At 61.7% G+C, this 115,343-nt stretch carries 93 protein-coding genes, 5 tRNA genes, 3 rRNA genes, 1 other RNA gene and 2 pseudogenes (1 of these 104 running past the window's edge); 48 read left to right on the top strand and 56 right to left on the bottom strand.

What is annotated here, in order from left to right; genetic code table 11:
• A protein-coding gene (locus tag QNI87_RS10665; RefSeq protein ID WP_300596273.1) for a pitrilysin family protein crosses the window boundary here: on the top strand, positions 1 to 1,615 show its 3' portion. It extends 1,235 nt beyond the left edge of the window; only the last 1,615 of its 2,850 coding nucleotides appear in the window; the start codon falls outside the window, past its left edge; it ends in the stop codon at positions 1,613 to 1,615.
• Positions 1,616 to 1,621: 6 nt separating this feature from the next.
• On the opposite strand, the gene QNI87_RS10660 is transcribed toward QNI87_RS10665, so the two are convergent.
• The 3 genes from QNI87_RS10660 to QNI87_RS10650 form a co-directional block, all read right to left on the bottom strand.
• Positions 1,622 to 3,460, bottom strand: coding sequence for an ABC transporter ATP-binding protein/permease (locus QNI87_RS10660; protein ID WP_300596272.1), 1,839 nt, complete (start codon positions 3,458 to 3,460; stop codon positions 1,622 to 1,624).
• A 61-nt stretch (positions 3,461 to 3,521) separates the two neighbouring features.
• Positions 3,522 to 4,523: a retroviral-like aspartic protease family protein gene (locus QNI87_RS10655; protein ID WP_300596270.1), complete on the bottom strand. Its 1,002-nt coding sequence runs from the start codon at positions 4,521 to 4,523 to the stop codon at positions 3,522 to 3,524.
• Between the two features lie 123 nt (positions 4,524 to 4,646).
• Positions 4,647 to 6,203, bottom strand: a complete 1,557-nt coding sequence (locus tag QNI87_RS10650) for a lipopolysaccharide biosynthesis protein (RefSeq protein WP_300596268.1) — start codon at positions 6,201 to 6,203, stop codon at positions 4,647 to 4,649.
• A gap of 621 nt (positions 6,204 to 6,824) precedes the next feature.
• Between QNI87_RS10650 and QNI87_RS10645 the strand changes: the two genes are divergently transcribed.
• From QNI87_RS10645 to QNI87_RS10620, 6 genes are all read left to right on the top strand, one after another.
• Positions 6,825 to 8,310, top strand: a 16S ribosomal RNA gene (locus tag QNI87_RS10645).
• A 196-nt stretch (positions 8,311 to 8,506) separates the two neighbouring features.
• Positions 8,507 to 8,583 (top strand) — tRNA-Ile (locus tag QNI87_RS10640).
• A 34-nt stretch (positions 8,584 to 8,617) separates the two neighbouring features.
• Positions 8,618 to 8,693: transfer RNA gene (locus QNI87_RS10635), tRNA-Ala, on the top strand.
• 311 nt (positions 8,694 to 9,004) lie between these two features.
• A 23S ribosomal RNA gene (locus tag QNI87_RS10630) occupies positions 9,005 to 11,792 on the top strand.
• A 132-nt stretch (positions 11,793 to 11,924) separates the two neighbouring features.
• Positions 11,925 to 12,039 (top strand): 5S ribosomal RNA (rrf, locus tag QNI87_RS10625).
• The 16S, 23S and 5S rRNA genes sit together here with 3 tRNA genes alongside, the layout of an rRNA operon.
• 115 nt (positions 12,040 to 12,154) lie before the next feature.
• Positions 12,155 to 12,231 (top strand) — tRNA-Met (locus QNI87_RS10620).
• Between the two features lie 407 nt (positions 12,232 to 12,638).
• On the opposite strand, the gene QNI87_RS10615 is transcribed toward QNI87_RS10620, so the two are convergent.
• From QNI87_RS10615 to QNI87_RS10575, 9 genes are all read right to left on the bottom strand, one after another.
• A complete protein-coding gene (locus QNI87_RS10615; protein ID WP_300596266.1) occupies positions 12,639 to 12,788 on the bottom strand; it encodes a hypothetical protein in 150 nt (49 codons plus the stop codon).
• 409 nt (positions 12,789 to 13,197) lie between these two features.
• Positions 13,198 to 15,069, bottom strand: coding sequence for a HAMP domain-containing methyl-accepting chemotaxis protein (locus tag QNI87_RS10610; RefSeq protein WP_300596264.1), 1,872 nt, complete (start codon positions 15,067 to 15,069; stop codon positions 13,198 to 13,200).
• 97 nt (positions 15,070 to 15,166) lie between these two features.
• Positions 15,167 to 16,696, bottom strand: a complete 1,530-nt coding sequence (locus tag QNI87_RS10605; RefSeq protein ID WP_300596262.1) for a bifunctional diguanylate cyclase/phosphodiesterase — start codon at positions 16,694 to 16,696, stop codon at positions 15,167 to 15,169.
• A gap of 138 nt (positions 16,697 to 16,834) precedes the next feature.
• Positions 16,835 to 17,707 carry a protein-glutamate O-methyltransferase CheR gene (locus tag QNI87_RS10600; RefSeq protein ID WP_300596260.1) on the bottom strand — a complete coding sequence of 291 codons (873 nt, stop codon included), beginning with the start codon at positions 17,705 to 17,707 and terminating at the stop codon, positions 16,835 to 16,837.
• A 13-nt stretch (positions 17,708 to 17,720) separates the two neighbouring features.
• Positions 17,721 to 18,887: a chemotaxis-specific protein-glutamate methyltransferase CheB gene (gene cheB, locus QNI87_RS10595; protein WP_300596258.1), complete on the bottom strand. Its 1,167-nt coding sequence runs from the start codon at positions 18,885 to 18,887 to the stop codon at positions 17,721 to 17,723.
• The gene (locus QNI87_RS10590; RefSeq protein ID WP_300596256.1) at positions 18,884 to 19,249 is read right to left on the bottom strand and encodes a response regulator; all 366 of its coding nucleotides are present in this window, start codon (positions 19,247 to 19,249) and stop codon (positions 18,884 to 18,886) included. Before QNI87_RS10590 ends, cheB begins: the two co-directional genes overlap by 4 nt.
• Positions 19,250 to 19,302: 53 nt before the next feature.
• On the bottom strand, positions 19,303 to 19,743 hold the full coding sequence (locus QNI87_RS10585; RefSeq protein ID WP_300596254.1) for a chemotaxis protein CheW: 441 nt from the start codon (positions 19,741 to 19,743) through the stop codon (positions 19,303 to 19,305).
• Positions 19,740 to 22,172 carry a chemotaxis protein CheA gene (locus QNI87_RS10580; RefSeq protein ID WP_300596252.1) on the bottom strand — a complete coding sequence of 811 codons (2,433 nt, stop codon included), beginning with the start codon at positions 22,170 to 22,172 and terminating at the stop codon, positions 19,740 to 19,742. Before QNI87_RS10580 ends, QNI87_RS10585 begins: the two co-directional genes overlap by 4 nt.
• 112 nt (positions 22,173 to 22,284) lie before the next feature.
• Entirely contained in the window at positions 22,285 to 23,655 is a 1,371-nt protein-coding gene (locus tag QNI87_RS10575) for an MATE family efflux transporter (RefSeq protein WP_300596250.1), read from the bottom strand.
• Between the two features lie 196 nt (positions 23,656 to 23,851).
• On the opposite strand from QNI87_RS10575, the gene QNI87_RS10570 reads away from it, so the two are divergent.
• Positions 23,852 to 24,616, top strand: a complete 765-nt coding sequence (locus QNI87_RS10570; RefSeq protein WP_300596248.1) for a class II aldolase/adducin family protein — start codon at positions 23,852 to 23,854, stop codon at positions 24,614 to 24,616.
• A gap of 23 nt (positions 24,617 to 24,639) precedes the next feature.
• On the top strand, positions 24,640 to 25,215 hold the full coding sequence (locus QNI87_RS10565; RefSeq protein ID WP_300596246.1) for a (2Fe-2S)-binding protein: 576 nt from the start codon (positions 24,640 to 24,642) through the stop codon (positions 25,213 to 25,215).
• Between the two features lie 4 nt (positions 25,216 to 25,219).
• On the opposite strand, the gene QNI87_RS10560 is transcribed toward QNI87_RS10565, so the two are convergent.
• Positions 25,220 to 27,355, bottom strand: a complete 2,136-nt coding sequence (locus tag QNI87_RS10560; RefSeq protein ID WP_300596244.1) for a TonB-dependent receptor — start codon at positions 27,353 to 27,355, stop codon at positions 25,220 to 25,222.
• A gap of 182 nt (positions 27,356 to 27,537) precedes the next feature.
• Here QNI87_RS10560 and QNI87_RS10555 point away from each other — a divergent pair, with 182 nt between their 5' ends.
• Positions 27,538 to 27,882, top strand: a complete 345-nt coding sequence (locus tag QNI87_RS10555) for an arsenate reductase family protein (RefSeq protein WP_300596242.1) — start codon at positions 27,538 to 27,540, stop codon at positions 27,880 to 27,882.
• 4 nt (positions 27,883 to 27,886) lie between these two features.
• Here the strand turns inward: QNI87_RS10555 and QNI87_RS10550 are convergent, their stop codons facing one another.
• Both QNI87_RS10550 and QNI87_RS10545 read right to left on the bottom strand, forming a co-directional pair.
• Positions 27,887 to 29,281: an MFS transporter gene (locus tag QNI87_RS10550; protein ID WP_300596240.1), complete on the bottom strand. Its 1,395-nt coding sequence runs from the start codon at positions 29,279 to 29,281 to the stop codon at positions 27,887 to 27,889.
• Between the two features lie 75 nt (positions 29,282 to 29,356).
• Complete coding sequence (locus QNI87_RS10545; protein WP_300596238.1) at positions 29,357 to 30,238, bottom strand: hypothetical protein; 882 nt, start codon at positions 30,236 to 30,238, stop codon at positions 29,357 to 29,359.
• Positions 30,239 to 30,308: 70 nt separating this feature from the next.
• Between QNI87_RS10545 and lipB the strand changes: the two genes are divergently transcribed.
• Together lipB and QNI87_RS10535 are read left to right on the top strand one after the other, a co-directional pair.
• Complete coding sequence (lipB, locus tag QNI87_RS10540; protein WP_300596236.1) at positions 30,309 to 31,004, top strand: lipoyl(octanoyl) transferase LipB; 696 nt, start codon at positions 30,309 to 30,311, stop codon at positions 31,002 to 31,004.
• Positions 30,992 to 31,408, top strand: a complete 417-nt coding sequence (locus QNI87_RS10535; protein WP_300596233.1) for a hypothetical protein — start codon at positions 30,992 to 30,994, stop codon at positions 31,406 to 31,408. Before lipB ends, QNI87_RS10535 begins: the two co-directional genes overlap by 13 nt.
• A 35-nt stretch (positions 31,409 to 31,443) precedes the next feature.
• Here QNI87_RS10535 and QNI87_RS10530 read toward each other — a convergent pair whose 3' ends face one another.
• Positions 31,444 to 32,553 (bottom strand): alkene reductase, encoded by a 1,110-nt coding sequence (locus QNI87_RS10530; RefSeq protein ID WP_300596231.1) that lies wholly within the window; start codon positions 32,551 to 32,553, stop codon positions 31,444 to 31,446.
• Positions 32,554 to 32,617: 64 nt separating this feature from the next.
• Here QNI87_RS10530 and QNI87_RS10525 point away from each other — a divergent pair, with 64 nt between their 5' ends.
• A complete protein-coding gene (locus QNI87_RS10525; protein WP_300596229.1) occupies positions 32,618 to 33,526 on the top strand; it encodes a DMT family transporter in 909 nt (302 codons plus the stop codon).
• Positions 33,527 to 33,530: 4 nt separating this feature from the next.
• On the opposite strand, the gene QNI87_RS10520 is transcribed toward QNI87_RS10525, so the two are convergent.
• A complete protein-coding gene (locus tag QNI87_RS10520; RefSeq protein ID WP_300596227.1) occupies positions 33,531 to 34,364 on the bottom strand; it encodes a hypothetical protein in 834 nt (277 codons plus the stop codon).
• Complete coding sequence (gene nadA, locus QNI87_RS10515) at positions 34,361 to 35,365, bottom strand: quinolinate synthase NadA (protein WP_300596225.1); 1,005 nt, start codon at positions 35,363 to 35,365, stop codon at positions 34,361 to 34,363. Before nadA ends, QNI87_RS10520 begins: the two co-directional genes overlap by 4 nt.
• A gap of 105 nt (positions 35,366 to 35,470) precedes the next feature.
• Between nadA and QNI87_RS10510 the strand changes: the two genes are divergently transcribed.
• Positions 35,471 to 37,078 carry an AMP-binding protein gene (locus QNI87_RS10510; RefSeq protein ID WP_300596223.1) on the top strand — a complete coding sequence of 536 codons (1,608 nt, stop codon included), beginning with the start codon at positions 35,471 to 35,473 and terminating at the stop codon, positions 37,076 to 37,078.
• A 54-nt stretch (positions 37,079 to 37,132) separates the two neighbouring features.
• Positions 37,133 to 37,600 (top strand): hypothetical protein, encoded by a 468-nt coding sequence (locus tag QNI87_RS10505; protein ID WP_300596221.1) that lies wholly within the window; start codon positions 37,133 to 37,135, stop codon positions 37,598 to 37,600.
• A 52-nt stretch (positions 37,601 to 37,652) separates the two neighbouring features.
• On the opposite strand, the gene QNI87_RS10500 is transcribed toward QNI87_RS10505, so the two are convergent.
• A complete protein-coding gene (locus QNI87_RS10500; RefSeq protein ID WP_300596219.1) occupies positions 37,653 to 38,531 on the bottom strand; it encodes an MBL fold metallo-hydrolase in 879 nt (292 codons plus the stop codon).
• Positions 38,532 to 38,626: 95 nt separating this feature from the next.
• On the opposite strand from QNI87_RS10500, the gene glpK reads away from it, so the two are divergent.
• Positions 38,627 to 40,111 carry a glycerol kinase GlpK gene (gene glpK, locus QNI87_RS10495; RefSeq protein WP_300596217.1) on the top strand — a complete coding sequence of 495 codons (1,485 nt, stop codon included), beginning with the start codon at positions 38,627 to 38,629 and terminating at the stop codon, positions 40,109 to 40,111.
• 9 nt (positions 40,112 to 40,120) lie between these two features.
• Here glpK and QNI87_RS10490 read toward each other — a convergent pair whose 3' ends face one another.
• Positions 40,121 to 40,591 (bottom strand): DUF1465 family protein, encoded by a 471-nt coding sequence (locus tag QNI87_RS10490; RefSeq protein ID WP_300596215.1) that lies wholly within the window; start codon positions 40,589 to 40,591, stop codon positions 40,121 to 40,123.
• A 140-nt stretch (positions 40,592 to 40,731) separates the two neighbouring features.
• Positions 40,732 to 40,941 (bottom strand): DUF465 domain-containing protein, encoded by a 210-nt coding sequence (locus tag QNI87_RS10485; RefSeq protein ID WP_300596213.1) that lies wholly within the window; start codon positions 40,939 to 40,941, stop codon positions 40,732 to 40,734.
• A 254-nt stretch (positions 40,942 to 41,195) separates the two neighbouring features.
• Here QNI87_RS10485 and QNI87_RS10480 point away from each other — a divergent pair, with 254 nt between their 5' ends.
• From QNI87_RS10480 to tilS, 5 genes are all read left to right on the top strand, one after another.
• Positions 41,196 to 41,387, top strand: coding sequence for a YdcH family protein (locus tag QNI87_RS10480; protein WP_300596211.1), 192 nt, complete (start codon positions 41,196 to 41,198; stop codon positions 41,385 to 41,387).
• A 124-nt stretch (positions 41,388 to 41,511) separates the two neighbouring features.
• Positions 41,512 to 43,797 carry a phosphoenolpyruvate--protein phosphotransferase gene (gene ptsP, locus QNI87_RS10475; RefSeq protein ID WP_300596209.1) on the top strand — a complete coding sequence of 762 codons (2,286 nt, stop codon included), beginning with the start codon at positions 41,512 to 41,514 and terminating at the stop codon, positions 43,795 to 43,797.
• A 185-nt stretch (positions 43,798 to 43,982) separates the two neighbouring features.
• A complete protein-coding gene (locus QNI87_RS10470; RefSeq protein WP_300596207.1) occupies positions 43,983 to 44,843 on the top strand; it encodes a RodZ domain-containing protein in 861 nt (286 codons plus the stop codon).
• Positions 44,844 to 44,983: 140 nt separating this feature from the next.
• A complete protein-coding gene (locus QNI87_RS10465; RefSeq protein WP_366146182.1) occupies positions 44,984 to 46,018 on the top strand; it encodes a tetratricopeptide repeat protein in 1,035 nt (344 codons plus the stop codon).
• 24 nt (positions 46,019 to 46,042) lie between these two features.
• On the top strand, positions 46,043 to 47,074 hold the full coding sequence (gene tilS / locus QNI87_RS10460) for a tRNA lysidine(34) synthetase TilS (protein ID WP_300596205.1): 1,032 nt from the start codon (positions 46,043 to 46,045) through the stop codon (positions 47,072 to 47,074).
• A 35-nt stretch (positions 47,075 to 47,109) separates the two neighbouring features.
• On the opposite strand, the gene QNI87_RS10455 is transcribed toward tilS, so the two are convergent.
• Positions 47,110 to 47,922, bottom strand: coding sequence for a L,D-transpeptidase family protein (locus QNI87_RS10455; RefSeq protein WP_300596203.1), 813 nt, complete (start codon positions 47,920 to 47,922; stop codon positions 47,110 to 47,112).
• An 85-nt stretch (positions 47,923 to 48,007) separates the two neighbouring features.
• Positions 48,008 to 48,847 carry a transglutaminase family protein gene (locus QNI87_RS10450; RefSeq protein WP_366146181.1) on the bottom strand — a complete coding sequence of 280 codons (840 nt, stop codon included), beginning with the start codon at positions 48,845 to 48,847 and terminating at the stop codon, positions 48,008 to 48,010.
• A 136-nt stretch (positions 48,848 to 48,983) separates the two neighbouring features.
• Between QNI87_RS10450 and QNI87_RS10445 the strand changes: the two genes are divergently transcribed.
• Positions 48,984 to 50,564 carry a hypothetical protein gene (locus tag QNI87_RS10445; protein WP_300596201.1) on the top strand — a complete coding sequence of 527 codons (1,581 nt, stop codon included), beginning with the start codon at positions 48,984 to 48,986 and terminating at the stop codon, positions 50,562 to 50,564.
• On the opposite strand, the gene rimO is transcribed toward QNI87_RS10445, so the two are convergent.
• Positions 50,548 to 51,933, bottom strand: a complete 1,386-nt coding sequence (gene rimO / locus QNI87_RS10440; RefSeq protein WP_300596199.1) for a 30S ribosomal protein S12 methylthiotransferase RimO — start codon at positions 51,931 to 51,933, stop codon at positions 50,548 to 50,550. The genes QNI87_RS10445 and rimO overlap by 17 nt on opposite strands.
• A 69-nt stretch (positions 51,934 to 52,002) precedes the next feature.
• Here rimO and QNI87_RS10435 point away from each other — a divergent pair, with 69 nt between their 5' ends.
• On the top strand, positions 52,003 to 52,401 hold the full coding sequence (locus QNI87_RS10435; RefSeq protein ID WP_300596197.1) for a DUF1761 domain-containing protein: 399 nt from the start codon (positions 52,003 to 52,005) through the stop codon (positions 52,399 to 52,401).
• Between the two features lie 41 nt (positions 52,402 to 52,442).
• On the opposite strand, the gene QNI87_RS10430 is transcribed toward QNI87_RS10435, so the two are convergent.
• The 4 genes from QNI87_RS10430 to QNI87_RS10415 form a co-directional block, all read right to left on the bottom strand.
• Positions 52,443 to 53,495, bottom strand: coding sequence for a potassium channel family protein (locus QNI87_RS10430; protein ID WP_300596195.1), 1,053 nt, complete (start codon positions 53,493 to 53,495; stop codon positions 52,443 to 52,445).
• Between the two features lie 19 nt (positions 53,496 to 53,514).
• The gene (gene surE / locus QNI87_RS10425; RefSeq protein WP_300596193.1) at positions 53,515 to 54,312 is read right to left on the bottom strand and encodes a 5'/3'-nucleotidase SurE; all 798 of its coding nucleotides are present in this window, start codon (positions 54,310 to 54,312) and stop codon (positions 53,515 to 53,517) included.
• A 119-nt stretch (positions 54,313 to 54,431) separates the two neighbouring features.
• On the bottom strand, positions 54,432 to 55,826 hold the full coding sequence (gene serS, locus QNI87_RS10420; protein ID WP_300596191.1) for a serine--tRNA ligase: 1,395 nt from the start codon (positions 55,824 to 55,826) through the stop codon (positions 54,432 to 54,434).
• Between the two features lie 126 nt (positions 55,827 to 55,952).
• Positions 55,953 to 58,310 (bottom strand): TonB-dependent receptor, encoded by a 2,358-nt coding sequence (locus QNI87_RS10415; RefSeq protein WP_300596189.1) that lies wholly within the window; start codon positions 58,308 to 58,310, stop codon positions 55,953 to 55,955.
• A gap of 206 nt (positions 58,311 to 58,516) precedes the next feature.
• Here QNI87_RS10415 and QNI87_RS10410 point away from each other — a divergent pair, with 206 nt between their 5' ends.
• The gene (locus tag QNI87_RS10410) at positions 58,517 to 59,146 is read left to right on the top strand and encodes a TetR/AcrR family transcriptional regulator (protein WP_300596643.1); all 630 of its coding nucleotides are present in this window, start codon (positions 58,517 to 58,519) and stop codon (positions 59,144 to 59,146) included.
• 104 nt (positions 59,147 to 59,250) lie between these two features.
• Here the strand turns inward: QNI87_RS10410 and QNI87_RS10405 are convergent, their stop codons facing one another.
• The 8 genes from QNI87_RS10405 to QNI87_RS10370 all read right to left on the bottom strand — a co-directional run bounded on the left by QNI87_RS10405 (position 59,251) and on the right by QNI87_RS10370 (position 73,984).
• Positions 59,251 to 60,117: a hypothetical protein gene (locus QNI87_RS10405; RefSeq protein WP_300596188.1), complete on the bottom strand. Its 867-nt coding sequence runs from the start codon at positions 60,115 to 60,117 to the stop codon at positions 59,251 to 59,253.
• A gap of 94 nt (positions 60,118 to 60,211) precedes the next feature.
• Positions 60,212 to 63,529 carry a S41 family peptidase gene (locus QNI87_RS10400; RefSeq protein WP_300596186.1) on the bottom strand — a complete coding sequence of 1,106 codons (3,318 nt, stop codon included), beginning with the start codon at positions 63,527 to 63,529 and terminating at the stop codon, positions 60,212 to 60,214.
• Between the two features lie 88 nt (positions 63,530 to 63,617).
• The gene (locus QNI87_RS10395; RefSeq protein ID WP_300596184.1) at positions 63,618 to 65,678 is read right to left on the bottom strand and encodes a S9 family peptidase; all 2,061 of its coding nucleotides are present in this window, start codon (positions 65,676 to 65,678) and stop codon (positions 63,618 to 63,620) included.
• 85 nt (positions 65,679 to 65,763) lie between these two features.
• Positions 65,764 to 68,205 (bottom strand): penicillin acylase family protein, encoded by a 2,442-nt coding sequence (locus QNI87_RS10390; RefSeq protein WP_300596182.1) that lies wholly within the window; start codon positions 68,203 to 68,205, stop codon positions 65,764 to 65,766.
• Positions 68,206 to 68,292: 87 nt separating this feature from the next.
• The gene (locus QNI87_RS10385; protein ID WP_300596180.1) at positions 68,293 to 71,220 is read right to left on the bottom strand and encodes an AMP-binding protein; all 2,928 of its coding nucleotides are present in this window, start codon (positions 71,218 to 71,220) and stop codon (positions 68,293 to 68,295) included.
• A 119-nt stretch (positions 71,221 to 71,339) separates the two neighbouring features.
• Positions 71,340 to 71,468, bottom strand: a complete 129-nt coding sequence (locus QNI87_RS10380) for a hypothetical protein (RefSeq protein WP_300596178.1) — start codon at positions 71,466 to 71,468, stop codon at positions 71,340 to 71,342.
• A 166-nt stretch (positions 71,469 to 71,634) separates the two neighbouring features.
• Positions 71,635 to 73,605: an asparagine synthase-related protein gene (locus QNI87_RS10375; RefSeq protein ID WP_300596176.1), complete on the bottom strand. Its 1,971-nt coding sequence runs from the start codon at positions 73,603 to 73,605 to the stop codon at positions 71,635 to 71,637.
• A gap of 112 nt (positions 73,606 to 73,717) precedes the next feature.
• The gene (locus QNI87_RS10370) at positions 73,718 to 73,984 is read right to left on the bottom strand and encodes a PqqD family protein (protein WP_300596174.1); all 267 of its coding nucleotides are present in this window, start codon (positions 73,982 to 73,984) and stop codon (positions 73,718 to 73,720) included.
• Between the two features lie 210 nt (positions 73,985 to 74,194).
• Here QNI87_RS10370 and QNI87_RS10365 point away from each other — a divergent pair, with 210 nt between their 5' ends.
• Both QNI87_RS10365 and QNI87_RS10360 read left to right on the top strand, forming a co-directional pair.
• The gene (locus tag QNI87_RS10365; protein WP_300596172.1) at positions 74,195 to 75,061 is read left to right on the top strand and encodes a hypothetical protein; all 867 of its coding nucleotides are present in this window, start codon (positions 74,195 to 74,197) and stop codon (positions 75,059 to 75,061) included.
• 78 nt (positions 75,062 to 75,139) lie between these two features.
• On the top strand, positions 75,140 to 77,389 hold the full coding sequence (locus QNI87_RS10360) for a M3 family metallopeptidase (RefSeq protein ID WP_300596170.1): 2,250 nt from the start codon (positions 75,140 to 75,142) through the stop codon (positions 77,387 to 77,389).
• Between the two features lie 36 nt (positions 77,390 to 77,425).
• On the opposite strand, the gene QNI87_RS10355 is transcribed toward QNI87_RS10360, so the two are convergent.
• The 3 genes from QNI87_RS10355 to sppA all read right to left on the bottom strand — a co-directional run bounded on the left by QNI87_RS10355 (position 77,426) and on the right by sppA (position 81,813).
• Entirely contained in the window at positions 77,426 to 79,585 is a 2,160-nt protein-coding gene (locus tag QNI87_RS10355; RefSeq protein ID WP_300596168.1) for a PQQ-dependent dehydrogenase, methanol/ethanol family, read from the bottom strand.
• 127 nt (positions 79,586 to 79,712) lie between these two features.
• A tRNA-Val gene (locus QNI87_RS10350) sits at positions 79,713 to 79,787 on the bottom strand.
• Between the two features lie 136 nt (positions 79,788 to 79,923).
• On the bottom strand, positions 79,924 to 81,813 hold the full coding sequence (sppA, locus tag QNI87_RS10345) for a signal peptide peptidase SppA (protein WP_300596166.1): 1,890 nt from the start codon (positions 81,811 to 81,813) through the stop codon (positions 79,924 to 79,926).
• Between the two features lie 145 nt (positions 81,814 to 81,958).
• On the opposite strand from sppA, the gene QNI87_RS10340 reads away from it, so the two are divergent.
• A complete protein-coding gene (locus QNI87_RS10340; RefSeq protein ID WP_300596163.1) occupies positions 81,959 to 82,975 on the top strand; it encodes an aspartate carbamoyltransferase catalytic subunit in 1,017 nt (338 codons plus the stop codon).
• Complete coding sequence (locus QNI87_RS10335; protein ID WP_300596161.1) at positions 82,972 to 84,207, top strand: dihydroorotase; 1,236 nt, start codon at positions 82,972 to 82,974, stop codon at positions 84,205 to 84,207. Before QNI87_RS10340 ends, QNI87_RS10335 begins: the two co-directional genes overlap by 4 nt.
• 98 nt (positions 84,208 to 84,305) lie before the next feature.
• Here the strand turns inward: QNI87_RS10335 and QNI87_RS10330 are convergent, their stop codons facing one another.
• The 3 genes from QNI87_RS10330 to QNI87_RS10320 form a co-directional block, all read right to left on the bottom strand.
• Positions 84,306 to 85,700, bottom strand: a complete 1,395-nt coding sequence (locus QNI87_RS10330; RefSeq protein ID WP_300596159.1) for an SPOR domain-containing protein — start codon at positions 85,698 to 85,700, stop codon at positions 84,306 to 84,308.
• Positions 85,701 to 85,787: 87 nt separating this feature from the next.
• Complete coding sequence (locus QNI87_RS10325; RefSeq protein ID WP_300596157.1) at positions 85,788 to 86,546, bottom strand: hypothetical protein; 759 nt, start codon at positions 86,544 to 86,546, stop codon at positions 85,788 to 85,790.
• Between the two features lie 15 nt (positions 86,547 to 86,561).
• On the bottom strand, positions 86,562 to 87,281 hold the full coding sequence (locus tag QNI87_RS10320; RefSeq protein WP_300596155.1) for a ParA family protein: 720 nt from the start codon (positions 87,279 to 87,281) through the stop codon (positions 86,562 to 86,564).
• 374 nt (positions 87,282 to 87,655) lie between these two features.
• Between QNI87_RS10320 and QNI87_RS10315 the strand changes: the two genes are divergently transcribed.
• From QNI87_RS10315 to QNI87_RS10295, 4 genes are all read left to right on the top strand, one after another.
• The gene (locus QNI87_RS10315) at positions 87,656 to 88,660 is read left to right on the top strand and encodes an SPOR domain-containing protein (RefSeq protein ID WP_300596153.1); all 1,005 of its coding nucleotides are present in this window, start codon (positions 87,656 to 87,658) and stop codon (positions 88,658 to 88,660) included.
• 66 nt (positions 88,661 to 88,726) lie between these two features.
• Complete coding sequence (locus QNI87_RS10310; RefSeq protein WP_300596151.1) at positions 88,727 to 90,025, top strand: DUF418 domain-containing protein; 1,299 nt, start codon at positions 88,727 to 88,729, stop codon at positions 90,023 to 90,025.
• Positions 90,026 to 90,502: 477 nt separating this feature from the next.
• Positions 90,503 to 90,997, top strand: a complete 495-nt coding sequence (bfr, locus tag QNI87_RS10300; protein ID WP_300596147.1) for a bacterioferritin — start codon at positions 90,503 to 90,505, stop codon at positions 90,995 to 90,997.
• A gap of 283 nt (positions 90,998 to 91,280) precedes the next feature.
• Positions 91,281 to 91,745 carry a hypothetical protein gene (locus QNI87_RS10295; protein WP_300596145.1) on the top strand — a complete coding sequence of 155 codons (465 nt, stop codon included), beginning with the start codon at positions 91,281 to 91,283 and terminating at the stop codon, positions 91,743 to 91,745.
• Positions 91,746 to 91,821: 76 nt separating this feature from the next.
• Here QNI87_RS10295 and QNI87_RS10290 read toward each other — a convergent pair whose 3' ends face one another.
• From QNI87_RS10290 to QNI87_RS10275, 4 genes are all read right to left on the bottom strand, one after another.
• A complete protein-coding gene (locus tag QNI87_RS10290; protein WP_300596143.1) occupies positions 91,822 to 92,667 on the bottom strand; it encodes a hypothetical protein in 846 nt (281 codons plus the stop codon).
• A complete protein-coding gene (locus tag QNI87_RS10285) occupies positions 92,664 to 93,146 on the bottom strand; it encodes a DUF2721 domain-containing protein (RefSeq protein ID WP_300596141.1) in 483 nt (160 codons plus the stop codon). The genes QNI87_RS10290 and QNI87_RS10285 overlap by 4 nt, the downstream gene beginning before the upstream one ends.
• A complete protein-coding gene (der, locus tag QNI87_RS10280; protein WP_300596139.1) occupies positions 93,146 to 94,579 on the bottom strand; it encodes a ribosome biogenesis GTPase Der in 1,434 nt (477 codons plus the stop codon). Before der ends, QNI87_RS10285 begins: the two co-directional genes overlap by 1 nt.
• Before the next feature lie 93 nt (positions 94,580 to 94,672).
• Entirely contained in the window at positions 94,673 to 94,957 is a 285-nt protein-coding gene (locus tag QNI87_RS10275; protein ID WP_300596137.1) for a DUF3297 family protein, read from the bottom strand.
• A gap of 132 nt (positions 94,958 to 95,089) precedes the next feature.
• Between QNI87_RS10275 and QNI87_RS10270 the strand changes: the two genes are divergently transcribed.
• Positions 95,090 to 95,174, top strand: a tRNA-Leu gene (locus tag QNI87_RS10270).
• A 72-nt stretch (positions 95,175 to 95,246) separates the two neighbouring features.
• Positions 95,247 to 96,902, top strand: coding sequence for a trigger factor (gene tig / locus QNI87_RS10265; protein ID WP_300596135.1), 1,656 nt, complete (start codon positions 95,247 to 95,249; stop codon positions 96,900 to 96,902).
• 41 nt (positions 96,903 to 96,943) lie between these two features.
• Here the strand turns inward: tig and QNI87_RS10260 are convergent, their stop codons facing one another.
• Positions 96,944 to 98,485 carry an amidase gene (locus QNI87_RS10260; protein ID WP_300596133.1) on the bottom strand — a complete coding sequence of 514 codons (1,542 nt, stop codon included), beginning with the start codon at positions 98,483 to 98,485 and terminating at the stop codon, positions 96,944 to 96,946.
• Positions 98,486 to 98,636: 151 nt separating this feature from the next.
• Between QNI87_RS10260 and QNI87_RS10255 the strand changes: the two genes are divergently transcribed.
• The 5 genes from QNI87_RS10255 to QNI87_RS10235 all read left to right on the top strand — a co-directional run bounded on the left by QNI87_RS10255 (position 98,637) and on the right by QNI87_RS10235 (position 102,190).
• A complete protein-coding gene (locus QNI87_RS10255) occupies positions 98,637 to 99,341 on the top strand; it encodes an ATP-dependent Clp protease proteolytic subunit (RefSeq protein WP_300596131.1) in 705 nt (234 codons plus the stop codon).
• 172 nt (positions 99,342 to 99,513) lie between these two features.
• Positions 99,514 to 100,785, top strand: coding sequence for an ATP-dependent Clp protease ATP-binding subunit ClpX (gene clpX, locus QNI87_RS10250; RefSeq protein ID WP_300596129.1), 1,272 nt, complete (start codon positions 99,514 to 99,516; stop codon positions 100,783 to 100,785).
• Positions 100,786 to 100,817: 32 nt separating this feature from the next.
• Entirely contained in the window at positions 100,818 to 101,171 is a 354-nt protein-coding gene (locus QNI87_RS10245; RefSeq protein WP_300596128.1) for a hypothetical protein, read from the top strand.
• A gap of 4 nt (positions 101,172 to 101,175) precedes the next feature.
• Entirely contained in the window at positions 101,176 to 101,484 is a 309-nt protein-coding gene (locus QNI87_RS10240) for a hypothetical protein (RefSeq protein ID WP_300596127.1), read from the top strand.
• 13 nt (positions 101,485 to 101,497) lie between these two features.
• Complete coding sequence (locus QNI87_RS10235; RefSeq protein WP_300596126.1) at positions 101,498 to 102,190, top strand: aspartate/glutamate racemase family protein; 693 nt, start codon at positions 101,498 to 101,500, stop codon at positions 102,188 to 102,190.
• Here the strand turns inward: QNI87_RS10235 and QNI87_RS10230 are convergent.
• From QNI87_RS10230 to mtgA, 6 genes are all read right to left on the bottom strand, one after another.
• Positions 102,187 to 102,861, bottom strand: coding sequence for a DJ-1/PfpI family protein (locus QNI87_RS10230; RefSeq protein ID WP_300596125.1), 675 nt, complete (start codon positions 102,859 to 102,861; stop codon positions 102,187 to 102,189). The genes QNI87_RS10235 and QNI87_RS10230 overlap by 4 nt on opposite strands.
• Positions 102,862 to 103,060: 199 nt before the next feature.
• Positions 103,061 to 103,624: a fasciclin domain-containing protein gene (locus QNI87_RS10225; RefSeq protein WP_300596124.1), complete on the bottom strand. Its 564-nt coding sequence runs from the start codon at positions 103,622 to 103,624 to the stop codon at positions 103,061 to 103,063.
• Between the two features lie 218 nt (positions 103,625 to 103,842).
• A complete protein-coding gene (locus QNI87_RS10220; RefSeq protein WP_300596122.1) occupies positions 103,843 to 104,370 on the bottom strand; it encodes a fasciclin domain-containing protein in 528 nt (175 codons plus the stop codon).
• 232 nt (positions 104,371 to 104,602) lie between these two features.
• Complete coding sequence (locus QNI87_RS10215; protein ID WP_300596121.1) at positions 104,603 to 105,412, bottom strand: anti-sigma factor; 810 nt, start codon at positions 105,410 to 105,412, stop codon at positions 104,603 to 104,605.
• Positions 105,409 to 105,951, bottom strand: a complete 543-nt coding sequence (locus QNI87_RS10210) for a sigma-70 family RNA polymerase sigma factor (protein WP_300596640.1) — start codon at positions 105,949 to 105,951, stop codon at positions 105,409 to 105,411. Before QNI87_RS10210 ends, QNI87_RS10215 begins: the two co-directional genes overlap by 4 nt.
• A gap of 228 nt (positions 105,952 to 106,179) precedes the next feature.
• Positions 106,180 to 106,860 (bottom strand): monofunctional biosynthetic peptidoglycan transglycosylase, encoded by a 681-nt coding sequence (gene mtgA / locus QNI87_RS10205; RefSeq protein WP_300596120.1) that lies wholly within the window; start codon positions 106,858 to 106,860, stop codon positions 106,180 to 106,182.
• A 107-nt stretch (positions 106,861 to 106,967) separates the two neighbouring features.
• Between mtgA and QNI87_RS10200 the strand changes: the two genes are divergently transcribed.
• Positions 106,968 to 108,302 (top strand): amidohydrolase, encoded by a 1,335-nt coding sequence (locus QNI87_RS10200; RefSeq protein WP_300596119.1) that lies wholly within the window; start codon positions 106,968 to 106,970, stop codon positions 108,300 to 108,302.
• A gap of 127 nt (positions 108,303 to 108,429) precedes the next feature.
• The gene (locus QNI87_RS10195) at positions 108,430 to 109,194 is read left to right on the top strand and encodes a hypothetical protein (RefSeq protein ID WP_300596118.1); all 765 of its coding nucleotides are present in this window, start codon (positions 108,430 to 108,432) and stop codon (positions 109,192 to 109,194) included.
• 126 nt (positions 109,195 to 109,320) lie between these two features.
• On the opposite strand, the gene rpoH is transcribed toward QNI87_RS10195, so the two are convergent.
• The 3 genes and pseudogenes from rpoH to QNI87_RS10180 all read right to left on the bottom strand — a co-directional run.
• Positions 109,321 to 110,220 (bottom strand): RNA polymerase sigma factor RpoH, encoded by a 900-nt coding sequence (gene rpoH / locus QNI87_RS10190; protein ID WP_300596117.1) that lies wholly within the window; start codon positions 110,218 to 110,220, stop codon positions 109,321 to 109,323.
• 114 nt (positions 110,221 to 110,334) lie between these two features.
• Entirely contained in the window at positions 110,335 to 111,270 is a 936-nt protein-coding gene (locus QNI87_RS10185) for an RluA family pseudouridine synthase (RefSeq protein ID WP_300596638.1), read from the bottom strand.
• 105 nt (positions 111,271 to 111,375) lie between these two features.
• Positions 111,376 to 111,567 (bottom strand): annotated as a pseudogene (locus QNI87_RS10180) (GIY-YIG nuclease family protein); the annotation flags it as partial.
• An 80-nt stretch (positions 111,568 to 111,647) separates the two neighbouring features.
• On the opposite strand from QNI87_RS10180, the gene QNI87_RS10175 reads away from it, so the two are divergent.
• From QNI87_RS10175 to QNI87_RS10145, 7 genes and pseudogenes are all read left to right on the top strand, one after another.
• Positions 111,648 to 112,028 (top strand): M67 family metallopeptidase, encoded by a 381-nt coding sequence (locus tag QNI87_RS10175; RefSeq protein ID WP_300596116.1) that lies wholly within the window; start codon positions 111,648 to 111,650, stop codon positions 112,026 to 112,028.
• Between the two features lie 9 nt (positions 112,029 to 112,037).
• The gene (locus QNI87_RS10170; protein ID WP_300596115.1) at positions 112,038 to 112,691 is read left to right on the top strand and encodes a histidine phosphotransferase family protein; all 654 of its coding nucleotides are present in this window, start codon (positions 112,038 to 112,040) and stop codon (positions 112,689 to 112,691) included.
• Positions 112,688 to 113,440 carry an N-acetylmuramoyl-L-alanine amidase gene (locus tag QNI87_RS10165; protein ID WP_300596114.1) on the top strand — a complete coding sequence of 251 codons (753 nt, stop codon included), beginning with the start codon at positions 112,688 to 112,690 and terminating at the stop codon, positions 113,438 to 113,440. The genes QNI87_RS10170 and QNI87_RS10165 overlap by 4 nt, the downstream gene beginning before the upstream one ends.
• A gap of 100 nt (positions 113,441 to 113,540) precedes the next feature.
• A complete protein-coding gene (gene aqpZ / locus QNI87_RS10160; protein ID WP_300596113.1) occupies positions 113,541 to 114,257 on the top strand; it encodes an aquaporin Z in 717 nt (238 codons plus the stop codon).
• A gap of 60 nt (positions 114,258 to 114,317) precedes the next feature.
• Positions 114,318 to 114,744: RNase P RNA component class A (gene rnpB / locus QNI87_RS10155), an RNA gene on the top strand.
• A complete protein-coding gene (locus QNI87_RS10150; protein WP_300596112.1) occupies positions 114,741 to 114,977 on the top strand; it encodes a hypothetical protein in 237 nt (78 codons plus the stop codon). The genes rnpB and QNI87_RS10150 overlap by 4 nt, the downstream gene beginning before the upstream one ends.
• 167 nt (positions 114,978 to 115,144) lie before the next feature.
• Positions 115,145 to 115,343, top strand: a pseudogene (locus tag QNI87_RS10145) (hypothetical protein); the annotation flags it as partial.

The following is a 115,343-nucleotide window of genomic DNA, read 5'->3' as shown; positions in this document are numbered from 1 at the left end:
GTCCACCGGTAACCCGGATGCAGCGGACATCCGGCTCGAACGCATCGCCGCGGTCACGCCGCAGGATATTCTGCGCGTCGCCCAAACCTGGCTTGACCCTCGTTCTAAGGTATCGATGGAGTACACACGCGGGGAGTACGATCCTGAGACGTTCGCCAACCCCTATCCGCGCCCCGACTACGGAAGCGTGGCCCCTCCAACAGGCGAGCCGCGCAAGGTTTTGCCGGAAGCCGAACGCATGGTTCCCCCGCCCGCGGGCGAAATCCCCGAGGTTGTGCGCGCGGACTTTGTCGAAACGCAGCTTTCCAACGGCATTCCGCTGGTCAGCACGCAGACAAGTGAGATTCCGATCGCCACTATCACTCTGGTAATGCCCGGCGGCGATGCCACGGATCCGCTAGCCAAAGCGGGCCTGGCGACGATGGCAGCGGACCTGGCCGACAACGGCACCACGACGCGAAGCGCAACACAGATCGCCGCCACTCTTGAAGCGCTGGGCGCAAGTGTCGGTATCTCGAGCGCGCGCGATGGAGTTTACGCCAGTGTGACGGCGCCTACGGCGAACCTCGCGGAAGCCGGCGCGGTGCTGGTCGATATCATTCAGAACTCCAACTACCCAGCGGAGGAGGTTGAGCGCGAGCGAAAGCGCACGCTCGATGGCTTTTCCGCCACCCTAAAGGATCCCGGCGCCCTCGCCAGTTTGGTCGCGACCCGGGTCCTTTATGGCGATGCGCCCTACGGCCGGGTTGGCAATCTGACCAGTATGGCTGCGATTAGCCGCGAAGATCTTCTGGTTCATCGGGAAACCTGGTGGCATCCGGGCCGGGCAAAGCTTGTGATCAGTGGCGGCATCAGCTCGAACGAAGCGGCAAACCTGGCTGAGAACCTGTTTGGCGATTGGACCAGCGACGCGCCCGCGCCTCAAGCGGTCGGCAAGCCAGCCGGGGAGCCCCTGCCACCTCGCACCCTTGTGATCGACATGCCTGAAGCCGGGCAGGCGGCGGTCGTCGCCGGCGTTCGCGCTACGTCGCGCTCGGATGAGGATTTCTACCGGCTGTGGCTCGCCAACACGGTTTTGGGCTCGGGCTCGAACGGTCGGCTGTTCGATGAGGTTCGCACCAAGCGCGGCCTTTCATATGGAGCGTATTCAAGCCTTGGGCAGAGCCTTGATGCCGCGCTTCTGACCGCGCGCTCGCAAACCAAAAACGAGACCGCTGACGAAGTCGCCGCGCTTTTCCTGGAACAATTTGAGCGACTGGGCGACGAGCCTCTCTATGAAGAGACTCTTCAAAAGCGGCGCCTCTATCTCTCTGGCGCGATCGCTCGGAGCTTGGAGACGACGGGCGGGTTCAACGGGCAGGTCGCCAATCTGATGCTGCGCGGGATCGAGCCGTCCGAAGCCTTCGCGATTTCGGAGCGCCTGTCGCAGGTGACTGCCGATGAGGCGGCAGAAATGGCTCGCAAGTATCTCTCGACGGATCGCGCGTCGCTGGTGATCGTCGGCGACGCCGAACAGTTCCTCGACGAACTCAAGGATCTGCGGGGCGAGGTCGAAGTGATCCCGGCGACACAGCTGGATCTCGGGACGGATGATCTGCGCAAGGCTGACGGATAGGGCGCTTTACTCCGCCGCTTGCGCTTCCAAGCCTTCGCTTTGCTCGCTTGCCTGGCGCGCCCACATTTCGGCGTAGAGGCCGTCTTTGGCGAGCAGCGCCGCGTGCGTGCCTTGCTCCACCAATTGCCCGCCATCGAGCACCAGAATGCGGTCCGCGTCCGCTATGGTGGACAGCCGATGCGCGATGGCAATCGTGGTGCGCCCGCGCGCCAGGCGTTTGAGCGTGCCCAAGATTTCCTGCTCGGTGCGCGTGTCGAGCGCGCTGGTGGCTTCGTCCAGCAGCAGGATGGGCGGGTCCTTAACCAGCGTGCGCGCGATGGCCACGCGTTGTTTCTCGCCGCCGGAAAGCTTGAGCCCGCGTTCGCCCACCGTCGTCTCGAAGCGATCGGGCAGCCGGTCAATCAGCGGCATGAGAGCTGCGTCGCGCGCCGCCTGTTCGACGGTCGCTTCGTCCGCATCTTCGGCGCCATAGGCGATATTGTAGCCCAGAGTGTCGTTGAACAGCACGCTATCCTGAGGCACGATCCCGATCGCGGCGCGCACCGTCTCCTGTTGCACGCTGGCAATGTCCTGCCCGTCGATCAGGATACGGCCCGCTTGCGGGTCATAAAAGCGAAACAGCAAGCGCCCTAGCGTGCTCTTGCCCGCGCCTGAGGGACCGACAATCGCAACCGTCTCTCCCGCGTGCACCTCAAAACTCAGGCCATGAAGGATAGTACGCTCGGGCGCGTAGCCGAACGTCACGTTTTCGAGAGTAAGCGAGGGCTTTTGCACCGCTAGCGTCGGCGCGCCGGGCGCGTCTTCGACTTCGATATCGGTGTCGATCAGGCGAAACATCTCGGCCATGTCGACAAGACCCTGACGGATCGTGCGATAGACCCAGCCCAACAGGTCGAGCGGACGGAAAAGCTGCATCAGGAATGTGTTGACCAGCACCAGATCGCCCACGCTCAACTGACCTCGGCTCCAGCCCCACACCGTGTAGGCCATCGCGCCCGCCATCAGCAGGTTGGTGATCGCTGATTGCGCGATATTGAGCAGGCCAAGCGAGCTTTCCGATTTGATCGCGGCTTCCGCATACGCGCGCGCCGCGCCCGAATAGCGCGCTTCCTCGCGCTTTTCGGCGCCGAAATACTTCACCGTTTCAAAGTTCAGCAGCGAGTCCACCGCGCGGTGCAGCGCCTTGCCGTCGAGGTCATTCATCTCTCGCCGCAGCTTGGTGCGCCATTCGGTGATCCAGCGCGTGACGAAGATGTAGGTGACGACGGTGAAAGCGGTTGCGGCGACCAGCTCGATCCCGAACTTGTAATAGAAGATTACACCCACCGCGATCAGCTCGATGGCTGTTGGGGCGATGTTGAAGAGCAGGAAGTAGAGCATCATCCCGATGCTCTTCGTGCCGCGCTCGATCACTTTGGTGACTTCGCCCGTGCGCCGGTTCAGGTGAAAGCGCAGCGAAAGCCGGTGGAGGCGATGAAAGACATCCTCGGAAAGGCGCAGGACCGCGCTCTGTTCAACGCGTTCGAAGGCCATGTTGCGAACATTGTCGAAGACCACTCCGGCGAAGCGGCCCAGACCGTAAGCGGCGACCAGCGCCAGAGCGACCAGCGCGCTCTCATCGACAGCGTCGCCTTGCGACATGGCATCGACCGCGCCCGAATAGGCAAAGGGCAGCGCCAGCGTCACGCCCTTGGCAAAGAGCACGAAGGTAAGCGCCACGATGATACGGCGGCGCAGCGGCCAGTTATCCTTGGGCCAGAGATACGGAAGAAAGCGCCTGAGCGTTGCCCAGCCTTCGGCCTCGGGCGGGGATGGTTCCTTGGGTTTGGAAGGGGCAGGCGTCATTGCGCCGCCTCATGTGGGCGCACGCGCGCTCGATAACAAGGCAGCCCTGCTTGGCCGCCGCCTAGTTGAAGTTGGCGCGAAGCCCCGGCTGGCGGGCCCGACGCATCTCGCGCGCGACGTCGCGCGGCACATCGAAAAGGATGCGCCGGTTCGCAAAATCGATCGCTACCCTGTCGAACATCTTGAGGTGTTGCATACCCAGTGAGAGGACCGGTGTGTCTTTCAGTCCCAGCGCTTCGAATGCGGGCGCGTCGGCAAAGGCGAGCGGCACGTTGCGCAGCGACAAACCCTCGATCGTTAGCGAGCGGACGTAGGCCAGATCGCCAGTTAGCGAGACGCCGTTGACATCGGTGGTCACCACTTCCTGCGCTCGTTTGGCCCGGATCCGCTCTTTTAGCGCGGTGTTCGCAAGGCTGGCCTGCGCGCCGGTGTCGATTATGACGGTCGCCTTCACGCCTTCGACAATCGCGTCGGTGATCAGCAATTGCCCGAGCTCCTGCTTGGCGCGCACGACGATCTCGAACCCGCGACGGTTGCTCTTCTTGTTGCTCATGTCCTCTACCGCGATACTCTCGTCGCGAAAGTCGATAAGGACGCGGAAGTCCTGCAGACTGTCGAGCCCGATTATCCCGTCCGCGCCAACATTCGTGCGGCTCAAGACGGGGGCGACTAGGTCGAAGACTTCGTAACTGCCGACCTTAAGGGTTTCGACCTCGACGATGTCGACAGGCCTGGTGCTCGCCATGCCAACAAGGGTCGCCGTGCCCAGCGGATTGAGGCCGAGCGAGGCGTTGATCTCGTGGGTGACGGCGGTGGCTTGGCTGCCGGTGTCGATCATGAAGTTGAACGGCCCGGCCCCGTCGATCAAAACGGGCACCGTGAGGCGCTGATTGCGCTCTTCGTCCAGCGCGAGAATCTCGGTGGAGGGATCGGTCAGGCTTGGCGCAATCGCCTGCTCTGCCGCGTTCTTGTCGGGCTCCACAAAGACCGACGCGGCGTGGTCCGCGGTCAGAGCGGGCGCGAGGCCCATTGTAAGTGTCCAGTAAGCCCAGTGTTCCAGCATTTCCTATCCAATCCCGTCTGCGTTGGTCTTGTTCTTGTCCCTAGCTTGATCTGTACGTGTACCAGACATGCGGCTGAGGCCCAAATGCGCCGCAAATCGGTTCCATCAAGCTCGCGCGGGTCGTCAGGCTGCGGGGGCCGGGCGCAACATGCGCCACGCGTCCTTTACAGTGTGCGGCCAGACCAGCCAGAAAGCGCTGAAATAGACAAGCGCTCCCACAGCCGCGTTCCAGACAAGGTCGAGCCACGGTACACCGATCGCGGCAAAACGCTGCACGCCGAGCACAGCGAGAGCCATGGCCGCGCACGCCAGAGCAATCGGCGCTAGTTCGCGCAGCAGGTCGAGCGGGTTGACCTTGATGCGCGGCAGTGTTGCGATCAGTGTGATGAGGCACAAGAGCGGCGCTGCGACCCACCACGCCTGAACGAGGCCCATCGCGGCACTCTCGCCGCCAGCGCCCTTGTTTGTGATGCCGATCAGGAACGCTGTGGGCATCAGCACCGCCCCTGTGACGCTGGTGAACAGGTAGATGCGCGGGCGCCCCATCGCATTCGTAACCGGAGAACAGATTAGTTGCAGCGCCAGCGCGGGCATGACGAGGGTGAGGCCGCCGACGATGGGAATGATGCCTGCCCACTTCTCGCCAAACAAGGTCAGGACCGCCGCCTCGCAGGTTAGAGCAAGCCCAATATAAATCGGCGCGGCGATCATCATCACCATGCGCGCGGTTTTGACGAAGTAGGGCCCGAGCGGCTTGCCCTCGCGGTGAAGTTCGGAATAGGCCGCAAACGCCACTTCGTTGACCGGCGGGATAAATCGCGCGGTTACGATCAGGGTCAGAAACAGCGCCTCTGAGTACAGCCCGAGGTCATAGGTCGGCAGAACCCGCCCAGCGATGACGATGTCGCTCTGGCTTTGGACAATCCAGAACAGCTGGCACAGCGTCAGAGTGCCGCCATAGGTCACAAGATCCCATGCGCCGCGCGGATCGAAGATGGGCTTGATCTGCAACCGCGCCGCGATGGAGAGCCCGATCGCGCGTGTTACGAACATGCAGATTGGCGCGTAAACGAGCGCCCACACCCCATAGCCAAAATAGGCAAGCGCCAAGGCGACGACCGCACCCACCACGCCTGTTACCATGGTCACCTGACCTTGTTTGCGGAACTCAAGGCGGCGTGAGAGCAACTCGGCGGGCAGCGATGAGAACGGAACCGTCAGAAAGATGAGCGCCTGCACGCGCAGCATATCGGCTACCAGCGGTTCGCGAAAATAGGCCGCTGCATAGGGTGCAAAGAGGAACTGGCCGATCGCCATGGCGCCGTTGAACATCAGCAGCAGGCCAAAGACCTGCCCAATCCGGCGCTCGTCAACATGGGGTGTCTGTACCAAAGATACGGCAAAGCTCGACCCGTTGAGAAAGGCCAGCGCGGTGACCACCACCTGCGTCATCGCGAACAGGCCGTAATCGGTGGGCTCGAGCAGGCGGACGACAAGGATGGTCGAGGTCCAGGTGATGAGCTGCATCGCGACCTGCGAGCCATAGCGCCACGCAAGCGCGCTGCGCACACGCGCGGCGAAGCTGTCGCCGGGCGTCGACGAAACTTTCCCCGATTCACGTGGGACAGGATTGAATCCAGCCTCGGCGCTTGAAGGGTAGGGTGGGGGATGCGCATCCATGAGAGGGGCGGTGTTAACGGCAAATGGTGAAGAATCTGATTGAGTCGGTTGCGCCGATTCACGCCCGAAACGGATGAATCGGTCGCTGTCGAGCCGCTGGGCGCGATAACGCAGTTGAAAATCAGAAGGTGAAGGCGTATATCGGAGCTTCAGCGAAGCTCGGAAAGCCGCAGAAAACTGCGATTTGTGCGCGACGCTGAAATAAAATTGCAAAAAGGCGTTGACCCGACTCAAGGCCATCCATATATGCCCTCTCACCGACGCGGCGCTGCCGGTTTTTACCGCCCTGCCGAGTTGGTCGCCAACATAATCGGATAGCCGGTCCCCCGGTGTAAATCGGGGAAGCAATGGCTGTCCGCTTTTAGTGTCTGGTGGCTCTTTGACATTGTTGGTTTTTGATGAAGGGACATGTGGGCGACGGCGCCCGGTCCGCGCACCTCAAGGGCGCGATCACCGGTTAACCTTAAGCCGATTGCCACATCCTTTTCGCCTCCACAGGCGGATCGTGATGATGCATGTCCATTCGTATCCATTACGTTTGACAGTGCAGGTATCGGCTCCTTGAAGCTCTTGCTTGTTGGTCTGGCGGGTTTCGGCCCGTGGCTGATAGGTGAGTGACACAAACTTGAGAGTTTGATCCTGGCTCAGAACGAACGCTGGCGGCATGCCTAACACATGCAAGTCGAACGAACCCTTCGGGGTTAGTGGCGCACGGGTGCGTAACGCGTGGGAACCTGCCTTTAGGTTCGGAATAACTCAGAGAAATTTGAGCTAATACCGGATAATGTCTTCGGACCAAAGATTTATCGCCTTTAGATGGGCCCGCGTTAGATTAGATAGTTGGTGGGGTAATGGCCTACCAAGTCGACGATCTATAGCTGGTCTGAGAGGATGATCAGCCACACTGGGACTGAGACACGGCCCAGACTCCTACGGGAGGCAGCAGTGGGGAATATTGGACAATGGGCGAAAGCCTGATCCAGCAATGCCGCGTGAGTGATGAAGGCCTTAGGGTTGTAAAGCTCTTTTACCAGGGATGATAATGACAGTACCTGGAGAATAAGCTCCGGCTAACTCCGTGCCAGCAGCCGCGGTAATACGGAGGGAGCTAGCGTTGTTCGGAATTACTGGGCGTAAAGCGCGCGTAGGCGGCTTTTCAAGTCAGGGGTGAAATCCCGGGGCTCAACCCCGGAACTGCCCTTGAAACTGGATGGCTAGAATACTGGAGAGGTGAGTGGAATTCCGAGTGTAGAGGTGAAATTCGTAGATATTCGGAAGAACACCAGTGGCGAAGGCGACTCACTGGACAGTTATTGACGCTGAGGTGCGAAAGCGTGGGGAGCAAACAGGATTAGATACCCTGGTAGTCCACGCCGTAAACGATGATAACTAGCTGTCCGGGCTCATAGAGCTTGGGTGGCGCAGCTAACGCATTAAGTTATCCGCCTGGGGAGTACGGTCGCAAGATTAAAACTCAAAGGAATTGACGGGGGCCTGCACAAGCGGTGGAGCATGTGGTTTAATTCGAAGCAACGCGCAGAACCTTACCAGCCTTTGACATCCTAGGACGGTTTCTGGAGACAGAATCCTTCCCTTCGGGGACCTAGTGACAGGTGCTGCATGGCTGTCGTCAGCTCGTGTCGTGAGATGTTGGGTTAAGTCCCGCAACGAGCGCAACCCTCGTCCTTAGTTGCCATCATTTAGTTGGGCACTTTAAGGAAACTGCCGGTGATAAGCCGGAGGAAGGTGGGGATGACGTCAAGTCCTCATGGCCCTTACAGGCTGGGCTACACACGTGCTACAATGGCATCTACAGTGAGCAGCGATCCCGCGAGGGTTAGCTAATCTCCAAAAGATGTCTCAGTTCGGATTGTTCTCTGCAACTCGAGAGCATGAAGGCGGAATCGCTAGTAATCGCGGATCAGCATGCCGCGGTGAATACGTTCCCAGGCCTTGTACACACCGCCCGTCACACCATGGGAGTTGGTTTCACCCGAAGATGGTGCGCTAACCTTTTAGGAGGCAGCCAGCCACGGTGGGATCAGCGACTGGGGTGAAGTCGTAACAAGGTAGCCGTAGGGGAACCTGCGGCTGGATCACCTCCTTTCTAAGGATACAAGCGAAAGCGCCGAGCCTAGCCTTCGGAAGAGCTTCGTTAGTTCCAAAGAACATTGCCGTCGTCCTCATGTCCTTTCATCAATCAGATACGCTAACGCTCTTGAGCGTTGCGTTTGCCTGAGCTGGCTCGCGCCGCAATCGGCCATGCTTTCTATCAAGAGAGGGTGAGCCGGTTCGTGTGGTGCAGGTCCGTAGCTCAGTTGGTTAGAGCGCACCCCTGATAAGGGTGAGGTCGGTGGTTCAAATCCACTCGGACCTACCATCTCTCATTACGAGGATGGCTGTTCGCCAAGTGAGGGGCCTTAGCTCAGCTGGGAGAGCACCTGCTTTGCAAGCAGGGGGTCATCGGTTCGATCCCGATAGGCTCCACCAGGCACTAGCGTAGCGGTTCTCCGCAGGAGCGCTGGAAACAGATCTGATGATGAAACGAAAGAGATCCGGTACGTGGTTTTCCACTGGGCCGGTCAGGCGGATCTGCCGCCGAACTTTGACATTGTGAATGGGTTTTTAAATCGATGCCGTGGCGCATAGATTGTTTGAAAGGGTCTAGCCGGCCCGCTCAAGCGCTTAAGTCTATGCATCACATATCAATCAAATTGATTATCTGGCTGAGATAATTCCTCCGCATCATCGCGAAGACGCACGGGCTTTTATGCAGGCCTGTCGTTGATGGTGTGGATTCTCAAGCGTGAGGTAAGAGCATTTGGTGGATGCCTTGGCATGTACAGGCGAAGAAGGACGTGACACGCTGCGATAAGCGTCGGGGAGCTGTGAGTAAGCTTTGATCCGGCGATTTCCGAATGGGGAAACCCACCTTCACCATTTCTTATCGGTTGCCTTTCGGCGATCGGTGAGAGGTGGATAAGGTATCACCTTAGTGAATATATAGCTTTGGTGAAGCAAACCCGGGGAACTGAAACATCTCAGTACCTGGAGGAAAAGACATCAACCGAGATTCCCGTAGTAGTGGCGAGCGAACCGGGACCAGGCCAGTGCCTTTTCTATTATTATCAGAACACTCTGGAAAGTGTGGCCATAGCGGGTGACAGCCCCGTATGAGAAAAGACTAGAAAAGGACTTGAGTAGGGCGGGACACGTGAAATCCTGTCTGAACATGGGGGGACCACCCTCCAAGCCTAAATACTCGTACATGACCGATAGCGAACACAGTACCGTGAGGGAAAGGTGAAAAGCACCCCGATGAGGGGAGTGAAACAGTACCTGAAACCGGATGCTTACAAGCAGTTGGAGCCCCATAGGGGGTGACAGCGTACCTCTTGCATAATGGGTCAGTGACTTAATCTATGATGCGAGCTTAAGCCGTTAGGTGTAGGCGAAGCGAAAGCGAGTCTGAATAGGGCGACTGAGTATCATGGATTAGACCCGAACCCCGGCGATCTAGGCATGAGCAGGTTGAAGGTGCGGTAACACGCACTGGAGGACCGAACCGTTGCATGTTGAAAAATGCTCGGATGACTTGTGTTTAGGGGTGAAAGGCCAATCAAGCCGGGAAATAGCTGGTTCTCCGCGAAATCTATTGAGGTAGAGCGTCATATTTATGCCGATGGGGGTAGAGCACTGGATGGGCTAGGGCTGCGCGAGCGGTACCAAACCTAACCAAACTCCGAATACCATCGAGTCTTGTATGGCAGACAGACGGCGGGTGCTAAGGTCCGTCGTCAAAAGGGAAACAGCCCTAACCTACAGCTAAGGTCCCCAAGTAATACCTAAGTGCGAAAGCATGTGGGAATCCCAAAACAACCAGGAGGTTGGCTTAGAAGCAGCCATCCTTTAAAGAAAGCGTAACAGCTCACTGGTCTAAATAAGGGTTCCTGCGGCGAAGATGTAACGGGACTAAAGGTATTCACCGAAGCTTAGGGTTGCAGTTTACTGCAGCGGTAGCGGAGCGTTCTGTAAGTGGATGAAGCCGAAGGGTAACCGACGGTGGACATATCAGAAGTGCGAATGCTGACATGAGTAGCGATAAAGAGGGTGAGATGCCCTCTCGCCGAAAGACCAAGGGTTCCTGCTCAACGCTAATCGGAGCAGGGTTAGCCGGCCCCTAAGACGAGCCCGAAGGGGGTAGTCGATGGGAACCACGTAAATATTCGTGGGCCTGGTGGTGTGTGACGGATGCTGGAAGTTGTTTGTCCTTATTGGATTGGGCAGGCAGCCAAGGTGTTCCAGGAAATAGCCCCACCGTATAGACCGTACCCGAAACCGACACAGGTGGTCAGGTAGAGTATACCAAGGCGCTTGAGAGAAGTATCCTGAAGGAACTCGGCAAATTGCCTCCGTACCTTCGGAAGAAGGAGGCCCCGTTAGAAGGCAACTTTTAGCGGGGGGCACAGGCCAGGGGGTAGCGACTGTTTATCAAAAACACAGGACTCTGCTAAGTCGGCTTCAAGACGACGTATAGGGTCTGACGCCTGCCCGGTGCTTGAAGGTTAAGAGGAGGAGTGCAAGCTCCGAATTGAAGCCCAAGTAAACGGCGGCCGTAACTATAACGGTCCTAAGGTAGCGAAATTCCTTGTCGGGTAAGTTCCGACCTGCACGAATGGCGTAACGACTTCCCCACTGTCTCCAGGATATGCTCAGCGAAATTGAATTCTCCGTGAAGATGCGGAGTACCCGCGGTTAGACGGAAAGACCCCGTGCACCTTTACTGCAGCTTCAGAGTGGCATTAGGAAAGAGTTGTGTAGCATAGGTGGGAGGCTTTGAAACTTGGGCGCCAGTCCAAGTGGAGCCATAGGTGAAATACCACCCTGCTGTTTTCTGATGTCTAACCAACTACCGTTATCCGGTAGTGGGACCCTCTGTGGCGGGTAGTTTGACTGGGGCGGTCGCCTCCTAAAGAGTAACGGAGGCGCGCGATGGTAGGCTCAGGCCGGTTGGAAACCGGCTGCGAGAGTGCAATGGCATAAGCCTGCCTGACTGCGAGATCGACAGATCGAGCAGAGACGAAAGTCGGTCATAGTGATCCGGTGGTCCCTCGTGGAAGGGCCATCGCTCAACGGATAAAAGGTACGCCGGGGATAACAGGCTGATGATTCCCAAGAGCTCATATCGACGGAATCGTTTGGCACCTCGATGTCGGCTCATCACATCCTGGGGCTGGAGCAGGTCCCAAGGGTTTGGCTGTTCGCCAATTAAAGTGGTACGTGAGCTGGGTTCAGAACGTCGCGAGACAGTTTGGTCCCTATCTGCCGTGGGCGTCGATACTTGAAAGGAGTTGCCCCTAGTACGAGAGGACCGGGGTGAACATGCCTCTGGTGTACCTGTCATCCTGCCAAGGGTGCCGCAGGGTAGCTATGCATGGACGGGATAACCGCTGAAAGCATCTAAGCGGGAAGCCTCCCTTAAGATTAGGTATCTTCGAACCGTCATAGACCATGACGTTGATAGGCCGGGTGTGGAAGCGCAGTAATGCGTGGAGCTAACCGGTCCTAATAGTTCTGATCGCGCTTGAGAGTTCGCACTGTCAATGACAGGCCTGAACAGGTCCGTCTGCGATGGAGGAGTTCTCCAGCCAGATACGCCCTTTGCAATCACTCTCTTGTAGAGAGCATCGATTTAGACCCACGCTTTCGCTGGCTTCATTGCTTGGTGGTCATAGCATCTGTGACCCACCCGATCCCATCTCGAACTCGGCCGTGAAACCAGATAGCGCCGATGGTACTGTGTCTTAAGGCACGGAAGAGTAGGTCGCCGCCAGGCATTGCAGCCAGCGATTGCGCGGGAAAAACCCATTCACTTGTCAAAGGGCTGACCTCCGGGTTGGCCCTTTTGACGTCTAAAAGGGCCTCGGTCCTCTGACGCTCAAGCTAGGTGCCGCGGGATGGAGCAGTCCGGTAGCTCGTCAGGCTCATAACCTGAAGGTCGTTGGTTCAAATCCAACTCCCGCAACCACCGAAAACCAGCCAGCACTAATCGGGCGGTCAGCCGATTGGCTCGCCCCTCTTCCGTGGCTCCAATCTTACTTCGCACGATGTGTTGCGAGGCGCGCTCCAAAAGGCCGCAATTTCCACGGGCTGGCCGTTGCGCGCACCGATCACTCTACGAGGTCGTTACGGACTGTGTTCTTCGGCTGACGAAGCGCTCCGAGCGCGGTTATTTTTGGCGACACGTTGTGAGGCATACATGAGTGGGTTTTTCTATCCGTTTGCGGAAAGATCGCCTGGTGGTCTCGTTCAGCGCCCGCCAATCGCAACCTTGGCGCGTTGCTTCATGGCAAGCCAAGCGTTCAGGCTCACGAACCGCAGCCCTGCAGCATTCTGTAGGCGCCTACCGAGCCAATGTCGCGAAGATTATCTTCGTCACGTACGCCGAATCTCGGCCAGTATCCGCTCCGTCCTGGCGTCGAGGCTGCACAGCTCCGCGATGCGTTTGGCCACGAATTGCAGGGTTGTGACGCATCGGACGACCGGCAGATGGTCGAGGAAGGTCTTCATCGGAGCCAGTCGCATAGCGACAAGGCCGGTGCCATCCCACGGTCAGCGCAGGCTTGGGGGTTAGCATTCAGTTGCTGTGATGAACGGTGCGATCAATCGCCGCCGCTTTCAGCCGGCGGTCGGGCACTCCCAGTGTCACTCAGGCGCCGAGGCAGGCCATGCTCTGGGAGCCGATGATATCGATCCCGCCTGTGGATATGGAAATGGGCGTTTGCGATTTTGCGTCGTAAGTTTCCCTTGTCGCCCGTCTTCCGCGGTGACCCGAAGGCACATTTCACACACCCCCTCGGGATGTTATTGAATGCCAAGAACAACGCGCCGTGGGCTTTCCATGCCGACAGCCTTGGCAGCCTAGCCTTTCCTCACCACGCCCGAAATCTGGCGATTGCGTCACGGAATACTGGCACCAGCGTCGTTGCCTCCCTTAGCTCTCCCGGACTTTCTTGAGGAACACTTGAACCTGTTCGTTCAGCGTCGAGGCCTGTTGGTCGAGCTCGGTTGCGCTGGTGAGCACTTGTCCGGCGGCTGCACCGGTCGATAACGAAAGCTCGCGCACGTCCTCGATATGGCCCGCAACTTTTTGCGTGCCGCTCGCGGCAAGATCGATGCTGCGAGCCAGGTCCTGCCCGGCGACCGATTGCTGGTCAACCGCGCTCGCAATGGAGACGGCGGTGCTTTCCAGATCCTTGACCTGCCCGGCGATGGAGCGCAGCGCGGTCACGCTTGCGCCGGTCGTATCCTGCATTGCGCGGATCTGGTCAGCGACTTTTTCCGTTGCGCGGCTTGTTTGCATCGCGAGTTCCTTGACCTCGCTGGCCACCACGGCGAAGCCACGTCCGGCCTCCCCGCCGCGCGCCGCCTCGATCGAAGCGTTGAGCGCCAACAGATTGGTGCGTTGCGCAATAGTTTGAATAAGCTCGACAATCTGGCCTACTTCTTCGGCTGAGGCCGATAGTGCCGAGATCGTCGTGTCCGCTTCGTTGGTCGCGTCGGTGGCAAGGCGCGCCAATTCGCTGGAGGAGGCAGCTTGACGACTGATCTCGCCAATTGAAAGCGCGAATTCATCGCTCGCGGCGGCGGCTGATGTTGCGCCGGCGTTCGCCTCGGCCATGCTCTCGGTCAGTTCGGTGGTGCGCCCCGCGGCCTGTTCTGCGGTCGCGGCCATGCGCGTCGCGGTGCTTTGCAGCTCGCTCGATGCGGCGGTGACCATGCCGACCACATCGCCGACCGTGCGCTCAAAGCTACTTGCAACATCGTCGATCAAGGCAACGCGACGCTCTTCGGCTTCCTTGCGCTCACGCTCACGCTCACGCTGCTCAAGAGCTTCTTTCTCAGCCTGCTCGGAGCGCTCGTGCGCCCATTTTTCAAGCTGCCGACCGGCGCGTTTGAACATATTGAGAGCGCGCAACATTTCCCCAATTTCGTCTTTGCGGTCGTCGCCTTCGATCTCGAAGTTGCGGTCGCCCTTCGCAAGGTTGGTCATGCCGTTAGTAATTTGACGTACTTTCGTGGCGAGATCGCGCGAAAGAATCCCGAACCCGGTGAAGAGGATCACACCGGTCAGCACGGCGAAAACTCCGACGACCGTGAGGACCATCAGGAAATAGTCGATTCCGTCCTCGCGCAGCGTATCGGTGTAGCGGGTCAGTTCGTCCGCAAACTCCTGTGATGACGCCGAAAGGGCATCGCCCTTCGCGATGATCTCAGGGTCAAGACGACCGGAGCGCGATGAACCGCCGCTGCGTTCGAACTCGGCGAAAGCTCTCGCGACGCTGGTCTCATAGTCATCGAGCTGCTGCCGCAATCGCTCGACACGCGGCGCGAATTGCGGAGCGCGCTCGGTTAGAACCGTTTCCATATCGTCAAGCTGCGATTGCGCCAGAGCAAGGGCCGCGCTTCGCTTCTCAAGAAGATCGGTTTCGCGATCGGGCAGATAAGTCGCATTTGCGTAGCGCACCTCACCGAAGGTGGCGCGGAACTCGCTGGTGTCGGTAATAAGACGCTCAATGGCATCGGACGTGTGATAGCGGGTCCACACCTCGCTCATGCCGAACGCTAGGACCATCAGCATGGCCGTGCCCACCACCGTGAAGGCCGCAAAGATGGTGTTGACCTTGGACGCGATGCGCTGATTTCGAAACCACGAGAGCGACGCTGAGCCTGACGCGGCCGACGTGTGCGCATCCGGTTCAGGTTCGCGTGAGGGGCCAAAGTCCTCAAGTCCGTTCGGCTCAATCTGTACGGACGTAGGTGCAGAGCGTTCCTTGTGCTCCTCCGGCGTCATCATCATGTTCATGGGCGAGATCCCCGCGCTCTCAGTTTAGGGGCAAGTCCTGAACGAAAATCGTTAATAACGCGTTTTCCTGAAGGCGTCTCTTCGTGGGGCCAGCGCTTCACGCCGCCTTTCCCCCTGCGAGACCGGTTATCTCGTCTTTGACCTGCGCGGTGTACAGGCGATCGATTTCGTAGCCCGGCATCGCCTTGTAATAGAGCCAGCCCTGTAACTGGTCGGCACCCGCCACGCGCACCATGTCGGCCTGTTCGGCGGTTTCGACCCCTTCGGCGGTCACGCTCATCTTCATTGCGCGCGCCATTGCTATGCTGGAGAGCATCATGGCGCGGCTGCCATCATCCTCGCCAGCATGGACGACCAAGCTGCGGTCCAGCTTGAGCTTCTCGAAGCGGAACTGGCGCAAGAAGCCGATTGAGGCGTAACCAGTGCCGAAGTCGTCGAGCGAGATGTTCACCCCGAAACCACGGATAACTTCAAGCGTGCGCTCGGCCACGACAGGATCGAGCACAAGACAAGTCTCGGTGATCTCGAGTTCAAGCCGCTCGGGAGGGAAGCCTGTTTCCTCCAGCAATTCGCCGAGCTTGATCGGGAACTCCGGGTTGCGCAGCTGGGCAGCGGAAATGTTGACGGACAGCTTGATGTCGCCCCAACTGCCCGCGTCGCACAAAGCCTTGCGCAGCACCCACAGACCGATCGGGTTAATCAGGCCCGATTCCTCGGCGACGGGAATGAAAACGCTGGGGCTCACAGCCTCGCCGTTTGGGCGGGTCCAGCGCAGCAGCGCTTCAACGGCAACGATCTTGCCGACCTGCGCATCGACGAGCGGCTGATAGGCCAGATCGAGTTCCTGATTGGCGAGCGCCTCTCGCAGCTCATCCTCGATTTCGCGCACAGCCTCGCGGCGCTGGTCGAAGGCTTCGGTGAACCATGTGCAGCGCATCCGCCCCCCGCGCTTCGACATGTACATCGCCACATCGCCTCGGCGCAGCATTTCCGATGAGCTCAAGCGGATATCGGCCGTGCTGCGCGCAAGGCCAATGCTGGCGCCAACAGAGATATGGCGATCACCGATATTTAAGGGACTTTCGAGCCGCTCCAGTAGCCCCCTACAAATGCCTTCCAGAATGGTGCCCGCCGCCGCGCCGCCCATGACCGCGGCGAATTCATCGCCGCCAAGGCGATAGCACCGCGCTTCGGCGCCGCACGCCTCGCGCAGCGCGTCGGCGCAAGCCTTAATCAGCTGATCGCCCACCGTATGTCCGTAATGGTCGTTGACCTGTTTGAAGCTGTCGAGATCGATAAGCGCGATGGCGACTTCCTCGCCCCCGTTCGAGAGCGCGTCGATATCTTCGTGTAACAATCGGCGATTAGGCAACCGGCTGAGTTGGTCTGTCACCGTCAGGCTTTCGAGCTCGCGCACATTGGCAATGCCGCTGCGTCCAAGAAAGAATATCGTCGCGGCGTAAACCAACGCGCTCGCGATCAAGAGGGAGGAGGGGCTGCGAAACTCCACCTGATCGCTGGCCATCACGACCAGTGCGATCAGAGCGAGCGCGAAAGTAATGGTGGCGAGCGGCACACCGACAAGACCAAGCGGGGTCAATCGCAGCGGTTTGCTCTTATCGATCACCAAAAATCCCCGACCCGCGCGTTTCTGTTGAGCTTTGCGCTGCCATTTGCGCCATTGCAGTGGTCTAAGGATGAGGGACTAAATAAGCGTAAAGCGCGCGTTATCGAGCCTGTCGATCATGACGCGCGCGGCGGAGGATCATCCGGCAAGCGCGCGGCGTTCAACACTGGAGTGCAGCGGAGCGGGCTTCGGCTCATAGACGCTGGTACGGTTGGGCGTGGGGGCAAACGCGGTTGTATGTCCGACAACAGTCTCGCCCGCGCCCAGCATCAGATATCCATCGCCTCGCATCGCGCCCGCAAGGCGTTGGAACGCCTTCTGACGCGTTTCCTGATCGAAATAGAGCAACACATTCCGGCACAAGATGAGGTCGAAGCGGGCTCTATCCGGCGGCTCGCTCAGGACGTTGTGCCGTTCGAAGCGTGTAATCTTGCGGGTCGAATCCTTGATCTGCCAACCAGTGGGGGTCTCGTCGAAATGTCGCAGCATTTCGATCACGCCGAGGCCACGCTGAACTTCGAACTGGCTGTAGAGACCCGTGCGCGCTGAGGCGATTGCTGTCGCGGAGATGTCTGTGCCCAATATGTCAATCGTCCAGCCGTGCCAGCGTTCGGCATTGTCTGCGAGGATCATCGCGACGCTGAGCGCTTCCTGTCCGGTTGAACAGCCCGCGCACCAGATCGAGAGGCGCCGCGTATCTTCCCGCTTGCGCGCGAGGTCGGGCAGGATAAGCTCTGGCAATTGGTCAAAAGTCGGCTTGTCGCGAAAAAAGTAGGTCTCGTTGTTGAGCAACGCCTCGACGATTTGTTGCGAGAGTTCGCGCTTATCACGAGCGGTGCTCTGCCCTTCGAGCAGACACACCAATTGATCGACATTGCTGATACCGCGCTCGCGAAAGACGCCAGCCAGCGCGCTGCTGACGCGCCAGCGCCGGCTTTCGGTCAAGTGCTGTCCGGTGTGCTCGGCGAGAAGATCGGCGATGACCTGGTGCGAGGCGTAGTGCGCGTCCATATCCGCGAAGGCCTCAACCGCGCTCCGAGGCGACCACGCCTTGCACAGCGCCGAGCATACGCTCACGCAATTCTTCTGGGCGCGCGATCAGGCTGGCGAGGCCGGCCTTGGCCACCGCGCCAGGCATGCCCCACACTGCGCTGGTTTCCGCATCCTGCGCGAAAACGGTCGAACCTGCATCGACGAGCGCGCGCGCGCCTTCGAGACCATCGCGACCCATCCCGGAGAGGACCAGCGCCAGGACCCGGTTGCCGCAGGACTGCGCAAGGCTTGCAAACATGGGATCGACTGACGGCAGGCATCCGCTGCGCGCGGGTTCGCAGGACGTGCGGGTTACCAACTTGTTGCCGCGACGGGTCACGATCATGTGCCCGTGGCCTGTTGCGATGACAACTTGGCCTCGGCGAATCTCCGTCCCGTCTTCGGCAATCACGGCAGGGCGAGCGCAGGCCATTTCGACCTGCCGCGCGAACACGGGAATAAACGTCGAAGGAAGATGCTGGGTGATCAGGATGGGGCAATAAAAGTCTGGCGTCAGGCCGCGCAAAAGGATGTTGAGCGCGTGAATACCGCCGGTCGAGGCACCGATGGCGACGATTTCGGGCGGGCGGGAGAATTGCGCCTTGTCCTTCTCGATGGTCGTTGCATCGGGCGCGCGTGCCCTTGCGCTGTCGGCCCGCACGTCGCCTTTGGCACCGCCAAGAGCGCGGATCTTGCCGAGCAATTGCGCGCGATAGTCTTCGTTGAACCCACCTGGACGTGGCTTGAGCATGGTGTCCGCTGCGCCCATCGATAGCGCGGAGACGGTGTGTTCCGCGCCGTCCTGCGTGAGCGAGGAGACGACGAGGACCTGACCGCCCGCCGCGCGCTTAAGTATTTCTGGCAAGGCCTCCAGCCCGCCCATGCCCGGCATTTCAAGATCAAGCAGGATAACATCCGCTGGGACGCTTTTGAGCTCGGCGATCGCGCGCTCTGCGCTGCTGGCGGTCGCAGTCACTTTCATCGAAGCGTCGCTCTCGACCATACGTTTAAAGATGGTGCGCACAGTCAGCGAATCGTCGACGATCATTACCCGGATGGCGGCCTCGGCTTGTGATGGCGTATCGTCGCCCGGCGTACGCAGCTTTCCGCGCATCCGTTCGCTCATCTCGGATCGAGAGGCGGGCAGTTGCGCGTTCACGCGAAGCCTACGAGCTGAAGCTTGATCTGTAGCGTTTCGTGATCGAAAGGTTTCATCACATACTCATCCGCCCCAGCAGAGATTGCCTCGCGGATGTGCGCGACGTCGTTCTCCGTGGTGCAGAAGACGACTTTGGGCGTGTCGCCGCCGGGGCGTTTGCGCAGTTGAATGATGAACTCTATTCCGGTCATCACGGGCATGTTCCAGTCGAGCAAAACGACATCGGGCATAGACTTGTCGCAAGCCTCTAGGCCCTCCTGCCCGTTTTCCGCCTCATCCACCGAGAAGCCAAGCGTCTCGAGTATATGCCTCGACACTTTTCGGATCACGCGCGAATCGTCAACGATAAGGCAGGTTTTCATGAATCACTCTTGTTGTAGTCGGCTGAGCTTAGGAACCATCCGTAACTTTTGGATTAAGCCGCAGCTCCGAGCGGTTCGGGACCGGCGATCAGCGCGGGCATATCAATCAGAAGCGCGGGGCCAATCGCGGTCTCGACCATACCGGTGGCTACGCGCGCCCATTCCCGGCCAAACCCGCCTGGTACGTTCTCCGGGTGAGTGCGGCCCGTCGCGATATCCTCGATCGCATCGACCATCAACGCGTAGGAGTGGCCCCCGACATGGACCACCGCGGCGCGGTGATCGGTCGCCCATTCGATCACCGGAAAGCCGAGCGCGAGACGGCAGTCTATCACGGTCAGCGCCTGACTGCGCAAGGCGGTAATACCCGCGATGAAGTCCGGGCTGCGCGGGACAGGTGTGATCGCGCCCAGCTCGATCACCGATTTCACATCGCCCGCTGGCAAGGCACAGCGACGCCCGGCGATCTGGGCCATCACGAGAAGATCGTTCACGCGGCTTCTCCTTTCGTGGCGGGGGTTCGGGCCGCTTGAAGCGCGCTCATCAGAGCTTCCCTGTCATAGCGATAGATCGTCTGACTGCCTTCAGGCGCGTCGGGGTGATCGCGCAGGCGTAGAACGGGCTGCGCAATATCCATGTCGAGCGCGAGGGCGGCTTCGAATTCGTCTTCGAACCAGATTGAAAGCGCGCCGTCGCTTCCTCCCTTTTCACTCTCCTCGCGTGTGCCGCGTGGAACGGCATCATACCCTGCAGCGGAAACCAGCGGGGCCAGAATAGTGCTTGCCCATTCGCCTTCGGGCAGCAGGCAGAGCGGGCGCGCTGCGGGCTGAGGCACCTCAGCGTAGCGCGCAAAGACTTCGTGGCCGTCGATCAGGGAAACGGTCTGCCCGTCGATCAATGTGACCGCTTCGACAAGCGCGTCATCCGCCACGGGCTTGAGCGGCTCGATCAGCGCCACCGCGTCGTCCACTTCGCGCACCGCGTGAAGCAGCTGTGAGACGCCGTCGGTCAAGCGAAGCAGGCGAACCTTCTCCGAGGGCAGTGGGCCCTCGGGCAGGCCAATCAGCGGCAGGATGTTCCCATCGATCACGGCGCGCGGTGAGGCGGAGGTGCGATCAATCGCATCGGCGGGCGCGGTCTCAATGCGTTGCACCAATTCAAGCCGGAACGCGCGGCGCCGCCCTTCGAAGTCGGTGAAAAGCATCGCGCGCGGCAAGGTTTCTTCCTGACGTTCTTCCTCCGCTACCGCGTCGCTGAGGACGCGGGTGCGTGCATCGGAGACGAGATCGTGCAGCGCCGCGATGTTGGTTACATCGAGTAGGAGGACCGGCTGGCCGTCATCAAGCAGGGTTGAGCCCGCATAGAGACCGCTTTTCATGACAGCTGGAGCAAGAGGCTTGACCACGATATCGCCATGGCTGTGAATGTTGTCGACCGCGAGCGCGAACAGGTCGCCGCTGGCAAGGCGCAGCATGACCATGGAGCGGTTCGCCTCGTCAATTTCGCCATCGGGCAGATCCAGCACTTCGGCTAGCACGAGGCATGGTACGCGCTGGCCGCGGAAGGTCACGAGCGAGGTCTCGCCGATATGGGTGCAATCGAGCGATTTGGCCGAGGCGTGGATGATTTCCTCGACATAGCTCTGCGGTATGGCGAAGCGCTGGCTGGCGACTTCCACCGTGAGTCCGGCGATGATGCTGAGGGTGAGCGGTATTTGCAGCGTGAACAAAGTGCCCACGCCCACGGTGCTGGAAACCTTGATGCTACCGCCAACCCTCTCGAGGTTTTCGCGCACAACATCCAGGCCAACACCGCGTCCCGACACATTGCTGACTTCCTCAGCGGTCGAAAAACCCGGTTCAAAAATGAGCTGCAGGATGGTCTCACGGTTCATCGCCTTGTGCTCGGCTTCGGTAATGAGGCCGGTCGCGATTGCTTTGGCTGCGATCTTCTCCTCATCGATCCCGCGCCCATCATCGCTGACAACGATCGAAATCGTGTTGCCCGACTGACGCGCGGCGATGGAGAGAAGGGCGGTCTCGCGCTTGCCTTGATTCAGACGATCGCGTGGCCGCTCGACACCGTGGTCGATGGCGTTGCGGATGATGTGCGTGAGCGGGTCGCGCACAGTCTCTATCATCTCGCGATCGAGTTCGACGTCGCCGCCTTCAAGATCGATCAGCACCTGCTTGCCAAGCTCGGTCGAAAGATCGCGTACAAGGCGGGGTAGCGCGCTGAACAGGGTTTCGATCCGCTGCATGCGCATCCGGGTGATCGCGTCACGCACATCGGTAAGGATGGTGGTGAGCCGCTCGAACGGACCATCGATGGTCGGCTGATTGCCGGCCTGACGCAGGCGGTGAGCCAGATCGTTGCGCGCCAGAACCATGTCTGAAACGCCGCTCATCACCCGGTCGAGCAGATCGACTGGCAGGCGGATCGTGCGCTGTATCGGTGTGGAGGCGGTCGTCGATGAACCGAGCGCGCTAGGACTGGCGCTACCGGTATCCAAGCCCATTGCGTTGCTCTCGCCGATGAGAAGCTGGCCATCTTCGTTCCCTTCCTCCAGTCCAGCGATTAAGTCCGTATCACTGCCTGCGGGGCAAGCGCCACTCGCTTCAATTGCGTCGATCAGTTCCACGATACGATCGATGACGCGCAGCACAGCGGAAACAAGTGTGGCGTTGGCCTCGCGCCGCTCGGCCCGAACATCGGCCAGCGCGTCTTCCGCGGCGTGGCTTAGCTCGGCGAGTCGTGGGAAATCGAAGAAGCCGCAATTGCCCTTAACTGTGTGGACGAAGCGAAAGATGGCATCGATCCGCGATCCGTCGGCCGGATTGGCTTCCCAAGCGATGATTTCGCCCTCGCTGGCCTCCAGCATTTCGCGTGTTTCGGCGACGAAATCCGCCAGCAGGTCGTCCATGGTGCGCAGCGCCCCCAAAGGGTGTCGGGTTTCTCGGGTAACTTGAACATACCGTATGCCAACGGATGGTTAACGAACGCCTAGCGCCGATCCTCGCTCAACATGGCAGGCCTTAACGCCGGGCGACGCGGCCGAGCACCCACCAGACGAGCGCGGCTCCCGTGATCCCGCCGAACAGGTTGGCGGCAAGCTCTGCCGCGTAGATTGCGCTCGAACCCAGCGTCTGGTCCATAAGCAGGGCAAACGGCAGCATGACGAGAAACACACGAAGGATCGACTGGGTGAGCGCGAAACCCGCCTTGTCGACCGCGTTGAGAATACCGTTCGCGACGATCAGCACGCCAAAGCCTGCATAGCCCCACGCGGCGACGCGGATGTAGAGCGCGAATTCGCGGATCACGGCTGGGTCATCAGTGAACAGCGCGCCGAACCACTCGCCTGCGGCAAACAGCAGGATTGCCGTGCCAAGGCCCCAGACGATGCAAAAGCCGCCCGCCCAGATCGCCGCTTCGCGCGCACGCTCAAATTCGCGCGCGCCCCAGTTCTGGCCCACAATGGCTCCAATCGAGCCCGAAAGCGCGAGAAGCGGCACGGTCGCGAAGCTCTGCAATCGCCCCGCCGCGCCAAAGCCCGCGACCGCGTCCTGGCCCTGGCTGGCGATAATCGCAGTCAGGATCGATAGTCCGATCGGGTTGATCGCGTTTGAGAACGCTGCAGGACCACCGACCTTGAGAATGGATACCGCCGGATCGAGCAGGTTCGAACGCTTCAGGGCGGACAGATCGATCCGGATGTCCGATTGACGAACCATCAGCAGCGCAAAGGCGAGACCTACGCCCCAACCGGCGACTGTTGCGTAAGCGGCCCCGACAATGCCAAATCCATCAAGCCCGAAGGCGCCTGTGATCAGCAGCGGGTCCAAAACCCAGTTGGCGGCGGCGTAGGATATGTTAACATAGCTTGAGCGACGCGCCTCGCCTTGTGCTCTGAGCACGCCGTTGAACCCCATGATGAGCAGCAGCAGGGGGAATCCCAGCGAGTAAGGCACCATGTAGGTCCGAATCAACGGGCGCACTGCCTCTTGCGCGTTCATCACCTCAAACAGGGGATCGATCAGCGCAAACACGCATGCTGCAAGAAGGAGACCGCACGCCAGAGCAAAGACAATACCAAATGTTGCGCGCCGCTGCGCCTTGTCTTCATCGCCTTCGCCCAGCGCACGGCTGACTACAGAATTGATCCCGACCATCACGCCCACGCCCAGTGAAGACAGCGCAACTGAGACCGGAAAGATGAACGAGATCGCTGCCAGTGGATCGTTGCCCAGTTGTCCGATGAAATAGGCGTCCACGAGGCCAATCGACATGATCGCAGCTACGCCGATTATGCCGGGCAGAGTTTGGCTGACCAAGTGCCCGGTAATCGGTCCCTCGATCAGTTTGGCGATCGTGTCGTTCTTTGTATCGGAAGCGTTCGCGCTCATGCAGGCGCGCGCCTAGCTCGGGTTGGGGTGAGGCGCAAAAGAGATTACCTTCGATACACGACAGCGCGAGTTTCAAGATAGGCAACGCGCCGCGCATCCCCCCTGTTCCTGAAGGCGCGTTCGCAAGAATTCTGTCGCGCGCCACCGCGTGATGCGATAGAAGACGGCGCATTTGGACAAAGAGAGGATCGCGGCAATGGCCACCCAGTTGCAACCCAATATCGAATGCAGTCCTGAAGAATGGCAGGCCCGTTTGGACCTGGCTGCGTGCTATCGCATTTTTGATCACCTGGGCTGGTCGGAATCGATCTATAACCACATTTCGGTGAAGGTGCCGGGCGAGAAGGACACGTTCCTAATCAATCCTTTTGGTCTGCTCTACGACGAAGTGACCGCCTCCAACCTCGTCAAGATCGATGTCGAGGGCAATAATGTCGGACCGTCGCAATACATGGTAAACAAGGCAGGCTTCACGCAGCACGCCTATTTCCACAAGCATCTGGGCGAACGCGCACAGGCAATCTGCCATGTGCACACAACCGCGACCATGGCCGTGTGCAGCCACAAGGACGGCCTGATGCCGACCAATTTCTACGCCTGCAATTTCCAGAACCAGGTCGGCTATCACGACTTTGAGGGCGTGACTGTGCGTGAAGAAGAGGGCGAACGGCTAGTTGAGAATTTAGGCGATCATTCGATCCTGATGCTGCGCAATCACGGGCCCGTGGTGATGGACAAGACCATCCAGGGCATGTTCGTGAAGATGTGGGCGCTCCAACGCGCCTGCGAGATCCAGATCGCGACCCTTTCGCAGGGCAACCCTGAAATCGTCCCGCAAGAGGTCGTCGACGTCCACCAGCGCGACATCTCTGTCATGCAGAGCCAAGGCGGAGCAGGTGTGTTTGATTTCGAAGCCTGGAAACGCCGTGTCTCCCGGATCGATGACAGCTGGCGCACCTGATCGCGCACTGACAGGATCCGCGCATGTCGCGCATGACCATCAACGGCGCACCGGTCGAATTTGAGCTCGATCCGCGCACGCCGCTACTTTACGCCCTGCGCGAAGCGGCCAACCTCACCGGCACGAAAAGCGGCGGGGGGCAGGAGGACTGCGAATGCGGCGTATGCCTTGCGCTGGTCGATGGCGTGGCGCTGCGTTCTTGCCGCATCACTCTGGCTGAGGCCGAGGGACGCGAGATCACAACGATCGAGGGGCTAAGTCGCGATCGCTCGCATCCCATGCAGCAGGCCATGGTTGCCGAACAGGCGATCCAGAGCGGCTACAACACGTCCGCCCTTGTCATAGCAGGGGCCGCCCTTCTTGAGCGCAACCCCGCGCCGAGCGAACAAGAGATTATTGAGGCGCTCGACGGCATATATTGCCGCGATGGTACTTATCCTCGGCTTGTGCGCACCGTGCAGCGTGCCGGGCGCATCATGCTGCGCCAAGAGAGCGTCAGCGCCGCACCAGCCTCGGGTATTCGCGCGCAGGACGCGGCGGCTGCGGTTCCGGCGCTGTCCGTGCCGGAAACCTCCAAGGCTTCATCGGATAGCGACTGACCTCCTAGAAGCGGCCTGTCAGGGCAAGGCGCGCGTTGAAAGGCTGGCCCACGGTCGCCTGATGCGTGGCGTGGCTGTTGGGGAAGTAGAGTTCGTCGGTGAGGTTCTCGACATTGAGCTGGACGCGCAGACTTTCGGACACGTCCCACCACGCGGCCGCGTCAAAGCGCGTATAGGCGGGCAACACGGCGGTGTTCGAGTTGTTGATGAAACTCTGCCCCTGATGCGTGAAGCCGATACCAAGGCCCACGCGCTCCGAGGCCTGAAAGCTGTTCCAAAGGCTGACCATGTTCTCCGGCAATTCGCGCAACCGTAGGCCTGTGCCGTTGCCGAACTCATCGACCTGTTCGCCATCGAGATAGCTGTAGCCGGCCTGGACCGTCCAGAAATCGGTGATTGTCCCGTTAAGCTGGATTTCGAAGCCCTGGATCGTGGAATCGATCACTTCCAGCGTCGCGGGATCATCGTCGTTCGGTTGCGGAGAACTCTGCTCGATCTCGAACACCGCCATGGTCAGGCTAAGGCGCGGTTCGATATCGACCTTGATGCCCGCTTCGAGGTTGGTGAATGTATCAGGTGCCAACGCATCCGCGCCGCCGCCGAGATCCGCAAATTGCTCGCCGGAACGCGGAAGGAAGCTTTCCGAGTAGCTGGCATAGATCGAGATGTTCTGCGCCGGTTTGAAGATCAGCCCCCCGCGCGGGCTGAACTCTTCGTCGACACGGGTCAGGAAGGTGCCGTCGACAAGGTCATCGACTTCAATATCGAAGCGGTCGAATCGCGCTCCGAGAACAAGGTTGACCCAGTCGGTGAGTTTGATCTCGTCCTGAACAAAGGCCGAGAACACATCGATTGTGACGCGGGTGTCGTCGTTGAGATCGCTGAAGGTGTTGGTCGTGGCCTGCCCCGCTGCGTTGAAGCCTGTATTGTTGCGAAGCGTGATCGGACGCTCTGCGAGAAACGTTTCGCGGTCGTCTTGAGAGGTGTCGAAGAACGAATTGAAGCGGAACTGGTCGGAAGAGGTGTTGATGTACTCTCCCCCGAAGATCAGCGTGTGTTCCACGCTGCCGGTCTTGAATTCGCCGATAAGGTTGCCGGACAGGATCAGGTTCTGGCGATCGACTTCGTCGACATAGCCATCGAGCTCGACGACGTTGGAGGCTTCATCGTAATCGGTGGCGAAGAAGTTCGAATAGAACTTGTCATAGTCGCCGTAGAACGCGGAAAAGTTGCCTTTGAAGCTCTCGGAAAATTCATGGCTGAGATTGGCGCGCAGCAGATGCGCTTCGAGCGTGTTGAGGTTCGCCTCGGGATCTCCGAAGGTGATCTCCTCAAGCGCTTCGACCGGGCGGCCATCGGCGCCGGTGGGAATGCCGCGATCCACGAACCGTTCGTGATTGGCGTATTCGTAGGAGAGATCGAGGACCGTTGCCGGGCTGAGCTGGAAGCGCGCTGTCGGGTTCACGCCGATCCGGTCGCCGTCGTAAAAGTCGCGGTGATTGTTAAGGTTTTCATAGGCCGCGTTTAGTCGGATCGCGACATTCTCAGTCGCCGCGAAATTCCAGTCGCCCTGAACGCTGGCCTCACCATACGTGTCGATGGCGACTTGACCACCGCCGAAGGTCTCGCCGATCGTGCCCTTTTTGGTCACGCGGTTCAGAACGCCGCCCGTGCCCCCGCGGCCAAACAAAAGCGCGTTGGGGCCGCGCAAGATTTCCACCTGTTCGAGGTTGTAGAGGCTGCGATAGTACTGCACGTCGTCGCGCACCCCATCGATGAAGAAATCGGCAGTTGAGCGCACGCCGCGAAAGACAATCGCGTCGCGGTGGCCTTCGCCCTGCGACATGTTCACACCTGGCGTGTAGTCGACGATTTGGCCTATGCTGGTCCAACCGCGTTCGAGAATCTCCTCATCGGTCGTGATGGTCAAACTTTGCGGCACGTCGATGATCTCGGTCGGCGTGCGCAGCGCGGCAATCTGGTTGGAATAAAGAACCTCGCCGTTGACTATGATGGTTTTGTCCCGCTCTTCAGCGGTCTCAGCGCCTGAAGTTTCGGGCGCGGCGCCATTTGCAAGAGCGGGATAGGCGACAAGCGTACCCGTCAAAAGAAGCGCAGCGCGCGTCGAAGTCGTGATCATGGAGTTTCCTTTGCCGTCGAAAAAGAGCGCGCGCGCACTTTGACCCCTCGATCAGGCGGCTATTGCAACTTACTCGCACCTGCAAGCGAGATTGAGAACCGTTCTCAGTTCGCGATGCGCTGTGGTAAAAATGTCGCGCCGAGTTAAGAGGCTATCGACACCAAGCTGCGGGAGAGAAACCGATGAAAGCGACGATCTGGCACAACCCCAAATGCGGCACATCGCGCAAGACGCTCGCCATTCTGGAAAACCTTTCCAAAGTCGATGTGACCGTTGTCGAATATCTGAAGGATCCGCCGACGCGCGACAAACTCGCACAACTCTATGCCGACGCGCGGATCACTCCTCAGCAGGGCCTGCGCCTGCGTGGCACGGATGCTGAGGAACGCGGGCTCCCTGATGCTGACGCGGAAACCGTGCTGCGTGCGATGGTGGCTGACCCCATTCTGATCGAACGCCCGCTGGTCGAAACGGAGAAGGGCGTTGCTCTGTGCCGTCCTCAGGATGAGGTGCTAAAGCTCCTGTGAGAGGCTACCGGTCCCGCGTCAGATCGCTGTCGAGCGCCAAGCCGCGCCAGCCGAATATTGTCACAGCCAGACACAGAGCCGCGATCAGGCCAAAGGCAATCGGTTCGTTCGTGTTGTAGAGCCACACGCCGACGGCGGGCGCGTAGATGAAGCTCGCGCCCGCGACGCTTGAGACGATGCCAGAGGCCTGACCCTGTTCCGCACGCGTCACGGCCAGCGACGTGCCCGAAGTGGTACCAGGGCGGAACAGACCGAAGCCGAGCGAGGCCACAGCAAAGCCGAGCGAGAGCGCGTAGACATCGCTCGCGACGCTTAAGATCATGGTGCCCAGCGCTGCCACCATCATTCCCGATAAGGTTGCAGCGCGCGGGCCGATCCGAAAGCGAGGGATCAACCCCCATTGCGCCAGCAGTGTGGCGAGCGCGCCAAAGACGAGCACGAGGCTGACCAGGCTCGCGCCCTCTTCCGGGCTGCTGCGCAGGCCCAGCCGGTCGAGCACGAGAAAGCCCGCAATTCCCATGATCATCGCCTGCGCGTGCCCACCAACCAGGCCCGACACTACCCAGGGGCGAAGACGCGGCTCGAACCAGCGCAGGCGCGTGAGCTGACCTTTTCGATCCGCTCCTTCGGCGTCACTTTCAAGCTCGTCTTCGTCAGGCGGAGCGGCGTCAGCGCCTCCCGAATAGGCGACCGCCTGACCGCGCGCGGCAAATTGCGGCTCATCGTTGGGCAGCCGAAGGCGCAGGAGGACCAAGGCGACCACGCCAACGAGCGCGAAGCTCAGAAACGGTCCGGTGAGGCCGATGCCGAAGAATGGAATCACCAACAATGGGGCCAGCACCGGACCGATCACCGTGCCCAGCCCAAAGCTCGACGCGATGAGCGACAACGCGTTCGTGCGCTCGGAGCGCGGCGTGCGCGCGGCGACATAGGCCTGCACCGCCGGCGGCGCGGCGCTTCCGAACAGGCCGTAAAGGCTGCGCGCGGCGGCGAAGACGATCAGCGTCGTGAGCGCACCGAACCAGCCAGCGAGCCCCGCCCACAGTATGAGCCCGCATAGCCCCATCGACCCGATGAAGCCGACGAGGCCCAGCGCCATCATCGCCTTGCGACCGCGCTTGTCCGATCGCCGTGCCCAGATCGGCGCGCACGTTACCCAGAGCAAGGCAGACCAGCTGTAGGCGAGGCTGATCCAGAAATCCTCGACCTTTAGCGCTGTGCCGATTGAGGGCATCACAGACTGCATCGCCGTATTGCCCGCTGCAGTGACCAGCATCACGGTGAAGAGCAACGCCATCCGGCCCGAGGAGATGGGCCGGTAAGCTGCCTTCGCCGACGCCTCCTGGTGCGCTGGAGAGCGCGCTGGCGCGCTGGTTGAAGTTGGATCGGCGTCAGCCATGCGCGTGTCGCTAGGCCAGCGGCGCGCGCGGTTCAATCATTGCCGTTGCGCAACGCTCTCACTCGCTAAGGTCTGTCACTCGAATTTTGCGGCGATGTCACCCGCGTCAGGGCCTTTGAGCTGCGCGTGCATGGCCACTCCCATCGCGCAGTAGATCGAACCCCAGACCATCGCGAACACACCGCCCAGCAAGCCGTCGATCAAGAACGCGATTGAGCCGGGACCCGGTATGCTGGCAAGGCCGGTCGAAAGGACGATCTCGAACAGCAGCGAAACGAACCACGCCACCGCCATCAACATCCAGAAACCAAACACATTGCTTGCGCTTTGCGCCGTCAGCCGCCAGGAACGAGCGAGCGCTTTGAGCGGATTGAGCCTCCACTCAAGCACCATCACCGGCAGGGTCAAGAAGAGGCGCGCGGTCACAAAGAAGGCGAACAATAGCCCAACAATGGACCCGAGGAAGATCGCGACCGCTGGTCCCAAGGGGCTGAGCACCACTTGCAGCGCAATGAGCACCGCGTAGATCGCAAGCGCGGCGATCAGCAAGGCGAGCAGCAGCGGGAAGATCACGCGGAAGGCCTGGGCCAGCGCCTGCCCCACCGTCGGCCGCGCGCGACCGATCAAAGCGACAATGGCGGCGTACCCGACATGGTTGACCACAAGGCTCAACCCGGAGAGCGTTAGAAACGGCGCGAGCAATTCTCCCAGGGTCTGTGCCGCCTTTTCCTTGGTCGCCTCTGAAGACTCCATGTCGAGTAGGGCCGTCATCGGGCCTTCGATCTGGGCGTCCGCTGGCAGCGTGAACTGCAACCCCGCGGTGGGCAAAAAGACAAAAACTCCGGCAAGGATAGCGATAAGCTGGCTGTTCTCGAGCAGCAGCGCGGTGCCGCGGCTCCACACGGCGTTTAGGTCAAGCTTGCCGCTCGCTTCTGCCACTGGTTTCTTCTGTGTCACCGCCGGGTTGATCCCTCAAAATGCGCGCTTGGGTCTTGATCTCGCTCGCCAATGCCCCCACGCACCGATGATGGCAAGCGTAGCCCCATCATCGGCCTTTGACGCCGACGCGCTCGAATGGAAGCGCGAGCAGGATCCAGTACCGTATAGGGAGGCGCTCGAAGCTATGGAGGCTCGCAACAAGAGCGTCCGCGAAGGCAAGGCGCCTGAGCGGATCTGGCTCTTGGAGCACCCGCCCGTCTACACGGCCGGGACTAGCGCGGACCCCGCCGAACTTGTTGATCCGCGCTTCGATGTCATCAAGACCGGGCGCGGCGGGCGATACACTTACCACGGGCCAGGCCAGCGCGTGGGCTACTTGATCCTTGATCTTGCTAAGCGCGGCAAGGATGTGCGCTGTTTCGTTCACGCGATTGAGGGTTGGGTGATCGCAACTCTCGCCGATTTCGGGATCGAGGCATGGGCCGTCGATGGCCGCGTGGGCATCTGGACGCGCGATGTCGACGGACGAGAGGCCAAGATCGGCGCGATCGGGGTGCGCGTGCGGCGCTGGGTGACGATGCATGGCTTTTCGGTCAATCTTGATCCCGATCTCTCGCATTTCGACGGGATCGTGCCTTGCGGTATTCAGGAGTTTGGCGTCACCAGCCTTGCAAAGTTGGGCAATACGCTGAGCGCTGCTGACTGGGACGAGGCGCTGATCGCGCGCGTTCCGAGCTTTCTTGCCGCGTTGGGCGGAAGTGGGCGCGGGAAATGCGCAACGTGACGCCTCGATGGCTGGCTTTGACGGCGCTGACGCTAGCGCTGGGCGCGTGCGGTGACTCCGCGGCACCGGAGGAGGCCGAGCCGATCGAAGATGGCGGCGAGGCGGAGGGCGACGTGCTCGGCGGCTCAATTAGCGACGCAATGATACCCCTTGAGGCGTTGCGCTCGCAATCGCCAACGTTTGGCGATGCACCGGTGAATGATGCACCGGTCAACGAAGCGACCGGCGAATTCGAAAGCGCGATCGCTGCGCCTGCAGCCCAGGCACCAGCTCCAACCGAGATGCAGGATCAGCCGGACGAAACGCTGCCAGAAGAAACCCCGCTCCCCCTCGCGCCGCCGGTTACCGACACGCCCACGCCGACACCGCCGGATGACCCTCCAGGGCAGGGCCCGGCCCAGTAGCCAGAGGCGCTGCGCGTATAGTCAGGCCGCTGAGGTCAGGCCGCTGCCCTTTCCTCGTCGAGCGTCGGGTAGTCAATGTAACCCTCGGCAACCGGGAAGTACCAGCTCTTGGGGGCGTCCTTGTTGGGATTCAACTCAGCGCCTGCAGCGATGCGCTTGTCGAGATCGGGGTTCGAGATATACGGGCGGCCGAAGCTGACCGCATCGCAGCGTCCGCTGGAGACATCCTCGTCGGCCTCTTGCGGTGTGTAGTCGGAGTTGAGGATGAGCGCGCCCGAATAGAGCGAGCGGATCAACGCGTCCTGCTGAGGCACGTCGGTGCGGCCAAAAGTGCCATCGGGGCCGGGCTGGCGCAATTCCAGGAAGGCAAGGCCCATCTCTTCAATGACCTTGGCCGCCGCGCCGAAGGTCGCGGGCGGGTTGCTGTCATCGGTGCCCTGGCTGTCACCGTTTGGTGAAAGCCGGATGCCCGTGCGGTCCGCGCCCCAGACATCGACAATCGCCTCGAGCGCTTCGCGCATGAAGCGCGTGCGGTTTTCCGGGCTCCCGCCGTAATCGTCGTCGCGGTGATTGGTCCCGTCACGCAGGAACTGGTCGACCAGATAACCATTCGCCGCGTGCAGTTGAACCGCGTCGAACCCCGCCTTCTTCGCGTTCTCGGCGGCTTGTCGGTAATCGTCGATCGTGCGCTCGATATCGTCCTTGGTCATCGCCCGCGCGGTTACGAACTCCTGCTTGCCGACCGGCGTGTGCGCTTCGCCTGGGGCCTTGGTCGCGCTGGCCGAAACAGGCGGCTCGTCATCGAGATAATAGGGGTGAACGATCCGCCCCATGTGCCACAGCTGCATCGCGATCAGGCCACCTTTTTCGTGCACGCCTTCGACGATCGGCTTCCAAGCCTCGGTTTGCTCGTCGGACCAGATACCCGGTGCGCTGGGCCAGCCCAGGCCCTCTGTGCTTATCCCGGTGGCTTCGGTCAGGATCATACCCGCGCCCGAGCGCTGGCGGTAATAGGTGCCCATCATGGCGTTGGGGACGAACATCGGATCGGCGGCGCGCCCGCGCGTGAGCGGGGCCATGAAGATGCGGTTCTTGGCGGTGAGCGCCCCCATGGTGAGCGGCTTAAACAGGGCTTCGTGCTGCATGAGGTTTCTCCTCTTCGTTTCGAGTTGGGATTGCACTTGGGCCATGCGCAGCTAGGGCGCAACCATGGAAAAGGCTCACCTTGGCAAAGCGCAGCTTGGCGAGCGCGGTGGCGCTCTGCGCAGCGCGCTATTGCTTGCTGCCTTGCTGGGCGGGAATTTTGCGCTGGCGCTGGGGCCCTGGCTCGTCCGCCTCACGGATACGGGCGAAGTGAGCGCGGCTTTCTGGCGCTTGTTCCTGGCGCTTCCCTTTCTGCTGGTCTTTGCGAAGGTTGCCGGCCAGAGGATTGGCGGTATTCCAGGAAAGTCGCTTGCGCTCGTGGGCCTTGGGGCGGTGGCTTTTGCCGGCGACCTAGCGAGTTGGCATATCGGCATCGGCATGACACGGCTGGGCAACGCGACCCTGTTCGGCAACGTGGGCAGCGTCGTCCTGTTGTTCTGGGGTTTCCTGGTCGCGCGCACCTTGCCGCGCGGCGCTGAATGGCTGGCAATTGTTTTCGCGCTTTCGGGTGCGGGCATTCTTCTGGGGCGCAGCCTCGAGATCTCGCAAACGAGCTTCGTGGGCGATCTGTTCTGCATTGCCGCAGGGCTGCTCTACGCGGTGTATCTGCTTAGCCTGCAAGGCGAGCGCTCCCGGTTCGGATCGTGGAGCCTGCTGGTGTGGGTGAGTGTTTTTGCCTGCCCGGTGCTCCTCGCCTTGGCTTTCGCGCGCGGCGAACCGGTCTGGCCCACCGACTGGACGCCGATTGTAGTGCTGTTCGTTTCAAGCCAGCTGATCGGGCAGGGGCTGTTGGTCTATTCGCTCGGCCACTTTCCGCCGCTGATCATCGGCCTCACTCTGCTGACCCAGCCCGCGATTGCGGCGGCGATCGGCTATAGCGTCTTTGGCGAGAGACTGACTTGGCTCGACCTTGTCGGGATGGCTTTGTTGGGAAGCGCGTTGGTCGCCGCACGGGTGGTGCAGCGGCGCGCCTAGTGCGTCACTCTGCCGCCGGAATCTGCGCGCTGAGCCAGAATGCGCCGCTGATAAGATGTCCGGGCTTGGGCTCAAGCTCGGACCAGATATCGTCGAACACGACATTCACCGTGCCGCCGCCCTGCACCTTTACCAGAGCGCGCCAATGGCTTGCACCTGCGTTTGTATTCACTCTCTCCGCATCGATGATTTCGCCACCAAAGGTTGCGCGCGAACTCGTGTTCTCGCCGAAGAGGCCCGAAGGGATAAAGAAATCGGTCGCGTAGGAAACGTTGTCTCCAAGCTCTTGTTGAGCATCCCGAAACGCCTCCTCATCTGCAAAGATTTCCGGGTTGAAAGTGAACGCCGTCACATCGAGCGTTAGTTCTTGTGGCGTGTCCAAGTCGCGGAATCGCGAGGCTTCGCGCGGGTCGGCCAGTTCGATCAGCAGCGGAATATCGTAGTCGGAAAAGGTGACCTCCAGGCGGTATTCGAATGGCTCCCATTCGGGGTCGGACTGCACACCCTGGATACGGACCGGAAATTTGCTTTTGCCTACAAAGCCCGGATTGGCGGTGACGACCTCATGCGCGCCACCTTTCTTTCTCAGGCCAATCCAGATTTGCCCGCCTTTATCGGTTTCGCGGCGACAAACCAGATCGTCTTCGTCAAGTTCAATAAGCGCGCAATCCTTGGTCAGACCGAGGATCGAGCGGGTAAAGGCTTCTTCGTCGTTCGGGTCGACATCAATACCGACCGAGTGAAAGTTCGAGGTGGCCTGTGGTTGCGCTGAAGCGCCTGCTGCGCCGGCCAGCGCGCCCGCAACCGCGGCCCGGAGAATGAGCCGTGGGCCGTTCACCCATCCGCCTTCGAAATCACGCGTCCCAGGTCGCCCTGGCCCACCGTGCCCTTGGCAAGCTCCAGCATGGCATCGAGGCTCTTTTTGGCCTTCACGCGCAGCTCCTCCTCGATCTCGATACGTGGTTCCAGATCGCGCAGCGCCACGTAGAGCTTCTCCATCGTGTTGAGCGCCATGTATGGGCAGATGTTGCAGTTGCAGTTCCCATCCGCTCCGGGCGCGCCGATGAAGGTCTTCTCGGGCAGCGCCTTCTCCATCTGGTGCATGATGTGCGGTTCGGTTGCCACGATCAGAGTGTCGCCGTCGAAGTCTTTGGCGAACTTCAGGATGCCGCTGGTCGAGCCGACGTAATCCGCGTGATCGACAATCGTCGGCGGGCACTCAGGGTGCGCGGCAATGGGGGCATCGGGATACTGTTCCTTGAGTTTCAACAGCTCGGTTTCGCTAAAAGCTTCATGGACGATGCACACGCCCGGCCACAGCAGCATTTCGCGATTGAACTTGCGGCTCAGATACCCGCCAAGGTGCCGATCGGGGCCGAAGATGATTTTCTGGTCCTTGGGGATCTGCTCGAGGATCGTCTCCGCGCTGGAAGAGGTGACGATCACATCGCTCAAGGCTTTCACCTCGGTCGAGCAGTTGATATAGGTGAGCGCGATGTGATCGGGGTGCGCTTCGCGGAACGCCTTGAACTTTTCGGGCGGGCAGCTGTCTTCGAGGCTGCACCCGGCGTCCATGTCGGGCAGCACAACAGTCTTTTCGGGCGATAGGATCTTGGCGGTATCGGCCATGAACTTGACGCCGCAAAACGCGATAACGTCCGCGTCGGTCTCCGCAGCCAGCTGCGAGAGCTGAAGCGAATCGCCGATGAAGTCGGCGATGTCCTGAATGTCGGGCGACTGGTAATAATGCGCGAGGATAACGGCGTTGCGCTCCCTGCGAAGCCGATTGATCTCTGCAATCAATTCTTCGCCACGTGGCGGGGCGTTTTCAAAACTCATCCTCGATCCCTCGAATAACTTTGTTACGCTCAGTATAGGAATTGTTGCCGCAATTTCGAGCGGTTTTCTGTGCGACTGTGCTACATCACAAGCGGGGAGAGGACCATGTACGACGTCAAACTGACCGAAGCCCATTTTCCAGCGCAGCCCGACAGCACCTATCGCGAGCGTACCGTTGAGGAGGTGCTGCGCGAGCAGGTCGCGATCCGCCCGGATGCAAAAGCGCTGCGTGAGTTGCTGGCGGATGGCACGGTGGGCCGCGAATGGACTTTCGCCCAGCTTCTTGCTGACGCCGAACGCTGCGGGCGCGCGTTGGCGGCGCGGCATCCGGTCGGCACCCGGATCGCGATCATGGGCGGCAATTGCCCGGAATGGGTGCTTGTTGAACTGGGAGCAGCTCTGGCCGGGCTGGTGCTGGTAACTGTCAATCCCAGCTTCCTACCGCGTGAGGTGCGCTATGTACTCGAACAATCGAATTCAAGCGCCGTTTACTATCAGCCCTTTGTGCGCGGCACGCCGCTGCGCCCGGTTGTGGACGAGGCTGCGGCTGGATTGCCGGCGTCTGACTTCATCATTGATATAGAGGATCCCGGAGAGCTGCTTGCAGGCGAGGGCGACGGCGAACTGCGACAGACCAATCCACTCGATATCTGTATGATCCAGTATACGTCGGGCACGACCGGGTTCCCCAAAGGCGTGCTGCTTCATCAACATGGCCTCATCCAGAGCAATGAGGACCTCTTCGTGCGCTGGGGCATCACGGCTGGAAAGACGGTGACCGGGCCGTTCCCGCTGTTCCACACGGCAGGCAGTGCGGTTTGCGTGCTGGGCTGCCTTGCCCAGGGGGCAACTTTGCTGCTGGTCACGCTCTTTGATCCGATTGCCGTGGCTAAGGCGATCGAGCGCGAAAAGCCCGAGATCTTGGGCGGAGTACCGACGATGCACTTTGCCATCATGGAAGCCGCCGCGGCGACCGGCACCGATGTCTCAAGCGTTGAGACGGTGGTAAGCGGCGGGGCCATGGTGCCAGCTGCGCTCAACGCAAAGGCGAAGCAAGTGTACGGCGTGCCGATCCTGATCGTTTATGGCCAGACCGAAACATCACCTGCAATCACCGCCTCATGGCCCACTGACACAGGCAGCGATTTGATCGAGACAATCGGGCAGCCCTGCAGCCACATGGATGTCTCAATCCGCTCGCCAAGTGACAACACCGTGTGCGCTCTGGATGAGCAGGGCGAGATTTGCATGCGCGGCTTCAACATGATGGCTGGCTATAACGACAACCCGAAGGCGACCGCGGAGACAATTGACGAAGAAGGCTGGCTGCATACGGGCGATCTCGGGAGCATGGATGCGCGCGGCTATGTGAAGATCACCGGCCGAGTGAAGGAGATGATCATTCGCGGCGGCGAAAACCTGTTTCCTGCCGAGATCGAAGCCGCGCTGCTCGAACACCCCGCAATCGCGGAGGTCGCAGTGGCGGGCGTCCCGGACGAGAAATGGGGCGAGATCGTCGCCGCTTTCTTGAGGATTGTCGATGGGTTTGAGCACCCTAGCGATGATGACCTGAAAGGCTTTATCCGCGAGCGCCTGTCACCGCAAAAGACGCCGGCGCACTGGGTCTGGGTTAAGGAATTTCCGCTCACCGGATCGGGCAAAATCCAGAAGTTCCAGCTGGCGGAAGACTTTGCGAAGGGCGAGTTGGGCTGAAGTCGGTTTCCGATCTCAGTTGCGGTGATCGACTGTCTGGGTAATGGAGTTCCGATGAGAGTACTATTCTACTCTGTTGCACTGATTAGCGGAGCAGCGTGTTCGCAGCAGCAAGCCCCGGAACATGAGTTGGTTATGCGAGCTATTGAGACTGCGGTGGAGTTGCCCAATGGCGCGCGGGCGTTCGGCGAATACTCGCGCAACTATGCATTGCGACCTGATGGCAAGGTGGTCGCAGTCTATGTCATGCCATGGCCGATGAAGGCTCGCGATAGTGACTATGGTTGCGAAGTGATTCTTAAAGACTTGGGGTCACGACCATGCACGGACGCCGAGAAAGCAGAATTCGCAGTCCAAGAGAACGCGAATGCAGACCTATTCGGACGGGCAAATCAGTCGCGCTGGTTTGATAACTACCGTGATCTACCGATGATCTTGGACGGCGGTTGCGATCTGGTCACGATCATATTCGATCCTAAATCCCAGCAGATTGAGAGCATGCAGTGCAACGGAGAAGCCTGACGGCAGCTCACCGCCCCAAAATTCGCACAAACTCTAATCGGCGTCATCACCGTTAGCGCGCCCGCCAGACCTCGCCTTTCAGCGCCGCCATACCGCGCCGCTCAAGGTCTATGAGATGCGCTGTTACGCTCATCTCGGCCGCCGGGATGAGGCGCGGGTCGAGGCCTTTGTACATGTCAGGAATGAACTCAGCCACGGGCCTTGCGCGCTCGCCCATCAGGCGCAAAATCTGGTTCTCGCGCTGGCGGCGGTGACCTATCATGCCGCGCACCAATTGCCTTGGTTTGGTGATCGCGGCGCCATGGGCGGAGTGGTAGACCACATCGTCGCGCGCCTGAAGTTTCTCAAGGCTCGCCATGTAATCGCCCATGTCACCATCGGGCGGGATTACAACGCTGGTGGACCAGCCCATGACGTGATCGCCGGTGAACAACGCGGCGCTCTCTTCCAGCGCAAAGCACAGGTGATTGGACGTGTGACCCGGTGTCGCCACCGCGGTGAGCGTCCAGCCCGTCCCTCGCATTTGTTCGCCGTCTTCGAGGACGCGGTCGGGATCATAGGTCGTATCAAACGCCTCGTCGGAGCGGGGCAAGTTACTCTTCAAGACCAGTGGCGCGCAGCCGATGATCGAAGCGCCCGTCGTCGCGGCTAGCGGCGCGGCGGCAGGCGAATGGTCGCGGTGGGTGTGCGTGCACATGATCGCGGTGACGGCGCGCTCACCAACAGCGGCCAGGATGGCTTCGATATGGTCAGGATCGTTCGGGCCGGGGTCGATAACCGCGCAGTCGGGGCCGCCCTTGCTGCCCACCACATAGGTCTGCGTGCCGGTGTAAGTGTAGGGCGAGGGATTAGGCGCCAACACTCGCGCGATCAGCAGGTCGAGCTGTTCACAGGCCCCTGTCGGCCACGGTTTCGGAGGTAATCCAGCCATGGGTTTGCATATGGAGGGAGTGATGGCAGAAGTCACGTCAAACGGGAGGGCGGGCGTATTGTCGCGCTCAAGCAGCGAAGCGGTAACCGACGGATATGTCTGACTACATCCTTGTCCTCGACGAAGGCACCACATCGACCCGCGCCATGCTCTTTGCCAGAGACGGCGTGTTAGTCGCGAACGCGCAGAAGGAGCTCGATCAGCACTATCCGCAAGCCGGATGGGTCGAGCACGACGCGGCCGAGATCTGGGACAAGACGCGCCAATGCGCGCTCGAAGTGATCCCCAAGGCGGGCGGCGCGGCGATGATCGCCGGGATCGGAATCACCAACCAGCGCGAAACCGTAGTCGCCTGGGATACCGCGACCGGCGAGCCGCTGACGCGCGCGATCGTCTGGCAGGATCGGCGCACCGAGCCATTATGCGCCGAGCTGCGCGAAGCCGGCGAGGAATCGGAGGTCCAAGCCAAGACCGGGCTTCTCCTGGACCCCTATTTCTCGGGCACCAAGATGCGCTGGATGCTCGACAACGTGGCCGAAGTGAAGGCGGCTGCCGAGGCTGACACACTCGCTTTCGGCACAATCGAAAGCTGGCTTGTTTACAAATTGACGGGTGGGCGGAAGGAAGGCAGCGTCCATATCACCGACGCCAGCAACGCCAGCCGCACACTCCTGATGGGACTGGAAGACGCGCAATTCAGCCCGGATCTGTGCGACCTGTTCGGTGTACCGGTCTCTGCGCTGCCGACGGTCACGGACATGTCGGGCGCGCTCGCGGTGACCGACGCTTCCCTGTTTGGGCGCGAGATACCCATCACCGGGCTCGTCGGGGACCAGCAGGCGGCGACGATCGGGCAGGCCTGCCTTGAGCCGGGCGAGACCAAGGCAACCTATGGTACCGGCGCGTTTGTCCTTACCAACCAAGGCGCCAAGCCGCCCAGTTCGCGGAACCGACTGCTGGGCACCGTTCTCACTCAGATCGCCGGTAAGCGCACCTACGCGATTGAAGGCTCCGTTTTTGTTGCGGGCAGTCTGGTTCAGTGGCTGCGCGATTCGCTTGGCATTGTCGAGGTTGCCTCGCAGACCGAGGAACTCGCGCGCTCGATCCCTTCGAGCGGAGGGGTCACAATTGTACCCGCTCTCGCAGGCCTCGGTGCGCCGCATTGGCGGGCGGACGCGCGCGGCGTGATCAGCGGATTGAGCTTTGCAAGCGGGAAGGCTGAGCTCGCGCGCGCAGCGCTGGAGGCAATGGCGCATCAAACCCATGACCTTGCTGAAGCCTTCGCCGCCGATGGCACGCGCTGGGAGACGCTGCGCATTGATGGTGGAATGGCGGCCAACACATGGATGGCGCAGGACCTGGCAGACATGCTCGGTGTCCCTGTGGAGCGCCCCGGTTTTGTCGAGACCACAGCCCTTGGCGCTGCCATGCTCGCGGCCGTAGGCGCCGGACTGTATGACAACCTTGCGAGCGCAGCGGTCGCCATGCAGGGACAGCTCAAACGATTCGAACCCGCAATGGACGCGGATACCCGCGCTGAACGCCTAAAGCGTTGGAAGGCCGCGCTGAAGGCCGCGTAGCTGTTGGGTTCAACCGCCCAACTCGCGCCCGATCCGTTCCTGGAACGCGCGCGCAGGCGAATTACCCAGTTCAAACCGTTCACGCCACGCGTTGTCTAGCCGCGCAATCCGGCGGTGCAGCCGCTCGGTTTCCGCGATGAGTTCGCGGGTCTCGGGTTCCAGCCGCTCGATCTGCTCCGCGTCGGCGCTGCGGTCTGCGGGCAAGGCGCCATGTTGACGCACCTGATTCTCGCTCAGCTCACCGGAGAAGTAGGCGCGCTGATTCAAGAGCCACGCCAATACGTGCATCATCCGGGTGGTAGTCTTCAGCCCTTCTGTCGAGAGCGCCAGTCGTGCCATTGCGTCCTCATGACGCGCCACGCTCGGCTCTGACGGTGTTGCGCCATGCGCAAACACAGAGCGCACTTCGTCGGCAAGGACGAGCGCCTCGGTGTATAGCGCCTCAATAATGGGCTTAGAGAGCGAGCTTGTGCGAGTCATGATTGATCGAGGATTTCGACTCTATTTGTAGGGCACGCGGGCGCGATTCTCCAGCGCGCTATGGTTACTATCCCGTTGATTTTGCGAAATCGTACCCGCTTGGGACAATTCGGGTGCGTATAGGCAACCCGGCTTACGCGTCAGGCGATAATGTCGGGCAGCAGCGTGTCCTCGATAATGGCGATCTGATCCTTTAGGCGAAGCTTGCGCTTCTTCAGCCGGGCGATCTGGAGCTGGTCGGTAAAGCCTTTTTCCTGCCCCGCCTCGCTCAGCGCCACAATGGCCGCGTCGAGGTCGCGATGCTCGGAACGCAGCAATTCCAGCCGTTTTTGAAGCTCGGCTTCATTCATGGCGCTCGCCTGCCTTGTTCAGTGTCCTGGCTCTCGTGGGTTTTTTCGTGTCGGATCATGCGCCGGCGTCTCTACCGGATTTTCGGTCGGATGGCAGCTTCAATTCAGCCCTGCTCTCGCACCGGTGGATGCACTAGGGGATTCTCACGCTTTGCAAGTGGGAGCGATGTGTGTTTGATATTTCCCAGCGACTGGGTTGCGATGCGCCGAGTCGCTTCACGGGGGCGGCCCCCCGATTGCATAGGAGAACGAATATGGCTCTATCGGAAACCGGTTCACCTTTGGCTACAGGAACCGCGTCTCACGTCCATGCACTCCAGTCCAAACACGCCGGTCTTGACGCGAAGCTCCGCGAAGAACTGGCCCGGCCTTCGCCCGATGCGGCAACAGTCCAATACCTCAAGAAACGAAAACTCGCGCTCAAGGAAGAGATTGCACGCCACTAGGCGTTTCAATCCCTCTCGGCGTTTTTTGGTGGCGCAGCGCCCGATCGCCTACGCCCGGTGCGCCTTGATCCCAAGCCCGGCTGCTTTGATTTTTGGCCACGATCCGCGTAGGCCCTGATCTCTCATGAGCGCAGCCGCTTCAGCCCGTCAGATCCTCACCCGCTTGCACGAGGTGATGGCCTCGCGCCTACACGCGCAGGCGAAGTTAGATCGCGTCGTCGAGATCATTGGCGAGAGCCTGACCAGCGAGGTGTGTTCAATATACCTTCTGCGCCAGGGGATGCTGGAGCTCTTCGCAACGCGCGGTCTCAACAAGACGGCCGTCCACGTCACGCGCATGGCAGTCGGCGAGGGGCTGACCGGCACCATCGCCGACAACGTAGAGACGCTGAACCTCGCCGAAGCGCGCGCGCATCCCGACTTCCGATATCGCGAGGAGACGGGCGAGGAGAAATTCCACTCTTTCGCCGGCGTGCCCATCGTCTACCGCGAACGCGCAGTGGGCGTTCTGTGCGTTCAGCATGTCGAGCCGCGCCGCTACGAAGACGTCGAGATCGAAGCGTTGCAGACTACCGCGATGGTTCTCTCCGAGCTTATCACCAACGCTGAGCTGGTCGATGAGGAGGAGGCGCGCGGACTGACCGGCGAGCGGACGGGGCCGCAGACGGTCACCGGTCTCACGCTCGTCAAAGGGCTGGGTGCGGGGCAAGCGGTCTATCACCAGCCGCGCGTGCAGATCACCCAGACGGTTGCTGAAGATATCGAGGCCGAGCGTCAGCGGGTTTACCGCGCCTTCGACAAGATGCGCGAGCAGATCGACGCCCTGGCGGGGCAGGCCGAATTTGGCGGCAAGGGCGGAGAGCACGAAGAGGTGCTCGAGACCTACAAGATGTTCGCCTACGACGAAGGCTGGTCGCGGCGCATCAACGAAGCCATCGATTCCGGCCTCACCGCCGAGGCGGCGATTGAGCGCGTGCAACAGCACACACGCATGCGCATGCGCGAGATAGACGATCCGCTGCTTCAGGACCGGATGCACGATTTGGAGGATCTGGCGAATCGGCTACTGCGGATTGTCTCGGGCCAGCTGGGCACGGCGGCGCAGCAGGGGCTGCCCAAGGATACGATCCTGATCGCGCGCAATCTGGGGCCGGCGGAGCTGCTCGAATACGACAAGCGGCGTTTGAAAGGCGTGATCCTTGAAGAAGGTTCGCTGACAGCGCATGTTGTGATTGTCGCGCGCGCCATGGGGGTGCCGGTGCTGGGCCGCGCCAACCATGGCAAGGGCGGCCTTCGCGGGACGGTACGCGAAGGCGACGAGATCCTTCTTGACGCTGGCGCCGGGATCGCCACCGTGCGCCCGAGTGTTCAGGTCGCCGACGCCTTCGCCGCGCGCTTCGCCAAGTCGCGCGAGCGCCAGGCCGCTTACGCTGAGCTGCGCGATGTCGAACCCTTCACCCGCGACGGCACCCGAATTCAGGTGATGATGAACGCCGGGCTGCGCGACGATATGAGCGCGCTCGCCATGACGGGCGCCGACGGCGTGGGCCTCTTTCGCACCGAATTTCAATTTCTCGTTTCCGCCACGCTCCCTCAGCGTGAGCGCCAGACACGGCTCTATCGCGATGTGCTGGAGGCGGCGAGCGACAAGCCGGTGATCTTCCGCACGGTCGATATCGGCGGGGACAAGTCGGTTCCTTATCTCTCATCTGCGGTTGCCGACGCGGACGAGAACCCGGCGATGGGTTGGCGCGCGCTGCGGCTAGGGCTCGACCGCGAAGGGCTCATGAAGGCGCAGGCGCGCGCGCTCCTTGAGGCAGCGGGAGGGCGATCGCTTTACGTCATGTTCCCGATGGTATCCGAACCGTGGGAATTCGACGCGGCCAAGGCGGTGTTTGATGAGCAACTCGCTTTCCTTCGTCGAAAAAAGAAGGTGAGCCCGGAGGCGATCCACTTCGGTGCAATGCTCGAGGTGCCCGCTCTCGCCGAAGTGCTCGACGTGCTGCTGCCCAAGCTGAGCTTTCTCTCAGTCGGCACCAACGATCTCACCCAATTCCTGTTCGCCGCCGACCGCGCCAACCCCAGACTGGCGCAGCGTTACGATTGGCTCAGCCCTTCGATCATCCGCTTCCTGAGCCGGGTGGTGCAAGGATCGGTCGGTAGCGGTGTTGATCTAGGCGTGTGCGGCGAGATGGGCGGACGTCGGCTTGAAGCGCTTGCGCTTCTGGGTATTGGTTTCCGGCGGCTTTCCATCACGCCCGCGGCGGTGGGCCCGATCAAGGAATTGGTGCGCCGGGTGGACCTGACCGAACTGAGCGCGGCGATGAGCGCCTGGCTCAGCGATCCGGGGACGGATTTACGGGCGTCGTTGGTGGCATGGGCTGAACAGCGTCACATTGATGTCGACTGATCCTTCCGCAAGTTCGACGCAAATGGTCTCTCAAACTTGTCGATCTATCGCAAAAGCGCCCAAGATGTTGCGCAAGCTCAAGTGAATCCTTGACTTTATTTCGCCTCGCCGATTGGGTGCGGAAAAAGCAAAAGCGTCTCGAAGCCTCTCATCTTGTTGAGCGACGCTTTATGCTAGGCAGGGTCATGGAAAAAAGTCAGGACAGTATCGAGACCGAAGAGGGTCAAGGCGCCGGTCACGAAGCCGAAGGTATCGGCCTGCCCGCCACCGCTGGCGCGACCTTGCGCGCCGGGCGCGAGGGGCTCGGCCTATCGCTCGATGCTCTTTCGGCGCACACCCGCATTCCGGTCCGCCATCTGCAAACGATTGAAGCGGGGCATTTTGATGAACTGCCCTCGCGCGCCTACGCGCTGGGATTTGCGCGCACCTACGCTCGCGCGGTCGGTGTTGACGAAAACGGGGTCGTCGATCTTGTGCGTGAGGAGATGGAGCTTGCCGGGCCGCGCAATTCCGCGATGGGGCAAGGCATGGAGCCGGGCGATCCGGCGAAGTTACCTTCAAATGGTCTCGCCTGGTTTGGGGGGGGCGCGGCCCTCATCCTGACGCTAGGCGTGATTTCGTTTGCGAGCACCTATTATCAGGCGGGCGTGGGGCCCGAATCTCTGCTCGTGCAGCAAGAGGCCGAGAGGGAGGCCGAGGCGCTTGCGGCTGCCAGCGCTGCGGCTCAGAAACCATTCGACGCCCAGACCGCGCCTCCGCCCGAGGGCCAAGTGATTTTCACCGCGCTTGAGGACGGGGTTTGGGTGCGGTTTTACGAAGAGGGTGGCGAGCGTCTTTTCGAAGCGCAGATGGCCAGCGGAGACACGTTCGAATTGCCGCGCGAGGCGACCGAGCCGCGAATTAACACGGGGCGGCCTGATGCCTTTGCAATCACGGTTGGCGGCCTTGAAGTGCCAAAGCTAGCCGATGAACCGGTTACCATGGGTGGTACACCTATATCGGCCGCCGCTCTTTTGGCGCGCGACGCCGCCGCTCCGACCAGCTAGTTCGCGCTTTCCCACCATTTTCGTCGGGGTTCGGTCTCGACTTGCGCGCGCGGCCTCGTCACAGGTTTTAGCCATGTTCAGGCGTCGGCGTGCACATCCCCAAGGCTCGCCATCGCCGCAAGGACAACAGAAGGTGACTGATGATGCCCAAAGCTCTCGCCCGTAGTTCTTTCCCCAAAGTCGCGCTCTCGGCGTTCCTTCTCGCGCCAGCACTCGTAGTGGCCGCTCCCATCCCTGCACAGGCGCAGGATGAGGTGTCCGAAGCGCGCCTGCGCAAGATTGAAGCGGAAATCCGCGCGCTCCAGCGCAACGTCTTTCCGGGTGGGGATGAGCGTTACTTCGAGCCTGAAATAACTTCGGTCGATCCCAATGTCACTAGAGCCACCGGCCCCTCCACCACGGCGGTGACCGATATCCTCGCGCGGCTCGACGCGATCGAGCAACAATTGACGCAGCTTACGGCGATCACCGAGGAGAACGCCAACGCCATCAGTTTGCTGGCGACGCGCATCGCGGCCATTGAGGCGGGTGGCGCTCCCCAAATTGGGGCAGCCGACGCCGCATCCAGCCCGCTTGAGACCACGACGACCGTCGCGCAAGACGCGGTCGAGGACGCGGCAGAGGCGGCAGAAGAACCGCGTGCCATGACGTCGAATCTCGCCGCTATGGGCGCAGGCCCCAGCGTAGGATTAACCGAAGAGGCCGAAACAACACCGCAGCCTCAAGGGCCGACGCCCGAGCGCCTTGCTGCGGTGCAAGAGATCGCCAAGCCTCAAACCAGCGACGCGGCCGATGATGAATACTCCTATGGCTTTCGCCTCTGGGACGCGGGCTTCTATCCCGAAGCGCGCCAGCAGCTATCAAGCTTTCTTGACAGCTATCCCGATCACTGGCGCGCGACCTATGGTCGCAACCTGCTGGGCCGCGCCTATCTAGACGACGGCAAACCCGAAGACGCCGCGCGCTGGTTCCTCAAAAACTACCAGACCGATCGCACCGCCGCGCGCGCGCCCGACAGCCTGTTGTTCTTGGCGGACAGCATGATCGCGCTCGACGACACCCGCCGCGCCTGCATCGCGCTCGCCGAATTTGCCGAGACCTATCCTGCAGTGGCAACGGGTCGCCTGCTTGAGCGGTACCAGGCCAGCCGGCGCAAGGTGACCTGCGAAAGCTAGCCGGTGCGATCGGCGGGCAGGGCCATGGATAGCGCCGCAATTTCCTCGCCCCCTGATGCCGCGCAGATCGCGCGCTTTTCCCAGACGTTGGAGCGGCTATGGCCGCTTGAAGGCCGCGAGGGCACGGCCAAGCTGGGTCTCGCTGTGTCGGGTGGTCCGGATTCGCTTGCGCTGCTCTTGCTAGCCGCCACTGCGATGCCGGGTGAGATCGCTGTCGCCAGTGTCAATCACGGCCTTCGTCCCGAGGCGGCGGGCGAAGTCGCGCTGGTCCAGCGTGCATGCGAGGCGCTCGACGTCCCGTTTACCCCGCTCAGCGTTGACGTGAAGGGCGGCAATCTCCAGGCGCGGGCGCGCGAAGCGCGTTACGCGGCATTGGCGACCTGGCTGCGCGACGAGCGGATGGGCGCGCTCGCCACGGCGCACCACGCCGACGACCAGGCGGAAACGCTTCTGATGCGGCTGGCGCGTGGGAGCGGTCTGTCCGGGCTTGCCGGAGTACGCGCGGCGCATCAGTTCGAGCCTGACGATGGTGGGGAGCCGTTTACGCTCCTTCGTCCGCTGCTTGATTGGCGCAAGACGGAACTGGAGGACATCGTGCGCGCTAGCGGTCTGGCGCCCGCGCGCGATCCCTCAAACAAGGAAAACCGCTTTGACCGGGTGCGCGTGCGCGAGCACCTGGCTGCGCATGATTGGCTTGACCCTCAGGCGCTTGCGGCCAGTGCTCAGCATCTTGCCGAGGCTTGGCGGGCGATCGAATGGTACGCGCAGATCGACTGGGAAGAGATGGTGAGCCGCGAGGATAACTCCCTGACCGTGCGCTACAACGCCAACGCGCCGCGCATCATCCAGATCGAAACTGTCCGGCGGATCGTGAGCGAGTTGGGCGGCGTGGTCTCGCGCGCGGAAGCAGGCCGTGCGGCCGACCGCTTGTGGCGAGGGAAGAATGCTTCGCTTGGTGGCGTGCTGGCCGTGCCGACGGTGGAGCGCATCGCAAGGGTCGGGGTAGACATGCGCGTGTGGCGGTTTTCGCCAGAGCCGCCGCGGCGCCCGCATTAGTCGTTCTGGAACGCGTAGCTCCGCAGGTCCCCAACCTATGACAAACGATCGCCAAGCGCCAGCGTCTGGCCGCGGGTAATGATCACATGGTCGCCGCGGCGCGCGGCGGCAAACAGCTTCTCGGCGAATTCATCAGGCACCCCGATGCACCCATGGCTGGCGTAGCCGTTGATCACCGGCGAGCCGTGGATGGCAATGCCGTTCCAGGTCAACCGAAGCGTCCAAGGCATGGGTGCGTTATTGTATTTCTCGGAGATGTTGTCCTTTTCCTTGGTCAGGATCGGGAAACGGCCGAGCGGCGTCGGGTGCTTTTTTGTGCCGAGCAAGGCGACGGCGGTGCCGATTTCGTGTCCATCGCGAAAAGCGCTGATGACCCGCGCATCAAGATCGACGGTCACGACCAGTTTGCCCTTTGCGGGCGCGTTGCTTTCGTCCCAGTACCAGTCGCCATAGCGAAACGGGCCTTCGGGGATGGTGAGGATGCTCTTGAGCGTGAACGCTTCCGCGCTCGCGTGCGTCCGCAGGGCTGCAGGGTCTGGCACTGGTTCTGGATCTGGTTCTGGCTGGGGCTCAGGCCGGAGATCAGGCTCTTGCAGGGGTTGCGCCAAGAGACGAGGTACCACTTCCACAGCCGGTGTCGGTCGTTCAAATGCGCCGTTAGCCGACTTGGGTAACCCAGTGGTCGGATCGATCGTTTCCAGAGCGGTGTCGGCCTCTTGCGCAATCCGATCCGCCTCGCTCGCTACACCGTCCGCCGGGGTGGATTGCGCGGCCAGTGTGGACGCGCCGCCAAGCGAAGCGAGCCCGAGCGCTACAGCGAACCGAATGTTGGAGCCAATCCGAGTCATGGCGTGTTATATGCCCGGTTAACGCGGTGATAACCAGACTCTTACCCGTCGGCGTCCCTGGCAGGGACGAGTTCTTGGCGTTCGATTAAACGACCGCCGCCTTTGACGCTTGCGGTTCGCTGGGCTGACTGTGAACCGCGACCTCCACCTTGCTTTCGAGAAACTGCATCGGTCCAAAGCTGGTGAGGAAGGACACATCTCCCGCATCGCGTCCCACGCCGATAATCGCGGTTTGTCCCGGATCGGCCATTCCGGTGGCGTCGATGATACGCCAGCCCGCATTTCCATTTTCGTCAGCTAGAAAGACCTGCGCGACCGCGTGGAAGTCCTGCGGAGCCACTCCCGGCGCGTAGCACGCTGCGTAGCGCGCGGGGATGGCTGAGGCGCGCGCCAGTGTAACAAAGAGATGCGCGAAATCGCGGCAGACGCCTGCACCGGCGTGAAAGGTGTCGGTGGCGCTCGTTTCCGGCCCGCTTGCACCCGGCGTATAGGCGATATTGTCCGCTACCCAGTCGCGGATTGCGAGAACACGCGCGCCGGCGCCTTCGATCGGCAAGAAGCACTCGCCGGCAAAATCGGCAAACTGAGCGGCTGGGCAATACTGCGATCCCATAAGATACGGAACCACGTAGTCCGGCAAATCGGGCAAAGTGGCGCCGCGCAGCGAGTCCATCGTATCCAGCGCGCGGCCAAACTCTACTAGCGCCTCGTAGCGCACCTCGACACGGCCTTGCGCGTTGATCCAGATGCGTTCTCCCACGCCATCTTGCGCCGCCACGCGCGAAATTAGCGCGCCGTCGGGTAGCGATGTGGACGACGACACGATCCGCTGATCAGCGAGCGGCGCGGCTTCGAACTGCAGCAGAGCGTCGGCGGCCTCATCGAGCTGAAAAGCGAAGGTAACGGTCAGATCGATTGCCATCATCACAACAACGCGCGAACGGCGGGATGTTCCGGGGGCATCCGAACTTACTGGAACAGCCGCACGCGCTCGCCATTTGGGGCTTTCCTTTTGCGGCGGTTCGCTAGACAAAGGCAGCCGCAGCAAAGGGGTAATCGCCGTGCCGATTTCGCTCTTCCTTACAAGAGCTTTTTGTCTATCCGCGCTCGCCGTTCTGTGCGTGTCTTCGCTGGCCGCGCAGAGAACCGAGCCCGACACCAAAGAACCGCTTGATTTTTCCGGTATGCGGCCAAGCGATCTCGTGGCGGAGTTCGATAAGGATCCAGCGCGCTGGTACGAAGAGCCGTGTGTGTTTGGCGTTCCGATTGCGGCAGCGCTGCAAGAAGTAAGCCCGGACGACGCCTGGGTTCAGCGCACCTCGCTTTTCGCAAGAGCCTTGTGCGCCGCGCACGAGGATCGTTTTGAAGACGGCATCCAGCGTGTGCGCGAACTGCGCGAGGTTGAGCCCGAAGCCGAGTATGCGGCTCTCACGCTGTTTCTCGCGGCCAAGGCCAAGGACGCCCAACTCGCGCTCGATCTCTTCAGTTGGCTCGACTCAGAATCAATGCCAAGCCTGACGCGTGCCCATTTCTGGCCCGCTTATCGCACGATCCGCGAGGCGGGGCGGGAGGATGAGCTTTCCGATCGGACGCTCGCCTGGTTCGAAAGCGGGCTGATCGAGCAAGCAACCTGGAATATGGAAGCAAGCCTTGCGGACAGCGCGCTCGACGCTGCTGCGCGTCAGGGCCGCGACGACATGGTCGATGATTTACTGGCCGCAATGTCCCGGCCTGACAGCTATATCGACCTCCTTACCGAGCGTCGCTACGCGGCGTTTTGGCCGCAGATCGAGGAACGCGCTGGCGCAAACCTGTCCGCAGTGGGCGAAGAAAACGTCGCAAAGGCCAGACAGGGGCTCGAAGAAAACCCCGACGACAGCGACAAGCTAAGCGACCTCGCGCGTGCGCTGCACTATCACGGCGAGTATCAGGCTGTGATTGACCTTGTAAACGATGCGCTTGCGAACAAGGAAGGTGTGGAGGAGATCGAGGAAGGCGACGCCTGGGCGTTGAACCTTCAGGCATATGCCTATGATTCGTTGGGTCAGACCGACAAGGCCGACGCCATCTTCGACCGGCTCGCGAGCCTTGATCCCGAGAGGAATCACTGGGTCGTCAGTTTCGTGATCAATCGCGCCTCGCGCCTCGTCGGCTATAGCCGGTTTGCAGAGGGGTTGGAGGCGGCCAGGCTTGCGCGCACCGTGCCCGGGACCACTTATGCCGAGATGATCGTCGCCAAGGACCACGCCTGCGCGCTCAACGCTCTGGGGCGCGCCGAAGAGGCCGAATTGGAGCTCGCCTTTCTCCGTGACAACAAGAGCGCTTCCGTCGCCCTCGCGGCGACGGGGCTTTTGTGTCACGGTCTGCGCGATGAAGCTGCGCAGATCCTGCTCGAGGGCCTGCGCGATCCGAGCACCCGGTCCAGCGCGCTGGACGCCTTGAGGCCACCTGAAGCGGACCTGTTCTACACGCAGTCGATCCTCCCCGATACGCACCAGCTGTTGGAGGATCACGCCGAACTCTTGGCCGAACTGGAACAGCTCGCGCGCCCCTTGCCCGAAGCGATGGTGCCTCGCGCAGCGACTTTGCGAGCCGATCTCGAGCTCCCGAATTGGGAAGAGCGCGTCAGCGCGGCTCAATGACACCGAACAGGTCGTGCGCGTCGGCCTCTTCGATGCGCACGTCGACGATGTCGCCAGCGGCAAGCGTTTCGGGCACGTTTCGCAAATAGACCGCGCCATCGATCTCGGGCGCATCGGCCTGCGTGCGACCGTTGGCGCCGATGTCTCCGTCCTCATCGGGCTCGCCGACCTCATCGATGATCACCGGCAGCGTCTTTCCGATCTTGGCTTCGAGCTTCGCCGCTGAAATCCGCTCAGTCACTTCCATAAGCGCCGCGTACCGCTCTTCCTTTACCGCTTCGGGCACCGGATCGGGCAGCGCGTTCGCCGCCGCGCCCTCAACCGGTTCGAAACGAAACGCGCCGACACGATCAAGCTGCGCTTCCTCAAGCCAATCGATGAGGTATCGAAAATCCTCTTCGGTCTCGCCTGGAAAGCCAACGACGAAAGACGAACGCACCGCAATCTCAGGACAGATTTCGCGCCAGCTTTTGAGACGGTCTAGCACCTTTGCCTCGTTCGCCGGGCGCCGCATCAGTTTGAGCACCTTGGGCGAAGCGTGCTGAAAGGGAATGTCGAGATACGGAGTCAGCAGCCCTTCGGCCATCAGGGGCAAGACCCTGTCGACATGCGGGTAGGGGTAGACATAGTGCAGCCGGACCCAGGGCGGCGTGCCATTGCCGATGTCGAGCTGGCCCAATTCGCGCGCCATGTCGGTCATATGCGCGCGGACCTCGCGCCCCTTCCATGGCTTGGGTTCGTGCTTGATGTCGACGCCATAGGCGCTCGTATCCTGACTGATCACCAGAAGCTCGCGCGTTCCGGCGGCCACCAGCTTTTCCGCTTCGCGCAGGACCGCGTCGATCCGGCGGCTGGCCAGTTTTCCACGCAGCTGAGGAATGATGCAGAACGCGCAGGAATGGTTGCAGCCCTCGGAAATCTTCAGATAACTGTAATGACGCGGTGTCAGCTTGATGTCGCTGTCACTGGGTTGCGGGATCAGATCGACGAACGGGCCCTGGCTGGGCGGGGCGTGTTCATGGACGGCCTCGACAACCTGCTCGTACTGGTGCGCGCCGGTGACCGCGAGCACCTGCGGGTGCGCGGCGCGGATCGCGTCCGCTTCCTCGCCCATGCAGCCAGTCACGATGACGCGACCGTTTTCGGCGATCGCCTCCCCAATGGCTGCGAGGCTTTCTTCCTTCGCACTGTCGAGGAATCCACAGGTGTTGACCAGAACGACATCAGCGCCCGCGTAATCCGAGCTCATCGCATAGCCGTCGGCGCGCAGGCGCGTGAGGATACGCTCGCTGTCTACCAGCGCTTTCGGGCAGCCAAGCGAAACCATGCCAACGCGTTTGGCGTCTGGAAGGGTTGTGGTCGAGTTCATGATGGGCGCGCCCCTACACCGCGCCGATCGTTTGCGCTAGACTGAACGCATTGAGGGAGGGATTGATCAATGAGCGACTTTGCACTCTGGCCCGTGCTCGCCGGCAGCGCGGCGTTCTTCCTGGTCGGGATGGTCTGGTACGGCGCGCTGTTCGGCAAGGTCTGGCAAAGGGCGGCCGGGCTGAGCGAGGCCCAGGTTCAAAGCGGCAGTATGGCCTTGATATTCGGCCTGTGTTTCCTCTTTGAAATGCTGATCGCGATGGTGCTGTGGCACTTGCTCGCGCGGGTCAATCCGGCGCCTCATGTGGTGATGATGATGGCGGTGGGCTTTGCCGGCGGCATTATGATCCCGGCGATGGGAATAAACTACCTGTTCCAGCGCAAGAGTTTCACACTGTTCTTGATCGATGCGGGCCATTTCCTGCTAGGCATGGCGGCTATGGGCGCAGTGTTTGTGTGGTTTCTATAGCTTCGCCGGGCCGAGCTGTTCGCGCCCTCCTAAACAAACACTTAGCCCCCGTTCCCATTAGCAGGAACAATCTCGACCACCACGTCGCCCGTCTGAAGGTTCTGGCATTCCTCTTCCCAATAACCGATCGCGCGCCCGTTGCGGTAGATGCGCAGACCTCGCCCGCCGCTTTTCAAGTCGGTGATCGCGCATCCGCATTCTTCATCTTCGACCACTCGCTCGACGAGCTGAACGCGGCCTGAGACCGAGGCAAGGTCGGCCAGGTAATCGGCGATATGCGCCCCTTGTGCGGAGCCGGCAAGCAAGAGGCCAGTAAACCGCACCGGGTTGATCACGTTGTTCGCGCCAGCCTGACGGGCAAGCAATTCGTTGTCTGACGCGCGCACGACCACGCTGATCGGCACTTTTGGCGCGAGGTGACGGACGGTGAGCACGATCAGGATCGAGGTGTCGTCGCGACCGGCGGATACCAGCACGGAACCCGCGGTCTCGATCCGCACGGCTTTCAGGATGTCATCGCGCGCTGCGTCACCCGCCAACACCGCAACGCCGAGTTCCTCGGCGACCTTCAGTCGTTCTTCGCTGGGGTCGACGACCACGATCTTGTTGGCATCAGCGCCGCGCTGAATAAGCTCTTCCACGCTCTGCGAACCTGAAACGCCGAAACCCAGCACGACGATATGATCGGTGAGGTTGTCCTGGATGCGCGCCATGCGCCACTTCTCCCAGCTTCGCTTGATGATGAAATTGTACGCGGTGCCCACGAAAATGAAAAAGACCGCAAACCGGATCGGAGTAACGATCACCGCTTCCTTGAAGCGCGCGCTGTCACTGACCGGCGCAATGTCGCCAAAGCCGGTGGTCGTGATCGAGATCATGGTGAAGTAGAACACGTCGAGCAGGCTGACGTGTCCGTCTGTGCTGTCGACAAGGCCGTCGCGGTCGAGCCAGTGGATGAAGACCACAATGCCGATCAGGATGAAGGCCGCGCCAAGACGCAGAGTGAGGTCAGAATACCACGGCAGATTGACCGCGCGCCTGAGGGGCTTGAACTTGCTCGATATCTTCCGGGAACGTTTGGTTGTGTCAGCCATGAGCGCGCGCGATCCGGCGTTACGCCTCGAACCTTTCGGCGAGGTTTGCAAGCGAGGTATGGTGCGTCAGATCGAGCTGAAGCGGGGTGATCGCGATATGGCCATCGGCGACCGCTTCGAGATCGGTGCCGTGGTCTAGAGTGTGCTCGATAGCATGCAGGCCGAACCAGAAATAGCGGTGACCGCGAGGATCCTTACCCTCAACGACCGAGCCGCGGGAATAATCGTGGAAGCCCTGGCGCACCACTCGCATGCCCTTGACGTCGCTGGCCAGACATGGGGGGAAGTTGATATTGACAAGCGTGCGCTCGTCAAAGGCAGCGTCAAGCAGCGGCTGTATCGCTTTTGGGCCCCATTTGATCGCGGCGTCGAACAGATCGGCGTCGCCTCCGCCATCGATGTTGCGGCGTGTGTTGCCCGATGTGTTGCGTGGGCCATAGACTTGGGAGAGCGCAATCGAGCGAATGCCGGCCAGAGCGCCTTCGATCGCGGCGGATACGGTGCCTGAATAGGTGATGTCATCGCCAAGATTGGCGCCCCGGTTGACGCCTGAGAGGATCAGGTCCGGCGGGCTGTCGAGCACTTCGCGGAGCGCCATCATCACGCTGTCGGTCGGGGTGCCGGTGACAGCAAAGCGCCGCTCGGCAAACTTCTGCAAGCGCACCGGGCGGTTGAGCGTCAGCGAGTGGCCCGCGCCCGATTGCTCTTCGGAAGGCGCGCATACCCAGATGTCGTCGGAAAACTGGGCTGCGATCTCTTCGAGCACGGCAAGGCCCGGCGCGTGGTATCCATCATCGTTGGTTACAAGGATTCTCATTGGCTTGGCCGTACCCCTATCCGTTCATGCTGAGCTTGTCGAAGCACTGTATTTGCTTTTGCCGGACACTGAAGAAGAAGGACAGCCCTTCGACAAGCTCAGGGCGAACGGGTTTTGAGTTAGGGGGTGAGTGTGGTCACCCCGCCCATATAGGAATGCAGCACCTCGGGCACCACAACACTGCCGTCGGCCTGCTGGTAATTCTCGATAATCGCCACCAAAGTGCGGCCCACGGCGAGCCCGGAGCCGTTTAGGGTGTGGACAAACTCGGTCTTTTTTGCCTCACCGGCTACGCGATAGCGTGTGTTCATGCGCCGCGCCTGAAAGTCGCCGGTGTTGGAACACGAGCTGATTTCGCGATAGGCGTTCTGCCCCGGCAGCCAGACTTCCAGATCGTAGGTCTTGCGCGCGCCAAAACCCATGTCACCGGTGCACAGGAGTATCGTGCGATAGGGCAGGCCCAGCGCTTCGAGGATGCCTTGCGCCGCTTTCGTCATGCGTTCGTGCTCAGCCTCGGACTCCTCGGGTTTGACGATGCTCACCAGCTCGCACTTGGTAAACTGGTGCTGGCGGATGAAGCCGCGCGTGTCGCGCCCCGCCGCGCCTGCCTCGGAGCGGAAGCAATCGGTCAGCGCGGTGAGGCGCAAGGGGAGGGCGCTTTCGTCCAGCAGCTCGCCCATGACGCTGGCGGTCAACGAGACTTCGGCGGTGGGGATAAGCCAGCGGCGTGTTTTCTGCTCGACGGACTCAAGAAAGGGCTTGTACTCCTCGGCGGTTCTGCTCGTGGCATCGATTCTACCATTTTCCTGAATGGCCCTGATGAAATCCGTCGGCTCCAGATAGCTTACGGAAGTCTTGAAACTATCCTCTTTGAATTTCGGCAGCTTGTCGGTCCCGTACATGGCTTCATCTTTGACCAGCAGCGGGGGCGCGCATTCGGTGTAGCCGTTAGCGCTGATCTGATGGTCGAGCATGAATTGGCCGAGCGCGCGGTGTAGGCGCGCCATGTCGCCGCGCAAGAAGGTAAAACGCGCGCCCGAAATGCGCGCGCCGGTTTCGAACTCCATGCCGAGCGCAGGGGCGAAGTCGGCGTGCTCCTGCGGCTCGAAATCGAAGACAGGCTTGTCGCCCCAGCGGCTTACTTCGACGTTGTCGTCCTCGTCCGCGCCTTCGGGCACGTCGTCGAAGGGGATGTTCGGGATCACCGCGAGCGCGTCTTTGAGCTTCTCGCCCAGCGCGCGCTCCGCCTCTTCCATCTCGGGCATGGTCCGCTTGAGCTCGGCGACCTCTGCTTTCAAGGCCTCGGCGCTTTCGGTGTCGCCCTGACCCATCGCCTTACCGATCGCTTTCGAGGCTTCGTTGCGACGCGACTGTGCGTTTTGTAGCCGGGTTGTGAGCGCGCGGCGTTCTTCGTCCAGCGCAAGAATGGCCCTGGCCACAGGCTCGGCCCCGCGCCGGGCCAGCCCCGCGTCAAAAGCGTCAGGATCGTCTCGGATCAAACGGATATCGTGCATGGGCGCGCCTATGCCCGCTTCGCATTACGATTGAAAGGCCCCGACAATCCTAGCCCGAAAAGGGCGGGGCGGCGCGCATCCCCCCGATGCGCGCCGCCCCTTGGAGAGCCGGATGAAAACGGGTTCCTAGTAGTTGACCTGCGCGGTCACGAAGAAGCGCCGGGGATCGCCGTAGAACCCCGTCAGCGTGCCTTCGAGGCCGAGTGTCGGAATAAACGGCGTGCCGGGAGGAGTGCCGCCCGCCACAAAGTTGTAGCCGGCAACGATATACTCCTTGTCGAACAGGTTCTTCACGTGCCCGCCAAGACTGAAACGCCCATCGTCGCGCGTGTAAACGATGCTGAAGTCGACCAGCTCAAAGGCTTCCTGATCGAGGAATTCGTTGGGTTGTTCAAACTGGCTAGCTTCGCTGCGGAAGGAGACGAGGCCGATGAAATCGATGATCCCTTCCGCTGCCGGAACACCCAGATTGAAGCCCATATGGCCGGTAAACTCGGGCGTGTTCTGGAAGGTCCGTTCATCCGCCACATCCTCGCCAAAGGCGTCAATGAATTCGTTGAACTGCGCATCGATATAGCCCAGCGACCAATTGACGCTGAAAACGCTTCCCTGGCCGAGGAAGTCCTTGCCGACCAGCGCGTTGCCTTCGAATTCGAAGCCGTTGATGTCTGCGTCCGCGGCGTTCGACGTTATCCCTTCAAATCCATCGATTACCCCGTCTCCATCGCTGTCAAAGCCCACCGAACCCGGGATCTGCACATTGGTGTATTGCCCCAGGAAGGCGGCGATCGCGATGTTCAGTCGATTATCCAGCAGCGAAGCCTTGTAGCCGATTTCGAAGCTGTCGACCGTTTCCGGCTCAAAGCGCATGAACTCAAAGATCTCGTCGTCGCTGACCGTGCCGTTGCCATCGAAATCGGGCGTCGATGTGGTTTGACCGCGCGGGTCAAAGCCGCCACCCTTAAAGCCCTGAGCGTAGCTGAAATAGACGTTGTGATCGGGCGTGGGTTGCCAGCTGATCGAGGCGCGCGGGTTGAAGTCCTCGAACGTGTCGCTGCCTTCGAAATCGCTGGTAACCGCGATCGGTATCGCCGGACTGTCCGGGACGAACAGATCGGAAAACCCGCCGATAAAGGTGGTGCGCAGCACGCGGCTGGTGCGCTTGTCGTTGGTGTATCGGCCACCAAGCGATACGCTGATCGTGTCGGTGATATCGTAGGTGAAATCGCCAAAGACCGACCAGGTTTCGGTGTCGACATCGCCCAAAGTCTGCGCGTTCAGACCCGGTAATCCGATAAGCTGCCCGGTGGTATCAAGCAAAACATCGAAGGCGGTGAAGGCGTTGGCGTTGAGGTAATAGAATCCGAAAACGCCCGAAAGTCGATCGCCTTCGTAAAGCAATTGCAGCTCCTGGCTGAACTGGTCGTTTTCGTAAATGGCCGGAACATCGACATCCGCTTCGGGCAGGCTGTCAAAATCGATCGGCGTGGTCGAGCTGTCTTCGCGGTAGCCGGTGATTGATTTGAGCGTCAGCGTGTCATTCAGCTCAATCGCGATATTGAGCGCGCCGCCATAGGCCTCAACTTCCTGATCGACGACATCGAGTCCCGCGCGGGTGTCAAACACGTTGTCGAGCACGGGCGCACCGGACAACTGGCCGGGAATGAGGCGGTGGCCTTGCCGCGCGTTGGAATTGTCTTTGATGTAATCGCCTGAAAGGCGCGCAAAGACCGGGCCACTGTCAAATTCGATCGTCCCGCGCGCGGCCCACACATCCTTGTTGTAGTTCTCCTCGCCCGTGTTGATGTTCTCGCCAAATCCCCCGCGCGAAAGGCGTGCGCCGCTGGCGCCGATCTTGAGGCTGTCGGTGATCGGGGTCGAGGCGGTCAGGATCAAGTCTGCCTGATCATAGGAACCGTAGGTCCCGCGCGCGCTGAAGCTGGTTTCTTCGGGTAGCTCTGCGGTCACATACTTGATCGCGCCGCCGATCGTGTTGCGCCCATAAAGCGTGCCTTGTGGCCCGCGCAGCACCTCGATGCGCTCGACGTTGTAGATGTCGAGAACAGCGGCCTGCGGACGATTGAGATAGACATCGTCGATGTAAAGCCCCACGCCCGCTTCGAAACCGGCAACCGGATCCTGCTGGCCGACGCCCCGAATAAAGGCGGTGAGCGTGGTGTTGGTGCCCCGGCTGACTTCCAACGTGATGTTGGGCACCTGCTGGCCGACCTGCGTGAGGTCTTGCACCCCTTGCTGGAGGAGGTCTTCTCCCGAAAAGGATGTAACGGCCACCGGCACTTCGAGCAGCGTCTCCTCGCGGCGCCGGGCGGTGACGATGATGCGGTTTTCGTTCGGCTCGGCGACTTCGGTGTTGGCCTCGGCGTTGGGTTCGTCCGCGTTTTGCGCGGTGGCGGGCACGGCGGCGCACGCGACACCCGCAAACCCCGCGAGCCACAGCGCACGGCTGGCGAAAATCCGTTTCATGCTTTCTCTCCCCTGTGAGCTGCCGATTATGGCAGTTGTGCGTACTTTATTGAAAGATGAACCACCTTTCAAGTTTTCTCTTGTGAGACACGCGCCGCAGACTTAGGCAGGAAGGGTGGAGGGGATGGAGTATGGTCGAAAAGGCTCACGACAAAACAGGCGAGCGCGCGGGTGAAGGCGCCGCGTCGCTTGACGAACGGGCGGCGATGCCCGACGCGAAGGTGCCGCGCACCGAACGCGGACGGCGCACCTTGCGCAAGCTGCTCGACGCTTCTGCGATCGAGTTCGGCGAGAAGGGGTTTCATGAAGCGTCGGTGAGTTCGATCACCCGGCGCGCTGGCATCGCGCTGGGCAGTTTCTACACCTATTTCGACAGCAAGGACGCTCTGTTTCGCGCGCTTGTACTCGACATGAGCGATAATGTGCGCACCAGCGCCCGCGCCGCGCTGCGGGAGGACATGAGCGCGCTCGAAACCGAACGCGCTGCGCTGTGCGCGTTTCTAGATTTCGCAAGTGAGAACAAAGAGGTGTACAGAATTATCGACGAGGCGGAATTCGTCGATCCGGCCAGCTATCGCACCCATTACGAGACGGTTGCTGAGCGTATCGGCCAGCGGCTTCACAAGGGAGTTGAGGCGGGCGAGTTTCGCGCCGGACTCGACGAGGTCGAAGCCTGGGCGGTGATGGGCATGAACGTGTTTGTCGGCCTGCGCTTTGCAATCTGGGGCAAGGAAACCGATGCGCTCAGCCATGACGAGGTCGCAGGCCGGGTTAATCGCTTGTTGGAATCCGGGGTCGCGCGCCACGACGAACCGAGCGCGCGCGACACTTTATAGCCCCCTGTTAAGGACGCATTCCCGGTCTTTCTGTCACCCTCTGGACTCGCTAAGTCTCACAGAGCGCAAGGAGACGCGATTGGATGTAGGCCTTCGCGACCTCGCTAAGCCGTCGGCAGACCCAGATCGACCTTCGAAGAGGCGCCGAGGAGTTTACCTTCCTCAACCTCAAGCGCAGCGGGCCGCTCAGCGCTCGGATAGGCGGTAGCCAGAAGGTCCAGAGCGGCCGTGATATCACTGTGCAGCCCCGAATTGTAGGTCTCGATCGCCGCTCCGTCTCGCTCAAAGGCGCGCGCGGCGGCCTTGTAATAGCCATAGCCGTCGAGATAGGGCTCATAGGTGTCGTTGCCGGTGGCTTCCCGATACATGCTCGCCGCGCGTCCGATCTGATCCGCGACCACGCCCGCGGTCACGGCTCCTTTGCTGAGATCGCCAGTGGGCGCTTTGGCGGCTGCCTCTTCCAACGCGGCCATGATCGCTTTGTAGGCTGCGCTGACTTCCTGCTCGTTATCGGCCTTGAGCGCAGCGCGGGACGCTTCGTTCATCGCTGCCGTGAAGTCCTCGACACCCAGTTTCTCAAACACCGGAGCCATGTCGGTGAGCACTTCAGAGACCGGATGACCGAACATTTCCGCTGCTGCGTTGGTCTTGCCCACAGCGTAGGCGTCGAGCCCGGCAATGGCGTGCGCTTCGACAATCGCGAGCGCAGCGCCGTAAACGACCGGGTCGCTCGCCGCGTCACCTACAGCGACACCGCCTTCACCCCCTTCACCTTCGCCGCCTTCGCCTTCGCCCCCTTCGCCTTCACCACCCTCACCTTCACCGGCTTCGCCTTCACCGGCTTCGCCCGACACAGAGCTATCGGCGCCTTCGCCTCCTTCGCCGCCTTCTCCCGCGCAGCCTGCAAGGCCCGCACCCACGAGAGCGGTCGCCAGACCCAGACCCGTCCAGACTTTGATTGTCGATTTCATGTGTGATTCCTTCGCTCAACCTTGCCGCCGCTATACCGCTTGGGCTACCAGTTGCAAATCATTATCAATAGACACGGTGCGCGCGAAACAAGTGTCAATCCAGCTTTGAGACGTCCGCCGCTGGCGTTCCCAGAGGGCTGAGCGGGCGCGGCGCGAGGTCGGGTATTGGCTCTTCCTCGATACGCGCTTGCAGCAAGCCGACCGCCGCCTCAAGCTGCGCGTCGTCGCCCTGATAGGTCGCGTAAGGGCCATTTTCGACTTCGTAGTCCGGCCCCACGCCAATGCCTTCGACAATCCAGTTTCCGTTGATGTCGTATTGCGCGTATTCGGCGATGCGCACGCCCCCATTGTCGATCACCCGGGTGCGGTCGGAAAGCCAAATACCTGCGCCCGCAGTGCGCTTGCCCACCAACGGTCCGATGCCCAGCGATTTGATACCGCCCGCAAAGGTCTCACCATCGGAATAGGTGCGCTCATCGATCAGCACCGCGATGTGCCCGCGATAGGCGTTCTGCATGTTGGTGTATTCGACGCCTGAGCCATCGGGCGCGCCCCAGAATGCCCAGGGGCGACGAAGCAATTGAGCGATCAGGATGCTGTCGATGTTGCCACCCGAATTGTTGCGGACGTCAATAATCATCGCGTCCTTATCGAGCTGGCTGAAGAAGTCGCGCGCAAAGCTCGCAATGTCGCCGCCGCCCATTGCGCGCAGCTTGAGATAACCGATCTCACCGCCCGAAAGCGCGGCCACCGCCTCTTTGCGCCCCTCGGTGAAGTCGTAATACTCCGCCATCGCTCGCCCGCGCGCGTTCATCGGGGTGACGATCTCGCTCATCCTGGCGCCGGAGCGAGTCAGGTCGAGCCGCACCTGCTGGCCCGCCTTGGACGCCAGAGCGAGGCGCAAGTCGGCGAGGGAGGCGACGGGGCGCCCGTCGACCTTGGTGATGACATCGCCTGCGCGGACATCGACACCGGGACGGCGCAAAGGTGGCTGAAGCTCGACCAGGTCCGCTTCACCGCGATAGACGCTGTCGATGCGAAGCCCGCCCGCTTCCGGTGTGTAGCGCGCGCCGAGGAAGGCCAACTGGCTGTTCTCCTCATCTTCGGGCTGGTCGCCGCCGCGCACCTGACTGTGCAGGATGCCGAGTTGCGCGGCCATCTGGCCCATGATCGTGGCAAGTTCGGCGCGCGTGCCGATCCGCTCAACCAGAGGTTGATGCTGATCGCGCACCGCATCCCAATCGACCCCGCGCAGCGCCGGATCGTAAGCGAAATCGCGGTGCATGCGCCAGGCGTCGAGGAACATTTGCGACCATTCCTCTTTTGGATCGATGGTCAGGCGCCAGTCCCCCAGGCGCACGAGCTTGCCGTCTAGCTTCTTCGGCATCTTGTCCTTGGCCGGGACGAGCGCAAAGCGAAGCGCGTCACCCTGCTGCTGCACCACCGCGATCGTCTTGCGATCCGCTGACATTGAAAGGCCGAGCGCTTCGGGCACGAACGTCTCAATCTCGGGGTCGTTCTTGTCGATCGTGATCGAAACCCACTCACCGCCGATTTGAGTGTAGAGGAATTCTTTGGACGCCAGCAATTGACGCGCTGCGCCCGGCTTGACCGGCAGCTTATAGAGGCGGTCTCGAAGACCGGCGAGGGTGACGGCGGCCTTGGTCTCCTCGTCCCCGTCGGTCTTGTCGTCGCTGTCGTCGTCTTCGCCGTTCTCCTCGTCCTCCTCTTCGTCGTTTTCTCCGGTTAGCTCGTTGTCGGCGCGGAAGGCGAATTCGGCTTGCGGATCAAGCTGAAGCGCGTGCAGTTCCCCGCGATCGGGGAAGGAGACGCCCATGTTGCGATCGCCCCAGGGGCTGCCGGGCTCGGGCGTAAAATTACGATCGGAGATGAAATACAGCCACGCGCCATCGGCGGAGAAGACCGGAGCGTGGTCGTTGAACTTGCCCGAGGTCGCCTTCACCCTTTCGCCGGATTCAAGGTTCTGGACGTAGATGTTGCTGATATTGCCGAAGTTCTCCGAACCGGTTTCGGAATAGGCGATGTACTCGCCGTCCGGCGAAAAGACGGGCGTGCTGAAGGGGTTGTCGTCGCCAGTGGTGTTTTGCGAGAGTAGAGTAACCGCGCCGGTCTCAACATCCACCTTTTGCAGGCGTGCCTCTTTGTCCCAGACCAGCAATGACTTTGCATCCGGGCTGACGGCAAAAGACCAGATATGCGCATCGTAGCCCTTGGTTATAGCAACCGGTTCACCCGTGCCGTCGGCGGCCATTCTCACGATTTCGCGCGCCTCGCCCTGATCAAGGATCATGAAGACGTTATCGCCCTCAGGCCCAGCGACCGCCTCACGCGCACGTGCGCCGGCTGGGATCATGAATTCGACCCGGCGACGCTGGAGAGGGGCGGCTAGCGCGACTTCGCCGCGCGCGGTAACGGTCAGGCTTTTGCCCGATGGTGTGATCCGCGCCGCGTCAATATCGCGAAGCGGGTTTTCGAGCGTGCGTGAACGGGTCTGTTCGCGATCGGTAACGAGGTCGATCGAGAGGGTTTCCAAAGCGCCCGAAGCGATTGTGAATACATGCAGATCCGCGCCATTCTGAAGGAAGATCTCGCCCCCGTCGATTGCAGCCTGCAGCACCGGGAAGGGGAATTCGTCCGATTCCTTGGTTGCATCGCCGCCGTCTTCTGCGACCGACCAGATCGCATCCGCACCGCTCTTGTCGGAGACGAAGTAGATCCGACCCGCATGGGCCATCGGCATGCGGACCGGTGCGCCAAAATCGGCGAGCAATTGATTGGCTTCCTCGCTGGAACCCAAGGACCAGTTCCACAGCTGCGCCATGCCGCCGCCGCGATAAAGCACCGCGTTGTCGCGCGCCCGAGCGTAAAGCCCCCGGCGAGAAAAGAAGAGCTTCGACTTGTCCAGGCTGTACGTCGCCGCGTTGGCGCGCCAAAGCGGGATTGGCGTTGCCTCACCACCGTTTGGCGAAATGGTGTACAACACCTCGCCCTGGCCGTTGCCGGTTAAGCGTGAGGAATAGACGATTTGGCCATCGGGGGACCACCCCACGGTGCTGAGCCCGCCGCCCTCAAAGGTCAGCCGTCTTGGCGCGCCCCCGGCGACCGGCATCACATAGATGTCATCCCCGCTGTCATAGCTCGCATTGAAGGCCACCATCGTTCCATCGGGAGACACGCGCGCGTTGCGCTCTTCCTCTTCGTGGTTGGTAAGCCGGATCGCGGTCCCGCCTCGGCGCGATGTCCGCCAAAGGTCTCCCTCGCTTGCGAACACCAGCACATCGCCCCGCGCGCTCGGATATTGATAGAAGCCTTCTTCCGCGACAGCCGGGGCGGCAACGCTGCACAGTAGGGCCGCTGCAAGCGGTAGCCGCCGCGTGGTGAAGAGCTTCATTATGGTGTTCCCCGTTTTTTAAAGAAGGGCGCGGGAACCCGCGCCTTTGAGATGTGTGTGTTATCGCCCGTGCGCGGCAGCGCAAGGGTCAGTCCGCTGGCGGTTGGGCCGCGGCGTCTTGGACCTTGTGCTTTTCAAACCAGGCGAGCGTGTAGTCGGTCTTGGCGTTAAGCCGCGAGGGCCGCGAGGCGATGCCGTGATTGGAGCCCGGAATGCGAACCATGACCGAAGGCACGCGCAGAAGCTGGAGCGCCTGATAAAACTGCTCGGTTTCCGAGATCGGCGTGCGGTAGTCGACTTCGCCGGTAATCAGCATGGTCGGCGTCGTCACATTGCCCACGAGACTAAGCGGTGAACGTTCCCAGTAATGATCAAGATGCTCCCAGGGCGGTCCGGGAAACTGGTTCTGGATCTGGCCGATATAGCTATCGGCGGTCAGCACCTTGGACACCCAATTGATCACCGGTTTGGCCGCCACCGCCGCGTTGAAGCGATCCGTCAGACCGATTGCGTAAGCGGTGGCTATGCCCCCCGCGGAGCCTCCGGCGATGAACAGATTGTTTTCATCCGCAAAGCCGTTTGCGATCGCCCAATCAACCGCCGACATATGATCGGCGAAATCGTCGGGGCTGGAATATTTGTACTGGAGAAGGTTCGCGAACTTGCTGCCATAGCCGATCGAGCCACGATGGTTGTCGTAGATCACGACATAGCCCGCCGCAGCCATACGTTGTAGCTCGGCGGAGAAGTGTGGGCCATAGGCAAGATGTGGGCCGCCGTGGATTTCGATGATCAGCGGGTAGGTCTTGCCTTCCACATAGCCGGGCGGCGTGATCATCCAGCCTTGGATTTCCAAGCCATCAAGCGAGGACGGGTAGGTGAAGCTGCGAAGCTGTCCCAGATCGCGATGGGCGAGCAAATCCTCGTTGAGCGAGGTCAGTTGCACCTCACGACTGCCCCTCTTGGCAAACAGATCAGCGGGACGCGCTGCGCTGCCCTTGGTGTAGACAATCCTAGCGCCGGGCCGCGCGTCAAAAGCACCGCTGACATAGGGGCGACCGATCGTGGTCCCGCCAATGCCCTCAGCCGCGACGCGGCGGCCACCGCTGGTGTCGACCACGCCAATATGGTTCTCGCCCCTATTCTGAAAGGTGTAGGCGATTTCGCTGTTCGAAAGCCAATGCGGGTCGCCTGCTCTGCGATCCAGCCCCTGGGTCAGGTTGCGCTGGCCCGAACCGTCCGGCGCCATCACAAACACATTGGTCGGCACAAATGGCACGCGTTCGTTGCTGCTCGAAAGGAACGCGATGCGCTTGCCGTCGGGCGAAACCTTCGGGCTGGCTTCGACGCCGGGCTGGCTCGTGACATTGCGCAGCGAGCTGTCGGCAACACCGATTGCAAAAATGTCGGCCTCGCGCGATTGCAGCTCCCAATCGGGGTTGCGGTTGGCTGAGAAGAAGATTTCCGAGCCATCGGGGGTGAAAGCAAGATCGCTGCCGTGGTTGAAATCGCCTTGGGTCAACTGGCGCGCGGTTCCGCCTTCGGCGGGGAGGATGAAGACGTGGTCATAGGCGAGCTCAACAAAGCCCGACCCGTTGGTGCGGTAGCGCGCGCGATCGATCACGATCGGCGGCTCTGCCCACTGGGCGCCTTCTGGCTTGCTCGGCGCGCTCACCAGCTTTTCGCTTTGGCCCTTGACCGCCATAGTGAAGGCGATTCTCGCGGAATCCGGGGACCAGGTAAGGCCACGTGGCGACCGTTCGAACGCAGCGATCAGCGCCTCTCGACCGGACGCAAGATAATGCACGAAAAGGCCCGTCCCCGCTTCGACTTTGCGCATGTAAGCGATTCGCGTCCCGTCGGGTGACCAGCGCGGGGACCGATAGGACCCTTCGCCGGCAAGCAGCGGCTCATGCCCGTTGCCATTGAGATCGACGATCCACACATGGCTCAGCGTGCGGTCAGTCTGGATGTCATTGAACCGGCGTAGATAAAGCGCCTGGCGTCCATCGGGCGAGACCTGCGGGTCATCGGCCCATTCCAGCTCGAACACGTCCTCAGCGGTGAGAGGGCGCAGGTTAGTCTTTGCCGTCTCCTGCGCGTGCGCTGTGACGGAAAGACTGGCGATCAGAGTCGCAAATGCGATCATTGGTTTCATATGATGCCCCGGATGCTCGACAAAGTTAGGGCGAGCGCTGTGCTCAGGAACCCTACGTTTGGCAATCGCGCTGGTTTCAATCCCCCGCCAGTTGAACCGGAGTGAGCGTCAGCGTGGATTGGGTGTCGGCCTCGATCTTCTCATCGGAAAACCACCAGTAGACTTGCGCGTCGGGTTCCATCCAGGCGTCGATCTGGTTCGCCAGATGCGGGTGGAACGTCCGGCCCACAACGCCGCCTGGCAGCACCGCGCGCACCTTGTCGGGATCGCTGAGGTCGGCGGTCATTCGCAGCGAGGCAAACCACTTGGAACCAAACGGCTCATCATAGGGATAAAGCGCGCGCAAGAGCGTTTCGCCCGAGCCCCCTAATTCAACCCTGCGATTGCCGGTAAGATCGCCCGCAAGGCCGCTTTGGCGAAGTGGGCTCTGAAACCTGATCGCGTGAACCTTGCCCCAAACCCAGTTGGCCTGGTCCGCGCCGTATTGCTGTGTCAATCGCTCAAGCGCAGCTGACCCCGCGCGGTGGACGAGATCGGCCAAAGTCTCCTTATCCGGTGTGCGAGTGTCGTCGAACCAGTCTGAGGTTCCTTCCCGGACCATGACCTCAAATCGGCTCTGCCAGACATACCAGTTGGACAGATAGGCTTGCGTCGCCTCTGGCCCCAACTCATCCTCGAACGTCTGCCTTGCCAACTGCCGCGCAATTTCCTGAAACAGGGTTGGTGCCAGAGCGTCCGCAAGGTCGCGGTGATCCCAGTCCTGAAGGACTTCGCCCGCTTCGCGCAGCTCCGCTTCCTGCGATTGCACCAGGACTCTCGCGAGGATAGGAGCAAGCTCGCGCGCGTAGAGGTTGGTCACATCATATTGCGCCGCCCACGCTTCTGCTGCGCCCACTTTGTCGGCTGCGAAAATCTCTTTCATACGGCGATAGCGATAGGGCGGCGAGGCGTAGCTGGTGTAGGTGTAGGGGTAGTCGCGCGGGGCGGTCATGTGGTTGGCGGTGCCGGTCCAGCCGCGCGCCGGGTCGATCTCTCCGGGCATCTCGGAAGGCGCAATTGGCCCGCCCCAGTTGTCCGTGGTGTCCGTAACAGGGAAGGGCGTCATCCCGTCGCCCCGCAGCCGAATAGGTGCGGCACCGCTCGCGCGCCGCGCCACGCGACCGGTCACATCGCCGACGACAAAATTGATCGAGACGATGCGCGTTTTCTCAATCGCTTCGAGCGCCTGATCCACATCCTGCGCGAGCATCAAAGTGTCCAGACCTAGGTCACCATCCATGTATTCCGCAGAGGCCCAGCGCATCGAAATGTGCGCGTCGCCGACCCCGCGGTCCGTATGATCCGTAATCAAGGGCCCCCGGCGCGTTGAGCGAACGGTCAGCGTCTCCTGGCGAAAGCCGGCGGCCTTGGTCTCGTCCTTGATCAGTATCGGCTCGGCGATGATCTCAAGCGGGATCGAGGTTGCGCCTTCGAGATAGTTCTCGGAATTCTCAGGATCGAGCGTCTCGATATAGAGATCGACCGCATCGGCGTAGGCGTTGGTCACTCCAAAGGCGATGCGCTGATTGCGGCCAATGACCACGCCCGGAAGTCCGGCGCTGACGCCGACAATGCGATGCTCAGACGTAATGAGCGCGACCGGATGCCAAGGCCCAGGCAGGTTGCGGCTGTCGAGATGCGGGTCGTTGGTTACGATCGCTGCGCGCTGGCCCGCCTTGGCGCCGCTCATTGCCCAATTGTTGCTGCCTCCATGCCCTTGTTCGCGCCAGCCCCCCTTGATCCATTGCGAAAGAGGCGCGGTCTTGCGGGCAGAGCGAATGGGACGCTGCGCTGGCTCCGCGGTCTCAGTCGGCTCTCCTTCGTCATCCGGATTGACGACCATTGGTGCGATCTCGCCGAACTTCTTCTCGCCCACTGCCATTATGACCTTGTGCGCAATCAGCTCACCATCGAAGTTGGCCGCGCTTGCCCAGCCGAGGAAAAAGCCGGTCGCGAGCAACTCGGTTGTCGTCCAGACCTGCGGCTCGAAGCCCGAGAGCTTGAACTCGATAGGGTGACTGTCGGCGTGCTGGAGAATGAAGGCGTTGAGCCCGGAGAGATAGGCCGTCATCGCCGCGCGCGATTCTGGGGACAAGATAGCCTCCTGCCGCGCGGCGATCCGGTAGAAGCCAACGGTGCGCGCTTCGCGATCGAGGTTGAGGATCGCCTCGTCTTCGCCCGGCCCAAGCGCTTCGGCCAGTCGCCCTGTTGCGGCTCTTTTGGCAAGCTCCATCTGGAACAGGCGATCTTGTCCTGCGACAAAGCCCTGCCCGACAAACGCGTCTTCTAGCGTCTCGGCGTAAATGTAGGGCATCGAGTTGCTGTCGCGAACGATCCGGATCGGGGCGTTGCCGCCCGCCACGGCGATTTCTCCGTTGACCTGCCGGTCGTTTATGCGCGGCAAGAAAAACCACAGCAAAACGCCCGTCAGAACCACCAGCGTCACAAGGAGCAGCGCAACCCGGATCAACCACTTCATGAAGTCCTCCCTTTTGGCCCGCAGCTTTTGCGTGGAAAGCGCGCAAGAGCAAGAGGGGGGCTGCACACCGATCAAGCGGCGTGGTTCTTAAACGCGCGGCAGGCTCTGCTGGCGGCGCAGGGCTTCCGCGTTGAGCTGCCCAGGAGCTGTCCGCCAAACGCGCTCAAGCGCTTCGGCTTGCTGAAGCATAAGACTGAGGAGTTGTTCCTCGCGGGTGCGGCCCTTTGCAACGAACGGCGCGTGAAACTCGATTGTGATGCGGCCTTCGTCGTGCAACCGTTGATCGGCCGGGATGATCACGGATCGTGTGTCGAGCGCCAGCTCGGCAAGGCCCGGGCGCACGGGGCGCCGGCGCCCGAAGAAAGGCACGGTGATGCCGCCTACGCCTTCGATGTTGTCCATAAAGACGCCGACCGTGCCGCCTTGGCGCAGGATACGATGCGCGTTGTGGATTTGCGCGACGCGGGCGGATGGGACGTATTCGATGCCTCGCGCGCCGGTGCTCCGGGCCACAGCACCCATGCCGTAGAATTCCATGCGCTCAGCGGTCTGATTGCCGATTACGCCGAACGGCTTTTCGGTCAATTCGGGCACGTATTTGTAGAGGCCCTGCAAACGCGACGTCACAACCCCAAGGACAATGCCGTAGCCGCCCTCTCGCGCCCGCGCGATGCGCTCAAGGCCGAGGATCGTTACATACTTGGCAAAGAGCTCTGGGTCGCCAAGCACTCTCTCGCGCCAGATCACCCAGGTGTAGGCGCGGGAGACTTCGCGCCGGATCGCGTCTGGGTCTGCGTAGTCGTTCTCCTCCAGCAGTGCATCGAGCGCCTTTGACAACGGACGCATGGCGCGATGGTAGAAGGCTTTGGTCCCTGCCACTCGATCGAGCAATCGCGACCCCATTTCATACGGCATTTCCCAGGAACCGGCTATCGGACCGTGATCGCGCAGCCGCCAGACAAGCCGTTCCTTGAGCGATTTCTCTTTCTGATCTTTTGTCGGCGTGCTCTTGCTTGTGGACGGCGATGATGGCTCTGGTGGTCCACCCTGCTGCCCGACCCCATCGCTCAGCAAACCCACTAGGGTACGAAGAGTAGGGACCGCGTAGAACTCTTCCTGCAGAAGGGATCGACCGCTTGCGTCCTCGATTTCGAGCAGGACGTTGGTCATGGACAGCGAGTCGACGCCGAGCGCGAAGAGGTCTTCATCCTCTTTAATCGAAGCCACGCCCGCATGCTCAAGAACGCGCACTTCCAGCCACGCGCGCAAGGCGTCGCGATCGCCGATGCCCGGGAACGCCGATGCGTCGCCAGAGGAGGAGGTGAAGCGCGGCATCTCATATTCGAACAGCGAGTTGAGGCCGCCCGCGTGGTAGAGCTGGGCCGCGCTGGGACGGCGGATCTTGCCACTGGTCGTGCGCGGCAGGGAATTTCGGCGCACCAGCGCAATCCTATAGGGTGATAAACCAAATTGGTCGCGGAGCGCGCTGGTAAAGGCGGACACAAAGTCGAACGCATGCAAACGATAGTCAAAGCTGCCGGCAACCTCAGCCAGTAGGCCGAAAGTTTCCTGTCCCTTATGCGTAAGCGGGATGGCCACCACGCGTCCCTCGCGCACGAGCGGTGACGCCGTTTCAGCCAGAAGCTCGATGTCCCGCGCGTGGAAATTCCGGCCACGCACAATGATCACGTCCTTCATCCGCCCGGTGATGTAGAGGTCACCATCGTGCACGAAGCCAAAGTCGCCCGAGCGCACATAGCGCTTGCCCGACGCTTCACCGGCTATCTCCTGGCCGAAGGCTTGCGCGGATTCTTCGGGGCGCTGCCAATAGCCTTGCGCCACATGCGACCCCGTTATCCAGACTTCGCCTACACGATCTGCGGGCAGGCGCTGAGAGGTTTGGGGCTCGACGATCGCGAACTCGCAATCGATCTGACCACGTCCGCAATTCGCGATGCGCTGAGCCTGGTCCGGGTCTGAGCACAGCGTGATTTCACCTTTGGTCAAAGATTCCCGGTCCACATCGATATATCGCGGACGGTCATCGGTCGGGTAGCTGACCATCACTGTGCATTCGGCCAGGCCATAGTGCGGCACGACAGTCCCGCGCGGCAAGCCGAACGGAGCGAATGCGGCTTCGAACTCTTCCACGCCCTTCCAATCGATCGGCTCGGAGGAGTCGACGATCAGCCGCGTCGAAGACAAATCGATTTCGCCCGGCCTCAACGTGTGGGCCAGGCGGGTGCACAGGCCAAGGGCGGAATGCGGCGCAGTGGTATGGGTCCCCTGGACGCGCGCCATAAGGCGCAGCCAGCTCAGAGGACGGCGCACAAACGCTTCAGCGGGCATCAGATGGAGCGGAATCTTCAAGTGCACGCTCATGTAGAAGTTTCCGATCAGGCCCATGTCGTGGAAATGCGGGACCCAGCTGACGAAAGTCTCTCCACCCGCGTGGTGCTCTTCCGACATCATGCGCAAATTCGTATCGAGGTTCCCGTGCGTGACCACCACGCCCTTGGGCGCGCTGACCGAACCCGATGTGTACTGAATGAAGGCGAGATCCTTCTTACTGGTCGCAAAGGGTGGCGCTGGTTCCACCACGCGCCGCGCATCGAGTTCTTCAAAGCTGACGATGTCGATCGTGTCGCCGAGCTTGCCGAAATCGCTGAGGTGCTTTTCAAGGCACAACAGCCCTGCGCTCTGGCTGTCAGCGATAACACCGCGAAGCCGCTCGGCGCCGCTTGCGTCGGTTGGCAAGGAGGTCGGGATCGGAACACAGCCCGCGTAGTGGGACGCCAATTGGCAGGCGTAAAACTCAAGACCTTGCGGAAAAGCGAGGAGCAATAGCGCGCCAGGCTCAAATTCCCGCGACAAGGCTGTGCCAAGCTCCGCGACAGTCTCCCAAAGCTCGCGCCACGTCAGGCTTTCGGGGTCTGAGGAACTCGTCTTGTAGTAGGAGACAGCTCGCTCGCCAGGGTGCTCCTTAGACCAGCGTCGCAGTTTCTCGAGTATCATTCCGCCGCTGTACGTCCGGACAGGAAAAAAGGCACGACCAGTATGAGATCGTGCCTTGCCGAAGGTCTCAGGTTCGTTCTGCAGCTGCCGTATGGTCACCGGCGCTGCTTACGCACTGACTACGAAATCAGGGCATCATCCTTGGCGCCGCTGCCATCGTCCGGGCCATCACCACCGTTTTGAGTGAGCTCTTCAATCTTGAACTCCTCAATCGACGGCTTCGTCCATGTCTTTTTACGTTCGAGCATCTCTGTCTCCGTGTATCAGAAACGTAATAGCGGCTATTTCCCCGAATGCAACTCGGTTTTGCAGGTGCGAACGCGGCGCGCGCTCGCATTGACCACATTCAAACCAGCCTCCTAGCCTTCTGGTAACGCTCAGATTTTAAGGTTTCATGTGCTTGGATCGCAAGCGTCAATCGTCCCCCAGCTCACCGTAATTCACGCCCGCCTGATCAATCGCGAAAGCCGACATGCTCGCCGCAATCGGTATGAGGGAAGCGTAAGCCTTCCGTTTTACGGTATCGAGTTCGCTCGCATCGGTCGGGAAGGTTTCAAGCAGGCCGCTGATCTTTGGCGCGTCGATGATCGTGTTGAGGCTCTGAAGTCCCGAGGCGATCTCAAGCTCGCGTTTGATCCGCGCCAGATCGGGCGTAAGGCGCTCAAGCCAATCGGCCGATTGCACTCCGCGCCCAAGCGTCTGATCGCGGATCATGTCGGGGACTTGTCCATCGATCAGCCTTCGCATCAGAAAGCGCGGCTTACCGTCGCGCCGGAACTGTGTGGCCGGCACGCCAAAGCGCCACTCAATAATCCGGCGGTCCATAAAGGGGTCGCGCAATTCATGGCCAAACAGCGCGGGCATGGCCGCCAACGCGTTCGCCTCGACGGGGGCGAGATAGTTCTCAAGGTAGGTCATCCAATGCTCGTCATCGCTCTTGGGAGGATGTCGACCCATCTCAAAGCCCATGCTGCGCGCGCGCGCCATGATGTTACGACCCAGCGTGGCGTCAGGTGTGGCGGCGCTTTCGCGAAGGAGCTTGCTTTCGGCGGTGTTGCCCGGGCTCTTGACCGTTCGAACGGCCTCCACCAGTCGTCGAGGCAGAACGCTCACCAGCAGGTTGCGCCACTGATCGGATGGTCGGGCGTGCCGGCTGATGTCCCGCAGCATGGCCACCAGTCGGCCCTTGCGCAGCAGCTCATACGGCGCGGCGACCCCGTTATAGGAAAGGGTTATGTTGCCGTTCTGTCCGTTGAGCATCACCCTGACGCCATCTTCGCGTGCCTTTCGTGCGCTCGCCATGACAAGCGAGACGTTAAGCCCGTTGCGAAGGAGGCTTTCGGCCGCGAGGATGTACTCGCTTAGTCCGTCGTAAAGGCTCGGACCATCCCGTCCGATCAGATTGATATCGATGTTATTGTACATCTGCGCCATCGCCCGCGCGGCCGGGGATTCGTCGTAGCACATCTGAGACCGCGCCTTCGCCGTAAAGCCATCGACCGGCACCCATGTATAGGTCGAAAGCCGCTCGTTTGTCTCGGCAAGGCGCTGCGCCGCGTGCGCGGCTACGAAAGAGGAATCCATACCGCCGCTAAGGTGCGATCCAATGGGACCAGGGGAGCGCAGACAAGCGCTCATCGCGGTGTCGAATAACTCGCGGGCCTCTTCCAGATAATCCTCGTCGCGAGCGTGGCGGAACGGTGCGATGTTATCCCTGAGCGAATAGTAACGCGTGTGCGCAATCCGGTCGCGCGACACGGTCGTTATCGTCGCGGGCGCGACCAGACTGACCTCGCGGTAATAGCTTCGGGTCAGGTCCGCGTCGTACTGGGTGAGCGCATCTGTCAGTCGCTTTGTGTCCAACTCGCGCGAAATGTCGCCAAGCGCGTGCAGCCCCTTGGGCATGGAGGCCACCGCAAGCCGTCTGTCGGTCACGTTGTAATACAGCGGTCGGCGCCCGAAGGGATCGCGCACAAGGTTCACGGCGCGCGCATCGCGGTCCCAGATGATCGCGGCGAACTCGCCGATCCAGCGGGTCAGGCCATCAGCGCCCCATTTCTGCCAGGCTTCAAGCGCCAAGGCCGCGTCGCTCATCCGTGCGAGGGTAGCAGGACTTATTATGAGCGCTTCGGCCAGGTCGGCGCGGTTGTCGATCCTTCCGTCCAACAGGAAAGTGTAGCGCCCGGTCGGCGAAACAAGCGGTTGCGCGGCGAGCCGTGCCTCGGGCGTATTCGTGAAATGCGTGTAGGCGAACCCGATTTCCCCCTCGGGCCTCACCACACGTTTCTCGGGGCCATACATGGCGAGCGAGCGCGACATGCGCTCCAGACTCTCGCGCTCGACGGGACGCGCATCGCGGTGAAATACGGCGCCAATCCCGCTCATTTATGCGCAACCCAAAAGCGTGATGCGCCGCCCGATGCGAGCCGACACGAAACACCTGGCCAGTCAGACATTGCCTGCAATAGGCCCTCGCAGCGATCCCGGTCGTCCACGCCTATTCTGTAAGCGTCAGCACTTGCTTGTCTTCGAGGGCATGGAGTGCGTTTCTCACGTCGCTTTGCAGAACATCATTCGAAACATCGTATTCGGCCATCAGCGAAGCAATCAGATCGTTGAAAGAGATCGGTTGCTCGATCCGTTGCCAAATGGCCGTAGCGGTCTCGTCAAAGGTTACGTAGCGGCCCGTTTCAACAACGAGCAGCGCGGTGTTCCCATCTGGAAGTGCGCTGGCCAATACGCGCGGATTTCGCTTCACCAACACGGTTCTTGTCCCTTAAGACCCTCTTTGCCGGGGCGTAGGGCACTCCATTCGGATTCGCAACTCGCTCCCTTCGCGCGGTTCGGTATTCGTCGAGTGTCAGGTTTAAGTTCCAGCATGCACCTTTTCCGCGCTTTTGGACGCGTTGTCGGGTCTGAGCTCGCGCTTCCGGAATTCGAAACCGTTTGCAAGGAGGCTGGAAGCGAGTCGATCGTGCCCGATCTGACCATCCGGCGCCGTTCGCTGCCTCCCGTGCCTCGCGAAGAGCGCAACGCCGGATTCTTTCGCGTTCGAGACGGCGTGGTCGACCTCGACATTGAAGGCATCGTTCGCATTCGAGTGGCGAGCGAGGAGCTGATCGAGGTCGATGTCCTTGATGCGAAGCGTGAGCGCGAGGCTCGCCTTTATCTCACTGGGTCCGGCTTTGGCGCATGGACGTACTTGTGTGGACGTTTTCCGTTCCACTGTGGGCTTGTGACGAGGAATGGGCTCGGCTTTGCCCTGACTGGTCCGAGCGGTGCGGGGAAGTCTACGCTCACTGCGGCCCTGGTCGAACGCGGCTTCGGCTTCATGAGCGATGATGTGGTTGTGTTTGATCCGGGGGGCGCTAGCGAGCGGATCAGAAGCGTGAGCGTAACCCCTTCTTTTCCGCGCATGAAACTGTGGCAGGACGCGGCCGATCACCTCGCCATTCGGACCTCTCCGCTCGCCCGACTGCATCAGGACATGGACAAGTTTCACGTCCCCTTCGAACCGGACAGGGTTGTGCACGAAGCCACACTTGCAGGGGTGTTTCGCTTGAGATTCGACGATGAGCGCGAAGGCGTAGACTGTCGCCCTCTCGCGTCTCCCGAGGCCTTGCGCGAATTGCGCAGCAACCTTTATCGTCAGGAACTCGTGCCGGCTCTCGGACTTGAAGAAGCGGCCTTTCGCATGATCTTGAATGTCTTGCAGACGGTGCCCGTCTTCGACCTTTCGCGCCCTCGCGATTTTTCGTGTTTCGATGCAACGCTCGACGCCGTCGTGGCGCAGGTCGCGGCGCACGAAGGCTCGACATCCGCGACCACCTCAGAGGCCTGATCGGCGTTAATCGAGCGATCTGGTGTGGTCACCGGATCGCGCGTTGACCTTCGGCGCCAAGTCGGCAAAAGCGCGCGCATGACTATCAAGACAAGGACCAGCCGGTCGCTCGCCCCAGCTCTCTTCACCGTTTCCGCATTCGCCCTCGTTGCAGGTTGGACTGCACACGCCAGAGCGGAACAGATCCCTTCCAACGCGACAACGCACGTTGACAAGACGTCCACTCAAAACGGGAGTGGGTACTTCGCTGCGGAAAGCGCGCTCCCTTTCAAGGCACCCGACTTTTCCAAGATCACCGAAGACGACTTCATGCCAGCCTTCGAGCAAGGCATGGCGGTCCAGAAGGCCGAGATTCAGGCGATCGTAGATAACCCGGACGCCGCAACGTTCGAAAACACAATCGTGGCCTATGAAAGCTCGGGCCGGATGCTGAGCCGGGTGTCGCGTGTTTTTGGCCAGTTGACCAGCGCCAACACCACCGAACGGCTCGACGAGATCAATCGTGAGATCAGCCCCAAGCGCTCCGCGCATTACTCGTCCATCACGCTCAACCCGGGACTTTTCGCGCGCGTAAAGGCCGTCTACGAGCAGCGAGAGACGCTTTCGCTCGACCCCGAAAGCGCAAAGCTGCTCGAGAAGACCTACGAGGATATGGTCAAAGCCGGCGCTGAGCTTTCGGCTGAAGAGCGAGAGCGGGTAAAGACGATCAACACCGAGCTTTCAACGCTGACCACCGAGTTCAGCCAGATGGTGCGCAACGCGACGAACGCGCAGCCGCTTCTGGTCGATACTGCCGAGGAGCTTGCCGGTCTTTCGCAAACGCAGATCGACGCCGCAGCGGCGCTTGCGACGGAGATGGGCATGGAGGGAAAGTACGCGATTGCCCTTCAGAATACTACGCAACAGCCGCTTTTGCCCGAGCTTGAGAACCGCGCCGTGCGTGAGACATTCTTCAAGCTGAGCTATCAGCGAGCGGACGGCACCGATCCGGAATACGACACTCGAATGCTGGTCGCGAAGATTGCGGCTTTGCGCGCGGAGAAGGCTTCGCTGTTCGGTAAGCCCAACTGGGCAAGCTACATCATGCAGGGCAACATGGCCGACACTCCGGAGCTGGCTCTGGAGTTCATGGAACAGATGGTCCCGGCGCTTGCGCAGACGCAGCGGCGCGAGGCGGCGGTCCTGAACGAGGCGATTGCAGAGAGTGGCGAAGACTTCACCGTCCAGCCTTGGGATTGGTATCGATACGCCAACAAGGTCCGCGAGGAGCGCTACAATTTCAGCGAAGCCGAAGTCACCGAATATCTCGAGTTAGAGCGCGTTCTTGAGGACGGTGTCTTCTACATGGCCAATCAGATGTATGGCCTTACTTTCGAGCGTCGCGACGACATCCCGACCTACCACCCTGACGTTTGGGTCTACACCATCTTCGACGCCGACGGCTCAGAGCTTGCGCTGTTTTACTTCGACCCGTTCCAGCGTCCCTCCAAGCGTGGCGGCGCGTGGATGAGCAGTTTTGTGCCGCAAAACTACCTCAACGATGAAAAACCGGTGATCCTCAACACGCTCAACGTGCCAAAGGCGGCTGAGGGTGAGACCCAGTTCATCAGTTGGGACTGGGTGCAAACCGCCTTCCACGAATTCGGCCATGGCCTTCATGGAATGTTTGCCGAACAGAAGTACCCGAGCTTGTCTGGCACTGCGACACCGCGCGATTTTGTCGAGTACCCCGCGCAGGTGCACGAGATGTGGCAAAAGCAGCCCGCTGTGCTGCAGAACTACGCTAAGCACTACGAGACCGGCGAAACGATGCCGCTCGAACTCCTCGATCGGATCGAAGCGGCCTTCCAGTTCAATCAGGGGTATGACTTTGGCGAAGTGATGGAAGCGGCGTTGCTCGACATGAAATGGCACTCGCTCTCAGCTGAGGAGGCCGCCGCCATCGATACGCCGGAAAAGGTCACGGCTTTCGAGACCCAGGCGCTGTCAGAACTGGGCCTTGAGGTTGAGAACGTCCCGCCGCGCTATCGCAGCACCTACTTCAACCACATCTTCTCGAGCCCCACAGGCTATTCCTCAGGCTATTACAGCTATTTGTGGACGCAGATGCTCGACCATGACAGCCGGAACTACATTCTGGAGAATGGCGGCCTGACGCGCGCCAATGGTAAGCGCCTGCGCGAAAAGGTGCTCAGCCGCGGGGGAACCATGGATTACGACGTGGTCTACCGCAGTTACGCTGAGCGCGACCCGGACGTGAAGTACATGCTGGCCTCGCTCGGACTTCTCAAAAGCGAAGAGGGCGAAGCGAGCGCTTCGGCCGAGTAGGGCACACGCGCCGCGCCAAACTCTCTCGACAGCCCTTCAAGGGGCTGTCGAGAGGGCGACGGCCTTGCCCGCTTCCAGAACCTTGTCCTCATTGGCCCGCTGGATGACGTAGGCCCGGATGGCCTGCACCTCTTCCTCGGTCAGCGATGGCGCAAAGCTGACCATGCCGTTGTCCTTGAGGATACCGTCATACACCACGGCCTTCCACGACTGCGCGTTCCCCAATGTGCCCGAGCGGCGCAGGTCGGGAAGCTCGGTTGAGCCCACTGCCGCTGGCGCGTGACACACGGCGCAGTAACGGGCGTACTTTTCCTTGCCCAAGGCGATCGTCTCGGCGCTCGCGCGGCTCGGTGGCGGGTCGAGCGGAAGGCTGACAAGTTCTCGCTCGGGGGGCAACTGCGCCTCGCCGCCCAGCTTGAAGACCAGCAACCGCGACACGTTGCGCACCGGTCCCTGATGGTTGATCAGATGGCCATCGGCGGTGATCGCGTAAGCGCCGCCCCATCCTGCCAGAACCGCAATGTACTGCTCGCCTTCGACCGAATACGTCATCGGCGGGGCAACCACGCCGGTTTGCGCGGCAAAGCTCCAGACCTTCTCGCCCGTGCCTGCGTTATAAGCCGCGAACTCGCTGGACGAATTGCCCTGGAAGATGAGGCCGCCAGCGGTTGCGAGAATGCCTCCATTCCAAGGGCCGGGGTGCTCAACCACCCAGCGTGGCTCCTGCGCGACCGGATCCCACGCCATCAGCTTGCCCTTCACGGTTCCATAGACTTCGCGCCGGATGCCAAGATCGGGTGGAAGATCCCCCGCCCCCAGATCAAAGCCGACGTTGAACCCGCGCGCACGGTCGGGCTTCCAGTCTGCTTCGGGCGCGTACACTGTCGCCGCTTCGAAGGCTGGAATGTAGACGAGCCCTTCTCCAGGGTGGAACGCCATCGGGTGCCAGTTGTGACCGCCCAGCGGCCCCGGCATGACGAGAGCGGGCTTGCCCGTAACATCGACGCGTGTCTCCTCGTTGAAGATCGGGCGCCCGTTCTCATCGATGCCCTTGGCCCAGTTTTGCGGGATATACTCCCGGGCTGAAATAAACTCTCCGGTCTCCCGGTCGAGGACGTAGAAGAACCCGTTCTTGGGCGCCTGCATCAGGACTTTGCGCTGGGTTCCCTCGATCTCCAAATCGGCCAGAATGATGTGCTGCGTCGCGGTGTAGTCCCAAGTCTCGCCGGGCGTGGTCTGGTAGTGCCAGACATATTCGCCGGTGTCCGGCCGCACCGCGACTATGGAGGAAAGGTAGAGGTTATCGCCTTCACCGGTCCCGTCTTCGCCCGGCGAACGATAGGCGCGGTTCCAGGGGCTGCCATTGCCCACGCCAAAATAGAGCAGGTCGAGGTCGGGATCGTACGCCATGGAATCCCACACCGTGCCGCCCCCGCCGATGGCGTCGGAGCTGGCAAGGGCTTCCATGTTCCAGGTCTCGGCGGCGGCCTTGAGGTGCTGCGGAGCCTCGTCGCCTTCGGTGCCATCTGGCACGGTGTAGAAGCGCCACAGCTCCTTGCCATCCTGTGCGTCGTAAGCCGCGATGTACCCGCGCACGCCAAACTCAGCGCCGCCATTGCCGATGATGACCTTGCCATCGATGACGCGCGGCGCGCCTGTGATCGAATAGGCCCTATCCTGATCGACGGTGACGACCTCCCACTCCACCGCGCCGGTCTCGCGATCGAGCTTCACCAGTCGCCCGTCGAGCGTGCCCAAGAACAGCGCGTCTCCCCAGGCCGCGACACCCCGATTGACGACGTCGCAGCACACCTTGACGCCCGTTTCGCCCGGAACTTGCGGGTCGTACTCCCACAGCGGCTGCCCGGTGGCCGCGTCATAGGCTTTGACCTTGCTCCAGGCGGTCGTGACGTAGAGCTTGCCGTCAATAACCAGCGGGGTCGCCTCCTGTCCGCGCGCTGTGTCCATATCGGCAAACCAGGCGAGGCCCAGATCGCCGACCGTCTCGGCGTTGATAGATCGAAGCGGAGAGAAGCGCTGTTCGGAATAGGTGCGACCGTGGGTGATCCAGTTGGCCTCGTCGGCGTCTGCCGAAACAAGGGCGTCGGTGGCTACGCCCTGCTGCGCGCAGGCGGCCATCCCAAGCGCGCTTAGCGCCAAGAGCGTCCCAGCCCAAATCCGCGTTCCGATCGTCATGGCTGTCTATCTCCCTGCCTGACTTGCTTCTGAGGTTTGGAGATAAGCGCGCCCAAGGGGGCTTGTCCATTCTCTCCCCATAAGATCATCGTGACCGCTCGAAGGGTCAAACAGCGGATGCAGAGGATGGTGGGCGCGGCAAGGATTGAACTTGCGACCCCACCCGTGTGAAGGGTGTGCTCTACCACTGAGCTACGCGCCCGTCCGATGAAAGCGGCGTTGTCGGCTGCATGGACAGGGGCGCGCGTCTACTGCGCAGCGGCGCTTCTTGCAAGCCCTGTTCGTACCGATCCGAGCCAGCGCCGCGCCATCGACCGAAGGTCGACTTCGTATTCGGCCTAATCTGCCAGCAAGGCGCGCAGCGCCTTGAGCGTGGACAATTTCGCCACTGGCTCGGGGAGCGGACGTTCTATCGCCGGGCACTCAAGACAATACGCCTGAACGCCGTGGCTGCCGCCGAGGCGCTCTGCATCGGCAAGCAGACGCGCAAGCGTCCGGTTGCGGCTTTGCGCGGCGAGCGCGAACATGTCGCCCCCTTGCCTCGTCTCGCTCTTCGCCACGTTGTTGGAGAGCAGCTGACGGATGAGCGCATCGAAGCCTTCTTCTGGCTCATCAAGGAATTTCGCATGCCAACCGCCATCCTCCAGCCCGGCTTGCCCGGCGACCCAAGCCAGCGCATCCTCCAGGCCGCCAAACTGATCAACCAGTTTGATCTGGCGCGCCGTGCCGCCATCCCAGACCCGGCCCTGAGCGATGCGGTCGACCTCATCACCCGGGATGCTGCGCGCTTGCGAAACGCGTTCGATAAAATCGGCGTAGGTGTCATTGATCGAGGCTTGGAAGATCCCTTCAACCTCGGGTGTCAGGCCATCGATAATGTCGGGCTGGCCCGAGAGCGGCGTCGTTCGGATCGCATCCGCGTTCACGCCGAGTTCGCTTGCTGTCCCTTCAAAGGTAGGGAGGATCGCGAAGACACCGATCGAGCCCGTTATCGTCTCGGGCTGGGCAAAGATGTGATCTCCGGCTGTTGCGACCCAGTAGCCACCGCTCGCCGCGACGTTGGCAAAAGAGACGGCCACCGGCAGGTCTTTTTCGCGGTAGCGGTCGATCGCGCGGCGGATTTCCTCGGACGCGATCACGGACCCTCCGGGCGAATCCACCCGCACGACAAGGCCCGCGACATCGCTATTGAGCGCCTTGTCGAGAATGCGAGCGATACGGTCGCCGCCCGCGGTGCCAGGGCCAGCGTTGCCATCGACAATCCCTCCCGCAACCGTCACCACCGCAATGGCTTTGCCTTGGGTGCTGGACGGGTGGTCGGCAAGGAACGCAGAGAGCGACGTGCTGGCGTAGCTGCCGGGTTTCTCGTCCCACTCATCCGCGCCCGCCAACTCCGCGACGCGTTCGCCGAATTCGACCCGGTTTCCGAGTGTGTCGACAAGGCCGGCGGCGAGCGACGCTTTGGCAAGATCGCCATCATTGGCCTCGATCCATTCGAGCGGATTTTGCGTCACCCCATCAAGATCGAGATCGGGGCGGCCTTTCGCCACGTTGGCCTTCCACTCCTCCCACAGCGCGCCATAAAGGCCTTCGATGTTTTCTCGGGCCTGAGGCGACATGGCATTGAGGACATAGGGTTCGACGGCGGCCTTGAATTCGCCCACGCGGTAGACGCGCGCGTTCACGTTTAGCTTTTTCAGCAGCTCGGCGTAGAACAGGAAGCTGCCGCCGGGCCCGCGGATGGTGGCTCCGCCAAGTGGATCGAGCCAAACCTCGCTGGCGTGACTGGCTAGGTGCATATGGTCATCGCCATAGCCCAGCGCGTAGGTGAGAACGGGCTTGTCGGCCTTGCGCACCCGGTCCATCGCCTCCGCGATCTCCTGCATGTGCACCTGTCCGCCGCCCACGAAGGTTGTAAGGTCCATGACGACGGCCTTTATCCGGTCATCGCCGACGGCGGCGTCAAGCGCGCGGACGACATCTCTTGCTTGATGCTGGGTCGGCGGCGCGGACCGGCTCAAGAGTGCACCCCATGGATCGATCGGCGCCCGCTCTTCGACGACGAAGCCGGTGAGATCGATATAGAGCGCGCCCTCCCGCACCTTGGCGGGGCTCGGCGAAGCGGAAAGCGCTGCAAAAAGGGTTACGAAAAACAGCAGCATGAAGAGCAGGACCAGGCCATCCTTCACTCCCACCAGAACCTTCCAGAACTTGCCGACGAAACCCATGAAATACCTGTCCTTCTTGCTATGCAGCGCCGTGCGTTGACCGCGCGTTGGTCTGACATAGGAAGCGCGGCGGGCAAACGCCATGGGAAACCTTGCAGACGGCGGGTTGAGCGTGTCTGCTGGCTCGACTAGAGGCTCAGGCTTAATGACATCGACGACACCCTTGATCGAGCCCGGTCGCTTTCCCGCTGGCCGCCTCGCTTTTCCGCACGCGCATCTGACCGGGATCGGTCATCTGGAGCGGCACGAAATCCTTTTTCTGCTGGCCGCCGCCGAAGAATGGGTGAAGCTCAATCGCGAAGGAGAGAAGCGCCGCGAAATCCTTGCCGGACGCACCATCATCAACGCGTTCTTCGAAAATTCCACCCGCACCCTCTTGAGTTTTGAGATCGCGGGCAAACGGCTTGGCGCGGATGTGGTCAACATGGCGGCGGCGACGTCGAGCCTCAAGAAGGGCGAGACGTTGCTCGACACCGCGATCACGTTGAGCGCGATGCGCCCCGATGCGATTGTCATACGCCACGGTTCCTCGGGCGCGCCGCAGCTGATCGCGCAAAAGGTGGATTGCCCGGTTGTGAACGCGGGGGATGGAAGCCACGAACATCCCACGCAAGGTCTGCTTGACGCTTTGGCGCTTCGCGAGGCGTTGAAACGTCGCGGCGATGCGAGTGAGGACTTTACAGGGCTTACCGTCACGATCTGCGGCGATATTCTGCACAGCCGGGTCGCCCGTTCGAACATCTTGTGCCTGCAAGCGATGGGCGCGAGCGTGCGGTTATGCGCGCCGCCCGCTTTGATGCCTGCGGGGATCGAAGCCATGGGAGTTGAGCCGTTCTACGACTTCGATGCGGCGCTCGATGGTGTCGATGTGGTGATGATGCTCCGGTTGCAGACCGAGCGCATGGCCGGCCGTTTCATCCCGTCTGCGCGCGAATACCACCACCTTTACGGCCTGACGAGAAGCCGCCTCGCAAACGCGGCCTCGCACGCGCTCGTCATGCACCCTGGACCGATGAACCGAGGGGTCGAGATCGACAGCGAAGTGGCCGACATGATCGATCGCTCGATCATCACTCAGCAGGTCGAGATGGGTGTCGCAATCCGGATGGCGTGCCTTGATGTGCTGACGCGGGAGCGACGCGGTGTGGAGGGCTGGTCATGAAACAAGTGACGCCTCTCACGATCACTGGCGGGACATTGGTGACGCCGAAGGGGCACCTCGACGGCGCAGTGCGGCTGGAAGGGGGGCTGATCGCGGCGCTTGGACCGCAGGTCCGGCCAGGCGAGGGGGATACCGTGATCGATGCGCGCGGAAAACTGGTCGCGCCGGGGCTTGTCGATCTGGGCGTGTTTGCGGTCGACAAACCGGCCTTTCATTTCGGCGGGATCACACGCGCCGCGCTGATGCCCGACCAGTCTCCGCCACTCGATTACCCGAGCCGGGTCAATTACATCGCCAAAAGCGGCAAGCCGGACTTGTGGGTTCACCCGCTCGCGGCCGCCACACGGTCGCTACAAGGCGAAGAACTCGCCGAGATCGCGCTGATGAAGGAAGCGGGCGCGCGCGGAGTGGCCACCGGGCGTCGCTGGATCGCCGATTCCGGGCTGATGCTGCGAATGCTTCAGTACGCGGCCATGCTTGACCTGGTTGTCGTCGCGCACCCGGAAGACGCGGGGCTTGCAGGCGAGGCGGCGGCGAGCGCGGGGGAGATCGCAACGCGGCTCGGCTTGCCAAGCGCTCCGGCAGAGGCGGAGACACTCGCGCTGGCCCGCGACATTGCGCTTGCCGAGATGAGCGGCGCGAGAGTGCATTTCCGGCAGGTGACGACTTCGGCGGGATTCGATCTAGTGCGCGCGGCCAAAAAGCGCGGGGTGAACGTCACCTGCGGGATAACGCCGGCGCATTTCATGCTGAGCGATCTCGCGACCGCCGATTTTCGAACTTTCGCCCGCGTCTCGCCGCCTTTACGCAGCGAAGCCGACCGACAGGCGGCGCGTGACGCCATCGGCGAGGGCGTTGTCGATGTGATTGCGAGCGGGCACGACCCGCGCGGACCCGAGGACAAGCGTTTGCCTTTCGCCGATGCAGAGCCGGGCGTAGCGGGCGCTGAAACGCTGCTGGCGATGACGCTCAACCTTGTGCGTGACGGGGTGATCGACAGCGCGCGCGCCTTCGAGCACCTGGCCACCAATCCTGCGCGCCTGTTGGGTGTTTCGGCGGGCGCGCTTGTTGAAGGCTTCGAGGCGGATATCGCGTTGGTCGATCCGGACGCGCCCTGGGTCGTCGACCGCACCAAGATGGCGGCGACCGCGGATAACACCCCCTTCGATGGTCAGGGCGCTCAGGGCCGTGTGCGCGCCCTGATCAAAGGCGGTGTCGTCATCGAACGCTAGTCCCGGTTGTCCCAAACAGAACGGGCCGCCTAAGAGGCGGCCCGAACTTTGGACTAACTCAAACGCTTGGTGGGACCGCGCGGTGCGGCCCTACCAATTCAGCGCGCGGCAGCGATACGGGTGCCTTTTCCAACGGCGCCTTTGGGCGGGTTGGTCTTGGCGTAGGCGAAGCAGCCGCGCCCCGCCGCCTTGACGGTCGAGCACATCTGCGCCGCGCCTTGCTGACCAAAGCCGGCAGCGGCGACACGGTAGTAGACCTTGCCCTTCACCTCAGCTTTCGTGATCACGACATCGTGCGCGGCAAGTTGCGGGAACTTGGCTTTGAGACTGGTCCAGCCGCGTTTCGCTTCGACTTCGCTGACATAGCTGCCAAGCTGCACCATGTGACTGTCGCCTTTTGGCGCCTTCTTCGCGACGCTCTTCTTTGCCGGAGCCGGCGTCGGAGCCTTTGCCTTGGGAGCCGCCGCGATCGTTGTGGAAGCGGGGGCCGCAGGCAGTGTCTGCGTAACGGGGCGCGAGACGAATGACGGACCAGCCGGGACGGCCGGTTTGGCCGCTACACGCGGCGCTGGCGAGGGTTTGGCGACCGGTTTCGCCACTGGCTTGGGCGTTACGGCCGCTGTCTCGGTCTTAGTCTCGGTCGGCTTGGCCGGAACCGATACCGTCCCCGGCGCTGCAGCCACTTGCGCGGGCGCTGCGTCAACCGGCGAGGCGGTTTTCGCATCAGCGAGCATTTCGTCTGCGGTCGGGAAGTTGGCCAGTGCGAGTTGCGCGGGCCGACCGCTGTCGCTGATCGGCGCGACGCCCAGCAGTTCGGAAACGCGGACCATGTGATCTTCGGGACGCGCTTTGGAAGCCCAGTCCGAAAGGCGCGCATCAAGCCTGTCAGCCGGTACATCTTCAGCCGCCATCACGCGGGCCGCCCGCCAGTTGCCGGCAAGCGCATAGGTGTACGCCAGATTCTGGCGAACCTTTGCGGAGCTCTGGCCAGCCCGCAGCGCGTTGGTCAAGACGAACACGCCGCGCTCCGGATCACCGGCAAGCGCCAGAGCGAGGCCAGCGTCAGCCGGGCTGATCGAGCCTTGGGCCGCGGTCAGCGCGGCCAGCGCATCCTTGCCCTCGCCGATGGCGGTCTTCGAAAGCGCGAAGCTCAATACGGTGCGCGGATCCTTGTCACCCAGTTCAATCGCTTCACCAAAGCTCGTCGCGGCCGACTTGTAGCGGCCCGCATCAAGATAGGCCGCGCCCAGCAGCGCGCGGTAGCCCGCGTCGCGGGGCTCAGCGAGGACAGCCGCTTCGGCGTAATCGATTGCCTTGACGTACTGGCCTTTCTCAAGCGCCTTCTGGGCCTTGTTGAACGACACTTCTGCGCGCGGAGCCGAAGCGGTCGTGCAGCCGGTCAGCGTGACCGCTGCCACGGCCGCGGTGGCGAGAAGGGCCAGCTTGGGTCCGAAGTGCGGACCGCTTTGGCGGTTCTTGGTGATGCGATCCATGTCGTTTCCCCTAGATGTTAAAGTGCGTGAGGTTCGAGATTGCGATGACAAAACGGAGTAAATCGCGTGGGCGAATGGCTAGGCTGGTCACTCGCGTTTCATGCGCTCTGCGAGGGTGTCGAGATCTTCGATCCCGTCGAGCAGCGCGTCGAGAGCTTCGGTAACAAGCGACTGCGCGCTCACGCCGTTCATGGTCGCGGCAAGACGCAGTTTCAGGTGGCGATCGGTGTCGAGGCGCAGGGTGAAGGCAGCGCGGCGCGCGCTCTTGGCCCCTTCCTTTTCCTTTCCTTTGCGAGGTTTGCTTGTCTTGGTTCGAAGCAACGCGCTCTTGGGGTCTGCCAAACGCGCGATCTCTCGCCCATCTGCCTCAGATTCGCTCAGGATGCGGCGCGCAAGACGCCTTTGCTGGTTGCGAACCACGGGGCTGGCGACTTCGAACGAATCCTCGTTCGCCGGTGTGCGGCTGGAAGCATGCCCGCCAAACGGCACGATCTCCGCGCTGCTTACCGGATCGATGATGGGATGCGGCCCGGAGCCGAAATGCGCCTCTTCCTCGTCGTACGCGTCCTCGTCGTCTTGTGTGGCCGAACGCTCGACCGAAACTGCGTTGGCCTCGCTCGACGTTGCTTGGCGCGACGGCGATTGGCGCGACTGGGTCGCATCGATCTCGACATCGGTACCCATGTCGTTCCAGCCCAGGTCCTCGAGCTGCTCTTCCGCCAGCGCCGCCATCTCCGATAGATCGCCGGGCAGCGGCGTCAATTGCGGGCGCATGGCCGGTTTCGCGCCGCCTTTGCGAGCGAGTAACGTCGGGCCAAGTGAGGCAAAACTGGCTTCGGACATCATAGTCGCGGCGCCCGTTTACTGAGCCACTCGGCGGCCGAAACCGCCTCCGGGGCGCTGCGCGCCACCGGCGTTGGCCGCCTGGCCATTGGGCGCGGCAAAGACGGTGCGGCGGAAATTCTTTTCAAGGCGATCGGAGATATATTTCCAGAGCGCGGTGATCTCTGCGGCCGAACGGCTTTCCGGATCGACCTCCATTACGGTGCGACCATCGATCATCGAAGCGGCGAAGTCTGTGCGATGGTGCAGGGTAATCGGGGCCACCGTGCCATGCTGCGAAAGCGCAACCGCGGCTTCAGAGGTGATCTTCGCCTTGGGTGTCGCCGCGTTCACGACGAAGACCAGCGGCTTGCCGGCGCGCTCGCACAGGTCGACGGTCGCGCCCACGGCGCGAAGGTCGTGCGGGCTCGGGCGGGTCGGGACGACGATGAGTTCGGCGACGCTGATCACCGATTGGATCGCCATTGTAATGGCGGGCGGCGTATCGATGACCGCCAGCTTGAAGCCCTGTTGGCGCAAAACCTGGAGGTCATTGGCCAGACGTGAGACGGTGGTCTGCGCAAAGGCGGGATACTCCTCCTCGCGCTCGTTCCACCAATCCGCCAGCGATCCCTGGGGGTCGATATCAATTAAAACGACCGGGCCAGCGCCAGCGCGCTGTGCCTGGACAGCAAGGTGTCCGGACAGGGTCGTTTTCCCCGATCCGCCTTTTTGCGATGCCAAAGCGAGTACACGCAAAGCCTTCGTCCCCCTGGGTTAGTCCAACTTGCGCCGCGTGGATGCGGCTGGATGAGGAGGGGATCGCAGACTACCCCTAATTTTGGGTTAATGTTGAACCCGTGTCGGGCTGGAAAAGTCCGCGAGGTTAAGACGATGCGCCAGTAACCTTAGGCGGGCCAGCGGCGGCGTTATGAAATGGGATTTCGTAAAGGTGCCCACAGCAGCCGCCCGTTAAATGGTCGCGCCGTGCGTTGCTCCGCTCGCTGGGTACGAGTTGCTAACCGCATGTTTACCATAATCGGCTTTACTGCCCGCATTCGGTCGCCCGCGCTGCGTTCGCGCCGGGGTGGAGCAGAGATCGATTGCAGTGAAGAACAAGGAACCGGATCGTCATGGCTTACCGTTCACAAACGGCATTGATCGCCGCGCTTTTCGCCATTTCCGCCGCTCCGCTGAGCGCCGATGTAAAACGCGGCGTGGACGCGTGGACGCAGGGTGACTTCGCGGCGGCGGTCAGCGAATGGCAACTCTCCGCCCAATCGGGAGACGCCGATGCTCTGTTCAATCTGGCCCAGGCCTATCGGCTCGGTCGCGGCGTGCCGGCGGATATCGACCGCGCTCGCGAACTGTACGCCGAGGCCGCGCAAAAGGGCCACGTCAAGGCCGCCGACAATTATGGCCTCTTGCTGTTTCAGCAGGGCCAGGCAGAGCGGGCCATGCCGCTTATCCGGGCCGCCTCGGAACGCGGCGACCCGCGCGCGCAATACGTGATGGGTCTTGCGCATTTCAACGCCGACTACGCCGAGAAGGACTGGGTGAAGGCCTACGCGCTCCTCTCGCTTGCGCAAGGAGCGGGCCTCCCGCAAGCAACCGGCGCGCTGGAGCAGATGGACGCCTACATCCCGATGAAACAGCGCCAGATGGCGCAGGTGATGGCGCGCGAGATCGAGGCGGAAGGGGGTCGCCGCCGCGCCGCGCAGCTTGCCGCGCTCGACCTGCAGCAGCGCGGCATGGCGCCCGCCGCTCTCGCGCAGCCTGTGACGCCGCCATCGCCGCAACCGGCACCAGTTCCTCAGCCCGCGCCTGCCAAAACCCTTGCGAAAACCCTTGCCAAAGCGCCAGCGGCGCCTCCTGCCGTCTCAGCCACCCCGGTCGCCAGGAGTGGCGGCTGGGCGGTGCAGCTGGGCGCGTTCGGCGTGGCTGGCAACGCAGACAGGCTGTGGAACAAGCTTTCGGGCAATCCAGCGCTCAGCGGCACGCGCAAGGCGCTGGTGGGCACTGGCAAAGTCAAGCGTCTGCGTGCGGTGGGCTACAGCAGTCGGGCGGATGCGTCGCGCGCGTGCGCCGAGCTGAAACGCCAGGGGCAGGATTGCCTGGTCAAGGCGCCCAGCGCGTAAGCGTAGACATAACCGCTTTCCCTCGGGAGCAGGCCTGCTAGGGTCTTGCGCCAGGGGGATTGTTCGATGATTGCAACCGTTGCTGCGGGTGAGGCTGATCCGGCCTCGCTCAACAGCGTCCCAGACGCAGCGCCCGTCAAAGCGCAAGACCGCATCGCCAGCCTCGACTTCATTCGAGGAATAGCCGTGATGGGCATCCTGGCGGCCAACATTATCGCCTTCGGCCAGCCGCCCAGCGCCTATATCTGGCCGGACGCCTTTCTGATCGAGCCGGCCGATCCGGGTGGGTGGCAGTGGATCGCGCAGTTTGTCCTGATCGATGGGAAGATGCGCGGGTTGTTCACGCTGCTGTTCGGAGCGGGGATGTACCTGTTCATGGAGCGCACCTGGGCGCGCGGTTCGACCCGCTGGTTGCAGACGTGGCGGCTGATAGTGCTGCTGGGCTTTGGCCTGCTGCATTTCTATCTGATCTGGTTTGGCGACATTCTGGCGATGTACGCGCTCATCGGCTTTCTCGCGGTTGCTTTCATGGGATTTCAGGCGGGTACACAGATCCGTATCGGCCTGTTCATATACGCGTTGGGCGTCATCTTCCTGGGCGGCGTGTTCCTGATGCAGTACCTCATCGCCGAGACGGCGGTGTTCGATGGAGCGGACTGGATTGGCGAAGCGCGATCAGAGATTGCCTCAAGCTTTGAAGAAACGCAGGCGGACGAGGCCAAGCTTGCGGCGCTGACGATGAGCGGCGACTACCCCGATCTTATCGCTGAACGCTGGGACCAGCAGTGGTTCTTTCCCTTTCTCAATCCGCTCTTCTTCTTTCAGGAAACCCTGCCCTTGATGCTTATCGGGATGGGACTTTACCGCCAGGGCTTTTTCAGCGGTGCGTTCAGCCCGGCCAAGATGAAGCTCTGGGGTTGGATCGGCGTCGTGGCCGGCGCCGCGGGCTTTCTGGCGCTGGGTCTGTTCGTCCAGTCGGTCGGCTTTTCGTATGGGGCGGGGACGGCGGCCTTTATGGGTTGGAGCATGGTGCCGCGCCTGATGATGGTCCTGGGATTGGCTGCGCTGCTGGTCGAATACTCGAAGACCGCAACCGGCTGGCTGGCTGAGCGCATTTCGGCAGCGGGGCGCGCGGCCTTTACCAACTATCTTGGCACCTCGATTGTGATGATGTTGGTGTTCCAGGGTTGGGGGCTGGGCCTGTTTGGCGAGCTCAACCGGCCCCAGCTCTACCTTGTTACCGCGCTCACGTGCGGGCTCATGCTGGCGTGGTCGAAGCCCTGGCTCGACCGCTTTCGGTACGGCCCGCTGGAGTGGCTGTGGCGCTGCCTGACTTATCGCCGGCTGTTCCCCATGGGCCGATAGCGCCAGACGTATGAGCGCTCGTGTGGGCTTGGGTGCTTCTTTCCACACGATTTGGCTTGCAATTGAGAATGGCTTGCATAAATTGCTGTTGCAAACGCTTCTCAGGAAAGATTCGCCAGCCCATGTACATTTGCATTTGCAACGCAATCCGAGAAACCGATCTGCGCCAAGCCGCAATCGGTCACGGTGGAGACGCCGAAGCGACCTACGCCACGCTTGGCAAACGCCCCAATTGCGGCCAATGCCTTGGAAAAGCAGGCGAAATTATTGAGCAGGAGCGCGCGCTCGCTTCTTGCGAGAACGTCTCAGTATAAACATCCTCGCCGCTATTGCGAGCGGATCGCAAAGCACTGATTCTAAACAAAAAATCCGGACACAACCTCTTGTCGGACCGTTCCCGGCACGCATATAAGGTGCGCGAGCATGCGCGCCTTTCGTCGTGCGCAGCGCAGTAGCGATGAAGACAGGAGCAACGCCATGAAGGGCGATCCGAAGGTTATTGAGTTTTTGAACAAGGCGCTCACGAATGAGCTCACCGCCATCAACCAGTACTGGCTGCACTATCGCGTGCTCGACGATTGGGGCGTAACGAAGCTCGCCGAATACGAACGCAAGGAATCGATCGAGGAAATGGAGCACGCCGACCAGTTGGCGGCGCGCGTCCTGTTTCTCAACGGACTGCCCAATTTTCAGGCGATCCACAATCTGCGTGTGGGCGAGACGGTCGAGGAAATACTCAAGGCCGACATGGCGCTCGAGGAAGACGCCATCCCGCTGCTGCGCGACGCGGTCGAATATTGCGAGAAAGTGCGCGACTATGTCAGCCGCGACCTATTCAATTCCATCCTCGACAACGAGGAGGAGCACGTCGACTTCCTGGAAACCCAGTTCGACCTGATCGAACGCATGGGCCTTCAGAATTACGTTCAGCTGCAAAGCCGAGCCGCGGGCGAGGGGGATGGCGAGGGTTAATCCTGCGTCACACGAACATCGGCACAATCACGCCATCTTGAACGGCTCGCAATTCTACCGGTTGCGGGCCGTTCTTTGCATGCCCTTCGCGGTTTGACGCGTTTGTACAAGTGAGCCCTTCAAGCGTTTGACACCGCCCCGTTGCCGGCTCAGACTTGAAGGCAGGGAGAGTGCTATGGGGGTGCGCGCGTAGGCCTTGAGCCCGCGCCAAGCTTGGGTCGTTTCATACACCTGCCAAATCGATTGGGTCGCAGGGACCAGGGTCGCATTTTGGAGGTATCAAATGAACGCGTTTTTCAAGACATTTGCGACGGCCACCGCCGCAGCAACCCTGGCCATGGCAACCCCGGCGTCCGCTCAACTGACGCTCTACGAAGACTACGAGCCCGCCGAGGAAGTGGTCGAGATCACCATGGTCAAGGTCGATGAGGGGCAGTTCGAGACCTATCTGGAGGGCCTAAAGAGCACCTGGATCGCGGCCAACGACGTCTCCAAGGAGCTGGGCTACATCACCGATTACGGCATCTATTCGGTTCCCTATGGGGAGGGCGAATGGAACATGATGCTCGTCACCGTCTACCCGAGCAGCGAAATGCTCGCGCCGAACAAAGAGCGCTACATGAAGTTCCTTGAGACCTATGGCAAAGCGAACATCGATGCGGGCAACCAGACCGTGCTCGAACTCTACAACAAGATCCGCACGATACAGGGCACCTACATGCTGAGCGAAGTGAAGATGCTCAAATGATCTGAGCACGCTCCAGGACTACAATGAAGGGCGGGGCGCGCGAGCCTCCCGTCCTTCTTGTTGGCTGGGGCGCGCTCTACTCGTCCGTGTCGGTCGCCGAGACCGCCGGGCTGCGCTTGAGAAAGGCATCGACCGCATCGCGCGCCATCAGCACCGACAGCTCGACATCCTCGTCCAGCTCCGGCAGCCGGGTACCGTCTGGCTGGAACGAGCGCGCGGTGTATTGCCCATCGCCCGCTTTCTCGTAGACCACGCAAAACTCCAGCGCGGAAACGCGGTCGAACAGCGCGAAGATGGTCGCGGTGGTGATCAACTCGTCCTCGGTCCAATCGGAATAGGGACGCGTGGTGTGCAGCGTGATGCCAAAGTAACCGCCATAGCACAGCGCGTTGCCAATCTGGCTGCGCTGCATGGCTGTCTCAAGCCAGATGCCCGGCAGGAAGCTTGAAAAGCTGCGCTCGGCGACGAGGCCCACGGGATCGGGACGAAGAGCGTAGCTCTGGAAATCCGATAGATCGGGCGCCAACGTGCCGGATAGATCGGTAACGCTCAAAACCTCGTCACTCGCGTCGCGCAAAAGATTGCCGCGAAGGCCACCATCAAGCGCGCTGAGTGCCGCGATGATGTCAATGCCCTCGACGCTCCAGTCCTCGACCTTCTCGCCGGGCCGCATCAATTGCTGCGCTGCGGGCGCGGCAATATTTTCCATTGCCTCGCTCGCGCTGAAGAGAGTGAAGAACTGGATGAACTGATCCGCCGTCATACCGCTCGGAAGCAGCGTTTGAGGCTGGTCCGAGGCGCCTTCCTCGCTGTTCTCGGGGGGCGTTTCTGCGGGAGGTTCGCTGGGCGCGGCCTCCTGCGCGGCGAGCGGGCTAACGACTGAAGTTGCCGCCGCGATGGCAAACCAGAACGCCCGGTTCACAGCTTGCTTTCCTTGGGTTCCGGACCGCGCGCTGCCAGCAGCGTCTCGCGCAGAAACAGCGTCAGAGCGGCGATCAAGAGGCCCATCGTCAGCACCCAAAGCGCCGCCACCAGCGTGCCAAGCTTGGTTTCGACATAGACCGAGGAGAACAGCACCGCGACGACGACGCTGATCGTCATGGCGGAAGCCGTGGCGAACATGATGGCGCGGCGCGCAAAGCTGCGACGCGCGCTCAGCCATTCGATCTCGCGCGCGATCTGGGCGCTGCGCTTGCTTTCCTCGGTTTCGTTCAAACGCTCAATCCGCCCTGCAATCCATGTGACCCGCGCCACCATAACGTTGAGGATGCTGCCGATCCCGACGAGCAGAAAAGCGGGCGCCAGGCTCAATTGCACCGCGCGCAGCGTGTTGGGTGTGCTCGAAGTGCGCTCCAGCAATTCCGAGGCGATGTTCGATGGGGCGAGCAGCAATTCCAGCATCACGCCTTATCCGATCCGGTCGAGTAGTTTCCGCCGCCGCCCCTGTTCGCGTTATAGGGGTTCTTGGGGCTTTTCAGCACCACGCGCACCGGGACCGCTTCAAAGCCGAGTTTAGCGCGGATGCTGTTCACGAGATAGCGCTCGTAACTCTTGGGCAACGCGTCGAGCCGCGTGCCGAAGATCACGAAACGCGGCGGGCGCGTGCCGGCCTGGGTGATGTATCGCAGCTTGATCCGGCGGCCTCCGGGGGCGGGCGGCGGATTGGCCTCCATCGCGTCGTCGAACCAGCGGTTGAGCGCGGCGGTGGGCACACGCTTCGACCAGCTTTCGCGGATTTCGAAGGCCGCGCCCAGCATCGCGTCGAGCCCCTTGCCGGTCTTGGCGCTCACCGCGAATAGCGGCAGACCCCGGACCTGCGCCAGCCCATCGTCGAGCGCGGCGCGAATTCCGTTGAAAAGCGCAGAGGGTTCCTCGGCCACATCCCACTTGTTGATCGCGATCATCAGCGCGCGGCCTTCTTCAAGCACGTGGCTAGCGATCTTCAGATCCTGGTGTTCCAGCCCCTGCGTTGCGTCCAGCAACAGCACGACCACCTCGGCAAAATCGACCGCGCGACGCGCGTCGGCGACCGAGAGCTTTTCCAGCTTTTCGGTAACATTGCGTTTTTTGCGCATGCCCGCTGTGTCGATCAGGCGGATGTCCCGGGTTTCGCCCGACCGGGGGTCTTCCCATTGCCAGTCGATCGCAATCGAATCGCGCGTGATCCCGGCTTCCGGGCCGGTCAGCAGACGATCTTCGCCCAGCAACCGGTTGATCAACGTCGATTTGCCCGCGTTAGGCCGGCCCACAATGGCGAGCTTCAACGGCCCGAGCGGCGCGTCCTCATCTTCGATCTCGATCCTGGCGGCGTCGAGCTCGGCCTCCCAGCTCTCCGCCTTGTCGCCAATCAGCGGCCACAGCGCGCCGAACAGGTCCGCCACGCCCTCGCCGTGCTCGGCAGACAGCGCGACCGGCTCACCGAGGCCCAGCGAATAGGCCTCCAGCACGCCGCTCTCGCCCGCCGCGCCTTCGGCCTTGTTCGCGACCAACACGATCGGCACGGCGGCCCCGCGCAGATAGCGCGCGATCTCGTTGTCGAGCGGGGTAAGCCCGGCGCGCGCATCGATGACGAAGAGCGCCGCGTCTGCTCCCTCGAGGCTTGCCTCGGTCTGCTGGCGCATTCGGCCCGGCAGGGTCTTCGCGTCTTCGTCTTCCCATCCGGCGGTATCGACGATGGTGAACTCCAGCCCCGCAACCTCCGCATCGCCCATGCGGCGATCGCGGGTTACGCCTGGCTGATCATCGACCAGCGCCAGCTTCTTGCCCACCAGCCGGTTGAACAGCGTGGACTTGCCAACATTTGGTCGGCCGATGATGACGACATTGGGTTTCATTGCGGATCGCCAAGTGGCCCTTGCGAGCCGTTAAGGCAAGCAGTGGACAGTTTTTGCTGCGTGGCCAAGCCTCCCGCGCCCTAAACGAAGAGCTCAGTCTTTTTTAGCGACCGGTGCGTCCTCGCCCAGATCTTCAAACCACGCTTCGACTTCGCCCTGCAGCTTGATCAGCAGCGGGCGGCCCTTGCGGTCGACGGTCTTGCCCGCCTGCACCTTTACCCAGCCTTCGGGGATCGAATATTCCTCGATATCGGTGCGCTGGCGGCCCTTGAAGCGGATGCCGACGCCGCGCTGCAGAACCTCGGCGTTGAAATGGGGGCTTGCCGGGTGCACGGCAAGGTGATCGGGGGGCACGTCCTGAGTGTTATTCTCGCTCATGCGCGCGCCCTTAGTCGGCTGGCGCGCACGAAACAAGCGTGTTGCGCTTGCCCTTTTGCGTTGCAGCCGATAGAGGCGCTTCCAATTCGCGCGGGGGACCATCGGGTTTCCCGCGCGGCTTCGTTCGGGGATGCGGGCGTGGCGGAATTGGTAGACGCGCTGGTTTTAGGTACCAGTATCGAAAGATGTGGGGGTTCGAGTCCCTTCGCCCGCACCAGTCACGCCCCGCGCCGGCCCGTTGCCAAGACCCGTCACAAGATTTGCTCAACAAGGTACTAAAGTAACCCCCATGCAGACCAAGCAGACCGTCAACGAAGGCCTCAAGCGCGCCTACACCATCACCATTACCGCTGGTGAACTCAGCGATAAGATCGACGCCGAGATCAAGAAGATCGCGCCGCAGGTGAAAATGCCTGGCTTTCGTCCCGGCAAGGTGCCCGCCAATCTCGTCAAGAAGATGCACGGCGATCAATTGCACGCGCAGACGCTGAACGACACGATCCGCGATTCGGTTGATCAGCTGACCAAGGATGCAGAGCTGCGTCCCGCGATGCAGCCTCAGGTCTCGCTGGGCGAGGGCTATGAAGAAGGCAAGGACGTCGAGATCACGGTCGAGCTGGAAGTGCTCCCGGTGATCGAAGCGCCCAGCGTGGATGGGCTCAAGCTCGAAAAGCTGGTCGTACCCGTAACCGATGACCAGATCACCGAAGCGATCGAGGGTATTGCGGGGCAGAACAAGAGCTACAAGGACGCAGCCAAGACCAAGAAGGCGGCCGAAGGCGATCAGCTGATCATCGATTTCCTCGGCAAGCTCGATGGCGAGCCGTTCGAAGGCGGCAAGGCCGAAGACGCCCCGCTGGTGATCGGATCGGGCGCGTTCATCCCCGGCTTCGAAGAGCAGCTGATCGGCGCGAAGACCGGGGACGAAAAGACGATCACCGTTACCTTCCCCGAAGAGTATCAGGCTGAAAACCTCGCAGGCAAAGAGGCGACGTTCGATATCACCGTCAAGCAGGTGAAGGTCGAGACCGAGACCAAGATCGACGATGAGTTCGCGACCAATCTGGGCCTCGACAGTCTCGACAAGCTGAAAGAGATCATGAAGGGTCAGCTTGAACAGCAGACCGCCGGTCTCACCCGCACGCAGATGAAGCGCCAGCTGCTCGATCAGCTCGCCTCCGGCCACGACTTCGAAGTGCCGCAGAGCATGGTCGATGCCGAGTTCGAGCAGATCTGGAACCAGCTTCAGCAAGAAGCGGCCAAGGAAGACAATCCGGAAGACGCTCTCAAAGAGATCGAGGACGAGAAGGACGACTACAAGTCGATTGCCGAACGCCGGGTGCGTCTGGGCCTCCTGCTCTCCGAAATCGGCCAGGCCAATGGCGTCGAGGTGACGAGCCAGGAAATGTCGATGCTGATCCAGCAGGCGGCGCAGCAGTATCGCGAGGAAGACCGCGAGCGCTTCATCCAGTACATCCAATCCGAGCCGATGGCCGCCGCCCAGCTGCGCGCACCGCTCTACGAGGACAAGGTGGTCGATTTCCTGTTCGACAAGGCCGAGGTCACTGAGCGTGAAGTGACCACCGAGGAACTGCAGGCCGCGATCGAGGCGGACGAAGACGCGGAGGCTGAAAAGGCGAAAGCGGCGCCGAAGAAAACCGCGGCCAAGAAGGCCCCGGCGAAGAAAGCGCCCGCGAAGAAGACAGCTGCAAAGAAGGCTCCAGCCAAGAAGGCCGCCGCTGCGTCCGAGGCCACCTCAAACGATGCGGACGCTAAACCGGCTGCGAAGAAGGCCCCGGCAAAGAAAGCTCCGGCCAAGAAGCCCGCTGCGAAAACGACGGCCGCCAAGACCACACCGGCCAAGAAGGCTCCTGCCAAAAAGCCGGCGGCCAAGAAACCCGCAGCCAAGAAAGCTCCGGCCAAGAAGACCAACGACGCGGCTTGACCTTCAAGCAAGCTCCTTGCGCGAGGGGGCTTGTTTGCGGATTATCGCTCGGCGGACCACGGTTCGAATGAAGGCGCGGGCAGCTTAGCGGTCCGCGCCTTTTCGTACGCGGCGCCCACTTTCAGGACTTCGTGGTCGGCCCATTTGGCGCCAAAGAAGCTGAGGCCGACAGGCAGGCCCTCGATTGCGCCCATGGGTACAGTCAGATGCGGATAGCCCGCAATCGCTGCGGGCGAGCCAAAGCCGATCGAGCCATTGAAACTGTCGCCGTTGACGAGATCGCTGACCCAGGCTGGCCCGCGCGTTGGCGCGATGAGGAAGGCGACCTTGTGCTCGGCCATGATGGCGTCGAGCGTCTCCTCGCCCGCCAGACGCACCGCGTTCTCGCGCGCCTTCTCGTAAGCCTCGCGGTCCGTTTCCGCTTCGGCTTCGATGAAGGTCTCCTGCCCGAACCAGCGCAATTCGCGATCCGAATTGGCTTTGTTGAACGCGATGAGGTCTGCCAGGCTCCTAGGTGTCGGGGCACCCTGCATCTCGGGGATGGAGCGCAGATACTTGCCCATTTCCTCGCGCAGCTCGAACTTGAGGACCGTAAAGCTGTCGCGGTACATTTCGCGGTTGGTGTCGTGTTCGATATCCACCAGCGCCGCGCCCGCCGCTTCCAGATCGGCGCGGGCCTGCGCGAACACCGCTTTCAAGTCCTCGCGGTTGCCAAGCTGGTTCACCATGACGCCAATTCGCACACCCTCCAGCGAGAAGGCGCTCAGCCCCTCGGTGTAATCGGCCACGCGCGGCACGCCCACCGTCGCCGCGTCCGCCTCGTCCTCGCCCGCGATCGCGGACAGCAGAAGGGCGGCGTCATACACCGTCTGCGTCATCGGCCCGGCGGTGTCCTGCGTGGAGCTGATCGGGATCACATGCGTGCGGCTGACGATCCCGACGCTGGGCTTGAAGCCGACGACGCCGTTGATCGAAGCGGGGCAGGTGATCGAGCCGTTCGTCTCCGTGCCGATGGCGCCCCACGCCATGCCTGCGGCCACCGCCGCGCCGCTGCCCGAAGACGAGCCGCAGGTGTTGCGATCGGTCGCGTGCGGGTTGCGGGTGAGGCCGCCAATCGCGCTCCAGCCGCTGGTGGAATTGTCGCCGCGAATATTCGCCCATTCGCTCAGGTTTGCCTTGCCCAGGACAACGCCGCCGGCCTTGCGAAGGTTCGCGATCATCGGGGCATCGCGGCGGGTGAAATTGTACTGCAACGCCAGGCTGCCCGCCGTGGTTGCCCACTCTTCGGTCTCGATATTGTCCTTGACCAGCACGCTTCGCCCGTTGAGCGGCCCGGTGCCCGCAGCCTCGCGCGCCTTGAAGCCCGCCGTTTGCGAGTGGACGATCACCGCGTTGAGACCATCGGGTCCGTTATCGTAACGCTCGATCTGCGCGACGCGCATCGCGATATCCGCCTCAGCGTCGAAGGCGGGCGCCTCCGGATCCTGGGCGAGGGCGCGTTCGGCGGGGGGCGCGGCCAAGGCGCAAAGGCTGGCGGCGAGAGCAAGGGTGAGCGGGCGCGCGGCGCTGTATAGCGTGGTCATGGACGTCTTGTTGCCGCTCCCAAAGCGACGCGCAAGCGCTATCGCGATCGGCGATGACTTGCGGGTTTTCCAGAGCAAATGGTTAAGCCCCTTGAACTTGGACGAGGCTGGTCCGACATGGGGCCGACATATCAAGAAGGATGCTCCCCACATGTTCGATCTGCTCGGTGACAAAGGCGAAACTTTCGGCGCGCAAGGCCAGTTCACACGCGACCCTCTGACCGGCGCGCTGGTGCCCGTGGTGGTCGAACAGACCAGCCGGGGAGAGCGCAGCTTCGATATCTTCTCGCGCCTTTTGCGCGAGCGAATCGTGTTCGTGACGGGTCAGGTCGAGGACGGCATGGCGAGCCTTATCACCGCGCAATTGCTCTTCCTTGAGAGCGAGAACCCTTCGAAGCCCATCAGCATGTACATCAACTCACCCGGTGGCGTGGTCACGGCGGGTCTCGCGATCCACGACACCATGCAGTATATCAAGCCGCGCGTGTCGACGGTGTGCATCGGGCAGGCCGCCTCGATGGGTAGCTTCCTGCTGGCCGCGGGCGAGCCCGGCATGCGAGTTGCTCTGCCCAACGCGCGCATCATGGTTCACCAGCCCTCGGGCGGGGCGCGCGGCATGGCGTCCGATATCGAGATCGTCGCGCGCGAGATTCTGCGTATGCGCCAGCGCCTGAACGATCTTTACGTGAAATACACCGGCAAGAGCCTAGACGAGATCGAAAAGGCAATGGACCGCGACACCTTCCTCGAAGCGGAGGAAGCGAAGGAGTTCGGTCTGGTCGACAAGGTGTTTGAAACCCGTCCGGAAAACGAAAGCGAAGGCGGGGAAGAAGGGTCCGGCGGCGCACCGGAATGACGGGCTCGTCTCGTTAAACCCAGGCACTCAAGGCGTGCCAGATCGGTGCGCATAGCGCCTTTACGGACGCAAAAGGCTGCGCGAGACGTTGATTCATCCGTCGCGCGTTCTATGGTTTGCGAATCTCGGTTGCGATTGGGAACCAACTGCGCCGGATTCGAGGGAAGCAGGAATGACAAAATTGAGCGGATCGGACAGCAAGAGCACCCTGTATTGCAGCTTCTGCGGAAAATCGCAGCATGAGGTGCGAAAGCTGATCGCTGGCCCCACTGTGTTCATCTGCGATGAGTGCGTTGAACTGTGCAACGACATCATCCGCGAAGAGACCAAGCAGGGACTCGGCGGCAAGAAAGAGGGCGAGGTTCCAACGCCCAAGGAAATCTACGCCACGCTCAACGATTATGTGATCGGCCAGAACTCCGCCAAGCGCAACCTCTCGGTCGCGGTCCACAATCACTACAAGCGCCTCAACCACTCAGGCAAGGCGGGCGATGTTGAGCTGGCCAAGTCGAACATCCTGCTCGTTGGACCGACCGGCACGGGCAAGACGCTGCTGGCGCAGACGCTGGCGCGCACCTTCGATGTGCCCTTTACCATGGCCGACGCCACCACGCTGACCGAAGCGGGCTATGTGGGCGAGGACGTTGAGAACATCATTCTGAAGCTGCTTCAGGCCTCCGACTACAATGTCGAGAAGGCGCAGCACGGCATCGTTTATATCGACGAGATCGACAAGATTACCCGCAAGGCGGAAAACCCCTCGATCACGCGCGACGTCTCGGGCGAGGGTGTGCAGCAGGCGCTCTTGAAGCTGATGGAAGGCACCACAGCTTCCGTTCCGCCGCAGGGCGGGCGCAAGCATCCGCAGCAGGAATTCCTTCAGGTCGATACGACCAACATCCTGTTCATCTGCGGCGGCGCCTTTGCCGGTCTCGACAAGATCATCGCCGACCGCCTGCAAAAGCGTTCGATCGGGTTCGGCGCGCATGTCGCCGATCCGGACAAGCGCAAGGTGGGCGAACTGCTCGAGAAGAGCGAACCGGAAGACCTTCTGAAGTTCGGCTTGATCCCGGAATTCGTCGGGCGCCTGCCGGTGATCGCGACCCTGCACGATCTCGATGTCGACGCGCTCGTCACCATTCTGACCGAACCGAAGAACGCCATCGTGAAGCAGTACAGCAAGCTGTTCGAGCTTGAGGACGTGGATCTCACCTTCACCGACGAGGCTTTGAAGGCCATTGCCGAGCGGGCGATCAAGCGCAAGACCGGCGCGCGCGGCCTGCGCTCGATTGTCGAAGGTATCCTGCTCGACACGATGTTCGACCTGCCCGACATGGAGAATGTCAGCGAGATCGTGATCGATGGCGACGTGGTCGAAGGCTCCAAGGAGCCGATCCAGGTGGTCTCGAACGACGACAACAAGGAAAAAGAGGCCGCGGCCTGAACGCCGCCGCTTGGCTTGAGCCGTTCGGGATAATGGGCACAGTCCTGACCGGCCCGGCACTTGTGTCGGTCATCATCGCTTTCGCCGTCTTGCTGGGCTCGTCCATCTGGGCGCATCATCGGTTCGCGGCCCATGATCGATTGCCGCGTCACTTTGGCCCGTCACTCAAGCCCACCGCCTACGGTCCTCGCTGGCTGGTGATCTGGCTGCCCCCGGCCATCCTTGTCCTTGCGCTTGCCCTGATCGCGCTGCTTCGCGCCGTTGTGCCGCCGCGATACGTCGAAGGCGACCCCAGCCTTGGCGTGATCATCGCCAGTGTCGCGACCGTCGGCGCGCAAGGTTTCATCCTGTGGCTGCTCACCCGCTGGGCCCGCGAACAGGGTTGAGATCGTGGCTGAAGCGAAGCTTTGGACAGCGGCGTTTGTAGCCTTCCTAGCGTGGTTCGCCGTGACCGGTCTGGCGCTCTTTCGAAGTTGGCGCCTCAGCTCCCTGTTTGCAAAGACGCTGTGCTGGCTTGTCCCGGTGGCGGGCCTCGTCGCTATCATCGCCTTGCTCTACGAAGCCTTCTTTGGAGAAGCGGGCGGATACCGCAGCATTGCGCTCGGGGTCGCGTCGCTCCTGTTTTACGCGCTCGCGCCGATCCTTCTGGTCGGGCAGGCGGTGTGCCTCTTTATCGCAACGAAAGCGGATGCGCCGTGATCGGGACCGGTTGGTGAGGACGATCGGCATCCTTGGCGGCATGAGCTGGGAAAGCTCGGCGCAGTATTACGCGCTCATCAATCGCGCGGTACGCGACCGACGCGGCGGGATCGCTTCGGCCAAGATCGTGATGCACAGTTTCAACTTCGACGAGATTGCCGCGCGACAAAGAGCCGGCGAATGGGAGGCCTTGGGCGCGCAACTGGGCGACGCCGCCGCCGCGCTCGAACGCGCGGGCGCCGATCTTATCCTGGTGGCCACCAACACGATGCATCTGGTCGCGCCAGCGATCGAGGCCGCGATCACGGTTCCTCTCCTCCACATCGCCGACCCGCTGGGGCGGGCGCTCATTGCCCAGGGCCATACGTGCGTGGGGCTTCTGGCGACGCGCTTCACGATGGAACAGCCGTTCTACGCCGAACGGCTGGCGGGGCAGGGCGTCGATGCGGTGATCCCGCCCGAGGCGCAGCGCGAGGAGCTGCACCGCATCATCTTTGCCGAATTGTGCGCGGGCGAGGTTTCGGACGCCTCGCGCGAGCGGGTTCGCACGATGATCGCCGATCTGCAAACGCGCGGTGCCACCGCGATAGCGCTCGCCTGCACCGAGATCATGCTGCTGATCCAACAACAGCACAGCGCGCTGCCGCTGTTCGACACGACCGCGCTCCATTGCGAAGCGGCGGTGGAGTTTGCACTCTCGGACTAGCTGCGCCGCGCCGCCTTGAGCGCCTCGCGCATGCGCTGCGCAAGTTCCGCGTAGAACGGGTTGGCCTGTGCTACCGTTTCTTCGTCCGCAACGCTGGGATGGCCGCTTTCGAACGGCGGCTTTGGGTTGTACTCCGAGGAGAGCTGGATCAGCCGCGCGATCTCTTCGCCAAAGACCTGCGCTATAACCGCGAGGCCGAAGTCGATACCCGATGTCACGCCGCCTGCGGTGATCAGATTCCCGTCCACCACAACGCGCCCTTTTGTGTAGACGCCGCCGCAATCGCCGATGACCTTTTCGTAGCCCCAGTGGGTTGTGACCTTGCGGCCTTCGACAAGGCCCAAAGCCCCGAGCGCAAACAGGCCGGTGCACACCGAGGTCACATATTGCGCGCCGCGGCATTGGCGATCGATGAAGTCCAGAAAGTCCGGGTCCTGGATAGCGGACATGATCCCAACACCGCCCGGAACGCAGATGAGGTCCGCCGAGGGGCATTGGGAGAAGGTGTAGGGCGCGTGGATCGCAAAGGCGCTGTCGGTTTGAACCGGCGCTGTGCCCTTTGATGCGATGCAAAGCTCCACGCCGGGCACCTTGGCGAATACATGCGCGGGCCCCGTGAAATCGAGCTGTGTCACATCGTCGAAAATCGGGATCACCACACGAAACGTCATGCCGTCCTCCTCTGGCTGGACCGTGTGAAGCACAGCGCCGGTGGCGGATCAACGCGGTGGGAGGACCAATAATGGTTCGCTGCACGCAAAAAAACTCCGCCCGGCGATGGAGGTTCGCCGGGCGGAGCCTTGGTTTGCGCGGCCTCGGGTGGGAGGATGGGAACGGTGAGACCGCGCGAGCTTGTATCTGAGCTACGGATCAACCCGGCAAAAAGACGCCATCGGTCACGTGGATCACGCCATTCGATGTCATGACATCGGCCGCGACCACGGTGGCCGTGCCGCCTTTGGCGTCGGTGATCACCACGCTGCCATCGACGACGCGCGCGGTCAGGGTCTCGCCAGCCAGCGTCTCAACCGTAGCCGCGCCGTCGCCCGCTTCGATCAGGCCAATCAACGCTTCGGCGGTCACTTCGCCAGCGACCGCGTGGTAGGTCAGGATCTTGGTGAGCGTTGCCTTGCTCTCGGGCTTCACAAGCGTGGCGACCGTGCCATCGGGAAGCTTGGCAAAGCCATCGTCGGTCGGCGCGAAGACCGTGAACGGGCCGGGGCCTTGAAGCGTCTCGACAAGGCCGGCGGCCTTGATCGCGGTGACGAGGGTTTCGTGCGAGCCGGTGCTCATGGCGGTGGCGACGATATCCGGCTTTCCGGCTTCGTTTTCCATATGGCCATCGGCAAGCGCCGGGGTGGCGACGGTGATGCTGGCGGACGCTGCAAAAGCGGCGAGGATGGCGGTCTTGAAATGGGTTGGGATCGAAGTCATTGAGTGTCTCCTGGTTTTTCGCAAGCCCCTCCGACCTTGCGCTTCAGTTACGAAACGCTGCCGCGATCGGATCCAGTTATCTGGGCGTTTGTCGCGCAATCGGGGCAATTTGGCGCGGAGGGCTTACGGCGAATGGTTGGTGTCGAGCGCGCCGCGGTGCGCGGGCCCATCGCATCCTTGGGAATGAGGGGGCCCGCGCAATCGGCTTGTCTGACGGATCAGCCCGGCAGAAAGACGCCGTCTGTGAAATGGATAACGCCATTCGACGTGGACACGTTCGCGCGTGTCACCGCCGTGGTGCGGTTCTGGGCGTCGGTGATAACGATCGTGTCGCCAGACAAGCGCGCGGTCAGCTTCGGCCCGGCGACCGTCGAGATACGATACTCACCCCCGTTCAGCTTGATCTGGTTGGCCAGATCGCTGGCGGTCACGCGCCCGGCAACAACGTGGTAGGTCAGGATCTTTGAAAGCGTCGCCTTGCTCTCAGGCTTGACGAGCGTGGCGAGCGACCCCTCAGGCAATTTGGCAAAGGCGGTGTCGGTCGGGGCGAACACCGTGAAAGGGCCGGCGCTCTTGAGCGTGTCGACAAGGTCAGCGGCCTTGACGGCGGTGACGAGGGTTTTGTGCACCTTGCTCTTGGCGGCGGTGTCGACCAGATCGGCCTGGGCTTTGGAACGCTTGTGATGGGCGAGCGCGGGATCTGGGGCAAGGGTCAGAACTGTGGTCGAGGCTAGGGCAAGGCTCATCACGGCGGCTTTGCCAAAAGCAGCGAGGCTAAAAGTCGCAAGGGCAGACGGTTTGAAGGGGCTTTGGATCGAGGGCATTGCATTCTCCTGGTTTGCGGCAAGTCCTCCCGATCTTGCGCCAGAGTTACGCAATGCTTTCATGATAAGATGCAAAGGTGCGAAAAATTAGTTGAAAATTGCAGGAGACGGCGCCCATGGCCACGTCGCGGCCTGACGGTCGATGGGCGATGGCTTAGACCGCGTCCAGTTGCCCTTGCGCCACCACCGGACCCGCGTCGACGCCTTCGGGCTTGCCGCCAATCGGTTCACGCGTGAGTACCAGTCCAACGCCCGGCCCCATATTCTGCACGATGTTTTCGGGCAGCAGCATTCGGCGCTCTTCGCCTGGCACGACAACCCCCAGCGATTGCGGGGCGCTGCCGTCTTCCGGAACCAGCCACAGCTCATGATCGTGCACGCCATCAGCGGTGAGGCCGGACGCGGAGACCAGCATCTCGTCCGAGGCCGGAATAAAGGTCACACCCAGACGCAGCGGCGTGTCGCCGATCGGGATCGACGCCATCAGCGGCGCGCCCGCAGCGATCAGGGGCGCTTCATCCGCTTGGGGCGCGGCGCCGGGCGCGGAGAAGAACAGCGCCAGCGCGACCGCCGCCGCAGCCGACGAGAGCCCGGCGGTCCATTGCCACCGGCGCACGCGGCGCTCCATGTCGAGCGAGGTCACGTTCGATGGGCCTTCGAGGGGCGTTGCGGATACCGACGCCGCCTCGCGCGAGACCTGCGCGCCGTTGACGCGCGCGGCGATGCCGTCCCAGACATGCGCGCCCGGCTGCGCACCTGACACTTCGTCGCTCAGCGGAGCGAACCACTCGTCCCACCACTCGCGGCGGGCGGCGAAGTCGGGGTCTGTCGCCAGACGCCCGCGCGCTGCGAGCAATTCCTCGCCTTCGAGCAGACCGAGCGCGAATTCCGCAGCGACGACGCGTTCGCGCTCGCTTGCGCTTTCCGGACCGCCAGGAGCGGGGATGTCAGCGTCGTCGCTCACGCCGCGTCTCCCCCTTTTTCGCTCGCCTCAAGGCACGCGCGCAACCTCAACAGGCCACGTCGGATCCAGCTCTTCATCGTTCCCAGCGGCACGTCGGCCGCGTCGGCGAGTTGGGCGTAGGTGTGCCCTTCGAAGAACGCCGCCCGAATATAGGTCTGCGCCCTGTCATCAAGCGTGCCGAGGCATTTGTGGATCTGCGCGTCGCGCTCGGCGTCGACCAGCAGGGCGTCGGCCAACGGCGCTTCGTCCGGCAGCGGGGCGGCCTCTTCCACGGCCACCGCACCCGAGCGCACCTTACCCGTGCGCAGGCGATCGATCGCGCGGTTGCGCGCGAAAGTAGCGAGCCAGCTGATCGGGCTCGCGCGCTGCGGATCGTAGCGGTCCGCGCGCTGCCAAAGATTGACGTAGACGTCTTGCAAGGCGTCCTCTGCTTCCTTCCTGTCGCCCAAGATACGATAGCAGATGCCGAACAGTTTCACGCGGGTTGCGGTGTAGATTTCCTCCAGCGCTGCGCTGTCTCCGTCCGCGAGGCGCACCATGGCGGCGCGCAGGGCTTCGCGGGCCTCGTTCGCGCTCTTGCTGGAGCGGGAGCTATCCGAGGACGGTGCGGCAACGCTCACGCGAATTCGCCGCGTTTGTAGCCCGGCGCCGAGAGAGGCCAGCGTGACTGGAGGTGTGTCTCCATAACACTGCGCCAATGCCCATGGGGCGCGCGTTCGTCAATGGCGATGCGCGTCGGGCGCAGCGCGCGCTAACGCCTTGAGCGCTCAGGGATACACGCAATCGTCCAGTCCGTCGGCCTGCACTGTGGCGATTCCACCCTCGATCCGGCGCGCTTGCCGGGCGAGCCACCCCGTTGGATTGCGCACGCTGCGTTTCTTGGGCTGGGGCAGGGCGGCGGCCATGCGCGCGGCCTCGGATGGGGTCAGGCGCGCGGCGCTTTTGCCGAAATACCGCTCAGCGCCCGCCGTCGCGCCGTAGGTGCCGATGCCGGTTTCCGCGACGTTGAGATAGACCTCCATAATCCGCCGTTTGCCCCACACCGCCTCGATCCAAAACGCAAACCAGGCCTCTAGCCCTTTGCGCGCATAGCCGCCGCCGTGCCACAGGAAGACGTTCTTCGCCGTTTGCTGGGTAATGGTCGAGCCGCCGCGAATGCGCCCGCCTTTCGCGTTGCTTTCCATCGCTTTCTCGATCGCCTCGGTGTCGAAGCCGAAATGCTCGCAAAAGCGCGAATCTTCCGCAGCGATCACGGCGGCGACCAGGTGGGGATCGACGCTTTCGAGCGGCTCCCAATCCTTGGTCACGCCGTTTTCGTCCATCGCCATCGTCGCGGTGTAAGGCACGGGCACCCACTTGAACACGATCACCAGCGCAAGGCTGAGCCCGATAAACCACAAGACCGTCTTGGCGAGAAAACCCACAGCGATCTTGGCCACGCGTTGCATGGTCGCCCCCTTAACCAGCGCGTGCTGCGCGAGCAATCACCACCGAGTCTTGCGTAGGATCAAACGGCGTGCTTGTTTGCATGACGAACATCGATCGGGAGATTGACATGCGTATCCTTCCCACAGCCGCTGCGGCGTTGGCCCTTGCGACATGCGCGCTCGGCGCGCCCGCTTTGGCCAATACGGACGAAATCGCCGCGGCTGTGGACGCGGATTACGACACCTATCTCGAACCGCTTTTCGTCCACTTTCACCGCAATCCCGAGCTTTCCTTTCTCGAGAACAAGACCGCCGCGCGCATGGCCAAGGAGCTGCGCGACGCCGGGCTCGAAGTGACCGAAGGCGTGGGCGGCACGGGGGTGGTCGGCATGATCGAGAACGGCGAGGGGCCGCTGATCCTGTTGCGCGCGGATATGGACGGGCTTCCCGTCGAGGAGAAATCGGGGCTCGATTACGCCTCAAGGGTTACGCAGATCGGCCAGGACGGCAAGGAATACCCCGTCATGCACGCGTGCGGACACGACGTGCACATCACCTCGATGGTCGGCACAGCGCGCCGCCTCATGGCGATGAAGGACCGCTGGTCGGGCACGCTCATGTTCATCGTTCAGCCGGCTGAAGAGCGAGTGGGCGGCGCCAAAGCCATGCTCGCCGATGGGCTTTACGAGCGCTTCGGCAAGCCCGATTACGCGCTCGCCTTTCATGTGTCCTCGGTTCTGCCGACGGGCGTCGTCTCGGCGGCGGAAGGTATCCAGTATTCGAGCTCGGATTCGGTCGATATCACGGTGCCGGGCATCGGCGCGCACGGCGCCAGCCCGCACAAGGGCCGCGACCCGGTCTATATCGCTAGCCAGATCGTGACCGCGCTCCAATCGATCGTCAGCCGCGAGATCATGCCCCTTTCGCCCGCCGTGATCACGGTCGGATCGTTCCAGGCCGGATCCAAGCACAATATCATCTCCGACCAGGCCGAGTTGCAGCTCACCGTGCGTTCCAACGATGAGGCGGTGCGCGCGCAACTGCTCGAAGCGATTGAGCGGGTGGCGGTGAATGTCGGAAAGGCGCACGGGCTGCCCGAGGATTTGCCGGTCAAGGTCGAGGTCGTGGAAGGCACGCCGGTGACGTATAACGACCCGGCCCTTGCCCGGCGGCTCAACACGGTCATGAAGCGCGATCTGGGAGAGAGCGCGTTCAAGGATTTCGAACAATTGGGAATGGGCGCAGAGGATTTTGCCTATTTCGTCGCCGATGAGCTGGGCGTGCCCGGCTATTACTTCGCGGTGGGCGGCACGCCGCAGGCGGCGTTCGACGCGGAAGAGGCGGGCGGCCCCGCGGTTCCCAGCCACCATTCACCCCTGTTCAAGATCGCCCCGCGCGAAAGCGTGACGCTGGGCACCAAAGCGATGATCGCCGCGGTGCTGGATCTGGCTCCGGCGAGTTGACTAAAGAGACTCGATGTAAGTCAGACACCAGTCATATAACTTCGACCTCATATCCAAATTATTGCTTGAAATCCGCGAATTGGCCTGAGTAAATTTGCGCTCGGGTAACAAGTGAAGCGGGGGTAGCGTGATAGTTGACTTTGACGGCGGAGGAAATCTGTGGGGCACAATTCCCGACTGGATCATTGCCCTTACGGCATTGGGGGGCGTGTACTTCGGTCTCAAAGAGCTCGCAAATATCACAGCTGAGGAAAAAGCCGCGGCCGAAGCGCAGGACTTGGCTGCAAAGGCTCAAGATTTTCAGAAACAGATCGCGCGTGCAGAGCTGCTTCTCAAGCTCGATATGCAGTTTGAGAGCCAGGATCTTTACAAGTCCCGCATGGCCGTTCGGTCAATGCGCAATCGGTCCGAGACTGCGATCAAGAGTCGCGGCAAGCGAACCACCAATGATGACATGAAGGACGCACTTGCCATTGAATTTTCTCGACGGATGACCGAGATTTGGGAAACCGCGCGCGAAATCAAGGATGAAGATGTCGAGAGCCCAAGCTCAGAGGCGGTTAAGGCCTATGAGATCTACGCCGAGTTGATGACCCTTCCGAACTTTTTTGAAACGGTAGGCCTTTTGTGCAAGCAAGGGTTGCTGCCCAAGGAGGACATCCTTAGCCTTTATGACCAGGTCATTATTCCAACGATGCGCAATTTTGAGCGTCATTTTCAGCTGCGCCGGGAAGAAAAACCCTACCCGAACGAGTACTTCATGGAGCACGCTATGTGGCTCCAGAAGGAAGCTGTCGAGTTCAGGAAGCTCAAGGAGCCTGCACCGGCGATAAAGACAAATGACAAAGGACCGTTTAGTCCTCCTAATGGGCGGGTCGATGATCCCGGTTAAAGGTCTTTGTTTCGCATTATCAAATCTCCTGTTCTCGGACGCCTATTCGTTAAGCACCCAAGATGTCAATCTCTATTGACAGAGTTGCCAACCAATTAATTTCGCGCCTAGCAGATGAGCTGACTACTAAGCCACCCCAGGCAACAACCGCTCACCCGCAATGCGCTGCATAGCCTTCTGCAGCTTTTCGAACGCGCGCACTTCGATTTGGCGGATGCGTTCGCGCGACACATCGTAGACTTGGCTGAGTTCTTCCAACGTCTGCGGCTTTTCCGTCAGGCGGCGTTCGGTGAGGATGTGCTGTTCGCGCTCGTTGAGCGAGCCCATCGCCTCAAGGAGCATATCGTGGCGCACTTGCGCTTCCTCGGCGTCGGCCACCGTCTCGTCCTGAAGCGGGCGTTCGTCGGTCAGCCAATCCTGCCATTCGCCCGAGCCTTCCTCGCCGCCGCGCATCGGCGTGTTGAGCGAGCCGTCGCCGCCCATCATCATCCGGCGGTTCATGTTGACGACTTCCTGCTCGGGCACGCCCAGATCGGTGGCGATCTTTGTCACGTCGTCCGGCGACAGGTCGGTGTCTTCATAGGCTTCGAGCTGCTTCTTCATCCGGCGAAGGTTGAAGAACAGCTTCTTTTGCGCAGCGGTGGTGCCCATTTTTACAAGGCTCCACGAACGCAGGATGTATTCCTGGATGCTCGCCTTGATCCACCACATCGCGTAGGTCGCGAGGCGGAAGCCGCGATCGGGCTCGAATTTCTTGACCCCTTGCATCAGGCCTACATTGCCTTCGGAGATGAGATCGGAGACCGGCAGGCCGTAGCCGCGATAGCCCATGGCGATTTTCGCCACGAGGCGCAGGTGGCTGGAGACCAGCTGCGCGGCCGCTTCGGGGTCTTCGTGCTCTTCGTAGCGCTTGGCGAGCATGTATTCCTGCTCCGCCGTCAGCACGGGATATTTCTTGATTTCCGACAGATAGCGATTGAGGCTCTGCTCACCGCTCAATGCCGGGACTGTGTTTGCTTTGCTCACGTCTTCCCTAACCTTTCTAACGTCGACCGCGCTTCGTCAGACCCCTGATGGGCATCCGACTTTTCGGGCCACACGGTTGCATATAGACGAAGTTGCTTAGATTCGGCGCAACTTTCATCGATAAGAACGACCAAGTTCGTCGATCAGTTCCATCATGTCATTCGGCAAATCGACCGAAAAAGATACGAATTCCCTCGAAATCGGATGCACAAAGCCCAATTCGGCCGCGTGCAGCGCCTGACGGGCGAAATGGAGCCGATCAAGCAGGGGTTTCAGGGGCTTGGGTGATTTGCCGTAGATTGGATCTCCTAATAGCGCATGGCCGATTGATGCGCAGTGAACGCGCACCTGATGGGTCCGCCCCGTCTCCAACCGGCACTCGATCAGCGCCGCGTGAGCGAAGCGTTCGAGAACCTTGTAATGCGTCACGGCCATTTTGCCGCGTGAGTAATTCTTGGGCAGCGCCGCCATTTTCTTGCGGTTCGCTTCCGAACGCGCGATTCGCCCCTCGATCGTGCCTTGCGCCGGGCTGGGCGTGCCCCCGGTTACGGCCAGATAGCGGCGATGCACGCTGTGTTCGGCGAACTGGGCGGCGAGGCCTTCATGCGCGGCGTCGGTCTTGGCGACCACCAGCAGGCCGGATGTGTCCTTGTCGATGCGATGGACAATACCCGGTCGCGCAACGCCCCCGATCCCGCTCAGCTGACCTGCACAATAATGCAGCAGCGCGTTGACCAGAGTGCCGTCCGGATTGCCGGCTGCGGGGTGGACCACCATCCCTGCCTGTTTATTGACCACCACGAGGTGTTCGTCCTCGAACACGATATCGAGCGCAATGTCCTGGGCGCGCGCTTTCGCCTGTGTGGCGGCGGGCAGTTTGATTAAAAATCGGGCACCCTCATCGACCCTGGCCGACGGGCTGGATGCGGGCGTGCCATCGACCTCAACCGCGCCTTGCGCGATCAGCGCCTGCACCCGCGCGCGGCTCAAATCCGTGGCTTCGGCGAGCGCCTTGTCGAGCCGCGCGGGGGTGAGCGTCTTCCCGGAAATCTCCCCACCCGTTCGTGCTGAGCCTGTCGAAGCACCGTCCTTACTTTTCGCAAGCTGTGAAATTCGGTCCCAACCGCCCCTTATCAGGGCTTGCTTCTTCGCCCGCGACCACCCTTTTATCCGCTGTTCGGCCGCCATGGCTTCATGACGGTGAGAGAACTCCTGCGACCAGACGAGTTCGACTGGTAGCAGACCCGCCGTGAAGCCCGGAATATCACCCGACTGATGCGCGTTTACGCGCTGCTCAAGATCGTCGGTGTGACCAGTGTAGTATTTGCCTCCACGGCAATGCAGCATGTAGGCCCAGAACGGCATGGAGGCGCAAGTAAGTGAAGGACGGTGCTTCGACAAGCTCAGCACGAACGGACATTGGCCTGATGGAACCGATTCTCTCGGATTTGCTGGGATCGGCGCGTCAATCGTACCCCCAGGAATGCTGCGGCTTGCTGCTCGGCGGGGATGGCGTGATCACCCAGGCGAGGCCCGCCCGCAACGTGCATCCAACACCGCAAACCCATTTCGAGATCGACCCGCGGGCCTTGATCGACGCGCATCGCGAGGAACGCCAAGGGGGGCTGGAGGTAATCGGCTATTACCACTCGCATCCCACGGGCGACACTGTGCCCTCTGCAAGGGACGCGGCGCAGGCCGCCGGCGACGGCAGGATCTGGGCGATCGTCGCCCGAAACGCGGTGCGCTTCTGGAAGTCCACGAGCAATGGCTTTCGCGAACTTTCAATACCAATCATCAAAAGCTAACAGACGCCCATGACTTCACCCACCGATCTGGCCGCCCTTTTGTGCTCGCGCCTTTGCCACGACATGCTCTCGCCCGTCGGTGCCCTTTCGAACGGGCTCGAACTGCTTGCGGATGAGAAAGACCCGGAGATGCGGGCCAAGGTCATCGAATTGCTGGAACAATCGGCGCGGATCAGCACGGACAAGCTCAAATTCTTCCGCCTCGCCTTCGGAGCGGCAGGTGGCTTTGGCGAGGCGGTGCCGGTGGAAGAGGCGCAGGACGTGATCGCGGCGCTCGCCGCGGACGCAAAGCGCGTGAAGCTCAACTGGGCGATCGCCGAACCCAGTCTTCCCAAGCCCGCCGTGAAAGTGCTGCTGAACATTGCGCAAATCGCGCTGGAGACGCTGGTGCGCGGCGGCACGCTCGATATCGGTGTCGAAAAGCGCGACGGGAATGTCGAGATCGTGGCGCGCGCCACAGGCGACAAGATCGCCTTTGACGAGATTATCGGGCGCGCTCTGCACGGCGAGATCGACGAGGCCGAGATTACCAGCCGCACCGCCGCAGCCCATATGATCGCGCTGCTGGCGCAGGAGCTGGGCGGCGGGCTGCAATACGCCCTGTCGGACGGCGCGCTGGTGCTTGGCGCGGTGTTGCCCGAGCCCGAGGGCCTAATCGGATGAGCCTCACGAGCGAACCGGCATGGCGCGATATGGAGACCGGCGAGCTGGTCCACGCGGTGATCCCTTCGCCCAATTTCAACGAGCGCCAGCAGCCGATCAGCATGCTGGTGCTCCACTACACCGAGATGAAACCGGTCGAGACCGCGCTGCATAAGCTGTGCGATCCCGAGGCGGGCGTTTCGGCGCACTACCTCATCAGCGAAGAGGGTGCGGTCACGCAGCTCGTTTCCGAGACCAAGCGCGCCTGGCACGCGGGCAAGAGCTTTTGGCGCGGCAACAGGGACATCAACTCCGCCAGCGTCGGGATCGAACTCGATCATCCCGGCCACGCGCCCGAAAACGGGGGCTATCGCGACTTTGCCGAGGCGCAGTTCGAGGCGCTGGTGCCGCTGGTCGCGCGCATCATCAAGGATTACGACATTCCGCGCGCCAATGTCGTGGGCCACTCCGACGTCGCGCCCATGCGCAAGACGGATCCGGGCGAACTGTTCCCCTGGGAGCGCCTCGCCGAATACGGCCTGTGCTTGCCGCGCCCTGCGAAGATCGAGCCGGTCGATCCGTGGCACAACGAAGGGGCCTTCATTCTCGGCCTGGAGCGCTTTGGCTACGACATCACCGAAGGGCGCAAGGCAATCGAGGCGTTTGAGCGCCGCTGGCGCCCGCACAAGATCGAAGGCAAACCCGACGCGCAGCTTGGCGCGATCCTGTGGCACTTGCTGCTGGAGCGCGATCAGGGCCGGGCTCGCTAAAACGCGCACCATCCGCTACGCAAGCAGCGTCACGGTAAACGGGATTCAGCTTGGAAGGCCTATCCCGAACTTTCGGCATCGCCCCAGGGAGGGATCACCTATGATGAAGAAGCTTGGCGCAGAGTTTTTCGGCACATTCTGGCTTGTGTTCGGGGGCTGCGGTTCCGCCGTCCTCGCAGCCGGTTTTCCCGAGCTCGGGATCGGTTTTGTCGGCGTTTCGATGGCCTTTGGTCTGACGGTGCTCACCATGGCTTACGCTGTGGGCGGTATCTCGGGCGGTCACTTCAACCCGGCGGTTTCCCTGGGGCTCGTGATTGGCGGGCGCTTCGGTTTTGGCGAAATGATCCCTTACTGGATCGCGCAAGTGCTCGGGTCCTTCGCGGCGGCCGGAGCCCTGTTCTTCATCGCCAGCGGTGTCGCCGATTTCGCTCCGGGCGGCTTTGCCTCGAACGGGTACGGCGATTTGTCGCCCGGTGGCTTTTCGATGCAATCCGCGCTGGTGATCGAGATCGTGCTGACCGCGATGTTCCTGATCGTCATCCTGGGATCGACGTCGGCCAAGGCGCCGGCGGGCTTTGCCCCGATCGCAATCGGACTGGCGCTGACGCTGATCCACCTCATTTCGATCCCGGTGACCAACACCTCGGTCAATCCGGCGCGCTCGACGAGCGTCGCCTTCTACGCGGAAACCGCCGCGCTCGATCAGCTGTGGCTGTTCTGGGCGGCGCCGCTCATCGGCGCTGTTGTGGGCGCCTTGATCTGGAAAATCCTGTTGGCGCCCGACGAATCGCTTGATGAGCTTGGCGGCGAAGCCTGACCTCCGCCCGCCACCTCGCTTTGCAACGAAAGGCGCAATGCGCTAATTACACAGGTGCATCGGGGGGCTGAGGCGGCCGCGGTCCGCGCCAAGCGGGTCGAGGAAAGTCCGGGCTCCACGAAACGAGGGTGGCGGGTAACTCCCGCCGGGCGCGCGCTTTTTGAGCGAGCGCTCAGGGAAAGTGCCACAGAGAGTATACCGCCGATGGAGGGAGACCTCACAGGCAAGGGTGAAAGGGTGCGGCAAGAGCGCACCGGGGGCTTGGTAACAAGGCCCGCATGGCAAACCCCACCCGGAGCAAGGCCAAATAGGGGTCTCGCGCTCGCCTTCGGGTAAGGGCAGGGGAGTTTCGCCCCGAGAGATCCGGGTTGGCTGCTAGAGCCGTCTGGCAACAGGCGGCCCAGATGAATGGTCGCGCCTGCGCGGCCGGTGCCTTCGGGCATACCGCGCGCAGGAACAGAACCCGGCTTATGACGCCCCCCGATGCGCTTTTGTTGCTTCTCTTGGCCGCGCTTTTGCGCGGGTTCGCGGATCAAGTCGATCGCGTATCACCCCGGCTATTCCGACACCGCGCTGCAATTCAAGGGACCAACCGGCCCCTTCGACGCGCGCGGCCCCGTGGGCGACGCGATCATCGATGATCGCGCGCGCAACGAAGTGACGGCGCGGCGCCTGTGGGAGATGAGCGAGGAGTTGGTGGGGGAGAAGCTGGCGGTTTGAAGGGCTCGCAATGACGATCGAACGGTTTGACCCATTCCGTCACCCCGGCGCAGGCCGGGGTCCAGCTTTTTTAGGCGTTGCGCCCAGAGGCTCTGGATCCCGGCCTGCGCCGGGATGACGGATAAATCGGATACCAAACCGCAATCTAATCGTGCGATTGTCGGTGCATGGAGCGACCGTCCACCACCTCCGCCATACGCTTCTTCCTGAGCTTCCTCGCGCTGCTTGCCCTGTCCGGCTGCACCGGAGCCGACGATCCGACACCCGATTATCGCTATCGCCTGAGGGTCGAGGTCGAGACGCCCGAGGGGCTCAAGACCGGCTCCAGCGTGATCGCGGTTGAACAGAGGCTGGGCCGTTCGGGCA

The organism is Erythrobacter sp. (assembly GCF_030066995.1).
Classification (GTDB): domain Bacteria; phylum Pseudomonadota; class Alphaproteobacteria; order Sphingomonadales; family Sphingomonadaceae; genus Erythrobacter.
This window is presented reverse-complemented; position numbering and strand designations above follow the sequence as displayed.

Bases quoted from the DNA above. Each gene is read 5' to 3' on its own strand.
- nadA (WP_300596225.1), bottom strand. From the start codon at position 35,365: ATGAGTTTTGAAAACGCCCCGCCACGTGGCGAAGAATTGATTGCAGAG.
- QNI87_RS10505 (WP_300596221.1), top strand. From the start codon at position 37,133: ATGAGAGTACTATTCTACTCTGTTGCACTGATTAGCGGAGCAGCGTGT.
- QNI87_RS10660 (WP_300596272.1), bottom strand. From the start codon at position 3,460: ATGACGCCTGCCCCTTCCAAACCCAAGGAACCATCCCCGCCCGAGGCC.
- surE (WP_300596193.1), bottom strand. From the start codon at position 54,312: ATGAGAATCCTTGTAACCAACGATGATGGATACCACGCGCCGGGCCTT.
- QNI87_RS10415 (WP_300596189.1), bottom strand. From the start codon at position 58,310: ATGAAACGGATTTTCGCCAGCCGTGCGCTGTGGCTCGCGGGGTTTGCG.
- tilS (WP_300596205.1), top strand. From the start codon at position 46,043: ATGGATAGCGCCGCAATTTCCTCGCCCCCTGATGCCGCGCAGATCGCG.
- QNI87_RS10600 (WP_300596260.1), bottom strand. From the start codon at position 17,707: ATGGACGCGCACTACGCCTCGCACCAGGTCATCGCCGATCTTCTCGCC.
- clpX (WP_300596129.1), top strand. From the start codon at position 99,514: ATGACAAAATTGAGCGGATCGGACAGCAAGAGCACCCTGTATTGCAGC.
- QNI87_RS10315 (WP_300596153.1), top strand. From the start codon at position 87,656: ATGGCTTACCGTTCACAAACGGCATTGATCGCCGCGCTTTTCGCCATT.
- QNI87_RS10395 (WP_300596184.1), bottom strand. From the start codon at position 65,678: ATGATCGCATTTGCGACTCTGATCGCCAGTCTTTCCGTCACAGCGCAC.
- QNI87_RS10405 (WP_300596188.1), bottom strand. From the start codon at position 60,117: ATGAAATCGACAATCAAAGTCTGGACGGGTCTGGGTCTGGCGACCGCT.
- QNI87_RS10220 (WP_300596122.1), bottom strand. From the start codon at position 104,370: ATGAGCCTTGCCCTAGCCTCGACCACAGTTCTGACCCTTGCCCCAGAT.
- QNI87_RS10355 (WP_300596168.1), bottom strand. From the start codon at position 79,585: ATGACGATCGGAACGCGGATTTGGGCTGGGACGCTCTTGGCGCTAAGC.
- QNI87_RS10610 (WP_300596264.1), bottom strand. From the start codon at position 15,069: ATGAACATGATGATGACGCCGGAGGAGCACAAGGAACGCTCTGCACCT.
- QNI87_RS10650 (WP_300596268.1), bottom strand. From the start codon at position 6,203: ATGGATGCGCATCCCCCACCCTACCCTTCAAGCGCCGAGGCTGGATTC.
- QNI87_RS10490 (WP_300596215.1), bottom strand. From the start codon at position 40,591: ATGACTCGCACAAGCTCGCTCTCTAAGCCCATTATTGAGGCGCTATAC.
- QNI87_RS10275 (WP_300596137.1), bottom strand. From the start codon at position 94,957: ATGAGCGAGAATAACACTCAGGACGTGCCCCCCGATCACCTTGCCGTG.
- QNI87_RS10560 (WP_300596244.1), bottom strand. From the start codon at position 27,355: ATGATCACGACTTCGACGCGCGCTGCGCTTCTTTTGACGGGTACGCTT.
- QNI87_RS10525 (WP_300596229.1), top strand. From the start codon at position 32,618: ATGGAAAAGGCTCACCTTGGCAAAGCGCAGCTTGGCGAGCGCGGTGGC.
- QNI87_RS10615 (WP_300596266.1), bottom strand. From the start codon at position 12,788: ATGCGACTGGCTCCGATGAAGACCTTCCTCGACCATCTGCCGGTCGTC.
- QNI87_RS10575 (WP_300596250.1), bottom strand. From the start codon at position 23,655: ATGAGCGCGAACGCTTCCGATACAAAGAACGACACGATCGCCAAACTG.
- tig (WP_300596135.1), top strand. From the start codon at position 95,247: ATGCAGACCAAGCAGACCGTCAACGAAGGCCTCAAGCGCGCCTACACC.
- QNI87_RS10255 (WP_300596131.1), top strand. From the start codon at position 98,637: ATGTTCGATCTGCTCGGTGACAAAGGCGAAACTTTCGGCGCGCAAGGC.
- QNI87_RS10200 (WP_300596119.1), top strand. From the start codon at position 106,968: ATGCGTATCCTTCCCACAGCCGCTGCGGCGTTGGCCCTTGCGACATGC.
- QNI87_RS10380 (WP_300596178.1), bottom strand. From the start codon at position 71,468: ATGCTCGAACGTAAAAAGACATGGACGAAGCCGTCGATTGAGGAGTTC.
- QNI87_RS10225 (WP_300596124.1), bottom strand. From the start codon at position 103,624: ATGACTTCGATCCCAACCCATTTCAAGACCGCCATCCTCGCCGCTTTT.
- QNI87_RS10410 (WP_300596643.1), top strand. From the start codon at position 58,517: ATGCCCGACGCGAAGGTGCCGCGCACCGAACGCGGACGGCGCACCTTG.
- QNI87_RS10550 (WP_300596240.1), bottom strand. From the start codon at position 29,281: ATGGCTGACGCCGATCCAACTTCAACCAGCGCGCCAGCGCGCTCTCCA.
- QNI87_RS10360 (WP_300596170.1), top strand. From the start codon at position 75,140: ATGACTATCAAGACAAGGACCAGCCGGTCGCTCGCCCCAGCTCTCTTC.
- QNI87_RS10175 (WP_300596116.1), top strand. From the start codon at position 111,648: ATGGAACCGATTCTCTCGGATTTGCTGGGATCGGCGCGTCAATCGTAC.
- QNI87_RS10165 (WP_300596114.1), top strand. From the start codon at position 112,688: ATGAGCCTCACGAGCGAACCGGCATGGCGCGATATGGAGACCGGCGAG.
- QNI87_RS10310 (WP_300596151.1), top strand. From the start codon at position 88,727: ATGATTGCAACCGTTGCTGCGGGTGAGGCTGATCCGGCCTCGCTCAAC.
- QNI87_RS10170 (WP_300596115.1), top strand. From the start codon at position 112,038: ATGACTTCACCCACCGATCTGGCCGCCCTTTTGTGCTCGCGCCTTTGC.
- bfr (WP_300596147.1), top strand. From the start codon at position 90,503: ATGAAGGGCGATCCGAAGGTTATTGAGTTTTTGAACAAGGCGCTCACG.
- QNI87_RS10580 (WP_300596252.1), bottom strand. From the start codon at position 22,172: ATGGACGACCTGCTGGCGGATTTCGTCGCCGAAACACGCGAAATGCTG.
- QNI87_RS10340 (WP_300596163.1), top strand. From the start codon at position 81,959: ATGACATCGACGACACCCTTGATCGAGCCCGGTCGCTTTCCCGCTGGC.
- QNI87_RS10655 (WP_300596270.1), bottom strand. From the start codon at position 4,523: ATGCTGGAACACTGGGCTTACTGGACACTTACAATGGGCCTCGCGCCC.
- QNI87_RS10500 (WP_300596219.1), bottom strand. From the start codon at position 38,531: ATGGCTGGATTACCTCCGAAACCGTGGCCGACAGGGGCCTGTGAACAG.
- sppA (WP_300596166.1), bottom strand. From the start codon at position 81,813: ATGGGTTTCGTCGGCAAGTTCTGGAAGGTTCTGGTGGGAGTGAAGGAT.
- der (WP_300596139.1), bottom strand. From the start codon at position 94,579: ATGAAACCCAATGTCGTCATCATCGGCCGACCAAATGTTGGCAAGTCC.
- lipB (WP_300596236.1), top strand. From the start codon at position 30,309: ATGGCAAGCGTAGCCCCATCATCGGCCTTTGACGCCGACGCGCTCGAA.
- serS (WP_300596191.1), bottom strand. From the start codon at position 55,826: ATGCACGATATCCGTTTGATCCGAGACGATCCTGACGCTTTTGACGCG.
- QNI87_RS10260 (WP_300596133.1), bottom strand. From the start codon at position 98,485: ATGACCACGCTATACAGCGCCGCGCGCCCGCTCACCCTTGCTCTCGCC.
- glpK (WP_300596217.1), top strand. From the start codon at position 38,627: ATGTCTGACTACATCCTTGTCCTCGACGAAGGCACCACATCGACCCGC.
- QNI87_RS10570 (WP_300596248.1), top strand. From the start codon at position 23,852: ATGGCCACCCAGTTGCAACCCAATATCGAATGCAGTCCTGAAGAATGG.
- QNI87_RS10435 (WP_300596197.1), top strand. From the start codon at position 52,003: ATGAGCGACTTTGCACTCTGGCCCGTGCTCGCCGGCAGCGCGGCGTTC.
- QNI87_RS10480 (WP_300596211.1), top strand. From the start codon at position 41,196: ATGGCTCTATCGGAAACCGGTTCACCTTTGGCTACAGGAACCGCGTCT.
- QNI87_RS10330 (WP_300596159.1), bottom strand. From the start codon at position 85,700: ATGGATCGCATCACCAAGAACCGCCAAAGCGGTCCGCACTTCGGACCC.
- QNI87_RS10335 (WP_300596161.1), top strand. From the start codon at position 82,972: ATGAAACAAGTGACGCCTCTCACGATCACTGGCGGGACATTGGTGACG.
- QNI87_RS10450 (WP_366146181.1), bottom strand. From the start codon at position 48,847: ATGATGGCAATCGATCTGACCGTTACCTTCGCTTTTCAGCTCGATGAG.
- QNI87_RS10430 (WP_300596195.1), bottom strand. From the start codon at position 53,495: ATGGCTGACACAACCAAACGTTCCCGGAAGATATCGAGCAAGTTCAAG.
- QNI87_RS10530 (WP_300596231.1), bottom strand. From the start codon at position 32,553: ATGCAGCACGAAGCCCTGTTTAAGCCGCTCACCATGGGGGCGCTCACC.
- QNI87_RS10295 (WP_300596145.1), top strand. From the start codon at position 91,281: ATGAACGCGTTTTTCAAGACATTTGCGACGGCCACCGCCGCAGCAACC.
- aqpZ (WP_300596113.1), top strand. From the start codon at position 113,541: ATGATGAAGAAGCTTGGCGCAGAGTTTTTCGGCACATTCTGGCTTGTG.
- QNI87_RS10455 (WP_300596203.1), bottom strand. From the start codon at position 47,922: ATGACTCGGATTGGCTCCAACATTCGGTTCGCTGTAGCGCTCGGGCTC.
- QNI87_RS10375 (WP_300596176.1), bottom strand. From the start codon at position 73,605: ATGAGCGGGATTGGCGCCGTATTTCACCGCGATGCGCGTCCCGTCGAG.
- QNI87_RS10285 (WP_300596141.1), bottom strand. From the start codon at position 93,146: ATGCTGGAATTGCTGCTCGCCCCATCGAACATCGCCTCGGAATTGCTG.
- QNI87_RS10390 (WP_300596182.1), bottom strand. From the start codon at position 68,205: ATGAAGTGGTTGATCCGGGTTGCGCTGCTCCTTGTGACGCTGGTGGTT.
- QNI87_RS10465 (WP_366146182.1), top strand. From the start codon at position 44,984: ATGATGCCCAAAGCTCTCGCCCGTAGTTCTTTCCCCAAAGTCGCGCTC.
- ptsP (WP_300596209.1), top strand. From the start codon at position 41,512: ATGAGCGCAGCCGCTTCAGCCCGTCAGATCCTCACCCGCTTGCACGAG.
- QNI87_RS10485 (WP_300596213.1), bottom strand. From the start codon at position 40,941: ATGAATGAAGCCGAGCTTCAAAAACGGCTGGAATTGCTGCGTTCCGAG.
- QNI87_RS10590 (WP_300596256.1), bottom strand. From the start codon at position 19,249: ATGAAAACCTGCCTTATCGTTGACGATTCGCGCGTGATCCGAAAAGTG.
- QNI87_RS10230 (WP_300596125.1), bottom strand. From the start codon at position 102,861: ATGACGTTTCGTGTGGTGATCCCGATTTTCGACGATGTGACACAGCTC.
- rimO (WP_300596199.1), bottom strand. From the start codon at position 51,933: ATGAACTCGACCACAACCCTTCCAGACGCCAAACGCGTTGGCATGGTT.
- QNI87_RS10245 (WP_300596128.1), top strand. From the start codon at position 100,818: ATGGGCACAGTCCTGACCGGCCCGGCACTTGTGTCGGTCATCATCGCT.
- QNI87_RS10150 (WP_300596112.1), top strand. From the start codon at position 114,741: ATGCGCTTTTGTTGCTTCTCTTGGCCGCGCTTTTGCGCGGGTTCGCGG.
- QNI87_RS10535 (WP_300596233.1), top strand. From the start codon at position 30,992: ATGCGCAACGTGACGCCTCGATGGCTGGCTTTGACGGCGCTGACGCTA.
- QNI87_RS10555 (WP_300596242.1), top strand. From the start codon at position 27,538: ATGAAAGCGACGATCTGGCACAACCCCAAATGCGGCACATCGCGCAAG.
- QNI87_RS10470 (WP_300596207.1), top strand. From the start codon at position 43,983: ATGGAAAAAAGTCAGGACAGTATCGAGACCGAAGAGGGTCAAGGCGCC.
- QNI87_RS10325 (WP_300596157.1), bottom strand. From the start codon at position 86,546: ATGATGTCCGAAGCCAGTTTTGCCTCACTTGGCCCGACGTTACTCGCT.
- QNI87_RS10565 (WP_300596246.1), top strand. From the start codon at position 24,640: ATGTCGCGCATGACCATCAACGGCGCACCGGTCGAATTTGAGCTCGAT.
- QNI87_RS10510 (WP_300596223.1), top strand. From the start codon at position 35,471: ATGTACGACGTCAAACTGACCGAAGCCCATTTTCCAGCGCAGCCCGAC.
- mtgA (WP_300596120.1), bottom strand. From the start codon at position 106,860: ATGCAACGCGTGGCCAAGATCGCTGTGGGTTTTCTCGCCAAGACGGTC.
- QNI87_RS10385 (WP_300596180.1), bottom strand. From the start codon at position 71,220: ATGATACTCGAGAAACTGCGACGCTGGTCTAAGGAGCACCCTGGCGAG.
- QNI87_RS10400 (WP_300596186.1), bottom strand. From the start codon at position 63,529: ATGAAGCTCTTCACCACGCGGCGGCTACCGCTTGCAGCGGCCCTACTG.
- QNI87_RS10210 (WP_300596640.1), bottom strand. From the start codon at position 105,951: ATGGTGCGCCTCGCGGACGGAGACAGCGCAGCGCTGGAGGAAATCTAC.